At 63.3% G+C, this 115,343-nt stretch carries 80 protein-coding genes and 3 pseudogenes (1 of these 83 running past the window's edge); 53 read left to right on the top strand and 30 right to left on the bottom strand.

Annotated elements, in window-relative coordinates:
• The 5 genes in view from LB554_RS19055 to LB554_RS19035 are tightly spaced (at most 49 nt apart) and all read left to right on the top strand, a layout consistent with a single transcriptional unit that may run on beyond the window.
• On the top strand, window positions 1-781 hold the 3' portion of the coding sequence (locus LB554_RS19055; RefSeq protein ID WP_224586277.1) for a flavin-containing monooxygenase. 494 nt of this gene lie to the left of the window's left edge; only the last 781 of its 1,275 coding nucleotides appear in the window; its start codon lies off the left edge, out of view; the stop codon is at window positions 779-781.
• A gap of 44 nt (window positions 782-825) precedes the next feature.
• Window positions 826-1,242 (top strand): RidA family protein, encoded by a 417-nt coding sequence (locus tag LB554_RS19050; protein ID WP_224586210.1) that lies wholly within the window; start codon window positions 826-828, stop codon window positions 1,240-1,242.
• 5 nt (window positions 1,243-1,247) lie between these two features.
• A complete protein-coding gene (locus LB554_RS19045; RefSeq protein ID WP_140876706.1) occupies window positions 1,248-1,922 on the top strand; it encodes a DUF1028 domain-containing protein in 675 nt (224 codons plus the stop codon).
• A 20-nt stretch (window positions 1,923-1,942) separates the two neighbouring features.
• The gene (locus tag LB554_RS19040; RefSeq protein WP_015316458.1) at window positions 1,943-3,433 is read left to right on the top strand and encodes an aldehyde dehydrogenase; all 1,491 of its coding nucleotides are present in this window, start codon (window positions 1,943-1,945) and stop codon (window positions 3,431-3,433) included.
• A gap of 49 nt (window positions 3,434-3,482) precedes the next feature.
• A complete protein-coding gene (locus LB554_RS19035; RefSeq protein WP_015316459.1) occupies window positions 3,483-4,418 on the top strand; it encodes a LysR family transcriptional regulator in 936 nt (311 codons plus the stop codon).
• A gap of 15 nt (window positions 4,419-4,433) precedes the next feature.
• Here LB554_RS19035 and argE read toward each other — a convergent pair whose 3' ends face one another.
• Window positions 4,434-5,591: an acetylornithine deacetylase gene (argE, locus tag LB554_RS19030; RefSeq protein WP_224586275.1), complete on the bottom strand. Its 1,158-nt coding sequence runs from the start codon at window positions 5,589-5,591 to the stop codon at window positions 4,434-4,436.
• Window positions 5,592-5,814: 223 nt separating this feature from the next.
• Here argE and LB554_RS19025 point away from each other — a divergent pair, with 223 nt between their 5' ends.
• Window positions 5,815-7,884: an FAD-dependent oxidoreductase gene (locus LB554_RS19025; RefSeq protein WP_224586208.1), complete on the top strand. Its 2,070-nt coding sequence runs from the start codon at window positions 5,815-5,817 to the stop codon at window positions 7,882-7,884.
• A 135-nt stretch (window positions 7,885-8,019) separates the two neighbouring features.
• Here the strand turns inward: LB554_RS19025 and LB554_RS29635 are convergent.
• Window positions 8,020-8,067 (bottom strand): annotated as a pseudogene (locus LB554_RS29635) (hypothetical protein); the annotation flags it as partial.
• Between LB554_RS29635 and LB554_RS29555 the strand changes: the two are divergent.
• Window positions 8,061-8,150: pseudogene (locus tag LB554_RS29555) on the top strand (SDR family NAD(P)-dependent oxidoreductase); the annotation flags it as partial. The pseudogenes LB554_RS29635 and LB554_RS29555 overlap by 7 nt on opposite strands.
• A 56-nt stretch (window positions 8,151-8,206) precedes the next feature.
• On the opposite strand, the gene LB554_RS19015 reads toward LB554_RS29555, so the two are convergent.
• Window positions 8,207-9,529, bottom strand: a complete 1,323-nt coding sequence (locus tag LB554_RS19015) for an MFS transporter (protein WP_140715589.1) — start codon at window positions 9,527-9,529, stop codon at window positions 8,207-8,209.
• 206 nt (window positions 9,530-9,735) lie between these two features.
• On the opposite strand from LB554_RS19015, the pseudogene cyoA reads away from it, so the two are divergent.
• From cyoA to LB554_RS18970, 9 genes and pseudogenes are all read left to right on the top strand, one after another.
• Window positions 9,736-10,918: pseudogene (cyoA, locus tag LB554_RS19010) on the top strand (ubiquinol oxidase subunit II).
• Between the two features lie 10 nt (window positions 10,919-10,928).
• Window positions 10,929-12,926, top strand: a complete 1,998-nt coding sequence (gene cyoB, locus LB554_RS19005) for a cytochrome o ubiquinol oxidase subunit I (RefSeq protein ID WP_224586206.1) — start codon at window positions 10,929-10,931, stop codon at window positions 12,924-12,926.
• A gap of 2 nt (window positions 12,927-12,928) precedes the next feature.
• Entirely contained in the window at window positions 12,929-13,555 is a 627-nt protein-coding gene (gene cyoC, locus LB554_RS19000) for a cytochrome o ubiquinol oxidase subunit III (RefSeq protein ID WP_224586204.1), read from the top strand.
• Window positions 13,552-13,929: a cytochrome o ubiquinol oxidase subunit IV gene (cyoD, locus tag LB554_RS18995; RefSeq protein WP_224586202.1), complete on the top strand. Its 378-nt coding sequence runs from the start codon at window positions 13,552-13,554 to the stop codon at window positions 13,927-13,929. The genes cyoC and cyoD overlap by 4 nt, the downstream gene beginning before the upstream one ends.
• Window positions 13,926-14,732 carry an SURF1 family protein gene (locus LB554_RS18990; RefSeq protein WP_140614599.1) on the top strand — a complete coding sequence of 269 codons (807 nt, stop codon included), beginning with the start codon at window positions 13,926-13,928 and terminating at the stop codon, window positions 14,730-14,732. The genes cyoD and LB554_RS18990 overlap by 4 nt, the downstream gene beginning before the upstream one ends.
• On the top strand, window positions 14,729-16,081 hold the full coding sequence (locus LB554_RS18985) for an ATP-binding protein (protein WP_140821138.1): 1,353 nt from the start codon (window positions 14,729-14,731) through the stop codon (window positions 16,079-16,081). The genes LB554_RS18990 and LB554_RS18985 overlap by 4 nt, the downstream gene beginning before the upstream one ends.
• A complete protein-coding gene (locus LB554_RS18980) occupies window positions 16,071-16,607 on the top strand; it encodes a response regulator transcription factor (protein WP_181166251.1) in 537 nt (178 codons plus the stop codon). Before LB554_RS18985 ends, LB554_RS18980 begins: the two co-directional genes overlap by 11 nt.
• 229 nt (window positions 16,608-16,836) lie before the next feature.
• A complete protein-coding gene (locus LB554_RS18975; RefSeq protein ID WP_015316470.1) occupies window positions 16,837-17,445 on the top strand; it encodes a cysteine hydrolase family protein in 609 nt (202 codons plus the stop codon).
• A 78-nt stretch (window positions 17,446-17,523) separates the two neighbouring features.
• Window positions 17,524-18,786, top strand: coding sequence for a DUF763 domain-containing protein (locus tag LB554_RS18970; protein ID WP_224586200.1), 1,263 nt, complete (start codon window positions 17,524-17,526; stop codon window positions 18,784-18,786).
• A gap of 11 nt (window positions 18,787-18,797) precedes the next feature.
• Here LB554_RS18970 and LB554_RS18965 read toward each other — a convergent pair whose 3' ends face one another.
• Entirely contained in the window at window positions 18,798-18,998 is a 201-nt protein-coding gene (locus tag LB554_RS18965; RefSeq protein ID WP_015316472.1) for a KTSC domain-containing protein, read from the bottom strand.
• A 70-nt stretch (window positions 18,999-19,068) separates the two neighbouring features.
• A complete protein-coding gene (locus LB554_RS18960; RefSeq protein WP_224586198.1) occupies window positions 19,069-19,506 on the bottom strand; it encodes a GFA family protein in 438 nt (145 codons plus the stop codon).
• 167 nt (window positions 19,507-19,673) lie between these two features.
• Between LB554_RS18960 and LB554_RS18955 the strand changes: the two genes are divergently transcribed.
• Complete coding sequence (locus tag LB554_RS18955) at window positions 19,674-20,285, top strand: alpha-ketoglutarate-dependent dioxygenase AlkB (RefSeq protein ID WP_015316474.1); 612 nt, start codon at window positions 19,674-19,676, stop codon at window positions 20,283-20,285.
• Window positions 20,286-20,445: 160 nt separating this feature from the next.
• Here LB554_RS18955 and LB554_RS18950 read toward each other — a convergent pair whose 3' ends face one another.
• Window positions 20,446-21,303, bottom strand: a complete 858-nt coding sequence (locus tag LB554_RS18950; RefSeq protein ID WP_224586196.1) for a DUF1236 domain-containing protein — start codon at window positions 21,301-21,303, stop codon at window positions 20,446-20,448.
• A gap of 123 nt (window positions 21,304-21,426) precedes the next feature.
• Window positions 21,427-22,212: an SDR family NAD(P)-dependent oxidoreductase gene (locus LB554_RS18945; protein ID WP_224586193.1), complete on the bottom strand. Its 786-nt coding sequence runs from the start codon at window positions 22,210-22,212 to the stop codon at window positions 21,427-21,429.
• 98 nt (window positions 22,213-22,310) lie between these two features.
• Between LB554_RS18945 and uxuA the strand changes: the two genes are divergently transcribed.
• Window positions 22,311-23,495, top strand: a complete 1,185-nt coding sequence (gene uxuA / locus LB554_RS18940) for a mannonate dehydratase (protein ID WP_015316477.1) — start codon at window positions 22,311-22,313, stop codon at window positions 23,493-23,495.
• 319 nt (window positions 23,496-23,814) lie between these two features.
• Window positions 23,815-25,161, top strand: coding sequence for an NAD(P)/FAD-dependent oxidoreductase (locus LB554_RS18935; RefSeq protein WP_140821129.1), 1,347 nt, complete (start codon window positions 23,815-23,817; stop codon window positions 25,159-25,161).
• A gap of 160 nt (window positions 25,162-25,321) precedes the next feature.
• Here the strand turns inward: LB554_RS18935 and LB554_RS18930 are convergent, their stop codons facing one another.
• From LB554_RS18930 to LB554_RS18915, 4 genes are read right to left on the bottom strand one after another with little or no spacing between them, the layout of a single operon-like run.
• Window positions 25,322-26,119, bottom strand: a complete 798-nt coding sequence (locus tag LB554_RS18930) for an N-formylglutamate amidohydrolase (protein ID WP_224586191.1) — start codon at window positions 26,117-26,119, stop codon at window positions 25,322-25,324.
• Window positions 26,119-27,441, bottom strand: coding sequence for a glutamine synthetase family protein (locus LB554_RS18925; RefSeq protein WP_224586189.1), 1,323 nt, complete (start codon window positions 27,439-27,441; stop codon window positions 26,119-26,121). The genes LB554_RS18930 and LB554_RS18925 overlap by 1 nt, the downstream gene beginning before the upstream one ends.
• Window positions 27,438-28,085, bottom strand: coding sequence for a cysteine hydrolase family protein (locus tag LB554_RS18920; protein WP_015316481.1), 648 nt, complete (start codon window positions 28,083-28,085; stop codon window positions 27,438-27,440). The genes LB554_RS18925 and LB554_RS18920 overlap by 4 nt, the downstream gene beginning before the upstream one ends.
• On the bottom strand, window positions 28,082-29,020 hold the full coding sequence (locus LB554_RS18915; RefSeq protein ID WP_140715566.1) for a MurR/RpiR family transcriptional regulator: 939 nt from the start codon (window positions 29,018-29,020) through the stop codon (window positions 28,082-28,084). Before LB554_RS18915 ends, LB554_RS18920 begins: the two co-directional genes overlap by 4 nt.
• A 158-nt stretch (window positions 29,021-29,178) precedes the next feature.
• Here LB554_RS18915 and LB554_RS18910 point away from each other — a divergent pair, with 158 nt between their 5' ends.
• The 4 genes from LB554_RS18910 (at window position 29,179) to LB554_RS18895 (ending at window position 33,119) form a co-directional block, all read left to right on the top strand.
• The gene (locus LB554_RS18910) at window positions 29,179-30,219 is read left to right on the top strand and encodes an ornithine cyclodeaminase (RefSeq protein ID WP_140821123.1); all 1,041 of its coding nucleotides are present in this window, start codon (window positions 29,179-29,181) and stop codon (window positions 30,217-30,219) included.
• A 253-nt stretch (window positions 30,220-30,472) separates the two neighbouring features.
• Window positions 30,473-31,492 (top strand): isopenicillin N synthase family dioxygenase, encoded by a 1,020-nt coding sequence (locus tag LB554_RS18905; protein ID WP_224586188.1) that lies wholly within the window; start codon window positions 30,473-30,475, stop codon window positions 31,490-31,492.
• 284 nt (window positions 31,493-31,776) lie between these two features.
• On the top strand, window positions 31,777-32,466 hold the full coding sequence (locus tag LB554_RS18900; protein ID WP_224586186.1) for an SDR family NAD(P)-dependent oxidoreductase: 690 nt from the start codon (window positions 31,777-31,779) through the stop codon (window positions 32,464-32,466).
• Between the two features lie 401 nt (window positions 32,467-32,867).
• Window positions 32,868-33,119, top strand: a complete 252-nt coding sequence (locus LB554_RS18895; RefSeq protein ID WP_015316487.1) for a DUF768 domain-containing protein — start codon at window positions 32,868-32,870, stop codon at window positions 33,117-33,119.
• A gap of 64 nt (window positions 33,120-33,183) precedes the next feature.
• Here LB554_RS18895 and LB554_RS18890 read toward each other — a convergent pair whose 3' ends face one another.
• The 3 genes from LB554_RS18890 to LB554_RS18880 all read right to left on the bottom strand — a co-directional run bounded on the left by LB554_RS18890 (window position 33,184) and on the right by LB554_RS18880 (window position 36,967).
• Window positions 33,184-34,302 carry a P1 family peptidase gene (locus LB554_RS18890; RefSeq protein WP_224586184.1) on the bottom strand — a complete coding sequence of 373 codons (1,119 nt, stop codon included), beginning with the start codon at window positions 34,300-34,302 and terminating at the stop codon, window positions 33,184-33,186.
• A 4-nt stretch (window positions 34,303-34,306) separates the two neighbouring features.
• Window positions 34,307-35,938 (bottom strand): exodeoxyribonuclease VII large subunit, encoded by a 1,632-nt coding sequence (gene xseA / locus LB554_RS18885; protein ID WP_224586182.1) that lies wholly within the window; start codon window positions 35,936-35,938, stop codon window positions 34,307-34,309.
• Between the two features lie 72 nt (window positions 35,939-36,010).
• A complete protein-coding gene (locus tag LB554_RS18880; RefSeq protein ID WP_140614583.1) occupies window positions 36,011-36,967 on the bottom strand; it encodes a LysR substrate-binding domain-containing protein in 957 nt (318 codons plus the stop codon).
• Between the two features lie 234 nt (window positions 36,968-37,201).
• Between LB554_RS18880 and LB554_RS18875 the strand changes: the two genes are divergently transcribed.
• Window positions 37,202-37,492 (top strand): DUF1127 domain-containing protein, encoded by a 291-nt coding sequence (locus LB554_RS18875; protein WP_140614582.1) that lies wholly within the window; start codon window positions 37,202-37,204, stop codon window positions 37,490-37,492.
• Window positions 37,493-37,652: 160 nt separating this feature from the next.
• Here the strand turns inward: LB554_RS18875 and LB554_RS18870 are convergent, their stop codons facing one another.
• The 4 genes from LB554_RS18870 to LB554_RS18855 all read right to left on the bottom strand — a co-directional run bounded on the left by LB554_RS18870 (window position 37,653) and on the right by LB554_RS18855 (window position 41,685).
• Window positions 37,653-38,663, bottom strand: coding sequence for a DUF937 domain-containing protein (locus tag LB554_RS18870; RefSeq protein ID WP_224586180.1), 1,011 nt, complete (start codon window positions 38,661-38,663; stop codon window positions 37,653-37,655).
• Between the two features lie 90 nt (window positions 38,664-38,753).
• Window positions 38,754-40,127 carry a glutamate--cysteine ligase gene (locus LB554_RS18865; protein WP_224586178.1) on the bottom strand — a complete coding sequence of 458 codons (1,374 nt, stop codon included), beginning with the start codon at window positions 40,125-40,127 and terminating at the stop codon, window positions 38,754-38,756.
• A 144-nt stretch (window positions 40,128-40,271) separates the two neighbouring features.
• Complete coding sequence (locus LB554_RS18860; RefSeq protein ID WP_015316494.1) at window positions 40,272-41,006, bottom strand: 16S rRNA (uracil(1498)-N(3))-methyltransferase; 735 nt, start codon at window positions 41,004-41,006, stop codon at window positions 40,272-40,274.
• Between the two features lie 31 nt (window positions 41,007-41,037).
• Window positions 41,038-41,685, bottom strand: coding sequence for a hypothetical protein (locus LB554_RS18855; RefSeq protein ID WP_015316495.1), 648 nt, complete (start codon window positions 41,683-41,685; stop codon window positions 41,038-41,040).
• Between the two features lie 87 nt (window positions 41,686-41,772).
• On the opposite strand from LB554_RS18855, the gene LB554_RS18850 reads away from it, so the two are divergent.
• Entirely contained in the window at window positions 41,773-42,471 is a 699-nt protein-coding gene (locus LB554_RS18850) for a type 1 glutamine amidotransferase (protein ID WP_224586273.1), read from the top strand.
• Between the two features lie 289 nt (window positions 42,472-42,760).
• A complete protein-coding gene (locus LB554_RS29470) occupies window positions 42,761-42,892 on the top strand; it encodes a hypothetical protein (protein WP_013893872.1) in 132 nt (43 codons plus the stop codon).
• 66 nt (window positions 42,893-42,958) lie between these two features.
• On the opposite strand, the gene LB554_RS18845 is transcribed toward LB554_RS29470, so the two are convergent.
• Genes LB554_RS18845 through LB554_RS18835 form a run of 3 tightly spaced genes read right to left on the bottom strand, consistent with a single transcriptional unit; the run spans window position 42,959 to window position 45,732 of the window.
• The gene (locus tag LB554_RS18845) at window positions 42,959-43,732 is read right to left on the bottom strand and encodes a metallophosphoesterase (RefSeq protein WP_224586177.1); all 774 of its coding nucleotides are present in this window, start codon (window positions 43,730-43,732) and stop codon (window positions 42,959-42,961) included.
• A gap of 34 nt (window positions 43,733-43,766) precedes the next feature.
• The gene (locus LB554_RS18840; RefSeq protein WP_015316498.1) at window positions 43,767-44,903 is read right to left on the bottom strand and encodes an alpha-hydroxy acid oxidase; all 1,137 of its coding nucleotides are present in this window, start codon (window positions 44,901-44,903) and stop codon (window positions 43,767-43,769) included.
• 25 nt (window positions 44,904-44,928) lie between these two features.
• Window positions 44,929-45,732, bottom strand: coding sequence for an FCD domain-containing protein (locus LB554_RS18835; protein ID WP_015316499.1), 804 nt, complete (start codon window positions 45,730-45,732; stop codon window positions 44,929-44,931).
• Window positions 45,733-45,939: 207 nt separating this feature from the next.
• Here LB554_RS18835 and LB554_RS18830 point away from each other — a divergent pair, with 207 nt between their 5' ends.
• The 4 genes from LB554_RS18830 (at window position 45,940) to glcF (ending at window position 51,694) form a co-directional block, all read left to right on the top strand.
• Window positions 45,940-47,262, top strand: a complete 1,323-nt coding sequence (locus tag LB554_RS18830; protein WP_140614576.1) for a DUF3422 family protein — start codon at window positions 45,940-45,942, stop codon at window positions 47,260-47,262.
• Between the two features lie 155 nt (window positions 47,263-47,417).
• Window positions 47,418-48,914 carry an FAD-linked oxidase C-terminal domain-containing protein gene (locus tag LB554_RS18825; RefSeq protein ID WP_224586175.1) on the top strand — a complete coding sequence of 499 codons (1,497 nt, stop codon included), beginning with the start codon at window positions 47,418-47,420 and terminating at the stop codon, window positions 48,912-48,914.
• Between the two features lie 238 nt (window positions 48,915-49,152).
• Entirely contained in the window at window positions 49,153-50,358 is a 1,206-nt protein-coding gene (gene glcE / locus LB554_RS18820) for a glycolate oxidase subunit GlcE (protein ID WP_224586172.1), read from the top strand.
• A gap of 10 nt (window positions 50,359-50,368) precedes the next feature.
• Complete coding sequence (gene glcF, locus LB554_RS18815; RefSeq protein ID WP_224586169.1) at window positions 50,369-51,694, top strand: glycolate oxidase subunit GlcF; 1,326 nt, start codon at window positions 50,369-50,371, stop codon at window positions 51,692-51,694.
• A gap of 8 nt (window positions 51,695-51,702) precedes the next feature.
• On the opposite strand, the gene LB554_RS18810 is transcribed toward glcF, so the two are convergent.
• Together LB554_RS18810 and LB554_RS18805 are read right to left on the bottom strand one after the other, a co-directional pair.
• Window positions 51,703-52,623 (bottom strand): bifunctional 5,10-methylenetetrahydrofolate dehydrogenase/5,10-methenyltetrahydrofolate cyclohydrolase, encoded by a 921-nt coding sequence (locus LB554_RS18810; protein ID WP_140715542.1) that lies wholly within the window; start codon window positions 52,621-52,623, stop codon window positions 51,703-51,705.
• Window positions 52,624-52,912: 289 nt separating this feature from the next.
• Window positions 52,913-53,659: a L,D-transpeptidase gene (locus LB554_RS18805; protein WP_140715540.1), complete on the bottom strand. Its 747-nt coding sequence runs from the start codon at window positions 53,657-53,659 to the stop codon at window positions 52,913-52,915.
• Window positions 53,660-53,871: 212 nt separating this feature from the next.
• On the opposite strand from LB554_RS18805, the gene LB554_RS18800 reads away from it, so the two are divergent.
• Window positions 53,872-54,510: a DNA-3-methyladenine glycosylase I gene (locus LB554_RS18800; protein WP_224586167.1), complete on the top strand. Its 639-nt coding sequence runs from the start codon at window positions 53,872-53,874 to the stop codon at window positions 54,508-54,510.
• Between the two features lie 11 nt (window positions 54,511-54,521).
• Here the strand turns inward: LB554_RS18800 and LB554_RS18795 are convergent, their stop codons facing one another.
• Window positions 54,522-54,773, bottom strand: a complete 252-nt coding sequence (locus tag LB554_RS18795; RefSeq protein ID WP_015316507.1) for a hypothetical protein — start codon at window positions 54,771-54,773, stop codon at window positions 54,522-54,524.
• A 247-nt stretch (window positions 54,774-55,020) separates the two neighbouring features.
• On the opposite strand from LB554_RS18795, the gene hisS reads away from it, so the two are divergent.
• The 4 genes from hisS (at window position 55,021) to LB554_RS18775 (ending at window position 60,473) form a co-directional block, all read left to right on the top strand.
• Window positions 55,021-56,616, top strand: coding sequence for a histidine--tRNA ligase (gene hisS, locus LB554_RS18790; protein ID WP_224586165.1), 1,596 nt, complete (start codon window positions 55,021-55,023; stop codon window positions 56,614-56,616).
• Window positions 56,617-56,794: 178 nt separating this feature from the next.
• Window positions 56,795-57,913: an ATP phosphoribosyltransferase regulatory subunit gene (locus tag LB554_RS18785; protein WP_224586163.1), complete on the top strand. Its 1,119-nt coding sequence runs from the start codon at window positions 56,795-56,797 to the stop codon at window positions 57,911-57,913.
• Window positions 57,910-58,608 (top strand): ATP phosphoribosyltransferase, encoded by a 699-nt coding sequence (gene hisG / locus LB554_RS18780; RefSeq protein ID WP_015316510.1) that lies wholly within the window; start codon window positions 57,910-57,912, stop codon window positions 58,606-58,608. Before LB554_RS18785 ends, hisG begins: the two co-directional genes overlap by 4 nt.
• Window positions 58,609-58,700: 92 nt before the next feature.
• Complete coding sequence (locus tag LB554_RS18775; RefSeq protein WP_140876658.1) at window positions 58,701-60,473, top strand: AMP-binding protein; 1,773 nt, start codon at window positions 58,701-58,703, stop codon at window positions 60,471-60,473.
• Between the two features lie 7 nt (window positions 60,474-60,480).
• Here LB554_RS18775 and LB554_RS18770 read toward each other — a convergent pair whose 3' ends face one another.
• On the bottom strand, window positions 60,481-62,025 hold the full coding sequence (locus tag LB554_RS18770; protein ID WP_041163730.1) for an alpha/beta hydrolase: 1,545 nt from the start codon (window positions 62,023-62,025) through the stop codon (window positions 60,481-60,483).
• A gap of 174 nt (window positions 62,026-62,199) precedes the next feature.
• Here LB554_RS18770 and LB554_RS18765 point away from each other — a divergent pair, with 174 nt between their 5' ends.
• The gene (locus tag LB554_RS18765) at window positions 62,200-62,841 is read left to right on the top strand and encodes a class I SAM-dependent methyltransferase (protein WP_015316513.1); all 642 of its coding nucleotides are present in this window, start codon (window positions 62,200-62,202) and stop codon (window positions 62,839-62,841) included.
• A gap of 16 nt (window positions 62,842-62,857) precedes the next feature.
• On the opposite strand, the gene LB554_RS18760 is transcribed toward LB554_RS18765, so the two are convergent.
• Both LB554_RS18760 and LB554_RS18755 read right to left on the bottom strand, forming a co-directional pair.
• Entirely contained in the window at window positions 62,858-63,532 is a 675-nt protein-coding gene (locus tag LB554_RS18760; RefSeq protein ID WP_015316514.1) for a TetR/AcrR family transcriptional regulator, read from the bottom strand.
• Window positions 63,533-63,635: 103 nt separating this feature from the next.
• Window positions 63,636-64,580: a nucleoside hydrolase gene (locus tag LB554_RS18755; RefSeq protein ID WP_015316515.1), complete on the bottom strand. Its 945-nt coding sequence runs from the start codon at window positions 64,578-64,580 to the stop codon at window positions 63,636-63,638.
• A gap of 102 nt (window positions 64,581-64,682) precedes the next feature.
• Here LB554_RS18755 and LB554_RS18750 point away from each other — a divergent pair, with 102 nt between their 5' ends.
• The 4 genes from LB554_RS18750 (at window position 64,683) to LB554_RS18735 (ending at window position 68,435) form a co-directional block, all read left to right on the top strand.
• Window positions 64,683-65,696, top strand: coding sequence for an isopenicillin N synthase family dioxygenase (locus LB554_RS18750; protein WP_224586161.1), 1,014 nt, complete (start codon window positions 64,683-64,685; stop codon window positions 65,694-65,696).
• Between the two features lie 80 nt (window positions 65,697-65,776).
• Window positions 65,777-66,634, top strand: coding sequence for an ABC transporter substrate-binding protein (locus tag LB554_RS18745; protein WP_224586151.1), 858 nt, complete (start codon window positions 65,777-65,779; stop codon window positions 66,632-66,634).
• A 56-nt stretch (window positions 66,635-66,690) separates the two neighbouring features.
• Window positions 66,691-67,632 carry an amino acid ABC transporter permease gene (locus tag LB554_RS18740; RefSeq protein WP_140715522.1) on the top strand — a complete coding sequence of 314 codons (942 nt, stop codon included), beginning with the start codon at window positions 66,691-66,693 and terminating at the stop codon, window positions 67,630-67,632.
• A gap of 50 nt (window positions 67,633-67,682) precedes the next feature.
• A complete protein-coding gene (locus tag LB554_RS18735) occupies window positions 67,683-68,435 on the top strand; it encodes an amino acid ABC transporter ATP-binding protein (RefSeq protein WP_224586271.1) in 753 nt (250 codons plus the stop codon).
• Between the two features lie 19 nt (window positions 68,436-68,454).
• Here the strand turns inward: LB554_RS18735 and LB554_RS18730 are convergent, their stop codons facing one another.
• Entirely contained in the window at window positions 68,455-69,363 is a 909-nt protein-coding gene (locus LB554_RS18730) for a hydrogen peroxide-inducible genes activator (RefSeq protein ID WP_015316520.1), read from the bottom strand.
• 198 nt (window positions 69,364-69,561) lie between these two features.
• Here LB554_RS18730 and katG point away from each other — a divergent pair, with 198 nt between their 5' ends.
• Complete coding sequence (gene katG, locus LB554_RS18725) at window positions 69,562-71,772, top strand: catalase/peroxidase HPI (protein ID WP_224586149.1); 2,211 nt, start codon at window positions 69,562-69,564, stop codon at window positions 71,770-71,772.
• A 76-nt stretch (window positions 71,773-71,848) separates the two neighbouring features.
• Here the strand turns inward: katG and LB554_RS18720 are convergent, their stop codons facing one another.
• Window positions 71,849-72,526: an MIP family channel protein gene (locus tag LB554_RS18720; protein WP_015316522.1), complete on the bottom strand. Its 678-nt coding sequence runs from the start codon at window positions 72,524-72,526 to the stop codon at window positions 71,849-71,851.
• 316 nt (window positions 72,527-72,842) lie between these two features.
• On the opposite strand from LB554_RS18720, the gene LB554_RS18715 reads away from it, so the two are divergent.
• The 5 genes from LB554_RS18715 (at window position 72,843) to guaA (ending at window position 77,606) form a co-directional block, all read left to right on the top strand.
• On the top strand, window positions 72,843-74,132 hold the full coding sequence (locus tag LB554_RS18715; protein ID WP_224586147.1) for an RsmB/NOP family class I SAM-dependent RNA methyltransferase: 1,290 nt from the start codon (window positions 72,843-72,845) through the stop codon (window positions 74,130-74,132).
• A 72-nt stretch (window positions 74,133-74,204) separates the two neighbouring features.
• Window positions 74,205-74,657 (top strand): TspO/MBR family protein, encoded by a 453-nt coding sequence (locus LB554_RS18710; RefSeq protein ID WP_224586145.1) that lies wholly within the window; start codon window positions 74,205-74,207, stop codon window positions 74,655-74,657.
• 98 nt (window positions 74,658-74,755) lie between these two features.
• Window positions 74,756-75,214: a PaaI family thioesterase gene (locus tag LB554_RS18705; RefSeq protein WP_015316525.1), complete on the top strand. Its 459-nt coding sequence runs from the start codon at window positions 74,756-74,758 to the stop codon at window positions 75,212-75,214.
• A 105-nt stretch (window positions 75,215-75,319) separates the two neighbouring features.
• Complete coding sequence (locus LB554_RS18700; RefSeq protein WP_224586143.1) at window positions 75,320-75,988, top strand: 5'-methylthioadenosine/S-adenosylhomocysteine nucleosidase; 669 nt, start codon at window positions 75,320-75,322, stop codon at window positions 75,986-75,988.
• 55 nt (window positions 75,989-76,043) lie between these two features.
• Window positions 76,044-77,606 (top strand): glutamine-hydrolyzing GMP synthase, encoded by a 1,563-nt coding sequence (gene guaA / locus LB554_RS18695; protein WP_224586142.1) that lies wholly within the window; start codon window positions 76,044-76,046, stop codon window positions 77,604-77,606.
• A gap of 211 nt (window positions 77,607-77,817) precedes the next feature.
• On the opposite strand, the gene LB554_RS18690 is transcribed toward guaA, so the two are convergent.
• The gene (locus LB554_RS18690; protein ID WP_140617587.1) at window positions 77,818-78,090 is read right to left on the bottom strand and encodes a hypothetical protein; all 273 of its coding nucleotides are present in this window, start codon (window positions 78,088-78,090) and stop codon (window positions 77,818-77,820) included.
• Window positions 78,091-78,594: 504 nt separating this feature from the next.
• Here LB554_RS18690 and LB554_RS18685 point away from each other — a divergent pair.
• From LB554_RS18685 to LB554_RS18655, 7 genes are all read left to right on the top strand, one after another.
• Window positions 78,595-104,418 carry an LEPR-XLL domain-containing protein gene (locus tag LB554_RS18685; protein ID WP_224586140.1) on the top strand — a complete coding sequence of 8,608 codons (25,824 nt, stop codon included), beginning with the start codon at window positions 78,595-78,597 and terminating at the stop codon, window positions 104,416-104,418.
• 65 nt (window positions 104,419-104,483) lie between these two features.
• Entirely contained in the window at window positions 104,484-106,355 is a 1,872-nt protein-coding gene (locus LB554_RS18680; RefSeq protein WP_224586138.1) for an HlyD family efflux transporter periplasmic adaptor subunit, read from the top strand.
• Window positions 106,356-106,426: 71 nt separating this feature from the next.
• A complete protein-coding gene (locus tag LB554_RS18675) occupies window positions 106,427-108,505 on the top strand; it encodes a peptidase M50 (RefSeq protein ID WP_224586137.1) in 2,079 nt (692 codons plus the stop codon).
• A 134-nt stretch (window positions 108,506-108,639) separates the two neighbouring features.
• Window positions 108,640-109,554, top strand: a complete 915-nt coding sequence (locus tag LB554_RS18670; RefSeq protein ID WP_224586135.1) for a SapC family protein — start codon at window positions 108,640-108,642, stop codon at window positions 109,552-109,554.
• A gap of 45 nt (window positions 109,555-109,599) precedes the next feature.
• Window positions 109,600-111,588: a prepilin peptidase gene (locus LB554_RS18665; RefSeq protein ID WP_140617582.1), complete on the top strand. Its 1,989-nt coding sequence runs from the start codon at window positions 109,600-109,602 to the stop codon at window positions 111,586-111,588.
• A 49-nt stretch (window positions 111,589-111,637) separates the two neighbouring features.
• Window positions 111,638-112,441 (top strand): efflux RND transporter periplasmic adaptor subunit, encoded by an 804-nt coding sequence (locus LB554_RS18660; RefSeq protein WP_224586133.1) that lies wholly within the window; start codon window positions 111,638-111,640, stop codon window positions 112,439-112,441.
• Between the two features lie 1,154 nt (window positions 112,442-113,595).
• Window positions 113,596-115,343 (top strand): VCBS domain-containing protein (locus LB554_RS18655; RefSeq protein ID WP_224586132.1); only part of this gene is annotated, 1,748 nt, incomplete at its 3' end.

Here is a 115,343-nt window from a genome sequence, read left to right as displayed (position 1 = left end):
GAAAGGCGCGGTGCTGGTGGTCGGCGCGGGATCCTCGGGCGTCCAGATTGCGGACGAACTCCAGCGTGCTGGCAAACGCGTCTATCTCTCGGTAGGCGCGCACGACCGCCCGCCGCGCGCCTATCGCGGCCGCGACTTCTGCTGGTGGCTGGGCGTTCTCGGCAAATGGGACCTCGAAACTCCAGGACCCGGCACGGAGCATGTCACGATCGCGGTGAGCGGCGCGCGGGGCGGAGAAACGATCGATTTTCGCCGTCTGGCGGCGCAGGGGCTTACGCTCGTCGGCATGACGAGGGCGTACCAGGACGGCGCCATGACCTTCGCGCCCGATCTTGCCAAAAACATTGCCCGCGGTGATGCCAATCTGATGGCATTGCTGGACGAGGCCGACGCCTATGTCGCGCGCAACGGTCTCGACCTTCCCGAAGAACCCGCTGCCCGCCGGATCGGCCCTGACCCGGACTGCGTGACCAATCCGATCCTCGAGCTCGATCTGACCGAAGCCGGGATAAGTTCGATCATCTGGGCGACGGGCTTTGCCGTCGATTACAGCTGGCTGAAGGTCGATGCCTTTGACGAGCAGGGCCGGCCGAGGCACCAGCGCGGCGTCTCGACCGAGCCAGGGATCTATTTCCTGGGCCTCCCCTGGCAGTCGCGAAGGGGGTCCAGCTTCATCTGGGGCGTATGGCACGATGCCAAGCACGTGGCCGACCGTATTTCGACGCAGCGCAAATATCTCGCTTATCACGCCGCCGCGAAGCGTGAGGCCGTGGACGCCTGACCAAAGCTGGCGACGGCCGCGAGCCCGACCTGATGGAGATCAAGATGAAGCATACCCGAATTCGCACCTTCAATACGAAGGACACTTATCCCGAGCAGAAGCTCGACAACGATCTGTGCCAGGCGGTCGTCACACGGGGTGGCCTGACGATCTATCTGCGCGGGCAGTGCCCGCAGGATCTCGACACCGCCAAGAATATCGCCAGCCACGATCCGGTCGAGCAGACCCACAAGGTGATGCAGAACATCAAGCAGCTCATCGAGGAATGCGGCGGCACCATGGAGCATCTGGTGAAAGTGGTGGTCTACATCACCGATGTCCGCCATCGCGAAGCCGTCTACCGAACGATGGGCGAATACATCAAGGGCGTCTATCCGGTTTCGACCGGCCTTGTCGTGTCGGCCCTGGCAAGGCCGGAATGGCTCGTCGAGATCGACGGCACGGCCGTAATTCCGGACTGAGCGCCATGACCTTCTCCATCGTCGCACGGTGCCGGCGCACCGGCATGTTCGGAGTGGCGGTATCCTCGTCATCCCCCGCGGTCGCGGCCCGCTGCGCCTATGCACAGGCCGGCGTCGGCGCCGTTGCCAGCCAGAATGTCACGGACCCGACGCTCGGGCCACGGGCGCTGGAGCTGATGGCGCGAGGCGCCTCCGCCGCCGAAGCCGTCGCGATCCTGAAGCGCACGGCTGCTTTCAGCGAATACCGGCAGGTCCTGGCGGTCGACAAGGCCGGCGGCAGCGCGATCCATTCGGGACCGAAAGCGCTTGGCATCTGGAGCGAGGCACGCGGCGAGGACGTCGCCTGCGGCGGCAACCTGCTTGCCAGCGATAGGGTTCCGCAAGCCATGGTGGACGCCTTTCTCGCCTCCGAAGGCGATCTTGGCGACCGGCTGATCGCCACCATGCGAGCCGCGCTCGAGGCCGGCGGCGAGGCGGGGCCTGTCCGCTCCGCCGGCATGAAACTGGTACGCGATGTGTCATGGCCGGTCGCCGACCTGCGTTGCGACTGGACCGAAGGGTGTCCGGTCGAGCAGCTGGCAATGCTGTGGGACATCTATAAGCCCCAGCTCGATGCTTATGTCACGCGCGCCCTCAACCCGTCCGGTGCGCCAAGTTACGGCGTTCCCGGTGATGAGTAGTTCGACAATCTGGAGCCGGCATGAGCGAACTCAGTCATAAGGATTGGATCAGCAAAGCCTCGGCTATCCGTTTTCGCGACAGGGCGTTCATCGACGGCAAGGCAATGCCCGCGCGTTCCGGCAGAACATTCACCAGCATCAATCCGGCCACCGGAGCAACGCTCGCTGAGGTGGCTTCCTGCGGCGAAGAGGACATCGACCTTGCCGTCGCCGCAGCACGTCGCAGTTTTGAGGCCGGCGTCTGGTCGAGAGCGACCCCTCAGCATCGCAAACGGGTGCTGCTGCGGTTGGCGGAATTGCTGCGCGAGAACCTGCAGGAGCTCGCGCTGCTGGAATCTCTTGATATGGGCAAGCTGGTCAAGGACGCAGCGACCGTCGACGTGCCGGGGTCGGCGGCGATCTTCCAGTGGTATGGCGAAGCGATAGACAAGGTCTATGACGAGGTGGCGCCGACGGCCCGAGGCGACCTTGCTTTGGTACGGCGCGAGCCGCTTGGGGTCGTGGGCGCCGTGGTGCCGTGGAACTTTCCGCTCGACATGGCGACCTGGAAATGCGCGCCCGCGCTGGCTGCTGGCAATTCGGTGGTGCTCAAACCCGCCGAGCAGTCGCCTTTCTCGGCGCTCAGGCTGGCCGAGCTTGCCATGGAGGCAGGCCTGCCCGCCGGCGTGCTCAATGTGGTGCCCGGCCTCGGCGAGACGGCCGGCCAGGCGCTTGGCCGCCATATGGACGTGGATTGCCTTGCCTTCACCGGATCGACCGCTGTCGGCAAGATGTTCCTGCAATATTCCGGCCAGTCGAACATGAAGCAGGTCTGGCTGGAGACCGGTGGCAAGAGCCCCAATCTGGTGTTCGCCGATTGCGGTGATCTGGACGCGGCAGCCGACATGGCCGCCTTCAGCATCTTCTTCAACCAGGGGCAGGTATGCTCGGCCAACTCCCGGCTTCTGGTGGAGCGCGGCATCAAGGATACGCTCGTCGAGAAACTGGCGCAGCGCGCGACGGCGACCCAGCCCGGCGATCCGCTCGACCCTGCATCCAGGATGGGTGCGATGGTGGACGCGCGCCACGCGGCGACCGTCATGCGTTTCGTCGATGGCGGCAAGAAGTCGGCACGGCTGGTGACCGGCGGCGACCGGGTTACCGTCGACGGGCGCGGCAGTTTTGTGCAGCCCACGATCTTCGACGACGTCTCGCCCGACGACCCGCTTGCGCGCGACGAGATATTCGGTCCGGTCCTGTCGGTGATCGCCTTCGACACCGAAGACGAGGCGCTTCGCATCGCCAACGACAGCGTCTACGGCCTGGCCGCATCTCTGTGGACCGACAGCCTGTCGCGGGCGCATCGTCTCGCGGAAGGGCTGCGCGTCGGCACGGTTTCCGTGAACACCGTCGACGCGCTGAGCCCGATGACTCCCTTCGGCGGTTTCAAGCAGTCCGGCTTCGGGCGCGACCTGTCGCTGCACGCGCTCGACAAGTACACCGCGCTGAAGACTACCTGGATAAAATATTGAGAAGCGGCCGCGACTTGATCGCCGGCTGCAAACCGGCAACATAGCCACCATGCCGCTTCGCTTCACGCTGAGACAACTCGAATATTTCGTCGCCGTTGGCGAAGCGGGTTCGATCGCCAAGGCGGCCGAGCAGGTGAATGTCTCGCCGCCATCGATCTCGGCGTCGATCGCTCAGCTCGAAGCCGAGTTCGGCGTGCAGCTTTTCGTGCGCAAGCATTCGCACGCGCTGGCGCTGACGGCGGGCGGGCGCCTGTTCCTCAAGGAAGCAGCGCGTCTGCTTAACGATGCGGATGCGCTGCACGACATTGCCGGGGATATCGCCGAAAAGGTGCGCGGACCGCTGGCGATCGGCTGCCTGCTCACTTTCGCCCAGATCGTGCTGCCGGCACTGCGCAAAAAATTCGAGGACGCCTATCCCGATGTGCGCGTCAGGCAATTCGAGCGCAACCAGGGGCAATTGTTCGAGATGCTCCAACGTGGCGAAATAGACGCCGCGCTGACCTACGATCTGGAGCTGTCGCAAGACATGACTTTCGAGCCGCTGATGCAGTTGCCGGCCTATGTCATGCTGCCGGCCGCGCATCGCCTGGCGGCGAAGGCAGGTATCACGCCCGAGGAATTGGTCGATGAGCCGATGGTGCTGCTTGACCTGCCCTACAGCAGGGAATATTTCCTGTCGGCTTTCCAGCCCAGGGGCCTGCGGCCCAAGATCGTCGAGCGCACCGGCGACATCGCCGTGATGCGCTCGATGGTCGCCAACGGCTTCGGCTACGGCATCGCCAATATGCGGCCGCTCAATACCATGTCGCCGGACGGCAAATTGCTGGTCTTTGTGCCTTTGTTGGGCGACCTCCGGCCGCTGACCATAGGGATTGCCCTGCCGAACGCCGAGCATCGCACGCTGACGGTGCAGGCCTTCATCGACCACTGTCGCCGCTTCGTCGTCGAGCAGGGCGTCTTCGGTACCGAGCGCATCGTGAAGTGAGGCCTGCCATGCGGCTCACGGCCAGCCGTCCGTGAGCCGTTCCAGCAATCTGTCCAGCATCGCGTCGCAACGACGCAGCTGTTCGACGCTGACAAATTCGTCGGGCTTGTGGCCCTGCGCCATGGAGCCCGGCCCGCAGACGACGGCAGGCGTGCCGAGATCGCGGCTGAACAATCCGCCCTCCGTGCCGAAGGCGACTTTCATCGTGTCGTTGGCACCGGTCAGCGACTTGACGAAGGCCACCGCCTCCGATGCGGCCGGCGTGTCGAGACCCGGATAGGTGTTGGTGATCTCGATGTCGATCGCTGCCTCTGCCGCGATCGAAGCGGCGTCCCCGGCAATGCGCACCGCGGCGGCGCGCAGCCTGTCGAGAATGCTGGCGGCATCGTCGGCGGCAATGTTGCGGATCTCGAAATCGACGTGGCAGAGGTTGGGCACGATGTTGAGCGCGACGCCGGCATTGATCTTGCCGACATGAACCGTCGTGTAGGGAATGTCGTAGTCGCCGTCGCGGGCGCCGTCGCGGGCCAGCCGTTCTTGTTCGTCACGCAAGGCGCGCACGAAATCGCACCCGAGGTGGATCGCGTTGAGCGCCAGCGGGGCGAGCGCCGAATGGCCTTCGCGTCCCCTGCAGACGGCGCGAGCGGCAAGCTTGCCCTTGTGCCCGGTCGCCACCTGCATGTTGGTCGGCTCCCCGACGATGCACAGCAGCGGGCGCTGCGGCGCCGCACTCAGCATTTCGATCAGGTCGCGCACGCCAAGGCAGCCGACTTCCTCGTCACAGGAGAGCGCCAGATGCAACGGCGTCCGAAGCGCGATCCTGGAGGCCTTGATGCAGGTGGCGAGCGCAGAGGCCACAAAACCCTTCATGTCCGCCGCGCCGCGCCCATAGAGCTTGCCGTCGCGCTCGGTCATTTCGAATGGGGGCAGCGTCCAGTTCTGGCCGTCCACGGGAACGACGTCGGTGTGGCCGGACAGCATGACACCGGGTCTGCCTGCCGGGCCAATGGTGGCAAAGAGGTTGGCCTTGTGCCTGTCCGCGCCGTGGACGATCTGGCAGGCAACGCCGCTCGCTTCGAGCAAGTCGGCCGCATAGCCGATCAGGTCGAGGTTCGAGTCGCGGCTCACCGTGGGGAATGCGATCAGCCGTTCGAGAATCCTGATGCTGTCCATTTTCTGTCTCTCGGTCGGGTTCTGGCTGTCTAGCATCATGCCGCCGATGCTCTGAAGTCGCATTTCGCTCAGCCCCGGTTCAACGCAGACTAATTGCGCCGGCGCGCGCGATTAGGCGCGTCCTAATCGGCACAGAAGAAATCCGTAGTTTTCCCGCGCCGGCTCGAACTTATGAGTAGTCTCGGCAGCACCGTCGGTGCCGAGCCGGCAGGGAGGAAGCTACATGCGCGACCCACGCTACGACATCCTGTTCGAGCCGATGAAGATAGGTCCGGTGACGGCCAAGAACCGCTTCTATCAGGTTCCGCACTGCAATGGCGGTGGCTATCGCGATCCATCGGCGGCGGCAGAGATGCGCCGCATCAAGTCGGAAGGCCGCTGGGGCGTGATCTTCACCGAGCAGACGGAGATGCACCATACCTCCGAGATCACGCCCTTCATCGAACTGCGGCTATGGGACGATGCCGACATTCCGGCTTTGGCCAAGATGGCCGAGGCCATGCACGAGCACGGCGCGCTGGCTGGCATCCAGCTCGCCTATTCCGGGATCAACGGTCCCAACCTCTACACCAAGGAGGTGCCGCGCGGGCCGTCGGCCCTGCCGATCCGCACCTTCACCAATGATCCGGTGCAGGCGCGCGCCATGGACAGAGAGGACATACGCGACTTGCGCCGCTGGCACCGCAATGCCTTCAAACGCGCCAAGCAGGCGGGTTTCGACCTTGTCTGCCTCTATGGCGCGCATGGCTTCGGCATCATCCAGCATTTCCTGTCGACGGCCACCAACCAGCGCGGCGACGAATATGGCGGCTCGCTGGAAAACCGTTCGCGGCTGATGCGCGAGCTGATCGGGGAAGGGCGCGACGCGATCGGCGACACGTGCGGCCTGACGCTCAGGCTGTCGCTGGACGAGATGATCGGTGAACACGGCTTCGCCAATTCGGAGGTCCGCGACATGATCGAGATGCATGCCGAACTGCCCGATCTTTGGGATCTCGCGCACGGCGCCTGGGAGGATTGCTCGGGTCCGTCACGCTTCAAGGACGAGGCGGCGCAGGAAAGCCTGGTATCGGGCATCAAGAAGCTGACCTCGAAGCCGGTCGTCGGCGTCGGCCGCTTCACTTCGCCCGACGTGATGGTCAGGATGATCAGGTCGGGCACGCTCGATTTCATCGGCTGCGCGCGCCCGTCGATCGCCGATCCCTTCCTGCCGAGGAAGGTCGAGGAGGGGCGTATCGAGGACATCCGCGAATGCATTGGCTGCAACATCTGCATCACCGGCGACATGACCATGTCGATCTCGCGCTGCACGCAGAACCCGACCTTCATGGAGGAATGGCGCAAAGGCTGGCATCCTGAGCGCATGCAGGCGAAAGGCGACAGCGACAGCGTGCTGATCGTCGGCGCCGGGCCCGCCGGACTGGAGGCCGCGCGTGCGCTCGGCCTGCGCGGCTATAAAGTGGCCATCGCGGAAGCGGGCACCGAGCTTGGCGGACGCGTGGCGCGCGAAAGCAAACTTCCAGGCCTGTCGGCCTGGGGCAGGGTGCGCGACTATCGGCAGTATCAGCTCAGCCAGATGCCCAATGTCGACATCTATTTCGAAAGCCGGCTGTCGGCCGGTGACATCCTCTCGTTCGGCTTCCAGAACGTCGCCATTGCCACCGGATCGACCTGGCGCCGCGACGGCGTCGCGCGTGCCCATGTCGTGCCGATGCCGATCGACGCCGCGATGCCGGTCTACTCACCCGACGATCTGATGGCCGGCAAGGTTCCGGCCGGCAAGGTCGTGCTGTTCGACGACGACCACTATTACATGGGCGGCGTTCTCGCCGAGCTGATGGCGCTTCGGGGAACGAAGGTGACCCTGGTGACGCCATCGGCCTATGTCTCGGACTGGACCCGCAACACGCTGGAGCAAGGGGCCATTCACCGCCGCCTGGCTGAACTCGGCGTCGATATCGTTCTCAACAGGACCGTCACGGGTGTCGCTTCAGGTGGCGTCGTGACGGCCTGCGTCTACACCGGCGCGAAACAGGAGCTGACGGCCGATGCCGTCGTCCTGGTCACGTCACGCAATCAGGACGACGCCGTTTGGCGCGAGCTCAAGGCGCGGGAAAACGAGTGGGCCGACAACGGCATCCGTTCGGTCAAGGTCATTGGCGACGCCGAAGCACCGGGGCCGATCGCCTGGGCAACCTATGCCGGCCACCGCTTCGCCCGGGAGCTGGACGAACCTGACATCGGCGACGCATTGCCGTTTCGGCGGGAAGTCGCCGCACTGGCTGCGGAATAGAACGCCGGAGCGCGGCAGACCAGATCGCCCGCCCTTCCTGGTCGAAGAAGTGCAGATGCCCGGATTCGGCCCGCAGGCCGACCTCGGCGCCGGTTTCGGGCGGCAGGTCTGGCCACTGTCCAGCTCGACATGGAGGAGCGTGACGGCTCCGGTGTATTCGGCGAGCCTTACCTTGCCGCGCAGCGATCCTGTTCCTCTGCTCCGACGCCGCGAGCTTCGTCTACGGCGCCGCGCTCGACGTGGATGGCGGCTCGATGTTCCGCTGACCGGGAGGGCAGCGGCTCCGGCGACGCTCGCTGACCCTTCCCGCCATTTATAGAGTTCAGTCGGTCGGACGATCCGCGACCGAACGCCGCCCGTCGATCCACAAGGCAAGCAAGGTGCAGGCCGCGCCCGAGAGCAGGTAGGCGCCCGCCGCGATGAGGCCGAAATTGCCGGCCAAAAGCAGGGCTGCGAGCGGCGCGAAGCCGGCGCCGAACATCCATGCGAGATCCGAGGTTATCGCCGAGCCGGTATAGCGATAGTGTCGCGAAAAGCTCGATGCGACGACGCCCGACGATTGCCCGAAACTCAGCCCCAGCAGGATGAAGCCCAGCACCATGAACAGGGCCTCCCCAACGGTGCCGCCATCCAGAAGCTGCGGGGCAAAGCCGCTGAACGTCGCGATGGCGATCGCCGAACCGCCGAGCAGCGCACGGCGTCCGACACGATCGGCCAGTGGCCCCGATGCGACGATAGCCGCGATACCGAACAGAGCGCTCACCGCCTCGATCGTCAGGAAGCGCGCCGGCCCCTCATTGGTGAACAGGAACACCCAGGAGAGCGGAAACACCGTCACCATGTGGAACAGGGCGAAACTCGCCAGCGGCGCGAAGGCGCCGATGACGACGTTGCGGCCTTCGGCCCTGATCGTATCCCTGATGCGCGTCGGCTGCAGGTCGCCGCTCTCGTACAATCTTGAAAATTCGGGCGTCACCACAATGCGCAGCCTGGCAAACAGGGCCACGACATTGATGGCGAAGGCGACGAAGAAAGGATATCGCCAGCCCCAGGCAAGGAAGTCGTCGGCCGACAGGTTGGCGACGAAGAAAGCGAAGAGGGAACTCGCCACGATGAGGCCGATCGGCGCGCCGAGTTGCGGGATCATGGCGTAGAAGCCGCGCCGGTTCTGAGGCGCGTTCAGCGCCAGCAGCGAGGGAAGTCCGTCCCAGGTTCCGCCGAGCGCCACGCCTTGCCCGATGCGGGCCAGCGCCAGAAGCCAGATCGCAAGCGCGCCGATATCGCCATAGGCGGGAAGGAACGCGATGGCGACGGTCGAGGTGCCGAGCAGGAACAGCGCGATCGTCAATTTCGCCCCGCGGCCATAGGCGCGATCGACGGCCATGAACAGAACGGAGCCGAACGGACGGGCGATGAAGGCCAGTGCGAAAATGGCGAAGGAGTAGAGCGTTCCGACGAGCGGGTCGTGCGTCGGAAACACCAGCTTTGGGAACACGATGACGGACGCGATCGCATAGACGAAGAAGTCGAAGAATTCCGACGTCCTGCCCACGATCACGCCGACCGCGATATCGCCCGCGCTGACCTGGCCGTGGTCCGAGCCGATCAGCCCGCTGTTTGTTTCGGCAGTCGAAGTCTGAGCCATCTTGTCCGTCGCCACCGCGTGGAATGAAATATCTGGGACCCAATCATAGGGATTCCATTGTGCGCTGCACACTGTGCCAGACCCACCCCGGCTGGGCATTGGACAAATTGTCCAATGTCAGCGCGCCGCCGCCGGCAGTAGCCCTTTGTTGATACCGCACCGCAACATCCCTCCACGTTGCGGCGGTCCATCGAGGGCAGCATCTGATGAAACGATTTGGGGCCTTGCTTCTGTTTCCCCTGACCGGGCTGTTGAGCGGCTGCGATATGGTCGTGCTCGCGCCGGCAGGCGATGTCGCGGCCCAGCAGCGCGACCTGCTGGTGGTCTCGACCTTGCTGATGCTGATCATCATCGTGCCGGTCAGTGGCGCTGACTGTCTTTTTCGCCTGGCGCTACCGGCACTCCAATGCCTCGGCGACCTATGCACCGGATTGGGATCATTCGACGAAACTGGAACTGGTGATCTGGGCAGCACCGCTTCTCATCATCATATGCCTTGGCGCACTGACCTGGCTCGGCACGCATTTGCTCGACCCGTACCGCCGGATCGACAGGATCGAACCCGGCCAGCCCGTCACCCAGTTGAACAAGCCGCTCAGGGTCGAGGTCGTGGCGCTCGACTGGAAATGGCTGTTCATCTATCCCGATTACGGCATCGCTGCCGTCAACGAGCTGGCGGCGCCGGTCAACCAGCCGATCGACTTCCGCATCACCTCCTCGGCGGTGATGAATTCCTTCTACATTCCAGCCCTCGCCGGGCAGATCTATGCCATGCCGGGCATGGAGACGAAGCTGCACGCCGTCATCAACCGGCCGGGCACCTATAGCGGTTTCTCCGCCAATTATAGCGGCGCCGGCTTTTCGGGCATGCGCTTTGCCTTCCACGGCCTATCCGATGATGCCTTCAGCCAGTGGGTGGCACAGGCCAGGACCGCATCCGCGGCTCTCAACCGCGACAGTTATCTCGAACTCGAAAAGCCGAGCGAGAACGAACCCGTCCGCCACTACGCCTCCGTCGATCCCGACCTCTATGGTGCCATCCTCAATCTGTGCGTCGAGCGCGGCAAGATGTGCATGAACGAGATGATGTCCATCGACGCCAAGGGCGGTCTCGGCCTTGCGGGTGTGCGCAACACCTTGCCGCTGCAATATGACAAGCTCGCGTGGCGCGGCGCGGTGTTCGGAAACGAACCCTCCTATGTCGCCAGCATCTGCACGGCGGAGGAGGCCGCTGCCGTCTCGCGCGCGTCGCGCGATGCCCGGCCGACCTATTGGCCGGCGAAGAACCTGTCCCCGCTGCGCGGGGCGGGACTGCTCCGGCCCCGGACAGACAGCCGCAGCGCGGAGGCCGATACGCCGGCCCTCGGCCTGCTGCGGCGCGAATTGTGAGAGACTTGCGATGCCCGATACGCTGACCAAATTCATTTTCGGCCGCCTCAACTGGGACTCGCTGCCGCTGCATGAGCCGATCGTTGTCGCCACCTTCGCCGCGGTGGCGCTCGGCGGCATCGCGCTTCTCGGCGTCATCACCTATTTCAAGCTGTGGGGCTACCTGTGGCGTGAATGGTTCACCAGCGTCGACCACAAGAAGATCGGCATCATGTACATGGTGCTGGGGCTGGTCATGCTGCTGCGCGGCTTCTCGGACGCCATCATGATGCGCCTCCAGCAGGCCATCGCCTTCAATGGCTCCGAGGGCTACCTGAACTCACATCACTACGACCAGATCTTCACCGCCCATGGCGTCATCATGATCTTCTTCGTGGCGATGCCCTTCGTCACCGGGTTGATGAATTTCGTCGTGCCGCTGCAGATCGGCGCCCGCGACGTCTCCTTTCCGTTCCTCAACAATTTCTCCTTCTGGATGACGGTCGGCGGCGCCATCCTCGTCATGGCCTCGCTGTTCGTCGGCGAATTCGCCCGCACCGGCTGGCTCGCCTATCCGCCGCTTTCCGGCATAGGCTACAGTCCCGACGTCGGCGTCGACTATTATATCTGGGCGCTGCAGGTGGCGGGTGTCGGCACGACGCTGTCGGGCATCAACCTGATCTGCACCATCATCAAGATGCGGGCGCCCGGCATGACGATGATGCGCATGCCCGTCTTCACCTGGACGTCGCTCTGCACCAACGTGCTGATCGTCGCCTCCTTCCCGGTGCTGACGGCGGTGCTCTCGCTGCTGGCGCTCGACCGCTATGTCGGCACCAACTTCTTCACCAATGACTTCGGCGGCAATCCGATGATGTATGTCAACCTCATCTGGATATGGGGTCACCCGGAAGTCTACATCCTCATCCTGCCGCTGTTCGGCGTCTTTTCCGAAGTCACCTCGACCTTCTCCGGCAAGCGCCTGTTCGGCTACACGTCGATGGTCTACGCCACGGTGGTCATCACCATCCTGTCCTATCTCGTCTGGCTGCACCACTTCTTCACCATGGGCTCCGGCGCCAGCGTCAATTCCTTCTTCGGCATTACGACGATGATCATCTCGATCCCGACGGGAGCGAAGATCTTCAACTGGCTGTTCACAATGTACCGGGGCCGCATCCGCTTCGAATTGCCGATGATGTGGACGGTGGCTTTCATGCTCACCTTCACCTTCGGCGGCATGACCGGCGTGCTGCTTGCCGTGCCGCCGGCGGATTTCGTGCTGCACAACAGCCTGTTCCTGATCGCGCACTTCCATAACGTCATCATCGGCGGCGTGCTGTTCGGGCTGTTCGCCGGCATTGCCTACTGGTGGCCCAAGGCCTTCGGATTCAAGCTCGACCCGTTCTGGGGCAAGGTCTCGTTCTGGTGCTGGGTGGTCGGCTTCTGGTTCGCCTTCATGCCGCTCTACGTGCTCGGCCTGATGGGCGTGACACGCCGCATGCGCGTGTTCGATGATCCCTCCCTGCAGATATGGTTCGTCATCGCCGCCTTCGGCGCGGTGCTGATCGCCTGCGGCATCGCCGCCTTCCTGATCCAGATCTTCGTCTCCATCCGCAGGCGCGAGGCGCTTGCCGATCCGACCGGCGATCCATGGGACGGCCGCACGCTCGAATGGTCGACCTCCTCGCCGCCGCCTGCCTACAATTTCGCCTTCACACCTGTCATTCGCGACAACGATGCCTGGTTTGACATGAAGCAGGCCGGCTACACCAGGCCGCTCGCCGGCTTCAAGCCGATCCACATGCCCAGCAATACCGGCACCGGTGTCTTCCTGGCCGCCTTCAGCGTCGCGCTCGGCTTCGCCCTGATCTGGTACATCTGGTGGCTGGCGGCGCTGAGCTTCGTTTGCCTCATCGCCACCGCGATCGGCCACACCTTCAACTATCACCGCGACTTCCACATTCCGGCAGCCGAAATCATTCGGACGGAAGAGGCGAGGACGACGCTCCTCGGGGCTGGGGTTTGAGCATGGCACCGACAGCAATCACGGCCGGCACCGAACCGGTCTTTCACCTGGAAGAGGAGCATGCGCACGCCGAAGGCGGCTCCACCATGCTCGGCTTCTGGCTCTATCTCATGAGCGACTGCCTGATCTTCGCGATGCTGTTCGCCGCCTATGGCGTGCTTGGCGGCAACTACGCGGCCGGGCCGGCACCCAAGGACCTGTTCGACCTCGATCTGGTGGCGGTCAACACCGCCATGCTGCTCTTCTCCTCGATCACCTATGGCTTCGCCATGCTGACCATGGACAAGGGTCGCGTGGGGGCGACGCAAGCCTGGCTCGCCGTCACCGGCCTGTTCGGCCTGGCGTTCCTGTCGATCGAGCTCTACGAATTCTCGCACATGATCCATGAAGGCGCGACACCGCAGCGCAGCGCCTTCCTGTCGTCCTTCTTCACCCTGGTCGGTACGCACGGCCTGCATGTCACCTTCGGCATCGTCTGGCTGGTGACGCTGATGACTCAGGTCGCGAGATTTGGCCTCGTCGAGGCGAACCGCCGCCGGCTGATGTGCCTCTCGATGTTCTGGCATTTCCTTGACGTCGTCTGGATCGGCGTCTTCACCTTCGTCTATCTGATGGGAATGTTGCGATGAGCGCTCATGATCATGCCGAGGGTCACGGCCACGCCCATGCTGGAGCAGCACACGGATCGTTCCGGAGCTATCTGACCGGCTTCATCCTGTCGGTGATCCTGACCGCCATCCCGTTCTGGCTGGTCATGAGCGGCGCCATCGACGACAAGCAGGCGACGGCCATCGTCATCATGGCCTTCGCGGTCGCGCAGATCGTCGTCCACATGGTCTTCTTCCTGCATATGGACACCACCTCGGAAGGCGGATGGTCGATGCTGGCGCTGATCTTCACGCTGATCCTGGTCGTGATCGTACTGACCGGCTCGCTCTGGGTGATGTATCATCTCAACGCCAACATGATGCCGGGGCTGCACGACATGCGCGAGATGCCATGAGCCCGGTTGCGGGGTCTGGGAGAACCAACACCGAGGCGACGGGCATCGGTCCGCGGCCCGCGTCGCAAGAGGGCGCCGGCCGGTCGTCCGCATCGCGCCTTGTCCTTGTGCTGCTCGGGCTCCTCGGCGTGCTGGTGTTTGTCGGGCTCGGCATATGGCAGTTGGAGAGGCGGGCCTGGAAGCTCGACCTGATCGCCCGTGTCGACCAACGCATTCATGCCCCGGTTTTCGAAGCGCCTGGCCCGGAGAGCTGGAACGGCATCACCGCGGCCCGCTACGAATACAGCCATGTGCGATTGGCCGGACGCTTCCTGGGCGGCGCCAACACGCTGGTCCAGGCGGTGACGGAGCTTGGCGGCGGCTATTGGGTGCTGACGCCGATGCGGACCGACAGTGGCTTCGTCGTGCTGGTCAATCGCGGCTTCATTCCCCCGGAGCGCAAGGCCGAGTTCGGACAAGAGAGCGGCGGCTCAACCGCGCCGGTCATCATCGATGGACTGTTGCGCATGAGCGAGCCAGGCGGTGGCTTCCTGCGCAAGAATGACACCACGGGCAATCGCTGGTATTCGCGGGATGTCGCTGCCATCGCAACCGCGCGCGGCCTGACGGATGTCGCACCCTATTTTGTTGATGCTGAGGCATCCGGCATCGACGGCTGGCCACACGGCGGGCTGACCGTCGTGACTTTCCGCAACAGCCACCTCATCTATGCTTTGACCTGGTTCACGCTCGCTGCGATGCTTGCCCTCGCCCTGGCCAAGCCGATGACCGGCCGCCCCCAGCGGCAAGGACCAGCAAGATGAGCGTTCCCACGCAAGCGCTCCGCCGCGACAAATCGCTGGTGACGGCGTCCCTTGCCGCCAACAATGGCGCGGTACCAAATCCCGAAGCAACGAACAGGAAGAACTTGTTCCTGCTCATCCAACTGCGTTGGCTGGCGGTGGCGGGTCAGGTGCTCACCATTCTGGCGACGCAATACTGGTTCGAGATCCCGCTGCCGCTGGCGAAGATGGCCGGCGTTGTGCTTTTCCTGGTTGGCCTCAACATCTTCAGCTTGCTGGTCCTGCGCGGTATCAGGCCGATCACCAACACCCAGCTCTTCGTCGCGCTCATCTTCGACATGGCGGCACTGACGACGCAGCTTTACCTGAGCGGCGGCGCGTCCAATCCGTTCGTATCGCTCTACCTTCTGCAGATCACGCTCGGCGCGGCACTGCTGACCCCAAGGTTTACCTGGATCCTGGTTGCAGCCGCGTCGGCCTGCTTCGTCTTCCTCATCTTCCTTTTCCAGCCGATCGCCATCCCGCATCATGGCGGCAGCGATCTCCTGTCCCTGCATATCAGGGGCATGTTCATCTGCTTCGTGCTGGCCGCCGGCCTGATCGTGATCTTCATGACGCGCATCGACCGCAACCTGCGCGAACGTGATGCCTATCTCGCCGACCTGCGCCAGCGCTCGGCCGAGGAGGATCACATCGTGCGCATGGGCCTGCTGGCCTCCGGCGCCGCGCACGAACTGGGTACGCCGCTTGCCACGATATCCGTCATCCTGTCCGACTGGCGCCAGATGCGCACCCTTGCACGCAACCGCGAACTGGCGGCCGACATGGCCGAAATGCGGGCGCAGATCGAGCGCTGCAAGCGCATCGTGTCCGGCATTCTGATGTCTTCCGGCCAGGCCAGGGGCGAGGGAACGATACGCACCACCATTCGCGGTTTCCTCGACGATCTGGTCGAGGAATGGCGCATCAGTCGCCAGCCATTCAAGCTGGAATACACGAACGATTTCGACCCGGACGAGCAGATCGTGTCCGACACGGCGTTGAAGCAGGTCATCTTCAACGTGTTCGACAACGCCCAGGAAGCGTCGCAGGCTTGGGTCGGCGTCACCGCCGAGCGGCAGGGCGACAAACTGGTGATTGCCGTAAGCGATCGTGGGCCGGGTTTCGACGAGACTATTCTGGCGGCGCTTGGCCAGCCCTATATGTCGAGCAAGGGACGGCCAGGGGGCGGTCTTGGTCTTTTCCTTGTCGTGAACGTGGTCCGGAAACTGGGAGGTGATTTTTCCGCGCGCAACATGGAGCAGGGCGCCTGTGTTACGCTTTCGCTGCCGCTCGCGGCGCTGACCGATGGAGATGATCATGAGGCCTGATCGATCCCTCTTTATCGTCGAGGACGACGCGACCTTTGCCAAGACGCTGAAGCGCTCCTTCGAAAAGCGCGAGTACGACGTCATGGTCTGCCACGACAGGGAAGCCTTGCTCGACGCCCTCGAAAAAGCCGTTCCGGCTTATGCCGTGGTCGATCTCAAGCTTGGAGCCGGCGGTTCCGGGCTGGAGTGCGTCAAGCTGCTCAGCGCCCGCGATGCGTCGATCAGGATCGTCGTGCTGACAGGGTTTGCCAGCATCGCCACGGCGGTCGAGGCGATCAAGCTCGGCGCCAGCCATTACCTGGCCAAACCCGCCAATACCGATGACATCGAAGCCGCCTTCGGCCGTGCCGAGGGCGACGTTTCCGTACCGCTTTCCAGCCGGCCCACCTCGATCAAGAACCTGGAGTGGGAGCGCATCCACGAAACCCTGGTCGAAACCGGCTTCAACATCTCCGAGACGGCGCGCCGGCTTGGCCTGCACCGGCGCACTCTGGCCCGCAAGCTCGAGAAGCGTGTGGTGAGATAGCGGGAAGGTCCGGCGAGCGGCGGTGCCGCTCTCGGCACAGCCTTAAAAGAGGACCGCCCCACAGCTCCGACAGTTTTATGCGAGCGCCTCCGTTCACCGCGGCGGAGACGCTGGCCACCCGCGTCGGTTCCTGCCGGCGGCTCAGGAACGAGTTCCCGCATGCGGCGTTGCGTATCCGGATGGCAGTGCCGGAAGTCATGAGAACGCACCGCCGGTCGGAGATGCGTTGATGTCGATGCCAGGCTTGGCTTATGGCCCATTGGGCGACCGGTGCATGCATGTCTGTGTGGATATGCAGAAGCTATTTGCCGAACCGTCGCCTTGGGCGACGCCTTGGATAACCCGTGTCCTGCCTCAAATCGAGAGGCTGGTCGAAAGGCGTGCGGAACAGACGGTCTTCACGCGCTTCCTGCCTGCGCAAAGGCCGGGGCAAGGCGCTGGTACATGGAAACGCTATTATGAGCGCTGGGCCTCCATGGCGATCGACAATATCGGGCCGGAGATGATCGAATTGTTGCCGGCGCTCGCCGCTTACTGTCCGCCGGCGGCAGTCATCGACAAGCACATCTATTCCCCCTGGTTCGAAGGGCGCCTCAGGGCCTTTCTGATGGAACGCGAGATCGACACGCTGGTCGTCACGGGAGGCGAAACCGATGTGTGCGTCCTAGCCACCGTGCTCGGCGCCATCGATTTCGGCTATCGCGTGGTGCTCGTCACCGACGCATTGTGCAGCTCTTCCGACGCAACGCATGACGCGCTGCTTACCGTCTATCACCAGCGCTTCGCGCAGCAGGTCGAGACAGTCGAGATGGAAACGGTTCTCTCGAACTGGACTTGACGCCAGTGTAGCGTCAGCCTTCCCTGCGGGGTCTGTAGTGCTTATCTGTCTCAATCGCGGACATTGGAGCAGGCAAACGTGGCGCAACGATCGGGCAGTGCTGATCTTCCCCTTCACGGTGGACGCGTGCCGAAATGGCTGGGCGACCGCATGACGCGTCTCGGTGCCGTCATGTGCGAGGCGATCATCCATCACTATGGCCGCAACGAATTGCTGCGGCGTCTGGCGCATCCGTTCTGGTTCCAGTCCTTCGGCGCCGTCATGGGCATGGATTGGCATTCGTCCGGCATCACCACCAGCGTCGTCGGCGCCTTGAAACGCGGCCTCACGCCGCTGTCGGGCGAACTCGGCATCCACGTCTGCGGCGGCCGTGGCGCGCATTCGCGCAAAACCCCCCACGAGCTTGCCGCCATTGGTGAGCGCATCGGCTTCGACGGAGCCCGCCTTGCGACCGCCAGCCGGCTTGTCGCCAAGGTGGACAGCGCCGCCGTTCAGGACGGGTTCGACCTCTATCTGCATGGCTTCATCGTCACCGACGACGGCGACTGGGTGGTGGTGCAGCAAGGCATGAACGGCGACAGCAAGGTGGCGCGCCGCTACCATTGGCTGTCCGAAGGTTTGAAGAGCTTTGTCGACCAGCCGCATGCTGCCATCGAAGGCGCCAACCAGGGCGAGATCGTCAACCTGACCGACCGCCGCGCCGAAGCCTCGCGCCAGGGACAGCTTGATCTCCTCCAGGATCTTGGGCCGGACCGCATCCTTCGGGAGTTCGCCGCGCTGGAGCCCGGTACGGCACCGGCTCCGGTGCAGGCCCTGCTGCCGCATCTGATCATGCCGGCTCATCACGACGTCCGCGAAAGCGACGTCGTGATGCATCGCCTTCATGGCAACATGGCCACCGCCGCCGAGCGAGGTCCAGCCGATTTTGCCGAGCTTCTCCTGGTTCCGGGCGTAGGCGCCCGCACGGTGAGGGCACTCGCTCTCGTTGCCGAAGTGGTGCATGGCGCGCCTTGCCGATTTTCGGACCCGGGTCGTTTTTCGCTGGCGCATGGCGGCAAGGACAGGCATCCGTTCCCTGTACCGCTCAAGGTCTATGACGAGACGATCGGCGTGCTGAAGTCCGCCGTGCAAAAGGCCAGGCTCGGTCGCGAAGAGGAAATCGGCGCCCTGAGGCGGCTCGACCATCAGTCGCGGCAGGTCGAGCGATACGTCACGGGTCCCAGCCTCAAGGAAATTGTCGCCGGCGAATTCGACCAGTCGCATCTGCTTGGCGGCCGCAGTGTCTTTGGTTGGGAACCGGCGCCGGATGAGTTGAGCGCCGACGAGAACAGGAAGGCGTGACGGGCCGGGCATCACGCCACGCGACGGTACCTGTGGTGGTCCTTGATGAATTTATTGAAGAAGCGGCCTTTCGAAGGAGCGCGCATGAACGCCGCATAGGTAGCCGGGGCGACGTCCTCATAGTCATAGCGGTTGCCGTGCGGCACGAACCAGACCGAGAGGATCCTGGTCGCGGGATCGTATTGCGTGTTTCGAATGACGGTCGATGGCATCCTGGCACCTGACGGCTCAGCCAAATAACCCGCCAGGCGTGGTGCGGTTCCGTGCCGCCATCCGACATTGCTACCTGTCGCTTGGGTTGCCGAACTTCGCATCGCGTTTCCTCGAATATCGATCGATGCGCGGCAGCTTGTCGGCAAAGTCGACCCAAGGCAGCCTGAGGTCCCAATAGGCATGGGCCTGTGGCCGCAGCCCTTCGGGTTTGTCGAAGAATCCGATCGTCAGATAAAGCTCGTCCGGCAGCCCTTCGTCGCTATAGCCTATCGCACTCCCGCAGTCGGGACAGAAAGTGCGGATAACACCCGGCGTCTTGGAAAAGGCCTTTGGCGCCCCCCTCAAAAGATTGAATTGGCTCGGCCGATACCCGACCCAGACGGTGAGTGGACTGCCGATGGCCCGTCGGCAATCGTCATCGTGATCGTAGCATATCCAGAAAGGCTCACCGTCCATGGTGGCGGCGATCGCCCCGCAAAAGCAGGCCCCGGTTTCAACGCGCGGCATCCGGCACTCCAAGGCTAGAACGTGTCCGGCGGCCTCCGACGGAACCGCCGTTGCTAAACTTTCACGCTCCTCCCGCGGTTCCGTTGCGCCGGTTTTGGGACGTATCCAGGGCGGGCAAGCGCGGTTCCCATATTGCCTTGTGGTCCGGCCTTCACCATCTAGGCAAAATGTCGCCGCTCAAACCGAAAACAGCCGGCCGTGTGGCCCAGCACGATCTCTTCGGTGCCGCTCAGGATGATCTGCCGGAGGGTTTCGCCTACCAGACCGGACTGATCACTCCACAGGACGAAATCGAACTCGTCCATCATCTAGAGGCACTGCCCTTCAAGGCCTTCGACTTCCATGGCCATCTGGCAAACCGGCGTGTCGTCGGTTTTGGCCTTCGCTACGATTATGACCGGCGCGAGGTGGTCGAGGCACCGCCGATACCTGATTTTCTGCTGCCCTTGCGCGAAAAGGTCGCGGCTTTTGCGCGCCGGCCGGCCGAAACCTTCGCGCAGGTCTTGATCAACGAGTACCGGCCCGGCGCCGGTATCGGCTGGCACCGCGACAAGCCGCATTTCGAGGATGTCGCGGGCGTTTCGCTGCTGGCGCCCTGCGATTTTCGCCTTCGGCGCAAGAATGGGTCTAAATGGGAGCGTCGGACCATCACCGTCGAGCCGAGATCGGCCTATCTCATGACGGGGCCGTCGCGGTCGCAATGGGAGCACAGCATCCCGCCGCTTGCCGAGCACCGCTACTCGATTACCTTGAGGACATTGCGGCCTCGCAATCCCTGAGCATGCGCAGAGGTTTGCACGGGAAGTTCCGCATCATCTCGCCATAGTGCTCAACCCGACCCGCGTGCAGCGGGGCGGGTTGAACGATCCTGTGCTCTAACTCTTTGTTTTTACGCAATTCCGAACGGAAAACCGCTACGCACTTTTCCCTGGAATTGCCCTAGGTCAGCACCAGCACGATTTTGTATGTATCCGGATCGACGATGACGATCCGGCCGTCGGCGAGAACGAAATACTCGTACGCCTCGTAGGCCGGAACGATCTTGACGATGCGAGCCGGCAAGCGATGCAGCCTGACCTTGTGCCGCGGAACTTCGATGCCGACGGAGACGTCGAAGTCGACGTTCGTGACCGGCTCGACCTTGGTTTCCCTGATCACATGAGTGATCTGGGTCTTCTGTTCAACCGTCACATTGTTGATGGAAGCGGTCGAGGTCTTGTCCTGCGTGGAGGCCTTGCCTTGGGCCTGCTGATCGGTCTGGACCTTTGTCTTGTCCTGAGCCTGCTGATCGGTGGTAGTGCCGGCCTTGCCCTGTGCCTGCTGATCGGTCTGGACCTTTGTCTTGTCCTGAGCCTGCTGATCCGTTGCGGTGCCGGCCTTACCCTGTGCCTGCTGGTCGGTCTGGACCTTGGTTTTGTCCTGGGCCTGCTGGTCGGTCTTGGTGCCAGCCTTGCCCTGCGCCTGCTGGTCCGTCTGGATCTTCGTCTTGCCCTGGGCCTGCTGGTCCGTGGTGGTGCCGGCCTTGCCCTGGGCCTGCTCGTCCGTGTTGGCCTTGGCCTTGCCCTGGGCCTGCTCCTCTGTCTTGGCCTTGGTCTTGTCCTGAACCTGCTGATCAGTCTGGGACTTGGTGCCCTGTGCCTGCTCCTTCATCTTCGAGCCCTTCTGGCAGTTGGTCGTGCCCGAAGCGCAATTTGTGTCCGCTCCTGATTGGCTATCGGCGGGCTGCTGCGTCTGAGCCATCGCTGTCCCGCAGCCTAGCCCGATCGCCAGCATGCTGGTAATGAGAACATGTTTCATAGGAAATCTCCTTCGGAGAGTTCGTCCCTTCAAGAGGTAAAACTTCGGCCAAAAAAGATTGTTCCGAACTGGCTGCGTTAATGCACCGCTCCCGATGGGACCCCGAGATCGATCTTCACGGTCTTACTTCACGCCGATACCGGCGGTGAGGCCGCCATCTATCTTGTAGTCGGCGCCTGTGCAGAAGCCGGCCTTCGACGAGCACAGGAAAGCGATGAGTTCCGCCACTTCCTCCGGTTCGCCGATGCGGCCGAGCGGATGGGCCGCGCCGAAGCGCCTGTAGGCCTCTTCCACGTCGGCATCGCTGCCGCCGTCGCCACGCGCGGCCTTTTCGAGGATCGGTGTGCGGATCGAGCCCGGGCTGACCGAATTGACCCTTATGCCGGACGCGGCATAGTCGAGTGCCAGCGAACGCGTCAGCGTATGAATGGCGCCCTTGGTCGTGGCATAGGCGGCAACGTTCTGCTGACAGGCGAAGCCCTGCACCGAAGCGACGTTGACGATGGCGCCGCCGCCACGCTTGATCATTTCCGGGATGCCGAAATGGGCGGTCAGATAGATCGAGCCGACATTGACCGTCATAGCGCGGTTCCACGTTTCCCAGTCGGTTGTCGTCGCCGCTCCGTAGGGATGCACCGCCGCCGAATTGACGATGACGTCTATGCCGCCGAATTTCGCCACGCCGGCCACGACCGCGTCGCGAACCTGCTCGGAAACGGAGACGTCAACCGTTTGCACCAGCGCATCGGCTCCGGACTTGGCGAGGCTTTCCTGCATGGCGGCGTTGGCCGCGCTGTCGATCCCGCAGGCGACGATCGCGGCGCCCCCAGCCGCCAGGCGTTTGGCGGCTGCCAGGCCGATACCGGTCGTTCCTGTCACCAATGCCACCTTGCCGTCAAAATCCTTCATTGCGGAAGCTCCTTCATTGCTATCGAAACCGGCTCTTAGTTTGACACTCATCGTGGTCAAACAATAGGTTGCCGGTCTCTCGCAGAAAGGAAGTGGCAATGGAACAGTGTTGGCGTTGGTACGGTCCCGATGATCCGGTGACGCTTGAACATGTCAAACAGGCTGGCGCCACCGGCGTGGTTTCAGCGCTTCACCATATCTATGATGGCAGGGCCTGGCCTGAGGCCGATGTGCTCGAACGCAAGCGCATCATCGAGGCGGCTGGGTTGACCTGGTCGGTCGTCGAGAGCATTCCGGTTCACAATTCCTTCAAGATCGGCGCGCCGGAGCGCGAGCGCTATGCCGGCTATTATCGCGACAGCATCCGCGCGCTCGCGAAGGCCGGAATCCAGACGATCTGCTATAATTTCATGCCTGTGGTCGACTGGACTCGCACCGACCTGGCCTACCGGCTGCCGACGACCGGTTATGCCTTGCGCTTCGACGCCATCGACTTCGCTGCCTATGATCTCTTTGTCTTGCAGCGCAAGAACGGCGCGGCAAGCTATACGCCGTCACGTATTGCCCAGGCCGAGGAGCGCCTGAAGGCGCTGACACCGGAGCAGATCGGCCAGATCGAGCGCAATCTGATCGCCGGCCTGCCGGCTACGGAGCGTAGCTATAACAGGGACAGTTTCCGCGAGGCGCTGGCGGAATACGACGCGATTGGGCCTAAGGAACTGCGCGACAATCTTGCCTGGTTCCTGCGCGAGATCATCCCGGCGGCCGAAGAAGCGGGTGTGCGTATGTGCATCCACCCGGACGATCCGCCCTTCTCGCTTTATGGCCTGCCGCGCGTCGTTTCGACGGCCGAGGATGCGCGTTTCATCCTCGAGACGGTCGACAGCCCGGCCAATGGTTTGACGTTCTGCACCGGCTCCTACGGTACGCGCGCCGACAACGACATTGTCGCCATGGTCAAGGAATTCGCCGACCGCATCCATTTCGTCCATCTGCGCAACATCACCATCGAGGAGGACGGTTCGTTCTACGAGGCCGAGCATCTCGAGGGCGGCACGGACATGGCGCATGTCATCCTCGCTTTGATGCAGGAAGAGAAGCGCCGTCGCGGAGAAGGCCGAGCCGACTGGCAAATTCCGATGCGGCCCGATCATGGCCATCTGCTTGCCGACGACATCGGCAAGAAGAAGATCAACCCCGGCTATTCGCTCATCGGCCGGCTGAAAGGCCTCGCGGAACTGCGCGGCATCATGCGTGCGGTGGAGCGGTTCGGGCTGGCCTGAAGTCATCGGGCGGCAAGCTATCGTTTGCGATCTTTCGCCGGAATGTCGCGACAGGTCTGAGCGAGCGCTTCGCTTCGTCCGGCATTCGCGTGCCCTAGCCACCCGATTGTCGATGAAGCCAGGGCTGCCCTGCGACGAGAAGCGGCCTCGACGGGTGGTCAACAATTTCATCGAGCTGGCACGCAAATTTTCGAGGCCGGTCGTGTAGTGCTCGTCGGCGCACTTCACGCTTGGCCAGTGTCCGACGAAAGCGGGCGACTTTCGCGCCACTGGGACCAGCCATCGGCGCGGGGCACGCTTATGAGAAAAGGACAGTCCTTTGACGATCTTCCCTTTCACCGAAGCCAGTCCGATCCAGTTCCAGGCGCCGCTGCCGAAGACGTCGGATGTGGTCATTGTCGGCGGTGGCATCATCGGCGTGACCGCGGCCTTGTTCCTGGCCCGTCGCAACATACCGGTGACCTTGCTGGAGAAGGGACGCATCGCCGCGGAGCAGTCCTCGCGCAACTGGGGCTGGATTCGCCAGCAGGGCCGCGACGCGGACGAATTGCCCATCGTCATCGAAGCGCAGCGTCTCTGGCGCCAACTGGCCGAGGAGTGCGGCGAGGACATAGGCTTGACGCAGACGGGCGTGACCTATCTTGCGCGGACCGACAAGGAGATGGCCGGTTTCGCCAAGTTCCTGAAGATCGCCGAGGCCCATGGCGTCGACACGCGCCTCCTCGACCGGGGCGAGACCGCCAAGCTGATCCCGGCCATGTCACGCCCCTTCAAGGGCGCCATGACCACGCCGTCGGACATGCGTGCCGAGCCCTGGGTCGCCGTGCCGGCGCTTGCCCGCCTGGCCGCTCGCCAGGGTGTCACAATCATCGAGAACTGTGCGGCACGCATGCTCGACATCTCCGCAGGGCGTATCAGCGGTGTCTGGACTGAGCGAGGCCGCATCGCCACCTCGAACGTGCTTGTCGCCAGCGGTGCCTGGACGTCGCTGTTCCTACGCGCGCATGGCGTCTCGATCCCGCAGCTCAGTGTCCGCACGACCGTCGCTGCGACCGCGCCTATGCCGGAAATCCATGCCGGCGCTGCCGCGGACGAACGCATCGCCTTCCGGCGTAGAAAGGACGGCGGGTACACGCTCGCGGCGGGAGGCAGCCACCTGCTCTATGTCGGGCCGGATGCACTGCGTCACGCACCGAAATACCTGCCTGCCCTGAAGGCAAATCCTTTCGGCACGCGCTACCTGCCGGCGGCGCCGCGTGCATATCCGGACAGCTGGTCCACCCCGCGCAAATGGGATGCCGACAAGGAAAGCCCGTTCGAACGCATGCGCGTTCTCAATCCTGCCCCGGAACCCAGGGCCCTTCGCGCCATCGATCATGGGTTCAAGGCGCTTTTTCCGCAATTCGAGGCGGTGCCGCTCAGGGCAAGCTGGGCCGGCATGATCGATTCGATGCCGGATGTCGTGCCTGTGGTCGATCGCGCCGCAACGGTCGATGGCCTCGTCATCGCCACCGGGATGAGCGGCCATGGCTTCGGCATAGGGCCCGGCATGGGCCGCGTCCTGTCCGACTTGATCCAGGGCAACGAGACTGGGCACAACCTTCACAGGTTCCGTCAATCCCGGTTCAGCGACGGCAGCCCTATCCGGATGGGACCATCGCTTTAGGCGAAATTGCCCTGACGCCGGTTGGGGCGGCAGGTCAGGTCGGGCGACCTGATTGTGAGCTTTCGGGAAGTTGTACATTCGGATCGGACCATCCCCATCATGCGAGCGCCGCGCTGATGGCGAGAAGCGCGGCTTGCCGACCTGCGCGATGGTCGCGGCGTCACGTCCGCACCGGCTGAGATGCCTCCGTCTCGTGCACGGGCAGCGCCGCCGCCAGCCGGTCCGCCCATTCCTCGATGCCCGACCGTGTCGACAACAAGTCCTGCCTGATCTCGACAAGCACGGCGGGGATGCCGCGATCATCGCCATGGATGGGTACGGCGTAGTCGGCATCGCGGCTGATCACATAGGGTACGTTGGCCGCGACATCGAGTGCCGCGTCGGTGCGCAGGCCCGAAAGGATCGCCGCGGCGAGATCGGCTGCATGACCATGCAGCACACCCGCATGCCAAGGCCTGGCGACACCCAGGAACACCGGCGTGAAGGAATGGATCGTCACGATCCGCGTCGGCCGGCCCTCGGCCACACGGCGATCGAGGTGCGCGGCCACACGCTCATGGAACGGCGAAAACATGATTTCCGCGCGCCGGTCTCGTTCCGTTCTGTCGACGCCGGCATTGCCGGGAATGTCAGTGTCTTCCGACAGCACCGGAATGCTGCCCGTGCTGCCCAGTGGCCGGTTGAGATCGATCAGCAGTCGGGAATAGCCGCTGAGAAAGGCCGCAGCATCGAGCCGGGCCGATAACAGGCGCGTGACCTCCGCAGCGCCGATGTCCCAAGCGATGTGGCGCTGCAGATGGCTGGCATCGAGCCCGAGCCGGCGGTACTCCGCCGGCATATGGTTGGACGCATGCTCGCACAGCAGCACGATCTCGCAACGGCCATGCTCGTTGAGCACCTCGACGGCTTCGGGCCAATCTTCTTGGGGGCGCGAGCTTTTTTCGGCCTGCGCAGTCATCAATAAAGCGTCCGGTAGAGATCGCAGATGGCAGCTGGATCAAGGCCTGCCAGGCGCTCGGCTTCATGCTGCTTCAACCCGACGAAGGTCTCGATGAAGATCGGGGCGAACCATCCCGTAACGGTCTTGTCGGCCAGGAGCGCATCCAGTGCCGCCGGCAAGGTCTCGGGAAGCCGCACCAGACCGAGTTCCGCCCGTTCCGTCTCGCTCATCAGCGTCGGGTCGCCAGTGACCAGCGGCGGTGATGGCAAGTCCGCCTTCAGCCCCTCCAGCCCGGCGCGGATGATCGCCGCCAGCGACAGATAGGGATTGCCGGTTGCGTCGGCCGCCCGATACTCGACATTGTACTGCCGTGCCGGATCGCGTCCGCCGATCGTTACCGTCGGACAAATGCGGAGCGACGCCTCGCGGTCGCGGTCGGCGAGCCAGGTGTAGGACGAACTCCAACTGTGCGGCTTAAGGCGATAGAAGGACGACACGCTCGACGCCGTCACGGCGGTCATCGCGGGCAGATGGCGCAGCACGCCGGCGCAGAAGGCGCCAGCCTTGGCGGACAGGCCGCCGGGACGCGCCGGATCGTAAGTTGCCGGCTTGCCGGCTTCGTCGACGAAGCTGAAATGGATGTGCACGCCGTTGCCGACGGCATCCGGGGCGACCTTGGGCGCGAAGCTCGCGCGCCAGCCGGCATTGCGTGCCACTTCGCGCGTGATTTCGCGGATGGCGACGGCGCGATCTGCTGCCGTGAGCGCATCGGCCGGCTCGTGCGTCACTTCGAATTGCTCACTGCCGAATTCGGCGATGACCACTTCGGGGCCGACACCTGCCTCTTCGAGTGCCGCCATCAGATTGGGGGCGAACGGGTCGGTGCGGCGCAGGGCGGCAAAGGACATCGAATGTGCCGGCGCGAAGCTGCCGCCGGCAATGTTGAATTCGTGCTCGAAGGCGGCGATGACGGAAAGGCCGGTGGCCGCCTTCAATTCCGCCAGCGCATCCCGGAGCATGGTCCGCGTGCAGCCAAGCCACGGGCTGCCATCGAGCTCGACGATGTCGCCGGCCACCATGTCGAAGGGCGTCGCCGATCCCGTCCGCTCGGTGCGGAAGCGCGCCTTGAGATCCGGGATCAGCCGAAGGTCACCGGACGAACCCCAGGGATTGGGATCGACGATCGAATTGAACGGCGTCATCGACAGATTGGCCTGCAGCCAGCCGACCCCTGTCGCGGCGGTCTTTTGCAATCTACTTTCGACCACGAAGCGGCCCCGCGTAATGGCGGAGAGATCCGTGGTGACGACGGCGACGAGAGGCTCGACGGCAGATGTCATGCCTTTTTTCCCAGAGCGTTGAAGCGGTCGACGACGGTGTCGGTGTCCGTGACCCAGCAATAGCCGCCAAAGGCCTTCAGCGCGATGTCGTGGCGCTCCTGGGTAATGGTGGCGCAGGCATCCGATACGCAGGTGACGAGATAGCCGCGGTCGGCGCCGTCGCGCACTGTCATGTCGACGCACTGGTCGGTCAGCACGCCGACCACGACGAGATAGCGGATGCCAAGGTTTTTCAGCAGGTAGTCGACATTGGTCGAGTTGAAGATGCCCGACGAGGTTTTCGGCAGCATGATCTCGTCGCCGACCGGCCCCAGCGATGGCACTGGCAGGCCTTCGGGGAGGCTGGGCGCAACATGGATCGGTGTCAGCTTGTGGTCGAGCGAGCGGTCGCGGCCGTCTTCGGTCAGGCTCTGGATGATGGTGTGCAGCACTTCGACGCCATTGGCCCTCGCCGCCGCCAGCAGGCGCTCCTGGTTGGGGATCGTCTGCGAGCATGTCTGCCGGTAGAAATAATGATCGGGTCCGCGTTCTGGATGCGAAGGATCGGCACCCGGCTCCAACCAGATGCGTTGCATGTCGACCAGCAGCAGCGCTGTCTCGCCAGTACGAAAAGCTTCGTCTCGCTTGGGTAGGGCTTGGGTCATGCCTTCTCGTCCTGCTTTGCTGCTTTGGGTCCAGGTATCTTGCGCGGTCCTGATGTCTTGCGCATGCCGCTCCCTTCCGCATCGCTGTCGAGCGTCACCGCATTGGCGTGCCGCACTTTCTCGATCCTCTCGATGCGAGCCCGAGCGTCGTCGCCCAGCGTCGAAACGATCTGGGCCGTCAGCGCCTCCATCTGTGCGATCGCCGGCGCCAGCGTGTCATAGGGCGAGGCGACTTCGAGCGGGCTGACGATCGTGACTTCGGCAAGGTCCGATATCGGCGACAGCCATTGGTCGGTGAACAGAAGAATGCGTACATCGAGCGCGGCGGCTTGGCGCGCATAGGCCATCACGTCGAACTGGTAGCGGCGATAGTCGAAGACGACGAGCACGTCGCGACGACCGAGGTCGGCCAGCGTGTCGAACGACTGCGGAGAGAGCACGCCGAGATCGCGGACCCCGGTGCGGAACTGCACGAGATATCCAGCCAGCATCCCGGCGATGTGGCGGCTGAACCGGCCGCCGACCAGCAAGATTTCGCCCTTGGCCTCCATCAAAAGGCGGGCGGCACGCTCGTAGGTCTGGACCGGTGTCGCCGCGGTGGCTTTCTGCAGGGCCGTGGTAACGGAATCGAGATAGGCAAGCACCGCGCTGTCGCTGGAACCGCTTTGCCGCTTGGTCTCCATCATCAACAGCGGCGAATGCAGCCTGGCCTCGACCTCGGCGAGCAGCTTTGCCTGAAAGTCCGGGAACCCTTCATAGCCGAGCTTGACGACCAGCCGGACAACAGTGGGATCGCTGACGCCGGCGCGTCGCGCAAGCGACGATGCGGTACCGAGGCCCGACGTCGGATAGTCCGTCAGCAGCAGCCTGACGATCTTCTCTTCCGACGGCGTCAGCGCCAGATCCCCGCGCATCAGAACATCGCGTATCGCCATAGGCCTCCCCTGAAATATATGCTGTGTCGAGTCTATTTCAGATATTTTAATTATGGTCAATAATGAAGAGGTATTGACATATTTTCCGAGACTGCCGACGATGATGAAGGTTTACAACCCGCATCGCCAGGGCTGACTGGTGTACCGGCAAGGAACAAATGATACCCAATCTCAACATCGTGCCGTTCGTCAGCGTCGACAATATGATGAAGCTCGTGCTCAGGATCGGCGTCGAGCGGTTCCTGGTTGAGCTCGCCGGCTATATCGAGGACGACTTCCGCCGCTGGGAGCTGTTCGACAAGACCCCGCGCGTCGCTTCGCACAGCGCCGAGGGCGTTATCGAGTTGATGCCGACCAGCGACGGCGAGGTCTATGGTTTCAAATATGTCAATGGTCATCCCAAGAACATGCGCGAGGGCCGCCAGACCGTGACTGCCTTCGGCATGCTGGCCGACGTCCACAACGGCTATCCCGTGTTGCTGTCCGAGATGACCATTCTGACCGCACTGCGCACGGCGGCCATGTCGGCCCTTGCCGCGAAGCACTTGGCGCCGGCCGAGTCCCGCTGCATGGCGCTGATAGGCAACGGCGCCCAGGCTGAGTTCCAGGCGCTGGCCTTCAAGGCACTGCTCGGCGTCGACAGGCTGCGGCTTTACGACATCGACCGTTCGGCAACACAGAAATGCATTCGCAATCTCGCCGGCCTCGGCTTCGACATGACGGCCTGCACGAGCGCGCAGGAAGCGGTTGAGGGTGCGGACATCATCACCACCGTCACCGCCGACAAGCAGTACGCCACCATCCTGACCGACAACATGATCGGCTCGGGCGTACATATCAACGCCGTTGGCGGCGACTGCCCCGGCAAGACCGAACTGCACCGCGACATCCTGCTGCGCTCCGACATTTTCGTCGAATACCCGCCGCAGACCCGCATCGAAGGCGAGATCCAGCAGCTCGCGCCGGATCATCGGGTGACTGAGCTGTGGCAGGTGGTCACCGGCGCCGTTGAGGGCCGGCGCGACGCCGGCCAGATCACGCTGTTCGATTCGGTGGGTTTCGCTATCGAGGACTTTTCGGCGTTGCGCTATGTCAGGGATCAACTGAGGTCGACCGGCCTGTACCAGGAGCTCGATATGCTCGCCGACCCCGACGAGCCACGCGACCTGTTCGGCATGCTGCTCAGGGCAGCCCAATAGCGTGGAGGTCGCGCGCCTGCTGGCGGTCCGTATCTGCGCGAATGATCGCGGTCATTGTCAGCTTGCCGGCGCGCGCGCAAAAATTGTTCATCGCGGCGGTCTCGAAGGGCCGATCGTTTCTTTCTTGGCAATCTGGAGTCGATGACACTTGCAGGCATTGCCGGCGGGTGTGACCGCCGAAAAGTGCACGCCTGTCCAACAGTCCTGGTTTGCGGACGGTAACATCCGCACAAAGCCGGGAAAGGAGCCTGATATGCCCAGAATAGTACCCGTGCTCGACTTGAGCCGCTTTGAACAAGGCGCGTCGGAACGCCGGACATTTCTGGCGGATCTGCGTTCCGCGTCGCGCGACATCGGCTTTTTCTACCTGGCCGGACATGGCATTTCGTGGGCGGAAATCAGTGAAGTGCTCACCGCGTCGCGCCGCTTCTTTGCCTTGGCCGAGGCCGACAAGCTCGCGATCGAAATGGTGAAATCCCCGCAGTTCCGTGGCTATACCCGCGCCGGCGGCGAGCTGACCAAGGGCAAGGCCGATTGGCGCGAACAGCTCGACATCGGCGTCGAGCGTCAGCCCATAGCGCAAGGGCCAGGAATTCCCGCCTGGACGCGGCTGCAGGGGCCGAACCAGTGGCCCGCTGCGTTGCCGGAACTCAAACCCGCCCTGCTGGCATGGCAGGCCAAGGCAACAGCAGTGGCCATCAGGCTGTTGAAAGCCTTCGCGCTGTCGCTCGATCAACCCGAGGACGCTTTCGACCCGATCTACCGCGAGCAGCCAAACCACCGCATGAAAATCGTGCGCTATCCCGGCCGAGAGGCGACCGGCGATGACCAGGGTGTCGGCGCGCACAAGGATGGCGGTTTCCTGACGTTGTTGCTTCAGGATGACAATAAGGGGCTGCAGGTCGACTATGACGGAAGCTGGGTGGATGTGGACCCCATTCCCGGTACGCTCGTCGTCAACATCGGCGAATTGCTCGAACTGGCCTCAAACGGCTATTTGCGGGCGACCGTGCATCGTGTCGTGACGCCGGCGGCCGGCATTGAACGCATTTCGGTGCCGTTCTTCTTCAGCGCCAGGCTCGATGCGACGATACCGATGCTTAGCCTTTCCGAGGATCTGGCGGCGCAGGCGCGCGGGCCGGCCAGCGATCCGGACAATCCGCTGTTTCGCGATGTCGGAACCAATGTGCTGAAAAGCCGGCTGCGCTCGCATCCCGACGTCGCTCGGCGCCACTATGTGGATCTGCTCGAGCCGGAAAGCCGGGCCGGCTGAGTCTTGGACGAGAAAGAACGGGATTTTGCCGTTCGGACCGATTCTTAGAAAATCATTCGTCGTATCCCTCGGGGAATCGGCTCAAAAAGGAACAACCGTTCGGTGTTTTCCTCCCATTTCACTGAGCGGTGTTCCCCTCTGAAGGTTATGACCTTCTTTTTTTGGCCGGGCCGTTTCGCGCCCGGCCATTTTTCTTTTCGCCCTGCGTGTTGCCGGTGCGGCGCCGATCCGGCAGAGTTCAACACGCGCCGACCGTTGCAATCACTGGAAGAGGAGAGGGTCTCATGACATCCAACGTCGCCGTGATTGCCGGAGCGGGCTCCGGATTGAGCGCCTCGCTCGCGCGTCTTCTCGCCAGGGAAGGGTTCCATGTCGTCCTGGCCGCCCGAAACATCGAGAAGCTCGATGCCTTGCAAGCGCAAGCCGGCGCGCAAGCCGTGGCGACGGATGTCTCGGATCCGGCATCGGTCGAGCATCTGTTCGATATCGCGGACAAGGCTGGCCCGCTTTCCCTTGTGATTTTCAACGCCGGCGGCCGCGCTCGCGGTCCAATAGCCGAACTCGATCCCGAGGCTGTCCGACAGGCTTTGCTGGTCGGGGCCTATGGCGGGTTCCTGGTAGCTCAACAGGCGGCCCGCCGGCTGATCGCTCAAGGGGCGGGGTCGATCCTCTTCACCGGAGCGACAGCAAGTGTGAAGGGGTTCGCCGGCTCCGCCGGCTTTGCGATGCCCAAATTCGGATTGCGCGGGCTGGCGCAATCCATGGCCCGCGAACTGGCGCCCAAGAACATCCACGTTGCGCATTTCATCATCGACGGCGCCATTGCTTCGGCCGCTTCCGGACAGGAGCCTGGGCCGCAGGATCGCCGGCTGTCTCCGGATGCGATCGCAGAGGCCTATCTCGCCATCCACCGCCAGCACCGCAGCGCCTGGACCTGGGAAATGGAACTCAGGCCGTGGGTCGAAAATTTCTGACTGGATCAGCGATCCATGCGACTTTTGCATGGCTCGTCTGCACGGACCTTGAGGAGAGTCGACATCGGATGAGGATGTCACTATATAGCGGCGGCTTCGCGGGCTCACGCCTTGAAGCGCAACGTCATAAGGCGGCTGTAGCGACAGCCATTGAGATTAAGAAGCGGACTGGAAGCCGTAAAAGGTAGAAGCAATTACTCGGAGCGGGAAGACCCCGCCAACGGTACAGTCCTTCAGAATCAGAAAATGTTCTTCACCCCTCGATTTCCTTCGGCTCTGTGGACCCTGGACGGCTTCGGCTTGCCGGCTGGCCGCGACTCGGCTCGAATGGGAATATGCATCCTTCGCGGGATGCCGACGCTTATGATTACCAACCGGCTTTGCCGCCAGGGAACAGCAGTATGAGTGAACACGCGATCGAGTTCTTGCGGGGATGGATCGGCGAAAAGGTCCATTGCCAGTCCCACGCCAGGATCGAGAAGCAGGCCGAGACGTTGGCCCGCGAATGCGCCGCCAAGGCGGCCGAGGTCGGCATACCCTTGGAGGACATCCAGGAGGAAGTCGGCGACATCCAGGAATTGATCGCTTCCCGGCTCGAGGAAGCGGCCGAGGCCGACGAAAACCAGCAGGCCTCAAGCAAAGCCGCGGAATAACTGCGGGTCAAACCTGTTCGAAACGCGCGGGCTTCGGCCCGCGTTTTCGTCTCAGCCATTCCTCTCAGCCAAACTTTTCTTCCAGCCAGGCCTTTGGCAGCGCCGGCACGAAATTGCCGTCGCGCCCGGTCATGTCGTCATTGGCGATAAGAGCGTTGAGGATGGATTCCTCCACCGTCTGAATCACCGCATCGAAGAACGGGTCGATGTCTGTATCGGGGATGAAATCGGCGCTGGCGATGCGGCCGGACAGCCCCAGCGCCGCGGCGGGATTGGCCGTCGAGAAGGCGAGGAAGATATCGCCCGAACTGTGATAGCCGAAGCCGCCCGTCAAGGCGACGCCGAGCGGCACACGGCGCGCCAATCGCTTCATCTGATGCGGCAGGAAAGGCGCGTCGGTCGCGATGACGGCGATGATTGAGCCCTTTTCCGCGCGCGACGTGGCTTCGCGGATCGCCGGTTCGGTGAGTTCGGGCCCGGCGCGCAGGCCGCGAATGGTGAAATTATGCCGCTTGCCGAAATTCGACTGCACGAAGGCGCCGACCGTGTAGGTGCGCCCCTGCCATGCGACGATGCGCGAGGCCGTGCCGGACCCTGCCTTGAAGCCGAAGGTGATCATGCCGGTGCCGCCGCCGACGCTGCCTTCCTCGACCGGTCCGCCGGCGGCGCCGTCAAGGGCGTCGGCGACGTGCTCCGACGTTAGATGGTGGCCGTTGATGTCGTTGAGAAATCCGTCATAAGTCTCCGCCGCCACCGGCAGCCCCCAGGCGCTGTCGATCGCGGCCGGCAGCACCCGGTTCATCCAGCGCAGCGTGCCGTCACGCGAAACACCGCAGGAATGCGTGTTGGTGATGGTAATCGGGAAGTTGAAGGCGCCGGTTTCCTCGATGATGTGCGAGCCGGTCATCTCGCCATTGCCGTTCTGGCTGAAAATGCCGGCGAAGACCGGGGTGGCCAATTCGGCGCGCGGCCTCGGCAGGATTGCGGTCACGCCGGTGCGCACCGGCCCCTTGCCGACGATAAGCGGACCATCGCCCGATATCAGCGTCGCATAGCCTACAGCGATGCCGGGCACGTCGGTGATCGCGTTGAACGGCCCGGGCGTTCCGTCGAAGCCGATAGCGAAGCTTCGCGCGCGCGGCTTGCCGGACGGCGTTGCCAGATGGTGCGGATTGTCGATCATGCTCTTAGAACAAGGATCCCTGATTGCCGGGTTCCTTCGCCTTTGCCGCCGGTCTGGCTACGGGCTTTGGCCGCGCCGCGCCACTGGTTGCCACCGCATCCGCCGTGCCATCGGCGAACTCCAGCGACAGCGCCATCCCCGACACCACGTCGGCGGCCTGCTTGATGACCGCGCCGTCGGCGTCCTTCACCAGCGCGAAGCCGCGCGCCAGGACGGCCTTGTGCGAAAGCGTCGCCATCAGCCGGTCGGCCTGGACGATGCGGCCGCGCAACCGCTCCAGCCTGAGCAGCATCGCCTGGCCGCCGCGTCTCGTCAAAGCCGTCAGAAGATCCCTCTGCACACGTTGGCGCCGGGCTGTCGGCTCGATCGTGATGCGGCCCTGCAGCAAAGCCAATTGCTGTCTGTGCCGCTGCAGCGATGCCTTGGCGCATTTTGGCAACTGATCCGCGGCACGATTGAGCTCCGCGCGCCGGCTTCTGGCCAGAGCGCGCAGCGCCCCTTGCGCCCGCAAAAGGCTACGGTCGTTGGTGCGCCGCGCTTCGGCAATCCGCTGCGACAGCATTGCCGGCGTCAATTTTACAGCGAAGAATCGCGCCCGCTTGCGCTCGGTGGAAACCATCAGGCCACGACCGAGCCTCGATGTCGCCTCGTCCAGGCGCCGGCGCGGCAGCGCCAGCAATTGATCGGGCGAGGGCATCGCACGCGCCGCCGCACGGGCTGCCTGCCGCTTGCGCTCGAAATTGCGCAAGACGGCGGCCTTGAGCCGCGCGCCGAGGCTGGCCAGCGTCGCTTCGAGGTCAGCCTTCACCGGCACGGCGATTTCGGCCGCGCCCGTCGGTGTCGGCGCCCGCACATCCGCGACAAGGTCGATCAGCGTCCAGTCGGTTTCGTGGCCGACAGCCGAAATCACCGGAATGCCCGAGGCGGCGACCGCGCGGGCGAGTGCCTCGTCGTTGAAGCCCCACAGATCTTCCAGGCTGCCGCCGCCGCGCGCCACGATCAGCAGATCGGGGCGCTGAATGGGGCTGTCCCATGCCAGCGCGTTGAAACCGGTGACGGCACTGGTCACTTCCGCACTCGCCGTGTCACCTTGAACCCGCACGGGCCAGACCAGCACATGCAGTGGAAAGCGGTCCTTGATGCGATGGATGATGTCGCGGATGACCGAGCCGGTCGGCGAGGTGACCACGCCGATGACGCGTGGCATGAACGGCAGCCGGCGTTTGCGCACCGCATCGAAAAGCCCCTCCGCCTGCAGCCGGCGTTTGCGCTCCTCCAGCAGCGCCATCAGCGCCCCGGCGCCGGCCGGCTCGAGATTGTCGATGACGATCTGGTAATTGGACTTGCCGGGATAGGTGGTGAGCTTGCCGGTGGCGATCACCTCCATCCCTTCCTCGGGACGAAATTTCAGCCGGCTCATCGTGCCTTTCCAGACCACGGCGTCGAGCCGCGCACGGTCGTCCTTGAGCGCGAAATAAGCATGGCCGGAGGAATGCGGCCCACGATAACCTGAGATTTCGCCGCGCACGCGCACATTGCCGAAGACGTCCTCGACCGTGCGCTTCAGCGCGCCTGATATTTCGCTCACCGTGTATTCGGTGGCGTTGGTGCGTGATTCGGATGCTGCTTCGCTCATCGGTCGATTGGGGGCCGGTTGGACGCCGACGTCAAGGCGGCCGTGTCAGGCCCGATAGTCATGACCCGGTTTTTACCAGCCCGGCAGGATCTGGTTCGGCTTGCTTCGCTTCATCTTGGCGAAGGCGAGGGCCGCGAAATCGAACGTTCCCGTCTCCTCGCCGAGCGGCACGGAGATGTTGTCCAGGCTTTCCGAGATGTGGCGGGCAAGCGCATCGACGATCTCCGGCCGCGAGGTCTGGCCGCGCATGATGCCGATGCGGCAGTCGGGCAGGGCGCCGAAGCCGTCCGCCTCGCCCAGCACCCGCATGCCGGGCCTGAGCGCGCATTCCGGCAGCACCGAGATCGCCAGCCCCGACAGCACGGCGGCGGTGATCACGGTCGCCGAGAAACTGGTGAACAGGATCCGGTAGTCGCGGTTCTGCTGGTCCAACACGTCGACCGCGGCGCGCCTCCAGATGCAGTTCGGCCGGCCGAAGGCCATCGGCAGCGTCTCCTGTTCATGCGTCGCATGGTTGGCCGAGGAGACCCAGAGCAGCGGTTCACGCCGCACCACCTCCGACTGGCCGCGCACATCATTGTGCGTCACCAGCGCCAGGTCGAGATTGCCGCGCTTGATGTGCTCGACCAGCCCCGGGGTCGGTTCGCAGATGACGGTCAGTTCGACGCGCGGATTGGAGCGCGTGAACCGTGCCATGATCTCGGGCAGGAAACGGTCGGCATAGTCGTCAGGGGTGCCGATGCGGATGGTACCTTCGAGCCGCTGGTCGTCGAAGGCGGCGAGCGTTTCGCGGTTGAGATAGAGCAATCGCCTTGCGTAGGAGAGCAGTTTGTCGCCTTCCTCCGTCAGCCTGTTCGAGCGCCCCTCCTTCTCGAACAGCGGCTTGCCGATCCGCTCCTCCAGCCGGCGCATCTGCATCGACACCGCCGACTGGGTGCGGTGCACTTCTTCCGCAGCGCGGGTGAAGCTGCCGGTATCGGCAATCGAGATGAAGGTCTGCAATTGATCGAGATCGAGCGGCGCTTTCATCGGTCCAATCCATCACTGCTGTTGATATTAAAGATTAGAAACATTCGTTGGATTAATCAATCGGTCGATGGCAAATTGGCATTGTCCAAATGAAAGCCATGCATGTCGCCCAAAAGTGGACACCGGTTTTGAGACGACGACATGCATTTCTAAAATTGTATTTGAGACCGGAACGGCCGCTGTCGCCAGCGCCGATCGTCGGGTTTCGTCCGTTCGAGTCTGAAGGAGACCGACATGACCACGATCGATTTCGCCACCGAGACCTCGCGCATCACCTCGCGTCCGGCTGTTGCGACGCGCGTGGCCAACATTGTCTCCAACACCTACCGCGCCTGGAAAAACCGCCGCGCCTTCTACCGCCTTGGCGAGATGTCGGATGCAGAACTCGCCGATATCGGCCTGACGCGCGCCGACCTTTGTGTCGCCATCGACGTGCCGTTTGGCCGCGATCCCACGGTAATCCTGCGTGAAATTACCAGCGATCGCGTCGAAACGATCGAGGAAATCGCCCGCAAGGTGGCCTGATTGGTTCAGCTTCGGTTGCGTTGAACCCTTTCACGGTTCAGCGCGACCAAGGTTCTGCAGGCTCCCCACTCCCTGCCGGCTCCCCGCCGGCCTGCCTGCACGCTGCCCGGTCCTCCCAAGGACCGGGCTTTTCCTTTAAGGTTTACCGAAGGCCGGGCGACTACCGCCGGTCCATGTCTCGCTTGAACTGGTCGAAGATCGTTTCCACGCCCTTCTGGTATTCGTCGCGCTGCTGGGCTCCGGTCTGGAACATCTTGCCGAAAATGTCGTCGAACGGGTTCCGTGGCCGTCCGCTCGGATTGGCTTGGGGCTGTGGTGCCTGGCTCTGCTGCGGTTGCGGCGCCGGCTGCCCGCCGGGCATCCCGAGGCCGCCGCCTCCACCTTGCCGCAGCATCTCCTCGAAGATTTTCCCCAGCGGGTTGTCGCCGTAGGGGCTCTGTGTCTGCTGGGACTGGGGCCGGCTTTGTGGTTGCTGCGGCGCGCCGCCACCGAACATGTCCTGCAGCACCTTGCCGAGCGGATTGTCGCCATAGGGGTTGGGCGCCGGCTGCGGCTGGCTTTGCGGCTGCGGTGAGCCGCCACCGAACATGTCCTGCAAGACCTTGCCGAGCGGGTTATCCATGGGGTTCTGAGGCGGTGGCGCCTGGCGCTGTTGCGGCGCCGGCGTGCCGCCTTGTCGCATCATCTGCTCGATGATCTCGCCCAGTGGATTGTTGCCGCCGCCGCCAAGACCAGCCGCTGCCTGCATCTGGTTTGTCGTCTGCTTGAACAGTCCGCCCATTACCATCGAGGCGATAGCAGGCAGCATCTGCTGCAAGATCTGCTGGCTGACGCCGCTCGCCTGCGCGGCCTGGCTGGCCACGGCGCGCGACAGGTCTTTCGAACCAAACAGATGTCCCAGAATGCCGTTGCCCTCGTCGACGCCTTGCGGCGAGAAGGCGCGCGTGGCGTCCTCGAAATATTTGGCGTGCTGGCCGCTTGCCATCGCCGTCATGAAGGCGCCGAGCCCATAGGGATCGGCGGTGTTGCGTTGCAACCCTTGTGAAAAGGCTGGCAGCAGTGCGGCGACCGCCGCCTGCGTCTGCTGCAGCGAAAGCCCGTATTGCTGGGCAAGTGCCTGCATGCCGTTGCCGTTCTGGGCCTGCGCCAGCATGTCGAACAAGGTAGGCATCGGCTTCTCCTCCGGGAAATCCTCGAAAGAGAGCCTAATTCGTTTCAGCGCCCGATTGAAGTTACTTTTGCCACCCGCCATGGCTCGCGGTTAATAGGCATACTCCATGAACACCGGCTCGATCGAGCCGCCCCAGCGCGTGTGGTAGGCCGACAGCATCTCCTCCGCACTGGTGGTGCCGCGCGCCACGACCTCGTCGAGCGTGTTGAGGAACGAGGTTTCGTCGTAGCCGTCACGGTTCTTCTTGCCGCGGTTCTTCAACCCGGTGCGCGAAATGGCCATGACGTCGCGGGCGACCTCGCGCAACGTCGTGTTGCGGAAGGGCGCGGCGATGCCGAGTTCCGGCACGGCGTTGCGCATGGCCAGCACTTCCTTGTAGGTCCAGCTCGACGTCAATGCCTCGGCCGCGTCGAGTGCCGCCTCGTCGTAGAGCAGCCCGACCCAGAAGGCCGGCAGCGCGCAGATGCGCCGCCAGGGACCGCCATCGGCGCCGCGCATTTCAAGGAAACGCTTGAGCCGCACGTCCGGGAACAGCGTCGACAGATGGTTGGCCCAGTCGCCCATCGTCGGCAGCCCGTCCGGCACTTCATTGCGCGCGGCCCCGGCCATGAACTGGCGGAAGGTGATATGCGTCATGTCGTGATAACGGCCATCGCGAATGACGAAATACATCGGCACGTCGAGTGCCCATTCGACATAGTTGGCGAAACCGAAATCGGGCGAGAAGCAGAATTCGAGCAGGCCCGAGCGCTGGTTGTCGGTGTCGCGCCAGATGTCGCCGCGCCAGCTCTGCAGCCCGTTCGGCCGGCTGTCGGTGAAGGGCGAGTTGGCGAACAGTGCGGTCGACAGCGGCTGCAGCTTCAGCGACACCTGCATCTTGCGGCGCATGTCGGCCTCGCTCTCGAAGTCGAGGTTCACCTGGATCGTGCAGGTGCGGTACATCATGTCGAGGCCCTTGGTGCCGACCTTGGGCATGTAGCGCGTCATGATCTCATAGCGCGACTTCGGCATTTTCGGTGTCTCGGCCAACGACCATTTCGGGCTGCCGCCGAGGCCGAGGAAGCGGATGCCCATCGGCTCGGCGATCTCGCGCACCTGCGCCAGATGGGCGTTGCCCTCGCGGCAGGTCTGGTGGATCGTCTCCAGCGGCGCGCCGGAAAGCTCGAACTGGCCGCCGGGCTCGAGCGAAATTGCCCCCTGGCCCGTCGGTTCGACCAAGCCGATGATGCGGCCGTCATCCATGATCGGATCCCAGCCAAGCTTATTCTGCATGCCTTCAAGGATGGCGCGGATGCCGCGTTCACCACCATAGGGCACCGGTGCGTTGCCATCGACATAGAACGGGAATTTCTCGTGCTCGGTGCCGATGCGCCATTTTTCGCGCGGCTTGTTGCCTTCGGCCAGGTGCTCGACAAGCTCGTCTATGCCTTCGATGGGCCGGAAATCGGTTGTGTCGCGCGCCATTCTCAAGCCCTCAAAGGCGGTTGGACCACCGCCGGCGCTAAATGGACGAAATGTCAGTAGCCGATCAAGCGAAAAATCCTGAGCCACAGGTCAAGAGGAATTGAAGGCCACGCCCAGCAAGCACCTCTTGCAAGAGACAGAGCACTACCAGTCGCCGATTGTTGCCTGCATCACCGCAAGCGCTGCCACGGCCGCCGTGTCGGCACGCAGGATACGCGGCCCGAGCGGAATGGCGGTCACGAAGGGAAGCGCGCGCAGCATCTTGCGCTCCTCGTCGGAAAAGCCGCCCTCGGGCCCGACCAGCAGGGCGAGCTTCTTCTCCTTCACCGTCTGCAATGCTGGCAGTGGGTTGTTGGTCGAGGCGTCCTCGTCGCAGAAGATCAACCGGCGTTCCTTGTCCCAGCCGGTCAGCAGGCGCTCGAATTTTTCCGCGTCGCGAACCTCCGGCACCGCCAGGATGCCGCATTGTTCGGCGGCCTCGACGACATTGGCGCGCAGGCGATCGAGCGACGGCTTGGCCACCTGCGTGTGCTGGGTGATGACCGGCTGCAGGACGCCGGCGCCCATCTCGACCGCCTTCTGCACGAGATAATCCAGCCGGCCCTGCTTCAGCGGTGCGAAGCAATAGACCAGGTCAGGCAAAGGCGGCTGCGGCCTTTGCAGCGCCAGCACTTTCAGCCGCACCGAGCGCTTCGATTTCGCTGATATCGCGGCCGACCACTCGCCGTCGCGGCCATTGAAGACAAGGATCTCGGCGCCTTCGGCGAGCCGCAGCACATGCAGGAGATAATGGCTCTGCTGCTGGCCGGGTTCGACCTCGATGTCCAGTCCGAGGTCGTCGGGCACGAACAGACGTTGCATCTTGTAGTTGGCGCGCATGGCCGAGGAATGGGCGAGGCGGCCGCCGGCGTCAAGCCTTGGCGGAGGGATGCCACACAGGCTGAAAGCCGTGACGCAGGATGGCAACCGTCGTTTCCGGGGTCAGCAGCACCAGCGTCTCGTCCTCGAACCGACCCAGGCTGGTAGGCGGGCCGTATCCGGCAAAAGACCATGGCAACGCCTTGCCGTGGCACAAGGCGTAGGTGCTGCCGCCGGTTGCGATCATCGCGCCGTCGGGCAGGCGGGCAAGCGCGTCCATCGCGACCGCAGGCCGTTTGCCACCCGACGCCAACCGCTCCTTGTGCAGCCGTTTGTCCACCTGCGGCGCGCGCGGCTCGGCAATGACGAAGGCTTGGCCGAAGCGCCTGACAAAATCCCTGGCTCGTTCGCGCTGGCAAAAGAAGCAGGGACGATGCCCGGCGGCGAGCGCCGTCACCTCGTCGAGGAAGAACAGTTCGGTCCAGCCGGCCTTGCCATCGGCCCGGTTGCGGCCCATCGGCTCGCGCCGCACATTGCGGAATTGGCACACGCAGATGATCCAGGCCTGAAGCGCCCAGCGCTTTTTCAGGAGCGTCTTTGTCGCGGGGTCGTGGATGATGCCGCGATTGCCGGTGAACAGGCCGCGCTCCGGCACGGCATGAATGGCGCCGAACGGATCGACCCGGTTCTGCAGTGGCATGGTTTTCTCCTGGGATACGCATCTTGGCTGCGATACTGGCGGCATGATATCGCTGGTTTCCTCATTTTCATGTCAGCAGGGTTTGCCATGCGGGTGCTGGTGGTCCAGAACTTCGACAATACCGGCCTTGGCCAGGTTGGCGCGGCGCTCGCGGAAGCGGGTGCCGATCTCGATGTGCGCCTTCCCTACAAGGGTGATGCGCTGCCACGGGACGCAACCGGCCATGATGCCATGGTGGTGCTCGGCGGTGGCCAGAATGCACTGGACGACGAAGACTATCCCTATTTCCCGGCGCTGCTGGAACTGACCCGCGATTTTGCCGGCAAGGACCGCGCGGTGCTCGGCATCTGTCTCGGGGGTCAACTCGTCGCCCGCGCCTTTGGCGGCGAAAACCGCATTGGCGGCGCCAATGAATTCGGCTGGCGCGGCGTGTCGTTGACCCCGGATGCCAAGGCCGACCCAGTGCTGTCTGCACTGCCGGAAACATTCCCGATCTTCCAGTGGCACGACGATACATTCGAGCTGCCGAAAGACGCCGTGCGGCTCGCCGGCAACGATGTCGCCGAAAACCAGGCGTTTCGCGTCGGCCGCGCCGTCTACGGCTTCCAGTTCCATTTCGAGGCCGACCGGCCGCTGGTGAAGGACTGGAGTTCCTCCTTCGCCCCGACCATTGCCGCGCGCCATCCCGACTGGGCCGGCGAGCTCGAGGACGAAATGGCCCGCAATGGCCCTGACGCCGATGCTGCCGGCCTCGCCATCGCCCGTGCCTGGGTGGCGACGATCTGAGCATTCGCTTCCGCGTCCTACCGCGTGACATAATTGGCACGTGGGACGGAATCCGTCTGGGGAAAACCCTTTCATCCTTGGCTTGTGTCCACCCGCTATCCTAGAAGGCGCGCGCTATGTCGGCTGTGCAACCGGGATGAACCTTTTGTGTGACCCGTGCGACACACCATCGATACAGAACACGCCTAGAAGCGCGAAATCGTCGAAACTTTGAAGCGATTTTTCCGTTTCAACGCATTGGTAACCGCCTCGTGCACAGATGCAGAAAGCTCAACAAGAGATGACCTCCGTGAAAGCAGCTCTTCTGTCCTTTGCCATGCTGTCCGCCATCGTGCTTTGCGGCCTTGGCATCTATGCCGCCGATGCCGCCAACAACCACAATGCGGTCGACGGCTACGGTGTCACCGCCTCCCTGCGCTAAAGCCCAGGCATTCCTCGCGCCAGTATCCCTCGCGCCAGTATCCTCGCGCCCTTGGGCGCCGGAGCCTCAAGGTTCCTTTATCGACATTTCCAGGATGCGTTTGTCCGCGCCGTCCACGACGAGCGCGGTAAGCATGCCTGACTGCCAGGCAAGCGTGTCGACATTGACGCGGTTGGCCATCACTTCCGCCTCGGGGACCGGCGTGTGGCCATGCACCACGATCTTCGGGAGGAGACCGGTGTGATCGTGGAAGACGTCACGGATCCAGATCAGGTCCTGGATATTCTGTTTTTCCAGCGCAATGCCTGGCCTTATGCCGGCATGGCAGAAGAAGAAGTCGCCTGACGTCACCGAGAACGGCAGCGACCGCAGGAAGTCGATATGACTTTGCGGCACGGCTGCGAGCAGGGCTTGGTGGCCCTTGCGCATGGCTGACTCGGCCTTGCCGAACCAAATGCCGCTGCCGTTGTTGATCGTCACCCCATAGGATTGCGCGGTCTGGATGCCGCCAAAACGGATGAAGAGCCCTTCGGGGTCGGGTGTCTCGAGAAAGTCGAGAAAGCCGAGGTCGTGGTTGCCGGCCAGCATCATGTTTCGCTGATCGCGTTCGCGCGCCTCGATCAGGAAGTCGATGACGCCCTTGGAGTCGGGCCCTCGATCGACATAGTCGCCAAGATGGATGATGCGCCAGTCCGCGACCAGGTCCCTGGCGATCTCGGCCTCGATCTGTCCGTGCATGGCGGCCAGCAGGTCGAGCCGGCCATGCACGTCGCCGATCGCGTAGAGACGCACGCCGTCCGGCCCGCGTGCGTCGAGGAAATGGATGCCGGGTTCCGCCAAGGTTCTGATATCTCCGTGGTCAGATGTCACGGCCTTAGCGCCGGAGTTGGTCCTTGCCCATGTCGGTGACCAGACGTTTTCCGCACAGCGCCAGCGTGATGTCCATCTCCTTGCGGATGATTTCCAACGCCTTGGTAACCCCTTCCTTGCCGAGCGCGCCCAGGCCGTAAAGAAACGGCCGGCCGATATAAGTGCCTTTGGCGCCCAGGCAGAGTGCTTTCAACACATCCTGGCCGGAGCGGATGCCACCGTCCATATGCACTTCTATTCTGTCGCCGACCGCATCCGCGATCTCTTCCAGCGCCATGATGGAGGACGATGCGCCGTCGAGCTGGCGGCCGCCATGATTGGAAACGATGATGGCATCGGCGCCGGTGTTGGCCGCCATCAGCGCGTCCTCCTTGTCGAGGATGCCCTTGAGGATCAGTTTGCCGCCCCAGCGCTCCTTGATCCAGGCGACGTCCTTCCACGACAGGTGCGGATCGAACTGTTCGGTCGTCCATGACGACAACGAAGCCACATCGCCGACGCCCTTGGCATGGCCGACGATGTTACGGAAGGTACGGCGCTTCGTGCCAGCCATGCCCATCCACCAGCCAGGCCGCACAGCGATGTTGGCGATGTTGGCGAGCGTCATCTTGGGCGGCGCCGAAAGCCCATTGCGGACGTCCTTGTGGCGCTGGCCGAGGACCTGCAGGTCGAGCGTCAGCACCAGCGCCGAGCACTTCGCCGCCTTCGCCCGGTCGATCAAATTGAGGACGAAATCCTTGTCGCGCAGCACATAGAGCTGGAACCAGAACGGTTTCTTCGTCACCGACGCGACATCCTCGATCGAGCAGATGCTCATCGTCGAAAGCGTGAACGGCACGCCGAATTCCTCAGCCGCCTGCGCTGCCAGCATCTCGCCGTCGGCGTGCTGCATGCCGGTCAGGCCTGTCGGCGCAAGCGCCACCGGCATCGACACTTTCTGGCCGATCATGGTCGATTCCAGCGAGCGGTTGCTCATGTCGACCAGCACGCGCTGGCGGAACTTGATCTTCTGGAAGTCTTCCTCGTTTGCCCGGTAGGTGCTCTCGGTCCAGGCGCCGGAGTCGGCATAGTCGAAGAACATCTTGGGCACGCGCCGGCGCGCGAGATCCTTGAGGTCTGCGATGGTGAGAATGTCGCTCATGATGGTCCCCGCTTGATCGAATTAACTAGGAGCGGCTGCGCGCTGGTTCGCTGCCGCCGGTTTCCGAGCGCTGCCTTAGCCTCAGCCGCGACACGCGTTGCCAGTCGCCGCTGCGCTCGGCTTCCGCCATCGAGCGCTCGACATAGGTCATGTGGTCCATCGCCGCCTGGCGGGCGGCGGCCGGATCGCCAGCCCTGACCGCGGTGTGGATCGCCCGGTGCTGCGCCAGCAGCGCCTCTCGCGCGCCCGGCACGGTGAACACCAGCAGCCGGTTCTGGAACACGCCTTCCGATAAGAGGCGGTAGCAGGAGCGCAGCGTGTGCAAGAGCAGGATGTTGTGCGCGCATTCGCAGATCGCGTGGTGGAATTCAACGTCGATTTCCGCCTCGTCGTCGAAGTCGCCGGTGCGATGCGCCTCATCCATGCGCGCCATGATGCGGTCGAGCAGGGCGAGGTCTTCGGGTGTGGCACGCCGTGCCGCGTATTCGGCGGCTATGCCCTCGACCTCGCGGCGATACTCCAGATAGTCCGTCACCGCCTTGCGATGCGTCGAGATCAGGTCCGCCACCGGCTTGGTAAACAACTGGCCGATAATGTCGGCGACATGCGTGCCGCCGCCGGCCTTGGTCGTCAGCAACCCACGTCCTTCGAGCGCCTTCAGCGCATCGCGCAGGATGGGCCGCGACACATCGAACTGACGCGCCAGTTCGCGCTCGCCCGGCAGCCGGTCGCCAGTGCGCAGCACGCCTTCGAGGATGAGGCTTTCGATCTGCTGCACGACTTCGTCGGCGGTGCGCGAATGCTCGATCCTGGAGAAAATATCGCTCAAAGGAAGCGCCTGGGGACGGAATGAATGTCGCGCAGATTAAAGCGTCTGTCGCCAACTGGTCAAATTATTTATCCAATTCGCCTGGTTCGGTCGATTTTCGCATCGCGCCGGCACGTCGCCTCGCGCTAAACTTTGCTGTTTACGTCCCTTGTCGATTGCCGCAAGACGGCACCATTGCACGAAGGGTCGAAACCAGGGGGACCAGACGTGTCTGACGAGACGTCCAATCTTGAATTCCAGTCGCGCAGCCAAGGCAGCGTCATGGGCTTTCCGGCGCATGAAGGCCGGCCCGGCGCGCTCGGCGAGGTTCATGCCCGTCCGCATCCACTCGTCGAGAAGCCGCGCGTCCTCGTCCAGCTCTCCTTCATGACCGAAGGAGGCTCCGCGGTCGACCATGCCGTGCTTTCGGAACTGTCGCGCCGCCTCGGCATCGCCGCCCCCGAGCGTCATGCCCGCCACCACGCCATGAAATGGGGCAAGGGCACGCTGCGCTGGGAGCGGCATACGGAGTTCTCGACCTATCTCTGGGAAGGACCGCTGGCCGAGAATGACCGGGGGCAAGAGGATTCGCCGTTCGGCAATGGCTTTTCGCCGCCGGGAACCGTCATCTCGGGCATCCGGCTCGAGATCCGCAAGTGGACGCAGGCGAACGAGAGGCTGATCGCCGGCTTCGACCCGACCAGCCTCTGTCACTCGCTCGTCGAGCGCGGCAGCGCGGCTATTGTCACCGACTTCCGCCAGGACGGCGATGGCATGACCCGCATGCTGGTGCTTGATCGTGGTCTGACCCCGGCCAGCACCGGCGCGCTGTCGCAGCGGCTGATCGACATCGAGACCTACCGCACGCTTGCCATGCTCGGCTTGCCGCTGGCGCTCACCTTGTCCAGCCGCGCCCGCCGCATCGAGGATCGCTTGGCACAGACGACCCTGGAAATGAAAGTTGCCGAGACCCGCGACAGCCAGACGCTGCTCGCCGACCTGACGGAGCTTGCCGCCGAACTGGAGGCTGATGCCGCTTCCAGCCTTTACCGCTTCGGCGCCAGTCGCGCTTATGACGGCATCGTCACTGAAAGGCTCAAGGCACTGGATGAGGAGCCAGTGCTGGGCTACGACACCTGGGCGGGCTTTCTGCTGCGGCGCATGGCGCCAGCCATGCGCACCTGCCGCTCGGTCGAGGAGCGCCAGGCCAATCTGTCGCGAAAGCTGACCCGTGCCACCACGCTGTTGCGCACCTGGGTGGATGTCGAGGTCGAGAAGCAGAACCGCGATCTGCTCGCCTCGATGAACAACCGCGCCCGGCTGCAACTGCGCCTGCAGCAGACCGTCGAAGGGCTCTCGGTCGCCGCCGTCTCCTACTATGTGGTGGGCCTCATCGGCTATGTCGCCAAGGGCGCGTCGGTCTTTGGCCACGCCTTCGCGCCGGAGGTCGTTACCGCCGCATCGGTGCCTGTCGCCATCCTGCTGGTCTGGTGGGGCGTGCGCAGGGTGCGACAGATGCATTCCGAGCCGGCGAAGCATCCGGCCGAATAGACCGCGCCAAGCTTCGAAGCGCGATGGATGTGCAGCGGCAGATTGCCGCTGCGGAATCCTTGCCTGCATCCGCCCCGGATGCCATCAAAGCAAGGTTTGCAACAAATGTCCCTAGCTGGTAAATCATTTTTACCAGTTGAGTGGAGGAAGCGCCGATGTCCGGCCTTGCCATGCCCAAGCCAGACGCCGAGACGCTGCGCCGGCGCAGCGAAATCGTCGCCGACATGCGCATCATCGTGCCGGGCGAGGGCGTGGTCGACGCGGCCAATGAAATGCGGGCCTTCGAGAGTGATGGCCTGACTGCCTACCGGCAAGTGCCGCTGGTCGTGGTCCTGCCCGAGACGGTGGCGCAGGTTTCCCGTCTGCTGAAATACTGCAACGACCGCAACATCCGCGTCGTGCCGCGCGGCTCCGGCACCTCGCTGTCGGGCGGCGCGCTGCCGCTGGAAGACGCGGTGCTCCTGGTCATGAGCCGCTTCAACCGCATCATCGAGATCGATTTCCCCAATCGCATCGTCGTCGCCCAGCCGGGCGTCACCAATCTCGGCATCACCACCGCCGTCGAGCAGGAGGATTTCTACTACGCCCCCGACCCATCATCCCAGATCGCCTGCTCGATCGGCGGCAATGTCGCCGAAAATTCCGGCGGCGTGCACTGCCTCAAATACGGCCTGACCGCCAACAATGTGCTCGGCATCGAGATGGTGCTGATGAGCGGCGAGGTGGTGCGGCTCGGCGGCAGGCATCTGGACGCGGAAGGCTACGACCTGCTCGGCGTCATGACCGGCTCCGAAGGCCTGCTGGGCGTCGTCACCGAAGTCACAGTGCGCATTTTGAAGAAGCCGGAGACGGCACGCGCGCTGCTGATCGGCTTTCCGACCAGCGAGCAGGGCGGCCAATGCGTGGCCGACATCATCGGCGCCGGCATCATTCCGGGCGGCATGGAAATGATGGACCGGCCGGCGATCCATGCGGCGGAAGATTTCGTCCATGCCGGTTATCCCCTTGACGTCGAGGCGCTGCTGATCGTCGAACTCGACGGGCCGGGCGTCGAGGTCGATCATCTCATCACCGCGGTCGAGGCGATCGCCATTCGCAACGGCTCGACCACCTGCCGCATCTCGCAGTCCGAGCAGGAGCGGCTGAGTTTTTGGGCCGGGCGCAAGGCGGCCTTCCCCGCCGTTGGCCGCATCTCGCCCGATTACTACTGCATGGACGGCACGATCCCACGCAAGGAGCTGCCGCGCGTGCTGGCCGGCATGCGCGAGCTGTCGCAAAAATACGGTCTCGGAGTCGCCAATGTCTTTCACGCCGGCGACGGCAATCTGCATCCCCTGATCCTTTATGACGCCAACGTGCCTGGTGAAATCGACAAGGCCGAAAGCTTTGGCGCTGACATTCTGAGGCTTTGCGTCAAGGTCGGTGGCGTGCTCACCGGCGAACATGGCGTCGGGGTCGAGAAGCGCGACCTGATGCCGGAAATGTTCAGCCAGGTCGACCTCGACCAGCAAATGCGCGTCAAGTGCGCCTTCGATCCCAACCATCTGCTCAATCCCGGAAAGGTGTTCCCGCAACTGCGCCGCTGCGCCGAACTGGGGCGCATGCATGTGCATCGCGGGCAGGTGGCCTTTCCCGACATTCCGAGGTTTTGAGGGACATGTTGGCGCTTAAACACCCCCCTCTGTCCTGCCGGACATCTCCCCCGCAAGGGGGGAGATTAGCAGTTCCGGCGTCTCGCCGTTCAACAGACATTGGATGTTGGCGAAATCCGATGCGGCATCTGATCTCCCCCCTTGCGGGGGAGATGTCCGGCAGGACAGAGGGGGGTGTGAAGAAACGCGACCTATCACTTCTCGCCCGCTTTGCGGGGCAGAGGAAGGGCACGCGTGCATGACCATCTTCACCCCCACCACCTCAGCCGAAGTCCTCTCCACTGTTGCCTGGGCGACGGCAGAAGAAGCATCGCTCGAAATTCTCGGCCACGGCTCCAAGCGCGGCATCGGCCGTCCGTTGCAGACCGAGCATACGCTCGACCTGTCGAAACTCTCGGGCGTGATCCTCTATGAACCCGCCGAACTGGTGCTGTCGGCCAAGTCAGGCACGCCGCTGGCCGAGATCGAAAGGCTGCTGGCTGAAAACGGCCAGCAGCTTGCCTTCGAGCCGATGGACTACGGCCCGCTGCTCGGTGGCGAGCCGGGCAAAGGCACCATCGGCGGCGTGCTTGGCGCCAACCTGTCCGGTCCGCGTCGGCTGAAGGCGGGCGCCGCGCGCGATCATATCCTGGGCATCAATGTCGTCTCCGGTCGCGGCGAGGCCTTCAAGTCGGGTGGCCGCGTGGTCAAGAACGTCACCGGCTACGATATGTCGAAGCTGATGGCCAACAGCTGGGGCACCCTGTCCGTCTTTACCGACGTTACTTTCAAGGTGCTGCCTGTGGCCGAGACCGAAGTCACGCTCGCTGTCCGTGGCCTGCTCGATGATGCAGCCTGCGCCGCCATGGCCTTGGCCCTTGGTTCCAGCGCGGAAGTGTCGAGCGCTGCCCATCTGCCGGAGCGCGTCGCCGCCCGCGTGGCCGGCGGGACGCTCGGCAGTGAAGCCGCCACGCTGCTGCGCGTCGAGGGCTTTGGCCCGTCGGTTGCCTATCGCATCACCGCGCTGAAGACCCTGCTCGGCAAAGCCGGGCCGCTGGAAGAGATTTCCGGTGAGACCTCCAAGGCAATCTGGCGCGACGTGCGCGATATCAGGCCCTTCGTTGACGGCAGCGAGAAGCCGGTCTGGCGGGTCTCGATGACGCCCGCACAGGGGCACCTGATGGTTCTGACCCTACGCATGCAGGCCGCCGTCAGTGCCTTCTACGACTGGCAGGGCGGGCTGGTGTGGCTGCGCATGGAGGAGGGCGATCCCGAAGCCACCCTGCTTCGTGGGCTGTTGCGGAAACATGGCGGCGGCCACGCGACGTTGGTGCGCGCCGCTCCCGCCCATCGTGTCGCGCTGCCAGTGTTCGAGCCGCAGGCGCCGACATTGGCGGCGCTCAGCCAGCGCCTGAAACAGGAATTCGACCCGAAGAACATCCTCAATCCCGGCCGCATGGCCTAGGACATCAGAGATGCAGACCAATTTTTCGCCCGCCCAGCTTGCCGACCCTGATGTCGCCGAGTCCGAAAAGATCCTGCGCAAATGCGTGCATTGCGGTTTCTGCACCGCCACCTGCCCGACTTATGTAACGCTTGGCAACGAGCTCGATTCGCCGCGCGGGCGCATCTACCTGATCAAGGACATGCTGGAAAACGGCCGCCCCGCCGACAAGGAAATCGTCACCCATATCGACCGCTGCCTCTCCTGCCTGGCCTGCATGACCACCTGTCCATCAGGCGTTAATTACATGCATCTGGTCGACCATGCTCGTGCCCATATCCAGGAAACCTACAAGCGGCCGCTGCTCGACCGGCTGACCCGTGCCATGCTGGCTTTCGTGCTGCCCTATCCCCAACGCTTCCGCGCCGCGCTCAAGCTTGCGAGGCTGGGCAAGCCTTTCATTGGCCTGTTCGAGAAGATTCCTGCACTGAAGCCGCTCGCCGCGATGCTCAAGCTCGCGCCTGCATCGATCCCGGCGGCCTCGCCGATGGCTTTACCGGGTATCCATGCCGGGCAAGGGGCAAAAAAGGGCCGTGTCGCCATCCTGACCGGCTGCGCGCAATCGGTGCTTGACCCCGCCATCAACGACACCACCATCTCGCTGCTGACGCGGCTCGGTGTCGAGGTCGTGGTGCCACCGGGCGAGGGCTGCTGCGGCGCCCTGGTTCATCACATGGGGCGGGAAGAAGCCGCCCTTGCCTCGGCCAGGCAAAATATCGATGCTTGGACACGCTCCATCGAGCAGGGCGGGCTCGACGCCATTGTCATCACCGCATCGGGTTGCGGCACGACGATCAAGGACTACGGCTTCATGCTGCGGCTCGATCCGGCCTATGCCGACAAGGCCGCGCGCGTGTCGGCGCTGGCCAAGGACATCACCGAATACCTGGCAAGTCTCAAGCTCCCTGAACCGGTGCGCAAGCCCGGCACTGTCGTTGCGTATCACTCGGCCTGCTCGATGCAGCACGGCCAGAAGATCACCCGGCAGCCGAAGGAGCTGCTCGCCAAGGCCGGTTTCATTGTGCGCGAGCCGCGCGAGGGCCATCTCTGCTGCGGCTCGGCCGGCACCTACAACATCCTGCAGCCCGAGATTTCGGCCAGGCTGCGCGATCGTAAGGTGAAAAACATCGAGGCGACGGGCGCCTCGATCGTCGCCACCGGCAATATCGGTTGCATCACGCAGATCGCATCCGCCGCCAGCATGCCGGTGGTGCACACGATCAAACTGCTCGACTGGGCCTATGGCGGGCCGAGGCCGGATGGCATTTTGGATGGGAGCCCGGTCGCGGCGGAGTAGGCCGGGCGCTATTCCGCCGCAAGCCTGTCGGCCGTGCCGTAGGTCGCCTCGTAGAGCGCGCGCTGGCGGCTGAGCGCGACCATGGTATTGCGCAGCAGGATCGCCACCGTCAGCGGACCGACGCCTCCCGGCACCGGCGTGATCCACGAGGCCACTTCCTTGACGCTGTCGGTGTCGACGTCGCCGACGATGCGGCTCGTGCCGTCCGGTCCGACCTCCGAATTGATGCCGATGTCGATGACGGCGGCACCCGGCTTGACCATGTCGGCCTTGATCAGCCGTGGCTTGCCAACGGCGACGAACAGCGCATCGGCGCGCCGCGCATGGGCGGCGACCGACCGTGTCATATGATGGCAGACCGTCACCGTCGCGCCTTCGCTCATCAGCAGGAAGGCGATTGGCTTGCCGACGATTTCCGAATGGCCGACGATCACCACTTCCAGCCCCTTGAGGTCGAGGCCGGTTTCCTTAAGCAGTTCGACCGAGGCGGCCGCCGTGCAAGGCGCGAGATCGAGCTGGTTGTAGACGATGTTGCCGATCGAGGCCGGATGCATGCCCTCGACGTCCTTTAGCGGATGCACAGCCGCCTGCAGCATTTTGATCGGGATATGCGCCGGCACCGGCCGCTGGATGATGATGCCGGTGACACGCGGATCGGCATTCAGCCCATGGATGGCTGCTTCGAGTTCACCTGAGGTGATCGTCGCGGGAAAGCGCCGTTCCTCGAAATCGATGCCGGCGAGTTGAGCCTTGGCACGCTGGTTGCGCACATAGACGTCGACGGCGTCGGTATCGCCGACGGTGATCGAGATCAGCTTGGGCGGAAAGCCCTCGGCCTTGGCAATGGTCGCGTCCTCGCGCACGGCGGCGATGATGCGCTGGGCAACCGGGCCGCCCCTGAGATAGCGGCTGTCGTCGGACAGGGACATGGTTCGAACCTTTGGTGGGGAAATTGCGCACTGCAATAGCAGAGCACGGCCCGGAAATCAGCCCTGAAAACGAAACACCGTGCCTCCGGGGCGACCTGTCGCACCGTGAAACGAAAAGGGCAGCCCGGTTACCCGTGCTGCCCTCTCGTGACTGGCCGTATCCCCACACGGCCCGTCCCCCGTTAACTCGTTGCCAGTCTAAGCACGTCTTCCAAAAGTGCGCTATGACTTAAGGGCAACAGCGCGCCAAAACCTGCTCAGCACTGCTTAACCGGCTGATTCGCTGCCACTATATCACCTCGACGGTGGTTCCGACATTGACCCGCTCATAAAGGTCGACCACGTCCTCGTTGCGCATCCGGATGCAGCCCGATGATACCGCGCCGCCGATCGTCCAGGGCTGATTGGTGCCATGGATGCGGTACTCGGTCGTGCCGAGATAGAGAGCGCGCGCGCCGAGCGGGTTTTCCATGCCGCCAGCCAGATAGGTCGGCAGGTAGCGGCCCTTGGCCGCTTCGCGCTTGATCATCTCGGCCGGTGGACGCCAGTCCGGCCAGACGCGCTTGTTGGTGATCTTGTGGGTGCCCGACCATTCGAAACCGGGCTTGCCGGTGCCGACGCCGTAGCGCCGCGCTTTGCCGTTCTTCTCGACCAGATAGAGGAAATTCTGCGTGGTATCGATGACGATGGTGCCCGGCTTCTGGGCGCCGTCATAGGCGACTTCCTGCGGCAGGTAGACGGGGTTGATCTGCCGGCGCATGACCATGCGTTTGGCCGGCGCCTGCACGGCGGCCGTTTGCACTCGGTCGGGCTGTGCCGGCTGCGCGGTGCGCTGGCGCGGCTGCTGCTGCACGGCCTGTCGGTTCTGCCGCACGATTCCGGGCGCATGGCCGAGCTGCAGCACCCAGGGCGCGGAAAGGTCGGGGCTCACCATCACCGGCGGCCTGTCGGCATAACGGTCGTTGGCGGTTGAGGGTGTGACGCCGGCGGCAAACACAGCCACGGCGCCGAGCAAGGGAAACAGAACTCTCTTCATCGGGAACGCACCTTGATCGTCTAATACGCCGGGCAAGAACGCTCCCGGCTTGCGCGATCATTGGCGGCGAGCAGCAACCGAAACATGAATCGGAATGCGTAAAATGCGGTTCTGTCAGTAAACTCTTTGGTGTGGTTACCGCCCGGTTCAGGAATCTGGTAAAGCCACGGTAAAGACAGCGCGCAAGCGCGTTAACGGATGGATTTCTTGGGATGAGCAATGAAAACACCGGCCTGCTTGCCGGTCCTGACGGTGTCGTGCGCTGCTTCTGGCACGGCAATCTGCCCGATTATCTGCATTACCATGACCATGAATGGGGCCGGCCGGTGGCCGACGACCGCAGGCTGTTCGAGAAGATCTGCTTGGAAGGGTTTCAGTCGGGCCTGTCCTGGCTGACCATTTTGCGCAAGCGGGAGAATTTTCGCGAAGCCTTCGCTGGCTTCGACTTCGACAAGGTCGCCGCCTTCAACGAAAGGGATGTCGAGCGCCTGCTCGGCAACGCCGGCATAATCCGCCATCGCGGCAAGATCGTCTCGACCATCAACAACGCCAAACGCGCCCGCGAGATGGTGGATGAGTTCGGCTCGCTGGCCGCCTGGTTCTGGAAGTTCGAACCCGGCAAGGAGGAGCGGCCGAAGATCGTCGACCTCGCCCATCTGCGCGCCAACCCGACCACCGCGGTTTCCGTTCGGATTTCGAAGGACCTGAAAAAGCGCGGCTGGACTTTCGTCGGCCCGACCACCGTGTACGCCTTCATGCAAGCCATGGGCCTGGTCAACGACCATCTCGAAGGCTGCGTGTGCCGTAAGGAGGTCGAGAAGCAGCGGAAGGCTTTCCAGCGGCCGAAATAGCCGGGGGCAGCTCAGGTGCCGTTGGCGCTGGCCAGGAACAGCCCGGCGACGATTGCGGCCACCGTGGCGACCGTCGGATAGATCACCAGCAGACCGGTCACCAACGCGTCGCGCAAGGAAGGATCCTTGCTGGTGCCTGCCGGCACATCGAACGGCCCGGCAGCCTGGCCAACCATTTGCGGTGCATGGGTGCCCGCCGGGCGCAGGCGCGTCGGCACTTCGCCGGCCTCGCTGTTGGCCTCAAATTCCGTTGCGCTGGTCATGTCCCGAACCTCTTCGTTTCGGTGCGCTATATCGGCCGCGATTGTGTCGGCACGATGCCGCGCCCGTGGCGGCATTGTTTCATTTCCGGCGTGTTTTGTTTCAGGGGGGTTCGATTCTTCCTGATCTCGTCGGGTGCGCTGCCGGGCGCCAACCCTTGCTGCTCCCGGCTTCATCGGTTAGGAACGCGCGCTGTGAACGCGCTAGATTTGCCGCGTCACGAAGTCATGAACATCGGGTGCCCAGATTATGGCCGACAAATCGGAAAAGACGAAAGCGCGGCTGCCGCGCGGGTTTGCCGACCGCGGCGCCGAGGATATCCGCGCCGTCGAGAAGATGATGGCGACGATCCGCTCGGTTTATGAGCTCTATGGCTTCGAACCGGCCGACCAGCCGCTGATCGAATATACCGATGCGTTGGGCAAATTCCTGCCCGACCAGGACCGGCCGAACGAAGGCGTGTTCTCTTTCCAGGACGACGACGACCAGTGGCTGTCGCTGCGCTACGACCTGACCGCGCCGACCGCGCGCTTCGTCGCCGAGAATTTCGAACGCCTGCCAAAACCCTACCGCAGCTACCGTTCCGGCTGGGTGTTCCGCAACGAAAAGCCCGGGCCCGGCCGCTTCCGCCAGTTCATGCAGTTCGACGCCGACACGATCGGCACGCCGGGCGTCGCGGCGGACGCCGAGATGGCGATGATGATGGCCGACGTCATGGAAGCGCTCGGTATCAAGCGCGGCGACTACGTCATCCGCGTCAACAACCGCAAGGTGCTCGATGGTGTGCTGGAGGCGATTGGGCTCGGTGGCGATGAGAACGCAGGGCGCCGGCTGACCGTGCTGAGGGCAATCGACAAGCTTGATAAGGTTGGGACAGACGGCGTCCGCGCGCTTCTTGGAAAGGGACGATTGGACGAGAGTGGCGACTTCACCAAAGGAGCTGGACTAAGCGAACAATCGATTGGCCGAATGATGGAAGTCTTCGGGGCTCCCGGTGGGTTTTGGGACTACAATATGAGCACCGAAGGTGTCATTTCCGACGACCGGCGGACGACTGAAGACAATGGACAGACTTCTGTCTTGAGCAACCGGTTTGCAATAAACGAATTGCGCCTGGCTTTCTCAGAACAGCCGCTGGCTTTGGACGGCATCAACGAACTAACCGCCATCAATGAAATGGTTCGCGCTGCCGGGTACGGAAGCAATCGCATCCGCATCGATCCTTCCGTCGTGCGTGGCCTCGAATACTACACCGGCCCCGTCTTCGAGGCCGAACTCCTGGCCGAAATCCCCAACGAGGACGGCCAAATCGTGCGCTTCGGCTCGGTCGGCGGCGGTGGCCGCTATGATGGGCTGGTCTCGCGCTTTCGCGGCGAGCCGGTGCCGGCGACCGGTTTTTCCATCGGCGTCTCGCGACTGATGACGGCGCTGAAGAACCTCGGCAAGCTAGACGTATCGGAAGTGATCGCGCCGGTCGTCGTGCTGGTCATGGACAAGGACACTGAAAGCCTCGGCCGCTATCAGAAGATGGTCTCGGAATTGCGCGCCGCCGGCATTCGCTCCGAAATGTATCTCGGCGGCGCCGGCATGAAGGCGCAGCTCAAATATGCCGACCGGCGCGGTTGTCCCATCGCCGTCATCCAGGGCGGCGACGAGCGGGCCAAGGGCGAATTGCAGATCAAGGACCTGATCGAAGGCGCGCGCATGTCGGCGGAGATCACCGACAATGCGGAATGGCGCGCCGCGCGTCCGGCCCAGGTGACAGTAGCGGAAAGCGAACTGGTCGCCGAAGTGAAGAAGATTTTGGCGGCGCAGGCCGCTGATCGCGCCAAGGGTGGCGCTTGAGCACCCCCCTCTGGCCTGCCGGCCATCTCCCCCGAAAGGGGGGAGATGGGATGTCGCGTAGGTTTTCGCCAATCTCCGATGTTGGGAAAAACGTGCCGAGCCCGAAGCTGCTGATCTCCCCCCTTGCGGGGGAGATGGCCGGCAGGCCAGAGGGGGGTGCCTCGCGCCCAACCTGTCTATGACCTCCCGCCCCGCCATCGCCACCGACATCATCACCCTCTTCGCCAACCGCAACACACATGCCGTCGAAGTCGCGGTGCTGCAGCCGGCCGATCCCTTCCTCGACATGGCCGGCGAGGATCTGCGCCGCCGCATTTTCCTGACCGAAAGCGAAACCGGGCAGACGCTCTGCCTGCGGCCCGAATTCACCATTCCTGTCTGCCTCGACCACATAGCCAGCCAGGCCGGCACGCCACGCCGCTATTCCTATCTGGGCGAAGTGTTTCGCCAGCGCCGCGAGGGCGGCAATGAGTTCTTCCAGGCCGGCATCGAGGATCTCGGCGACCGCGACGCGGCCGAAGCCGATGCCCGCTCGGTCGCCGACGCGCATGCGCTGCTGTCGCTGGTGCTGCCCGGCCAGCCGCTGGCGGTCACGCTTGGCGACCAGGCGATTTTCGAGGCGGTGCTGGCGGCGCTCGGCTTGCCGCGCGGCTGGCGCATGCGGCTGGCCCGCGCCTTCGGCTCGGCGCCTATGCTGGAGACAGCACTCGCCGATCTCGCCAACCCGCCGCGCAACAGCCAGCTCTCCGGGCCGGTCGCGGCGCTTGTCCTCGATGGCGATCTGGACCGTCTTTCCCAGCATATTGCCGGCGGCATGGAGGAAGCCGGCTTGTCGGCATCGGCCGGGCGCGCGCCGTCGGATATCGCGCGACGGCTGATCGAGAAAGCCGAGTTGCGCAGCGTGCGGCTGTCGAACGAGGCTTTCGCGGCGCTGAAAGATTTTCTGGCGATCGACGTGCCGCTCGATGGCGCGGCCCAGGCATTGGAAACCTTCGCGGCCGGCGCCGGACTTTCGCTGGGTGCGGCGCTGGAAAAATTCTCGGCCCGCGCCAAGGCGATCGAGGCGCATGGCTTGCCCTCCGAAAAAATCCGCTACGACGCCGCTTTCGGCCGTCCGCTCGACTACTACACCGGTGTCGTCTTCGAAATCGCGGCCGCCAGCGGCGAGCGCCCCTTGGCCGGTGGCGGGCGCTACGACCGGTTGCTGACGCTGCTCGGCGCCAAGACCGCGATCCCCGGCGTCGGCTTTTCGGTGTGGCTCGACCGCATCGAGGCTTTGCGGGGGGCGGCATCATGATCACGCTCGCCGTTCCCTCGAAGGGTAGGCTCAAGGAGCAGGCGCTGGAGGTGTTGGCCAAGGCCGGCCTCGCCGTCAGCCTGCCCGGCGACGAGCGTAAGTATCATGCCCGCGTCGAGGGCCTGGACAATGTCGAAGTGCTCTTCCTGTCGGCTTCCGAAATATCGGGCGAAATAGGCCAAGGCGCGGTCGATCTCGGCATCACCGGCGAGGACCTGGTGCGGGAAAATCTCGCTGACTGGGAAGCGCGGGCCGAGATCGTCGCCCGCCTCGGCTTCGGCCATGCCGATGTGGTGGTCGCGGTGCCCGAGATCTGGCTCGATGTCGACACCATGGCCGATCTCGACGATGTCGCCGCCGATTTCCGCCAGCGCCATGGCCGCAGGCTGCGGATTGCCACCAAATATTGGCGGCTGACGCAGCAGTTCTTCTCCCAAAAGCACGGCATTCAGGTCTATCGCATCGTCGAGAGCCTCGGCGCCACCGAGGGCGCGCCGGCGGCCGGCCTCGCCGACGTCATCGTCGACATCACCAGCACGGGCTCGACGCTGCGCGCCAACCATCTCAAGGTGCTGGCCGACGGCGTCGTGCTGAAGTCGCAGGCCTGTCTGGTCGCGTCGAGGAAGACACGTGCAGCGGCCGACGACGCCGTTTTGCGCGACATCGTCGCGAAAATGGCGGCAGCGGTCGCATAGCGACCTCCAGGGAAGGGGCTCCAGTACCATCGACGGGATTTCCAGCGTCCCGGCAGGCTGATAGGTTCGGCCAGTCTTGGGAGGAGACAGCGATGCCGGTCAATCTCGACGAGCTGAAGAATGCCACCAATCTGCGCGGACGCGGCGCGCGCGCCGGCAGCGTCTTTATTGCACCGGTCGATGGCAGGGCGCATGTCTCGGGCGACCGCAAAGTGCCGCTGCTCGACAAGACCATTCCCGCGCTGTTCTCCGACACCGTCGGCAAATACGGCACGCTCGATGCCGCCGTGTTCGTCGGCCAGGACAAGCGCTTCACGTGGAGCGAACTGTCGGACACGGTGGATGCACTGGCCGCCGGCTTTCTGGCGCTCGGCCTCCGGAAGGGCGACCGGGTCGGCATCTGGTCGCCCAACCGCTGGGAATGGCTGGTGACGCAATTCGCCACCGCCCGCATCGGCCTGATCCTGGTCAACATCAATCCGGCCTACCGGCTGACCGAGCTGGAATATGCCCTGAACAAGGTTGGCTGCAAGGCACTGGTGACGGCGGCGAGCTTCAAGACATCGGACTATCTCGGCATGATCGAGACTCTGGCGCCGGAGATCGCGACGGCGACACCCGGCAAGCTGAAGGCTGCGAAATTGCCGGCGCTCAGGATCGTCATCCGTATGGGCGAGGAGAACTCGCCAGGCATGTTCAATTTCGGCGACGTGCTGGCCATGGCCGGTCGCGACGAGCATGATAGCCTCGACCGCATCTCGGAAGGGCTGAAGCCTGGCGATGCGATCAACATCCAGTTCACCTCAGGCACGACGGGCGCACCCAAGGGCGCGACGCTCACCCATCTCAACATCGTCAACAACGGCAATTTCGTCACCTCGGCTATCAAGCTCACCGTCGACGATCGGCTCTGCATCCCGGTGCCGCTCTATCACTGCTTCGGCATGTCGATGGGCACCATGGGTTGTGTGTCGAAGGGCGCGACCATGGTTTTCCCGTGCGAGGGGTTCGATCCGGGCCTGACGCTGAAGGCGATCGCGCGGGAGCGCTGCACCGGCCTCTACGGCGTGCCGACCATGTTCGTCGGCATGCTCGATCATCCGGATTTCCCGACCTTCGATCTCTCCAGCCTGCGCACCGGCATCATGGCCGGTTCGCCCTGCCCGATCGAGGTGATGAAGAAGGTGGTCTCGCTCATGCACATGGCTGAAGTGACCATCGCCTACGGCATGACCGAGACCAGTCCGGTCTCGTTCCAGAGCAGCACCGACGATCCGTTGGAAAAGCGTGTCTCGACTGTCGGGCGCATCCACCCGCATGTCGAGGTCAAGGCGATCGCCGTCGACGGCGCCACCGTTGCGGTCGGCGCGCCGGGCGAGCTTTGTACGCGCGGCTATTCGGTGATGAAGGGCTATTGGGACGACGACGAAAAGACTCGCGAGGCGATCGATAGCGATGGCTGGATGCACACCGGCGACCTCGCCACCATCGACGCCGAGGGCTATTGCAACATTGTCGGCCGCGTCAAGGACATGGTCATTCGCGGCGGTGAGAACGTCTATCCCAGAGAGGTCGAGGAATTCCTCTACCGCCATCCCAAGGTGCGGGAAGTGCAGGTCTTCGGCATCCCGGACGCCAAATATGGCGAGGAGCTGTGCGCCTGGATCGTGCTCAAACCCGGCCAGGTCGCCACCGAGCAGGAGATCAAGGCGTTCTGCGCGGGCCAGATCGCCCACTACAAGGTGCCGCGCCATATTCGCTTCCGCACGGAATTGCCGATGACGGTGACCGGCAAACCGCAGAAATTCCTGATGCGTCAGGCGATGGCCGAGGAACTCGGGCTGGTGGCGCAGAAGACGGCGTGAGGCCGGATCAGCCGTGTCGCACAAGCGCGCCGATACCGTCGAGCAGCGCCTGCTGGTCGCCGACCCAGAACCAGTGGTCGTCGCCATCGACCTCCATAAACCGCGCGCCTGGAATCTTGGTCGCTAGGAACCGCCCCGCCTCGATGCGCACGGCGCGGTCGCCGGAACGGTGTAGGATCATCGTCGGGGCGGAGACGTTTGCCAGGAGGTGACGGACATCGGTGTCCCGCAACGCGTCGAGCAGCCCGGCGACCGCACCCGGGCTGGAGGCTGCCCTGAGCAATCCGGCCCACCAGGTCCTCGCCTGGCGGTCGCCAGCGAGGCTCGGTGCGAAGGTGTCGATTTCCGCCGCGCCACCCCAGCCCGCCAGCAGCCGTTGCTTCCACAGATCATACTGCGCGATGGTCAAGGCGTGGGGATAGTCAGGTGCACGGCTGCCTTTGGCGAGCGAGCCCCACAAGACAAGGCCCGTCAGCCGATCTGGATGCTGGACCGCAAAACGGATACAGCCCGGCCCACCCTCCGACGCGCCGACCAGCAAGGCCCTGCGGCTGCCGGCCGCGTTCATGACCGCCAGAATATCCTGCGCCGTCGCCTCGACCGTGGGGCGGGCACCGACGCGGTCGGAAAGCCCCATGCCGCGCCGGTCGAAGAGGATCAGGCGACCCAGGCGCGAAACCGCGGTCAGCCAGGCGCGGCAACCCGGGTCTTCCCAGATACGCTCGACATGTGAAATGAAGCCGGGAACAAGCACGATGTCCGTCGGGCCGCTGCCAAAGATCTGGTACGCGATGTGGATGCCGCCCACCGCGACATAGCGCGTCCTGGGCACATCCAGGGCGGCGTCCTGAGTTGGCTGGCTCAGCAAGGCAAGCGTGGCGGGGTCCGGCACTACGCCGAGTTCGTCCCGCAAGAGCCGGATGCACGTGTCGATCTGCCGCTCGGCCGCCGCCCTGTCCCCGGCCGCCAGATGGGCACGGATCAGATGTCGGTGCGCGCTTTCGCTCAAGGGGTCGAGTGCCGCCAGCCGTGTCGCGTGAACGACCGCGCCACGAGGCTGGCTGTCGGCGATCTTGGCGTCGATGAGCCGCTCCAGCGCCTGCACCAGCCGGCCACGCAACGTCTCTCGCCGAAAGAAGACCCATTCCTCGAATTGCGGACAGTCCGGCAGCAAGAAGCCGGCGAGATAATCGTCTTTGTAGATCTCGGCTGCCTTGTCGAGAGCGCCGGAATTGCAGGCCTGCTCGAAAATCCTGGTGTCGATCTCGGCGGACAACGCCGGGTGCAGGCTTAGCGAGACGCCTGTGGCGGCGATGATCTCGTTGCCGAACGCGATGCGGATTTTGTACAGCGTGCGCCGAAGGCGGGCGCGTGCGGCCTGCTCGTCGGCTTCCGGCCACAATAGCGTGGCGGCGACCTCGCGCGCCACCGGCCCGCTGGCCTCGGCGAGATAGATGAGAAGGGCTGCCGCCTTGCGCAGGGCGAGTTCCACCCGCCGGCCGTTCAACCGGAACTCCGGAAAGCCCAGAAATCGGAATTCCAATCGCTCCATCGATCCGACCACGGCCATGCAGGGACGTTGAGGGGACGCCGGCCTTCTATCCATTCCCACGACGTCGGGCCGATCGGGCCCGATCACGGGACTCCCTTGGAGCGAGAAATGTCACTGGTCAATACTCTCACCCGCCCTGTCGGTGCCGCCAACACACGGCAAGGAGGCTGAGACATGTGCCAATCCTGTCTCTCCTGGTACGCGCGCTGCATTGCTCCCTACCTCGTCCACGCCGGCTGTTCGGCCAACGCTTTCACGGACATGCGAAGGCGTCTGATCCCGCGGGCAGGGGGCGTCGTCGTCGAAGTCGGCTTCGGCTCCGGCCTGAACCTTCCCCATTACGACGCCGCCAGGGTGAAGCGGCTGGTCGGCGTCGATCCCGACGGCACGATGCTGGGCCTTGCCGAACCGAAGAGCCGTTCCCTGCCATTCGATGTCGACTGCATCAGGGCCAGCGGTGAAAGGCTGCCCTTGGCCGACAGCTTCGCCGACACGGTGGTCGTCACCTATGCCTTCTGCACCATTCCGGACCCCGAGGCGGCGCTGACCGAGATCCGGCGCATCCTCAAGCCCACGGGCCGGCTGATCTTCATCGAGCACGGCCAGGCCGAAGGGCCGCGTTGCCGCCGGTGGCAAGAGCGTCTGAACCTGATATGGGGCCGGCTCGCCGGCGGCTGCCACCTCAATCGCGATCCATTGCACCTGATCCGGACGGCGGGCTTTCATATCGTCGAAGCGCAGCGCGAGCGGTTCCAGCTACCCTTCTGGCAGTTGGGAAGTCACCATGCCGGCATCGCGATACCCCTAACGGGTTGACGGGATGCCTCGTCCGCTAACGCCGCCCGCGCCGTATTTCCGCCGGCCGTGGCGCCGAACCCGGCTCCTGCACCAGCGGCCCCAGCAGCACCTCGCCGAACAGTGGCTGGTAGCTGCGGCGCACCGCCGGGTCCTCCTTGAAGGACAGCGCATATTGCCCGATCTGGTGGAAATAGGTGATGCGGGCCCTGACCAGGCTTTCGTCCTCGGGATAACCCATGGCGCGGAAGGAGCGGGTCAGGAGTTCGATGCGCAGGTCATCGATATCCTTGACCTCCTGCGCCAGCTTTTTCGACGTTCGTGACCAGTCGCGCACGGCGAGGTCGAGCAGGGGACTAAACGGCGCCTCGTCGACCCAAACATGCACGATGTCGGTGAAGAACTGCAGGCCGTCTATATTCTGCATCTCGCGCATAGCCCAGAAGGGCTCGCAATTGATATCTCGCCATTCTTGCAGCAGGCCGTCGCGAAGATCGGCCAGGCTGGTGAAATGGAAATAGAAGCTGCCGCGCGTCACCTTGAATTGCTTGGCGAGGCGGTCGATCTTGACCTCGCCAATGCCGTGCTTCTCCAGCACCTTGCGCGCCGCTGCGATCCAGGCCTCGCGACTCAGCGTCTGCCGCGCCGTCTTCCCAGGTCCCGCGGCTTTGGCTGGTCTCTTGCCTTTGGCCGGGGCGCTGTCCGATTTCATCCGATCAAGACCTTCATCGCACACGCAACGCCCACAAAACCGTTCGCCGGCTCCGATGCGCTTCGCGACTCATCAAGTGTCCATCTATCGCGGAAGGCGCAACTCAGGGCAATGCGCTGATCCGCTCCAGCATGAGTTCGAAGAACGGCGCGGGATCGATGCGCCGCAGGACGTTGCAGTTCTTGCGCCGGCCGGTGACGTGCCACCAGTCGACGACGGTCATGCCGATTGTCTCAGGCGAGACAATGTCGACCGTCACCGCGCACTGGCGCTGTTCATAGATTTGCGGTGCCAGGAGATAACCGGTGACGCAGGCATCGTGGATGGGGCGTGCCGGCGTCTCGAATTTGTGGGTGCCATACTGGCGGTAGAAGTCGGCCAGGTTCGCGGCCTCGATCGCCGCGCGGCTGCCGCTTGCGCGCAGGCGGTCGAGCCACTCAGGCGTCATCAGCGCCGTGTAGGTGCAATCGATGCCCGCCATGGTCACCGGCGCGCCGCTGTCGAACACCTTGTGCGCGGCATGCGGGTCGACGAAGATGTTGAACTCAGCGGCCGGCGTCGCGTTGCCACCCTGGAAGAAGCCGCCGCCCATCAGCACCACTTCGCGCAGACGGGGCACGATCCTCGGCTCCATGGTCATGGCCATGGCCAGATTCGTCATTGGCCCGAGCGTGCAAACGGTCAATTCGCCTTCCGGCGCGTCCATGATGGTGCGCACCATGTAGTTCACCGCGTGTTCGCCCCGCAGCGGCGTCACCGGTTCGGCAAGGTCGGCGCCGTCGAGGCCGGTTTCCCCATGGACATATTCGGCGGTGATCAGCTTGCGCACCATCGGCGCCGGGCAGCCGGCATAAACGGGCACATCGGGCCGCCCGGCGAGTTCGACGACTTTCAGCGCATTCTTCGAGGTCAGGGCAAGCGGCACGTTGCCGCCGACCGTGGTGATGCCGACCACGTCGAGTTCATCAGGCGACCCCAGTGCGAAGAGGATGGCGAAGGCGTCGTCCTGGCCCGGATCGGTATCGATGATGATCTTGCGTGGTGCCATGATGCCGCGTCCTTCCTTTTGCGATCGAAAGCCTATTGATGAGGCCGTTCGGATGTGTAGAAATACAGTACTGTATCTTATGTTCAAGACAGGGTGTTCGAAATGGATGCACAAGAGCGCGGCGATTTTTCCGAAATTCCGATCCTCGACGTTTCGCCGCTCTATGGCGACGACGAAGGCGCGATCAGGGAAACGGCAGCGACACTGCGCCGCTATCTCGAGACGATCGGCTTCCTCTATGTCACCGGCCACCCCATTCCGCGCACCGATGTCGAAGCGGTCCGCGAGGCCTCCAAGCGTTTCTTCGCCTTGCCCGAGGAGGAGAAGGCGAAGCTGAAGATCGACAAGAATTTCCGCGGCTACTTGCCCTTTGCCGGCTCGACCATCGTGACCTCGTCCGTGGCGGCCGTCAGCAAGCCGAACCAGAGCGAATCGATCTTCTTCATGCACGAGGTCGGCGCCGACGACCCCCGGGCCTTGGCCGGCAAGCCGCTGCAAGGCCCCAACCAGTGGCCTGACGAGGCCGCCCTTGCCGGCTTCAGGGAGACCATCGAGCGCTATGTCCAGGAGATGAGCACGCTCGCCCGCAAGATGGTGCGCGCTATCGCGCTTTCGCTCGGGCTGCCCTCCGACAGTCTCGACCGCTATTTCGAGCAGCCGACGACTTTCCTGCGGCTGCTGCACTATCCGACGCAGCCCCAAGAAGAGGGGCTTTTCGGTTCGGCGCCGCACACCGACTACGGCTTCATCACGCTGCTAGCCCAGGACAATGTCGGCGGCCTCGAGGTCAAGAACAAGGCGGGCGACTGGGTTCCCGCGCCGCCGGTTCCGGATTCCTTCGTCATGAATGTCGGCGACATCCTGGCGCGTTGGTCGAATGACCAGTTCGTCTCGACGCCGCACCGCGTCATCAACCGCTCCGGACGCGAGCGCTATTCGCAGCCCTTCTTCTTCGATCCCTCAATGGACGAGACGATCGCCGCACTTTCGGTCTGTGTGCCGGCCGGCACACAGCCGAAATACGAGCCAGTGCTCTATGGCGATTACCTGATGGAGCGCATCGACAAGAATTATCATTATCGAAAGAAGAAGGCGGCCGAAGCAGCCGCTTCCTAAGGGACACCGAGCCCCTGCCGGCCACTGGCCCGGGCTCTGCCGGAAAGACTGCAAACAAGGACAAGAAAAGGGGAACAGCAATGAACAGATATCTGCGAATGACCAGCCTTGCACTGGCGCTCTCCACCACCGTCGGGGGCGGGGTTTCCAAAGCCGCCGACGTGCCGAAATCGGCTGAGGTGAAAGAGAGCGGAACGCTCGCCGTCGCCAACACTCTGGACTTCGCGCCGTTCGAATATCTCGACGCCGACGGCAAGCAGACCGGCATCATCGTCGAACTCGCCGGCGAGGTGGCCAAGCTCGTCGACGCCAAGCTCGATATCCAGCGCACGCCGTTCCCGTCGATGATCCCGGGTCTTGCGGCGGGCCGCTTCAAGATCGCCTGGGAGACCTTCTCGGCGACGCCGGAGCGGCTGAAACAGGTCGATTTCGTCATGTTCCTGAAGGCCGGCCTCGCCGTCTCGACATCGCCTGACAAGAAGGCGAGCTTCAGTGGCGACATGCCGCTCTGTGGCAAGCGCATCGGCGTCTCGGCTGGCAGCGCCTCAGATTTCCTGGTCGACAAGCTCGGTAAGGATTGCACCGACAAGGGCCAGAAAGCCATCGAGAAATCGGTGTTCAACTCCTCCACCGATATCGTCCAGGCCGTGCTTTCGGACCGCGTCGACGCGCGTATGGACGATGCCACCGCATCGAGCTATTTCGAGGTCACGAGCAAGGGCCAGTTGGTGGTCCTGCCGACGCTTTACGAGGTCGCGCCGCTTGGCATGGCGATCGCCAAGGACGACAAGCAGACCGCCGACATGATGGTGGCGGCACTTGCCGAACTGTTCAAGAACGGCACGTACAAGGCTATCCTGGAGAAGTACGGCATGGGCGCCTATGCGATCAAGGAACCCTACTTCGTCGGCACCATGGACGCGCTTCGCGTCGAATAGAGACCATCCGGCGCCTGATGAACATCAGGCGCCGGCCCGCAAGCTGGAGACATCCGATGGGCGTTGCCCTCCCGACCGACATCGGCGTCGAGCCAAGCGTTTCCGCCGCCGTGTCACGACTGACCGTCGTGCCGCAGCGCCGCTATGGCATCTGGGTCGGTACGGCGTTCGCCCTGCTGCTGGCCTTCCTCATCATTCGTGCTTTCGCCAGCAACCCGGCCTTTGCCTGGGGCACGGCAGCCGGATACCTGTTCCATCCCTCGATCATGCGAGGCCTTGGCAACACGCTGATGCTCACCGTCATCATCATGGTGCTGGCGATCATCGTCGGCACCGTCATCGCCATCATGCGGGTGTCGCCGAGCCCGGTGCTGCGCGCCTTTTCCGGCGTCTATGTCTGGTTCTTCCGGGGTGTCCCAGCCCTGATCCAGCTGATCTTCTGGTTCAACCTGTCGCTGCTGGTGCGCGAAATCTCGCTGACTTTGCCGTTCATAGGCACGCTGTTTTCCGTGCGCACCAATGATTTCATGACGCCGTTCTTCTCCGCCGTGGTGGCGCTTTCGCTGTGCGAGGCCGGCTACATGGCCGAGATCATCCGGGCCGGCATCAAGTCGGTGCCGTCTGGCCAGTCGGAGGCGGCGAGCGCGCTCGGCATGCCCTACCGCATGATCCTGAAGCGCATCACCTTGCCGCAGGCCATGCGCTTCGTCCTGCCGCCGACCGGCAATGAGGCCATCAACCTCCTGAAGATGACGTCGCTGGTGACGTTCATCGCCGTTGATGATCTATTCTACACCGCGCAGAGCATCTATGCGCGCACCTTCGAGACCATTCCGCTGCTGATCGTGGTCGCCTTCTGGTATCTCGCGGTGGTCAGCATCATGTCGGTGGGGCAGCATTTCCTGGAGCGCCATTTCGGCCGCAGCGATGTCAGACGCGACCCCCTGACGATGCGCACCTTGCGCAACTTGATCAGCCTGCGCGGCGTTGCCCGATGAGTGATGTGAAGTCCGAAAATCGTGCCCGCTTCGGCGTGCCCGCCAACTCCATGGTGTTCGCGCGCGCCGTGCGCAAAACCTATGGCCAGCTTGAAGTTCTCAAAGGTGTCGACCTCGATGTACCGGAGGGATCGGTCGCCTGCATCATCGGCCCGTCGGGATCGGGCAAGAGCACGTTCCTGCGTTGCATCAACCATTTGGAAAAACTCAGCGGCGGCATCCTGCTCGTCGACAGCCAGTTCGTCGGCTACGACCTCCAGGGCGAAAAGCTCTATGAGGTGAAGGACGATCTTCTGTGCCGGCGCCGCGCCGAGATCGGCATGCTGTTCCAGTCGTTCAACCTGTTCTCGCACATGACGGTGATGGAGAACCTGATCGAGGCGCCGACGCAGGTGCGGCGCATTCCAGTCGACCAGGCAAAGACCGAGGCGGAGGTGCTGCTGCGGCGTGTCGGCCTGGCCGACAAGGTCGACCGCTATCCCCGCGAACTGTCCGGGGGCCAGCAGCAGCGTGTCGCGATCGCGCGCGCCCTGGCGATGAAGCCCAAGGTGCTGCTCTTCGACGAGCCGACCTCGGCGCTCGATCCGGAACTGGTCGGCGAAGTCCTGCAGGTTATGCGCGACCTTGCCGAGAGCGGCATGACGATGGTCGTCGTCACCCACGAGGTCGGCTTTGCCCGCGAGATCGGCGACCAGCTCGTGTTCATGGACGGCGGCGTGATCGTCGAACGCGGCGCGCCGCGCGAGATGATCGCCAACCCGGTGTCGCCGCGCACCCGCGAGTTCCTGTCGCGGGTGCTGTAACGAGCGTTAGGGCCACCTCTCAGGCCGCCAACAGCGCCGGGCCTAGCCCCCGTATAATCTTGGCTAGCTCGACGCATTCCCCGTGCCGCGCATTGTTGCGTCGCCAGGCCAGGCAGATCATGCGCTGCGGCATCGGTTCCTGGAACGGCACGATCTTGAGGTCGGGGATGGTGCCGGCGGGGCCGGTCGCCATTTCGGGGATGAGCGTGACGCCGAGCCCGTGCGCCACCATCTGCAGGAGCGTGGTCAGGCTGGTCGCGCCATAGCTTGCCATCGCCACCGGCCGCACATTGCCGCAGACGGCCAGCGCCTGTTCGCGCAGGCAATGGCCTTCTTCCAGCAGCATCAGTCTTTCCAGCGCCGGGCTCTCGGGTGGAACCGGCGGCGAGGCAAAGGCCGGATCGTCCGACGGCACGGCCAGGAAGAACCGGTCGGGAAAGAGCGCCTCGGTGATCAGTCCTGGATGGTCGAGCGGAAGTGCCGCGATGAAGGCGTCGAGTTTTCGCGATGCGGTGTCTTCGACCAGGGAGGTGGTGACCGCCTCGCGCAATTCGAGCAGCAAGGCCGGGAAATGCTTCTTCAGTTCGGGCAAGGCGCGTGGCAGAAGATAGGGCGCGACAGTCGGGATGATGCCCAGCCGGAAGCGTCCCTCCATAGCCGTGCGGCCGCGCCGGGCCGTCGTTTCCACGTCACGTATGTCAGCCAGGATGCGCTCGATACGCGGCAACAGGGCGATCGCCTCGTCCGTCATGCGCACCGACTTGCCGCCGCGTTCGAACAGCCGGCAGTTCAGCCGTTGCTCCATTTCGGCGATCTGCGAGGACAGCGCCGGCTGGCTGACACCGGCAAGTTTCGCCGCACGCCCGAAATGCAGCGTCTGCGCCAGCGCGTCGAAATAATGCATCTGGCGAACTGTCAGTCCGATCATGCGGTCAAGCAGTCCGATCATGCGGTCAAGGCCATCATAAGAAAATCCTATCGAAATAAACAGGAAAGACAATTTGTTTTTATCGACGGTCTGGCCTAGGCTGGAATGGTTCCAGATTGGCGCGGGCCGCTGGCCGCCCCCAAAATCTCGGCAAAAATCAACCTCGGCAAATCAAACCTCGGCAAATTGGAGTGAGAGATGGACGCGAAAACCGACGACAGCAGCGCGGGCAAATGCCCTGTCGCGCATGGATCCGCCGGCCGGACCAACCGTGACTGGTGGCCGAACCAGCTTGACCTTGGGGTTCTCCATCAGCAGTCGAACCTGTCGGACCCGATGGGCGAGGACTTCGACTATGCCAAGGAATTCGCCAGCCTCGATCTCGATGCGGTCATCAAGGACCTGCACCAAGTGATGACGGATTCGCAGGATTGGTGGCCCGCCGACTTCGGCCATTACGGGCCGCTGTTCATCCGCATGGCCTGGCACAGCGCCGGCACCTACCGCATCGGTGATGGCCGCGGCGGTGCCGGAGCCGGCCAGCAGCGTTTCGCGCCGCTCAACAGCTGGCCTGACAACGCCAATCTCGACAAGGCGCGCCGCCTGCTCTGGCCGGTCAAGCAGAAATATGGCCGCAAGATTTCCTGGGCCGACCTGTTGATCCTCACCGGCAACGTCGCGCTGGAATCGATGGGCTTCAAGACCTTCGGCTTTGCCGGCGGCCGCGCCGACGTCTGGGAGCCCGAGCAGGACGTGGACTGGGGTTCGGAAACCAAGTGGCTGGGCGACGAGCGCTACTCGGGCGATCGTGAGCTTCGCGGCCATCTCGGCGCCGTGCAGATGGGCCTGATCTACGTCAATCCGGAAGGGCCGAACGGCAAGCCCGATCCGCTGGCCTCGGCCCGTGATATCCGGGAAACCTTCGCGCGCATGGCGATGAACGACGAAGAAACCGTGGCGCTGATTGCCGGCGGCCACACTTTCGGCAAGACCCACGGCGCCGGCGATGCCTCGCTGGTGGGCGCGGAGCCGGAAGGTGCCGGCATCGAGGCGCAGGGCCTCGGCTGGTCGAGCAAACATGCGTCAGGCATTGCCGGCGACGCCATCACCTCGGGTCTCGAAGTCACCTGGACCACGACGCCGACCAAGTGGAGCAACAACTTCTTCGACAATCTGTTCAATTTCGAATGGGAGCTGACGAAGAGCCCGGCGGGCGCCCATCAGTGGACGCCGAAGGGTGGCGCCGGTGCCGGCACGGTGCCGGATGCGCACAACCCATCGAAGCATCACGCGCCGGCCATGCTGACCACCGACCTCGCGCTGCGGGCCGACCCGGCCTATGAGAAGGTCTCGCGGCGTTTCCATGAACATCCGGATCAGTTCGCCGATGCCTTCGCCCGCGCCTGGTTCAAGCTGACCCATCGCGACATGGGTCCGGCGGTGCGCTATCTCGGCCCGTTGGTGCCCAAGGAAGAGCTGATCTGGCAGGACCCGATCCCGGCGCTCGACCATGAACTGGTCAACGAGCAGGACATCGCATCGCTGAAGGCCAAGATCCTGGCCTCCGGCCTGTCGGTTTCCGAACTGGTCTCGACGGCCTGGGCCTCGGCTTCGACCTTCCGCAACTCCGACAAGCGCGGCGGCGCCAATGGCGCACGCATCCGGCTGGCGCCGCAGAAGGACTGGGAAGTCAATCAGCCGGCCGAACTGTCGAAGGTGCTTGCCAGGCTCGAAGGCATCCAGACGGAGTTCAACACCGCGCAGACCGGCGACAAGAAGGTCTCGCTGGCCGACCTGATCGTGCTCGGCGGTGTCGCCGCGGTCGAGAAGGCCGCCAAGGATGGCGGCAACGACGTGAAGGTGCCGTTCACGCCCGGCCGCATGGATGCATCGCAGGAGCAGACGGACGTCCACTCCTTTGCCGCGCTCGAGCCGAAAGTCGACGGCTTCCGCAACTATGTCAGGGGCAAGCAGCCCATGTCGGTTGAAGCCATGCTGGTCGACCGCGCGCAGTTGCTGGGCCTGACGGCGCCGGAACTGACGGTGCTTGTTGGGGGCTTGCGGGTGCTCGGCGCCAACACCGGGCACTCAAAGCACGGCGTGTTCACCGACAGGCCGGGTAGGCTGACCAACGACTTTTTCGTCAACCTGCTCAGCATGAGCACGGTCTGGGATCCGGCTGCCGGTTCTGTTCCGGGTTCGGAAGAAGTGTACGAAGCGCGCGACCGCAAAACCAAGGCAGTCAGGTGGACCGGCACCCGTGCCGACCTGATCTTCGGTTCGCATGCGCAGCTGCGGGCATTGGCCGAGGTCTACGGATCGGCGGACGCCGGGCAGAAATTCGCCCGGGATTTCGTTGCGGCATGGACCAAGGTGATGAACGCTGACCGCTTTGACATCGCGGCCTGACCCGAGCTTGAGGACCTACGAAAGAGGCGCGGGGCCCCGGCCCCCCCCCCCCGCCTCTTGCATTCAGGCTCTGGAATCAATCCTTCTCGAAGACACGCGCCTTGGCGACGACGCCGGCAATGGCGCCGCCGATCAGCGGTGCGACGATGAACAACCAGAGCTGGCTGAGTGCGGCACCGCCGGTAAACAGCGCCGGGCCGATCGAGCGCGCCGGATTGACCGAGGTACCGGTGACCGGGATCATGGCGAAGTGAATGCCCGCTAGCGTCAGGCCGATGACCAGGCCGGCAAACGCCGTCGAGTGTTTTTCAGCGGTAACGCCAAGGATCACCGTGACGAAGGTGAAGGTGCCGATCAGCTCCCACAGGAACGCCGAGCTCATGCCCCATTTCGTCTCGTCCCAGCCATTGGCGCCGAAGCCGCCGGTATGGCCGCCGGTCTGGCCGGAAACGATGATCCACAACGCCAGCGAGGCGATGATGGCACCGATGATCTGCGCGATCCAATAGGGGATGACGTCCTTGGCCGGCAGCCGGCCAGCCAGGAACACGCCGAGCGTCACCGCCGGATTGAGATGCGCGCCCGAAATCGGGCCGATCGCATAGGCCGCCGCGATGAGGCCGATGCCGAATGCCAGACCGATGCCTTCCTGGCCAAGTGGCAGCGCGCCGCCGAAGCCCCCCGTCACCACGGACGCCGTACCGATGAACACCAACAGAAATGTGCCTAGAACTTCCGCCAGATAAATCTTCATTGCCCTCTCCTCGTGACGATCCGCCGGTCCACGTTTTCCGCGCCGCGAATCATGACGGCAAGAGTATTCCCAACCGAAAAACTTGGAAAGCAGAGCTGTAGCGCCACACGCCGTCCTTCCGGCCGCCAGTTAAGAACATTAGAGATCTTGTATCTACTAGTCCGCCTGCTTCTAACCGCCGCGAAGATTTACCGGTCGGACAGGTTTAGCCGACCATCGCCAGCTTGCGCTCGCGGCGAGGCCGGGCGGGGTTCAATCCGGACGTGAAAGGCTCTAAGAGCAGACCGGATAATGTGCTCGATTGATGGAATGACGAATGCGACTGGGCGGACGGCTGGCTGCGGCCATTGAAGTGCTGGAGGACATTGGTCGGCGTCACCGGCCGGTGGCCGACGCGCTGAAGGATTGGGGCCTGTCCCATCGCTTCGCCGGCGGTGGGGATCGCGCCGCGATCGGCAACATCGTCTACGACGCGCTGCGCCGCAAGCGCTCCGCCGGCTGGTTGCTGGGCGAAGACACGCCGCGTGCCATCGGCTTCGGGGCGCTGCTGCTCGAATGGAGCCAGACGGCGCAGTCGCTCAACGCAGCGCTCGAAGGTGACAAATTCGCGCCGCCGCTGCTGAGCGCCACGGAACTCCAGGCAATGGCGGAACGCCGGCTTGCCGACGCGCCGCCCGCTGTTCGCGCCGACATTCCCGATTGGTGCGAACCGCTTTTCGAGCGGGCCTTCGGCGAGACATGGGTCGAGGAGGGCGCGGCGCTCGCCACACGTCCGCCGCTCGACATCCGGGTCAACACGCTGCAGGCCAATCGCGCCAAGGTGTTGGCCGAACTCGCGCAGACCGGTGCCAGTGCCGCACGGATCGCACCCTACGGCATCCGCATCCCGCCGATCGACGGTGACGGCCGGCATCCGAACGTGCAAGCCGAGCCGGCCTTTCAGAAAGGCTGGTTCGAGGTCCAGGACGAGGGGTCGCAAATTGCGGCGGCGCTTGCCGGCGCGACGGCTGGCATGCAGGTGCTCGATTTCTGCGCCGGCGCAGGCGGCAAGACGCTGGCGTTGTCGGCGGCGATGGACAACCACGGTCAAATCTTCGCTCACGATGCCGAAAAGGCGCGGCTGGCGCCAATCTTCGACCGCATTCGCCGCTCGGAAAACCGCAATGTGCAGGTCACCACCAAGCCGGCCGAGCTTGCCCCATTGACCGGCCACATGGACATCGTGCTGGTCGACGCGCCCTGCACCGGCAGCGGCACCTGGCGGCGGCGTCCCGACGCCAAATGGCGGCTGACGCAGAGACAGCTTGATGCCCGCAAGGGCGAGCAGGCGACGATCCTCGATGCCGCCAGAACCTACGTCAAACCCGGTGGCCTGCTGGTCTACGTAACCTGCTCCGTGTTCGACGAGGAGAACGGTGAACAAATCGCCGCGTTTCGCGAGCGGCACGGCGGCTTTGCCCCGGTCGATCATCGCCAGCTCTGGGACAGCCGTTTTCCCGGCCATCCCGCCGCGATGCGGATCGGTGCCCTGGGTGGCATTTCGCTCTCGCCGGCGCTGAGCGGCACAGACGGATTTTATTTTTGCGCCATGCGCCGGGCGTACTGACGCTGTCGTTGACAGCTTCCCGCAGCGCCCCAATTGCAGATGCGCGGCGTTGCGCCGCCACGGGGTGAGTGCTTGCAAAGATATCTGTCGCTTCTGCTGTTCCTTGTCCTGGTGCTGGGCGGAGGCCTGCTGATCGGTTTCGCCACCTTGCCAGGTGCCTGGTATGCATCGCTGGCCAAGCCTTCCTTCAATCCGCCCAACTGGATTTTCGCGCCTGCCTGGACACTGCTCTATGTGCTGATCGCCGTGGCCGGCTGGCGGACATGGTTGCGGGACCCGGCCGGCACCGCGATGAAGATCTGGGGCGCTCAGCTCGTCCTGAATTTCCTGTGGTCGCCAATCTTCTTCGGCGCAAAAATGATGGGGCCTGCTCTGGTCATCATCGTGCTTCTTCTGGCCGTCATCGCCCTGTTTATCGCAAGCGTCTGGACCCGCGATCGGCTCGCCGCCTGGCTTTTCGTGCCCTACGCGGCGTGGGTGGCGTTCGCCACCTTGCTCAACGCCTCGCTTCTTTGGCTGAACTAGGTGGCGTTCGATGCGGTTTGCTGCAGTGCAGCAAAAGCATTTGCCTGCCGCTCATGCCTCTGCGATAAGCTTTCCCGGCAAACGTGAAGGCAACGGCGATGGCAGCAAAGATCGTACCGGCTCCGGACTATGAGGATCGCGTCAGGGCGTCCTTCGCCCGCCAGCAGGCGATGGCGACGATCGGCGCCGAACTGACATTGGTGACCCCCGGCATCATCGAGATCGAGATGCCTTATTCGGCGGCGCTGACCCAGCAGCATGGGTTCCTGCATGCCGGCGTCATTTCGACGGCGCTGGACTCGGCTTGCGGCTATGCGGCGTTCTCGCTCATGCCGGAGAATTCCGGCGTGCTGACCATCGAATTCAAGGTCAACCTTCTGGCGCCGGGCCGGGGCGAGCGTTTTCTGTTCCGCGGTTCGGTGACCAAACCCGGCCGTACCATCATCGTTGCCGACGGCCAGGCCTATGCCTTCGCCGCCGATGGCGAGGCCAAGCTGATCGCCACCATGACCGGGACGATGATGACGGTGCTAGGCCGCGATGGTATCGCTGGGTGAGTGGCCGGTTCGCCGCGGGCGAATTTAATCGTGCCGGTGGCACGGAGCTGCCGCCGGCAGCGGCCATGCCGTTGGTCATAATGTAGCGCAAGCAGGAGGATCGCCATGGCTGGCAACGTCGTGCGCATTGGCGGCAAGGATGTCCTCTTCGTCATGGCGGCGCGGGCCGAATATGGCCCGCATCTGCAGCGGCTGTTCACGCCGCTGATGACGGGTGTGGGCCCGGTCGAGGCCGGCGTGCGGCTGGGCGCTGAGCTCTCCTGGTTGAAATCGGACAAGGCATTGCCCGATCTGGTGGTATCGCTCGGCTCTGCTGGTAGCCGGACCCTGGAGCAGACCGAAATCTACCAGGCCGTCTCCGTCAGCTATCGCGACATCGATGCCTCGCCGCTGGGCTTCGAAAAAGGCGCGACGCCGTTTCTCGACCTGCCGGTGATCGCACCGTTGCCGTTGCGTATTCCCGAAATCAAGGAGGCGACACTGTCGACCGGCGGCGCCGTCATTACCGGCGCGGCGTACGAAGTGATCGCCGCCGACATGGTCGATATGGAGACCTTCGCCTGCCTGCGCGCCTGTCAGCTTTTCGACATCCCGCTCATCGGGCTGCGCGGCATTTCCGACGGCGCGGCTGATCTCAGGCACGTCGGCGACTGGACCGAATATCTGCACGTCATCGATGAAAAGCTGGCCGACGCCGTCATGCGGCTCGAACAGGCGATTGGTTCGGGCTTGCTCCGGCCGGATTCACCTCGTGACGAGGCGATACCGCTCTGAAAGTCAGGCGACGCAACCCATTGCGCAGACTCGTTTCTTTCTCTAAAGGCTCGCCATGACGACAGCCAATCACACCGACACCGTCCTGATTGTCGATTTCGGCAGCCAGTTTACGCAGCTCATCGCCCGCCGCATCCGCGAGGCCGGCGTGTTTTCCGAGATCGTGCCGTTCCAGTCGGCCGAGGCGGCATTCAAGCGCATCAACCCAAAAGCGGTCATCCTGTCCGGCGGCCCGGCTTCGACGTCCGATATCGGCAGCCCGCGCGCGCCGCAGATCGTCTTCGATGCCGGCGTGCCTGTGCTTGGCATCTGCTATGGCCAGATGGCCATGTGCGTGCAGATGGGTGGCGTCGCCGAAAGCTCCAACCATCGCGAATTCGGCCGCGCCTTTGTCGAGATCGAGAAGGACAGCCCGCTATTCGAGGGCCTGTGGGCCACAGGCCAGCGCCATCAGGTGTGGATGAGTCATGGCGATCGCGTCATCGCCCTGCCGCCTGGCTTCGAGGTGTTCGGCAAATCGGAAAGCTCGCCCTTCGCCATCTTCGGCAATGTCGAACGCAGGATGTACGGCATCATGTTCCACCCCGAGGTGGTGCATACGCCGGATGGTGCGAGGCTGCTCAGGAACTTCGTCCACAACATCGCCGGCATCGAAGGCGACTGGACGATGCGCGCCTATCGCGAGCACGCGGTCGAGGCGATCCGCAAGCAGGTCGGCAAGGGCAAGGTCATCTGCGCGCTGTCGGGCGGCGTGGATTCCTCGGTGGCGGCGCTGCTCATCCACGAGGCGGTCGGCGACCAGCTGACCTGCATCCTCGTCGACCATGGCCTGATGCGCAAGGACGAGGCCGCTGGTGTGGTGGCGATGTTCCGCCAGCACTACAATCTGCCTTTGATCCTGGTCGACGCCTCGGAAAAATTCATCTCTGCGCTGGAAGGCGAGTCCGACCCGGAAAAGAAGCGCAAGACCATTGGCCGGTTGTTCATCGAAGTGTTCGAGGACCAGGCCAAGAAGCTCGGCGGCGCCGATTTCCTGGCGCAAGGCACGCTCTATCCCGACGTGATCGAGAGCGTCTCCTTCACCGGCGGCCCCTCGGTCACCATCAAGTCCCACCACAATGTCGGCGGCCTGCCCGAGCGCATGAACATGCAACTGGTCGAGCCGTTGCGCGAACTGTTCAAGGACGAGGTGAGGGCGCTGGGCAAGGAACTCGGCCTGCCCGAAAGCTTCATCGGACGCCATCCGTTCCCTGGCCCCGGCCTCGCCATCCGCTGCCCGGGCGGCATCACGCGGGAAAAGCTGGAGATCCTGCGCGAGGCCGATGCAATCTATCTCGACGAAATCCGCAAGGCCGGCCTCTATGACGCGATCTGGCAGGCCTTCGCCGTGCTGCTGCCGGTGCAGACTGTCGGCGTCATGGGCGACGGCCGCACCTACGAATTCGTCTGTGCGCTACGCGCCGTGACCTCCGTCGACGGCATGACGGCTGATTTCTATCACTACGACATGGCCTTCCTGGGCGCCGCCGCTACGCGCATCATCAATGAAGTCCGCGGCATCAACCGCGTGGTGTATGACGTCACGTCGAAGCCGCCTGGCACAATCGAGTGGGAATGAGGGAGCGGCAATCGCGTAGTTTCGGCACGTAGGGTCGCCTTTCCAAAACAGTCTGACGGCACTGAAATGTGGCTGTGCGCGGATGCAAAGCGTCCTCTGATCTGTGTAGAGCCTTGGCGTACAAAGGCGTGCAGATAGGCGGGTTTGGACAGATTGCCAGCTCTGAACTCGACCTGGGCCTGTCCAAACGTTGCGTCGGTGTAAGCAGGCGCTATGGACAGCGCTTGCGAAAAGGCGCTCCGCGCGGCCGGCGGTCATTGAGACCCAGTTCGGTGAAACCCAGCTGAACCAGCGCGTCGGTATTTGCAGGCTGAAGAGCAAGGACACGCTTCAGCAACCCGGCGGCTTCTTCGAAATACTGTTCCTGCCGGGCCTTGACGCCTTGCGCATAAAGACTATCGGCCGTTTGTCCATGTGCCGCAGTCGCGCAACCGAGATACAGAACCGCGTATCCGGCAAGTGCGACAAGCCGCTTCTGGTGCATCAGACCTTCCCGCCGCGGCTATGATGGCTTGGTGCGACATTCGTGCCCCGCCCCTTCTCCAGGTTTCTTGCCTTCCGTTGCGGAAACCATGTGCTGAAATTTCAAGGCTATGGCCTAGAATGCTTCAAGTGGGAGAATTTTGTCTTCTACAATATCACCTTAAAATATGTTCAAAAAAATATTATCAGATATGCATATTAGATGACTGAGAGTTATGCTAATGGCGACGGAAATATATACATAGATAATCATGTGTCTTGTCGAGATATATGCGTATGGTTCATATTGTCGCAAATTTTACATAAACATAGACTCGTCGCGGTTTCGTGATAGCCTTGCACTCAAGAATTTTCGGATGTACGTTTGATTTCGGTAAATTAGCCTAAACTGATATATCAGGGGGACAAAATGAACATTTTGTCGAGGTCGGCTTTTTTTGAGGCATTTCAGAAGAGATTAGCCAGCAAAGCAGAGACGCCAATCCCTGGCGTATTTGGTCGGTGGTTGGCGAGTTCGCTGCTGCGGCGCTCGCCGGGGCGAGCCCGACGGCCCAGCAAGACATCAGATCTGCCGAACCTGGCGCTTGAAGCGCTTGAGCCGCGTTATCTGCTGTCGGCCGACATCTTGCCTTTCGCGGTCGACATGAACGACTTGGCCGGCGCCGACTATTCGCTGCGCTATGACAATCTGATCCAGGCGATCCAGATCTATGACAACAAGACGGGTACGCTGGTCGACCAGCGCAACGCGCAAGAGATCGACTATATCGTGGTGCACGGCACCGCTGCCGACGACAAGCTCACCATAGACTTCGGCGAAGACTTCCTGGCGGCGCTCGACGTGCGTTTCGACGGTGGTGCCGGCAACGACACGCTTGCCATGACCGGCGGCAGCTTCGACGCCGTGCGGCTGGCGACCGACACCGGCCTGTCAGGCAGCATTGCCGCGCAAGCCGGGGCGTTGACCCATAGCATTGGCCTGGCAAACGTCGGCGCGGTCGAGGACAATACGACGGCCAGCCAGCGCATTTATGCCGACACTTCCGGGCAAGCGCGGGTGATCTGCATCGGCAGTTCAGATGATTCCAGTGACGGTCTGTCGGTGCTTGACGCTGGAGCATTTAACAATCTGATCACCTACAAATTCACAACTCCGACGGTCTCGTTGACCGTTGACGCGGGCGCGGGCGACGACAGCTTTGTGCTGCGCGAGATCGACCCCGCTCTGGCTGGCAGGGTTGTGTTGAGTGGCGGCGCCGGCAGCGACGCTGTGGTCGGGCCTCCGCAGGACACCGACTGGCATCTCACCGGCGACGGTTCGGGTGATGTTGCTGGGGTGTCCTTCGTTACGGTCGAGAACCTGATCGGTTCCGCTGGCAACGAGGACACCTTTTTTGTTGGTGCTGCTGGAAAATTGAGTGGCGTCATGGCCGGCGGCGATGCCGGCTTCGACAGCATGGTTCTCGACGGCGGCACCTTCGCCTCGGTGAAGTATGTAGCCACTGGGCCGACGTCGGGCACGATCACGCGTGACGGTGTCGTGCTCCGCTATGACGGGCTCGAACCGATCACCGACAACAGTGTCGTTGCGGACCGTGTCATCACGACCAGCAATGCCGACGATGGAGCGACTCTGATCGACAATGGCGCGACACTGACGCTGTCGTCAGGCCTCCTAGGTTCATTCGAGTCGATCACTTTCAACAAGCCCAGCTCCAGCCTGACCATCAATCTCGGCGATGATTCTGGCTTTCCTATTTTTTCAAAGGATACCCTGACCATCAACAATGCGGTGAACCTCGGTTCAACCGCACTCATCATTAACGGCCAGGACGGCAAGGACGAGGTGACGATCTCCGGGACGCTGACTGCCGGCGCAGTTACCGTCAATGCCGAGAAGATCAGCGTTTCCAGCACCATAAATGCCAGTTCGGTGACCCTGACAGCAGCGGCGGCGGACGATGGAAAAATCACGGGTGGCGCGTATCTCGCGACCCCGGAGGCAATCATCGACCTGAGCGGCGCCACGATCATCGTGACGGGCGCGGCTCAATTCACCGCAACCGCGACCGCCAATGTCGAGGCTGAGACTTTCGAAGGTGGGCCGCTCGCGGGTGTCATCGCAACGATCATGCCCGAAGCGCGGGTCAAGTTCAGCAGCACCAATGTGACCGCAGCCAGCCTGTCGGCGTCGAGCACCGTAACCGTCACGCTGACCGCGAAGGACGAATCCGATGCCGGTTCCGACAACGATGAAAAGAAGGATGCGGCGGTTTCCGTCACCGTTCTGATCAGCGACGCGATCACCGAAGTGCTCGCGGGCAGCGTGCTCAGCGTCTCGGGCGCGGTGTCGCTGACTGCGACCAGCAATTTGACGATGACCACCGAGGCCGATGGCGGTAGCGGCGGCAAGGGCGCAAGCGTTGCGGTTTCAGAAGTCAATGCGACGACCCGCGCCAATGTCTCGGGCGGTTCGACGATTGGCGCGAATGCCGGCGATACGCCCAATTCGATCGCGCTCGGCGCAACGCTGACCAGCAATATCACGACGATCGCCAAGTCGACGGCAGGCGGATCGGACCAAAGTGCAAGCGGTGACAACGAATCCGAGCAGCGCCTGAAGGACCCCAATAAGGACGGCATCACGTCTGACAAAGCGACGACCAGCAGCGGCGATATCACCTTTGCTGGCGCGGTGACGGTGTCGGATTATCGGCCGACCACCGAAGCCTTCGTTCAGGCCTCCACCCTCACATCCGGTGGCACGATCACGCTGACCGCGCAATCGACGGACAAGGTGACGGCGACGGCGGACGGCACCAACACGAATTCGTCCTCCAATGGCGCAACCGGCATCGGCGTTGCAGTGGCGCTGAGCATTGCCGACGTCACGACGCGCAGCTATCTCGGCGGCGCCTCGTCGCTGTCGGCGAGTGCGGTGTCATTGAGCGCCACGATTGCGGCCGGCGACAGCTTCATCGCCCAGGCGACCTCCGGCGCCGGCGAAGGCTCCAAGACGCAGGTCGCGGGTTCGCTGGCCATCAATATCGTCATCACCGAGGCTTCCGCCGACGTCGCGGCAAACGCCTCGATCAATCTGAATGGCGCGGATCTGTCGCTCACCGCCCATTCCACCACCAACGTCGTGACCGATGCGGTTCCCGACGACGCGAGCGGCGCCGCAGGCGAACTCGGCATCGGTGGTTCGGTCGCCCTGACCATCGTCGACAATTCCACCTCGGCATCGATCCGCGACAACGCGACCATCGTTGCCGCCGACGCTGTCACCATGACTGCGACCGGCGACCATACAGCTTCGACCACGGCGGAAGCGGGCGCGGAAGGCGGCGATGTTGGCATCGGCGGTGCGGTGGCGATCGACGTCATCGACAACAATACGGAATCGTCCATCGGTTCCGGCAGCGAACTCGACATCACCGGCAATTTGTCGGCCAGCGCCAGCAATCATGGCGTGAGCACGACGCTGGCCGATGGCGATGCCATCGGCTCGACGGCGATCGGCGCGGCGATCGCGCTTGCCTTCGTGGACAACCGTGCGTTCTCGACATCGAACCGCAATCTTCGTTCGAACGGATCGATCAGTCTGTCGGCCGCCAATGACGGTTCCAGCAAGGCGGAGTCGATTGCGAGTGCCGCTGGCGCCGAGAAAGACGAGGACGGCAACACCAAGGCCGACGAGCAACGGGACAAGGAAGTCGGTCTGGCCAACAGCAAGTCGAATGATGGCGACAGCGTCAGCAAGTCGGCCAACAGTTCAGGTGGGAGCGGCGGCGGCGATGTCAGCGTCGCGGCAGCGCTTGCTCTCAATGTCTCGTCGTCACTGGCGGTGGCGTCGATCAATGACGGGCGCACGGTTGTTGCCGGTGAGGGCGCTGGCGTCGGCGAACTCAATTTGCAGTCGTCCAACAATATGGATGCGACGGCGAAAGCCGATGGCACCGCAAAGACGAGCGACAGCGGCACCGCTGTCGGTGTCGCAGTGGCGATCAATATCGCGACGATGCGCAACGAGGCGTCGATTGGGGCTGGCAGCATCATTACGGCCGACGGGGTGAAAGCCGAAGCCAAGATGAAGAACGTCGGCGGTGACGTGACGCATCGTTTCGGCGCCGAGTCGACCTCCGGTGCCAGCGGCGGCGATATTGGCGTGGCCGGTTCGTTCGCGCTGAGCTTCGCCGATATCGACACGCTTGGCGTGATTGGTCTCGACCATGCCGATCAGCCAGCAAGCGGCGCCGCGACGGTTACATTGACCGGCGGCAATGTTCTGCTTACGGCGATCAACACGACCGTAACCACAACGACGGCGACCTCCTCCGGGGCCGGAAGCGGCTCGGGCAGCGTCGGCGTCGGCGCGTCGATTGCGCTCGGCATCGGCTTGAACACCACGTTTGCCGGCATCGAGAACGGCGAGATGGTTGGCGGGACGACAGGCAATTTCACCGTCACCGCGACATCCAATGATACGCTGACGACGACGGCCAAGGCTGGCGCCGAAGGCGCTACCGGCATCGGCGGCGCGATCGCTGTCGCCTATTTCGATAACGATACGGATGCGCACATCGGCACCGGCGGCGGCGCAACGATCACGCTGACGGGCAATTTGGCCGCGCAAGCCTCGCACACCGGCACGGTTCACACGCTTGCCGATGGCGAAGCCGCCGGCAGCAGCGTTGGCGTTGGCGCGTCGATTGCATTGAATATCGGCGAAGTCACCAACGACGCTTTCCTCGGCCGCAATTTCCAGAACGTTGGCACGGTGACGATCACCGCGACCTCGACACTCGACACCAAGGCAGAGTCCAAGGCGAGCTCGAAGGGCCAATCCACCAAGAAGTCCGATGGCACAACGGACAGTGCCAGCTCCGATCAGGAGACGACCAACCAGACCGAGATGGCCAAGAACCAGAGCGGCGGCACCAAGACGCCCTCGCAGAGCGGCGGCAGCAGCCTTGGCCAGGCCGATGGCAACAGCAGTGGGCAGACCGGCAAGGGTACGCAGGGCGGCAACGGCTCCGGTGGCACCAATGTGGCCGCGACGATCGCCGTCAACTTCCTCGACGCGGACAACCAGGCGCAGATCGCCAGCAATGTGACGATCGCCGGTACAGGCGCGATGAAGGTCGAGGCGATCAGCACGACCGACGCGCGGGCATTGGCCACCGCGACGTCCACGAACACCAGTTCCAACACCGGCGTTGCCGCCGCGATCGGCCTCAACATCGTGCTGCTGGACAACAACGCGATGATCGGTTCAAACGCCGATCTGACCGCCGGATTGATCGAGGTCCGCGCCGCGACCGGCAATGGAGAGAAAAACACGTTCCAGGCGCGCGCCCTCTCCGGCGCGGTGTCGAAGAACACTGCGATCGGCGGCTCGGTTGGCGTCAACTATCTCGATGTCAACACGCTGGCATCGGTCGGCGACAATGTCGATCTCGACGCCAACACCGGCAATATCGAGATCGGCGCCGTCAGTCTCAATGAAATGCAGAACCTGGCCGGCGGTGCGGCTTTGAGCACCGGCAGCGGCGGCGGCGGCGTGGGCATCGCGGTCACCGTCAACATCGTCAACGATCTCAACACCAAGGCTCAGACCGGCATCAATCTCGACGCCGAAGCGCAGGGCGCGATCAACGTCACCTCGCATGCCGAACTGCTGCCGATCTCGGAAGACCTGCCGGTCATCGGCTCGTTGGCCGTCACCAGCTTCGCCGCCGGCATCGCCGGTGCGTCCGGCGGCTTTGCCGTCGGCGGTTCGTCCAGCGTCAACGTGATCTTCATGGAGACGCACGCCTCGGTGAACGACAACTCCGACCTCGAGGCCGGAACCGGCATCAAGATCGAGGCAACGGACCTGCTGACCGTGGTCAGCGGGGCGGGTGGCATCGGCCTCACGCTGAACGGCAATGCCGGCGTCGGCATCGGCCTGGACGTGCAGGTGATCACGCGCAACACGAGCGCCTGGATGGGTGGTGGGGCGGATCTGGATACGACTGCCGGCAACATCGTCATCAATGCCGACTCCTTCGACGACATCACTTCGATCGCGGCGACGTTCGGCGGCAGCGCCGGCGGCTCAGCCGGCGTCGCTGCGTCTGTCGGCGTGCTTTACCTCGACACATCGACCCAAGCCTTCGTCGAGGCCGGCAGCACGCTGAACAAATCGCATCTGGGCGCCGGCGGAGATGTCTCCGTGACGGCGACCGGCGACGCGGACGTGTTCCTGCTTGCTGGCGCGGCGGCGTTCGGCCAAAGCGCCGGCATCGGCATTTCCGGAACGGTGTTTGTCCATCTCGACGATGTGAAGGCGGAGCTCTATGGCGACGCCGACGTGGTCACCGGTGGCGCAAACGGCCTCTCCGTATCGGCGAATTCGACCGATGGGGTGCTGATCATCGCCGCCGCCGGCGCGGCTTCCGCGCAGGCGGCGGTCGCCGGTTCGGTCGCCGTGACAGTGCTGACCGAGACAACGACGGCTCGCATCGGCGCAAACAGCAAGGTTTCCGGCCAGACGCTCGCCAACGATCCCGGCGTCTCGGTCTTTGCAAATGACGAAACCGATATCCTGACAATCGCGGGTTCGCTCGCGGTTTCCGCCGGCAGTGCTGGCGTTGGCGCCGGCGTCAATGTGTCGACGCTTACAAAGACGACGACTGCATCGATCGAAGCGGGCGCCGACATCGACGTCGACGGCAATGTGACGGTCGAGGCAACCGGCAACGAGGACATAGGTTCGTTCTCCGTGGCCGCGGGCGCGTCCAGCGGCGCGGGCGTCACACTGACGGCCGATGTCTTCGTGCTGAACCTGAAGACCCGCGCCTTCATCGGATCGGATCCGCTGGCGCCGATCGTCGGCCTGACGGATGTGCGGGCACGCGGCAGCGTACTCGTCCAGGCAATCGACGAGACCGAGATGGACCTGATCGTTGGCGGCGTGGCGATCGGCGGCAGCGCCGGTGTCGGCGTCGCGGCCGGCGTTGCTGTTGTCGACAAGGTGACTGATGCCTTCATCGGCGCAGGCGCACGCGTCACCGGCGAGGGCCACGGCACTGTCGCGGCGAGAACCGGCCGCTACACCGTCGACTATGCGGGCAGCCAGGCTATGTCGAGCTTCGACCCGCAGGGCGGCAACAAGCCGACCGCCAGCAGCCTGGAGGCTGGTACGCCGTCGGGCCTCACCCAGTTCAAGAACCTCGACCAGGAGGGTGGCGACGACGTCCAGCAGGATCCGGGCTTGACCCAGAACCGGGTTGCGACCGCGTCGGTCGACACCGGTTTCCGTGGCGTGGCTGTCTCGGCCTCGGCGAAGGATGATGTCGAGACTTTTGCAATTTCCGTCGGCGGCGGCGGTTCGGTCGGCGTGGCTGTCGGTGCGGCGGTCAACGTCGTCGATACCAAGACGAAGGCGTTTATCGGGGCCGATGCCCAGATCAACCAGGACATGGCCGGCCCCGGAAATGCAGGACAATCCGTCCTGGTTGCGGCGGCGAGCGACTTCAGCCATGTCGGTGTCGGGGCCGGTGCGGCCTTCGGCGGCGCGGGCGCGGGCGCGCCCGGCGTCGACGTGTCGGTGATCAAGGTTGACACGTTCGCGACGATCAATGACGGCGCGGATGTGAAGGCGAACAATGATGTTGCGGTGATCGCCACGTCCAAGGAAAAAGTCATCGTCGTCTCCGCCGGCCTTGCCTTCAGCGGCACGGTCAGCCTGGCGGGCGGTGTCTCGGTGCTGTCGTTCGACACCGAGACCTATGCCCGCGTCGGCGCCAACGCGACGATTGTCGCCGGCGGCGACGTCGCCGTCATGGCCAAGGACGATTCCGAGGTGGTGGTGGTCGCCGGTGCGGTCGCTATCGGCCTGTCGGGCGGCGGTGCCGCCGGATCGGTCGCGGTCGTCAATGTCGACAAGCTCACCGAAGCGACGATCGGCGACAATGCCAGTATCGACGCGTCCGGCAACGGCACCGGCATCGGCGGCGTGCTGACCGGCACGATCGTCGGCGGCAGCAATCCGAGCGGCTTCGGCACGGCCGAGGCGCATGGCGTCATCGTTCAGGCGGAATCCTCGGAAGAGGTCACCAACGTTACAGTCGCCGGTGCCGCCGGCCTTTACGTCGGTCTGGCCGGCTCCGTCACCGTGACGCTGCTCAATTCCGACACCAAGGCGCTGATCGGCGTCGGCGCCGACATCAATCAGGGCGCTGCAGATTACCTCGCCCACCCAGGCACGGTGTCGGGTGCACAAGGCGTCTATGTCAACGCGGCCAACGAGGTCCGGGTCACGTCCTTCGCGGGCGCTCTCGGCGCCGGTTTCGTCGGTCTGGCCGGCGGCATCGACTTCGGCAGCATCAAGAACGATACGGTTGCCGCGATCAACGCCAACGCCATGGTGCGGGCGCGCGGTGACGTCTCGGTCAATGCGGTCGCAATCAAGGTTCTGCGTGGGTTCGCCTTCAGCGGCGGCGTCGGCGTCGCCGGGCTCGGCGCGTCCATATCGGTCTGGTCGATCGGCGAGGCGTTCACCGACTCCTACGAGGACAACCAGGGTGGCAGCGGCAACGCGACGAAGGACGACGGAAGCTCCAAGACCGCCAATGACGAGGCCGGCGAACAGGCCGACGGTGGCGTCGCAGGCATCACTGGGGAATTGGGCCGCTTCGGCAGCGGCGCCAACAGCAACACGGCCGACTCACGGGTCAAGGCCGGTGTTGAAGGCGCCCGCGACAAGGTCGGCGCCAACGCACTGACCTCAGGCGCCCTGACCAACAAGCTGACCGCCGCCGTCACCGACGAGCGCGGCACCACCGCCTCCGTCGAAGGCGGTGCGACGGTCGAGGCTGGTCACGACATCGTCGTGAACGCGCGTGAACAGATGAAAGCCAACATCCTGGTCGGCAGCCTGGGCGCCGGTCTTGTCGGCCTGGGCGCATCGATTTCCGTCGTCAATGTCTCGGGCCAGGTGAGAGCGAAGGCCGGCGGAAACCTCAAGGCTGGCAATGCCATCCGCGTTGAAAGCCATTTCGGCCAGAATATCGATGTCACGACCGTCGCCTTGCAGGCCGGTTTCGTCGGCCTCGGTGCATCGGTCGCGGTGGTCAACGATACCAGCCGCGTTCAGGCCGGCTTGCTCGACAACGCAGTGGTCAACGGCGCGGCCAGCCTTACGGTCTCGGCGAGCAGCAACCAGACGTTTGACGTGCTGACGACCGGCATACAAGCCGGCGCGGTGGCCGTCGGTGCGTCCTACAGCGACGTCACCATCGGCGATGACGACGACAACACCAAGGAAGTCCTGGCTACGATCGGCGCGGGCAGTCAGATTGGGCAGATCGACGCTGTCGGGGCCATCACGGTCCATGCGGACTCGACGATCAACGTGGATTCCGACACCTTCGCGCTGGCTGCCGGGCTCGGCGCGCTGACCTTCAATTTCGCTTTCGTCGATGTTCAGCCGAATGTAGAGGCATCGGTTGGCAGCAGCGCCAACATCAACGCGACGGGCCTCCTCACGGTCGAGGCGTGGACGCTGCACGATGCGACCGGCGACATATTCGCACTTTCGGTCGGCGCACTGGCGGCCGGCACCAGCCTGGCGACAGTCAATGTCGTCCCGACGGTGGCCGCATTGATCGGGGGCAATTCGACGATTCACGCTGGCGGCATCGTCATGCTGTCGTCGCACAATTACGATGGCGAGACGGCGACCGACCGCGGGGCGAAGGCCTTTGCGGAGGCCTCCGGCGGTGGCTTGTTCAGCGGCCAGGGCTCGGTGCCGACCGCGAGGTCCAATGCGGTTGCCAACACTACGATCGGCGCCGGCGGCGCATTCACCATCACCGGTGACATCAACATCAAGTCGCGCATTCGCAACTATGCCGTCGCCAATGCCGAGGCCAATTCGTTCGGGGCGGCTGCGGTCGGTGCTTCGTTGGCTGAAGCCGAGGCCAATGGCCAGAGCAACGCCGCGATGAACGCCAACATCGTCTCGGTTACCGACATCATGATCGAAGCGCTTGCCGTAAATGGTGCGCTTGCCGTAGCCGAAACAGCCGGCGGAGGCCTTCTGGCAGGGATCACCGTCAATCGCGCGACCGCGACCGCGAGCCCGTCTTCGGTAAGCGCCTCGATCGGCAACAACACGTCGATCCAATCGGCACGCAATGTGCGGCTCAAGGCCCAGGCCCAGACGGAAGGCGACTCGAAAGTAGTCGGGTCCACAATAGGCGGCATAGCCGCGGTTGGGGACGCCGATTCGGAAACCCATGTTAACCCGACGGTCGCGAGTTCAATCGGCGCCGGCGTGGTGATCAACGCGACCGGCGATATCCTGGTCGAAGCCTCCGCCTCGCCGATCCCCGGCGAGCAACCGACCTACGAAATCGTCGATGTCGACGGCACCGCCAACACGATCACCGTGAACGGGCATGGACTGGTGACCGGCGATACGGTCGAATATGATGCCGGAAGCGGCGGTGCCGTTATTCCCGGCCTCAAGTGGCCGGATCCGGCCGATCCGGCGGTGAACCGTCAGTACAGCGTGATCAATGTCGTCAATGCAGGCGTGACAGATCCCAACACGCTCTATTTCGGCTCCGTCTTCAACGCCGCCGACATCGATCCAAACACCGAGATCATCGAGTTCGCGGGTGGCCATAATTTCCTGAGCGGCGATGCCGTCCGCTACTATCCGGGACCGGACGAGACAGTCGACAGCTTTGGGCTGACCGAGGGCAACCTCTATTATGTGCTGGTTATCGACGGGTCACACATCAAGCTGGTGAACAGCTTCGACAAGGCGGTCAACCCGCAGAATTACCTCAAGAATTTCCAGCCGGACGATGTCTCGGGCAACAGCATAACCATCGCCGGGCATGGCTTCGTCAACGGCACGGCGGTGACCTACGAGGCACCGGACGCGCGCACCTTCGTCAGTCGTCAGGTCGACGTCAATTCGAGCAGCCTCAATCCCGACGGATCGCCGATCGCCGATGCCAACGCCGACAACATCCGTTTCTTCGACGATAACGGAAATGCGCTGGCGCACGGTTTCGCCGAGGGCGAGCACGTTGTCTACGACGTCAAGAATGCGAGCGGAGGAACCGGTCTGGCGATCGGCGGCCTGGTCGACGGCCAGACCTATCGCGTGCATGTCGTCAACTCCTCGACGATCCAGCTCAAGCGTAACGACGCTATCACCGAACAGGTGCAATTCATTCGCAATGCCGCTGGCGACCAGATCAAGCGAACTGACGGCCTCAACTGGGCCGACAACGGCTTTGGAAACGGCACGTTGTTCATCAGCGGCGGCCTCGTCAATTCCGGCACGTACACGATCGTCGGCGTGTCCGGTGATACGCTGACCCTTCTTGAGAAGAACATCGTCACAGCAGGTACGCTGACGAGGGACTTCGATCAGCCGATCATCGCGCTGAACCCGAACAAGGGTCTCAGCGCCAATCCGGCGCTCAATGTCGGCTCCAGCGATACGCATTCGCTGGTCAATGCCAAGAATCTGCCGATCGGCGGGCTCGAAGACGGCAAGACCTACTATGTGCGCGGCGTCAGCGGCGTCGGCGACAACACGTTCGAACTGTGGAATGCGCCGAGCGGCGGCAGTCAGATCGTTCTGACGCCGACGGCAATTGCTGGCCCCTACGGCAATCACAGCCTTACTGCGCTTGCGGTCGACATCTCGGCAGCCGGCGACAGCGAGCAGCAACTGCGCATCGACATCAATGACAGCGCCACATCGGCGGCGCCGGGCCAGTTCCTGTTCGGTCCGGGCGAAGTTCCGCTCAGCGAAATCGCACCGCAATCGGGCGACGGCGTATCGTCAGCTTACTCGAAGGGGTCCGGCGGCGGGTTCGTTGGAGTCAACGGCAATGATGCCGACGTTTTCAGCAGTCCGAATGTCTCGGCGACGATCTCCGCGACGCAGATCACGACGGTGGGCGACGTGACTGTCAGCGCGTCGGCGACGACCAATACGTCCAGCTACGCGGTCAACGGCACGGGCGGCTTCGTCGCTGTCGGTGATGCCGACGCGAGTAGCTTCCAGGACATCACGAGCACGGCGACGATCAGTGATGGCACGCGCATCGTGGCGGGCAAGAACTTCACGCTTGCCTCGGCAAGCAATGCCATTGCCAGCGCCTCCTCGCAGGCGAGCGCTGGCGGTGCGGTCGGCCTGGCCGACCCGAGCACCGATGTCCGCATCGAATACAATACGGTTTCGACAATCGGCTCCAACGCCATCGTTCTGGCCGGTCAGCTGGCCAAGGCCACGGCGAATGCATCCGTCGATGTGACGGCCAAGTCGACCGGCTCCGGCATCGGCTTCGGCGGTGACGGCGACGCCGTCACGCATGTCAATATTGGCTCCCCGGACGCCGATCCGGACGCCGACCAGGCCGACGCGATCGTCTCGCTGGCGGCCAATGCCGTGCTCAGCGCGCGGCGCACCTCCCTTGCGGCACGGGTCGACAACTTCCATGTCTTCTCCGGCAGCGACGGGCGCGGCGCCGGATTCTATGGCGAAGGCGAGGCCGAAAGCACGATCACGGCACGGCCGGATGCGCAGGTGCGGATCAATGTGGGCGCCGACCTGACGGGTTGGGAAGGCGTCGACCTGATCACCCGCTACGACAATGTCAACACGCATGCGAAATCCTATGCCCGGTCGACCGGCCTGTTCGGCTTCGTCGATTCCGACGCGCATAACGACACCGACGTCTCGTCCGAGATTTTCGGTGCGGCAGGCGCATTGGTGACAGCCGGTCCGCGCGACAACGGCGATGCCGTGCTTGGACATCCGGATTATCCGCAGGAACCTGGAAGCTCGGCCGAGCACCTGGCCTTGTTTGCCTCGACCGTGAACGGCTCGATCTCGCAGACAGATGACGCCGATGACAGCAAGCGCTCGCTCGCCGCCGGCGGATCGAGCGGCAGCAGCCCAGATGACAGACCGCAATCGATCAATTTCAGCTCCGACGTGCTGATCCTTTCCGGCCGTTCACCCGAACTGGTCGTCAAGCAACTGAACATCGGCCTCGACGGCCAGATCGATGTCGCGGTCGAAGTGTCGGTCAACGACACCGCAGGCGGCGGCAGTGCGACCGAAGGCCAAGGCAACACGATCCAGAGCGACGACATTGTCGTCAACAACATCGTTAATCCGGGTCCCGGCGACGTCGTGTTCGACTCGAACTCGATGATCGGCGCCGGCGGTACCTGGACGTTCCGTGATACGTTGCAGCGCGTGTCGATCCGCAACGAGTCCGACAAGGACATCATTATCAACAATATCGATGTCGTCACCGACGAGCAGCCACTGGCATGGCTCAATCCGTCGCAGAGTGTGACACTGACCTTCAACGTGGTGCGCGAAGTCGCGCCGACGCTGATTGAAATCACCGACACCGGTGGCCATTCAGACATTTACATCAACGGCACGATCGACAACCCGATCGGCACGACGTCGATCGTCAATACTGACGGATCGGTGTTCGCCACCAACGATCGCGGCGTCCCGGGCAGTGATGGCCGCCAGTCGCTGATCCGTACCCACATCCTGAACATTCGCGCCGACGAAAACATCGGCGCGACCGGTGCACGGGTGAATATCGACATCGTCGACAGCTCCGGCCTGCCGCTCGGCATAGGCTTCGACACCGGCCGTGTCGCTGGCTTGACTAACCAGATATTCCTTGGAGTCGAGAACCGTTTCTACACCGGCCAGCTGGTGCGCTACGATGCCGTGACCACGACCATCGGCGGGCTCATCGACGGCGGCTACTACTACGTCATCGCTTCGCCCGATGGGCAGAGCGTCAAGTTGGCGACCACGCTGGCAAACGCGATGGCCGGTACGGCCATCGATCTGGCGCCGGCAGGCGCGCTGACCGATCTGCACAGCCTGATTTCGGCTGAAACCTTCACCGCCGACGCGCTCGGCGACATCAGCCTCGACCTCAAGGCGCTGTTGCGCGAGGCGCCGGCCGGCGGCTTCTACATCGTCGAGATCGACCGGATCAACGCCGGCAATACGGCGGATGTGCTGCTGCAAGCCAGCCTTGAACAGTTCGGCGACGGTCTGTCAGGCGGCCTGCTGGTCAAGGCGCCGGCGTTGCCCGCCGGCGGACAGACCTACTACAATTTCTTCCGGCCGGATGCAGGCGCAATTCCGTCGCTGAGCCGCGGCGTCTTCGCCACCGGCAACACGGAGATTGCGTCGACCTATGATTTCCGAGGCCTCGACCCGGTAACCGGCCTGCGCACGCTGGCCGGGGTGCAGGCAGGCTCGGTCGTTGCGGGCGGTGACATCATCGTCGCGGCAGCCAATCCGGCGCCCACGGCGACCACCGTCAACGTACTTGGCATCACCGAGATCGCCGGCAATGGCGACATCGACGTGCTGACCAATGGCTATATCGCGCTGACGGAAAAGACCGGTGACATGCGCATCGAGCGCATTCGCTCCAATGCCTCGGATGTGCTTTTGTATTCGCCGCGGCGCATCCTCGATGCGCGCGATGACAACGGCAACCCGGCCTTGGTCGAGGCCGATGTCTCCGGTCGCAACATCACCATGGCCTCTGGAGTGGGGCTGTTTAATCCGACCCATTTCCAAGTGGCCGCCCAGGTGCTCAGCCCCACACTGCTTGACATCAATTCCCCCTTGGGCGGCATTGGTGAACCGAGCAACTTCCTCGAGATCAACGTTGACAACCGCAATGGCGTCGGCGGACTTGGTGTGCTGCGCGCCTTCGATACCAGCGCGGATTCGACGTTAGGCATCTTCCTCGACGAAGTCGTCGGTGACATGCATGTTCACACCGTGCACACGATCCGCGATGTGTCGCTAAGGACCGTCGCAGGCTCGATCCTGGATTCACGCAACAACGGCGCGGGCGACGACTTTGCCAACGTGATGGGTCAGACCATCGACCTGGACGCCAATGGCAATGGCTCCATCGGCGCTTTTGCCAACGACCTCGAGATCGATTCATCACGCGGTTCCAGCGATGACGACGTCGCACTTGAAGCCGGCACCCACATTTACCTAACCGAAGCGCCGGAGGCTCCCGGCGGCACCGCCGGCAATCTGCGGCTGGTGTTGGCTCACGCCTACGATGGCGATATCCGCATCACTGTGCGCGAGACCTCGGTTCAGGGCGAGAACCTCGACCTGCTGCACAGTGGCAGCGCCCGCTTTGCCGAAGACGGCGCGACCTTCCCGACCTTCCAGCCCGATGCGCCACGTGCGATCGCACACGGCCAGATCTTCGCCGAAAAGGGTTCCGTGCTGCTGCGCGTCGGCGATAACGTGACGCTCGATTCCAACAGCGAGACGCTGGCGGCCAAGAGCATCGACATCTATGGCGACGTGTCGGCGACCAACGACGTCATCCATGCGCTCGTCAATCTGGATGTCGCCTTCGGCACCGTGATGGTGCTGCGTGGCCGCATCATCGCCAACGCAACCGTGGTGCCTGGCAACAAGACGATCGGCGCGCCGGTTGGCTCGGCAACGCCGACATTGACGGCGAACTCGGTCACCGGACCGACCGTGCTGACCCGAATCTTCGGCAACACGGATGTCGACACGATCAACTTCGGCGACGCCTCGGGTGCCGGCGGCACCAACACGCAGGGCAGCGCCGGCTATGTCTTCCTCGGCTCGAAGACGCGCGCCTATGGCAGTCAGAACCTCAATGTGAACAACGTCGATGGCGAAGACCGTTTCCGCGTCTACTACCTCCAGGATACCGCGACGCAAACCTCTCCGAACATGCAGACGGCGGCCGAGCATACGCTCACGCTTGACGGCGTGTCGGGCTCCGATCTCTATGAGATCTACACGCTTGGCTCCAACAATCCGGGGCAGGGCACCGCAGGCACCGACTTCCAGCGCAATTACGTCATCAACATCCTGGACAGCGGGCGCTCCATCGACGGTGTCGATGAACTGACCATCTTCGGCTACGATTCGTCGCAGAACGGTCTGGTCGGCGGCAACAAGCCGATCGACGACATCTTCCTGCTGCGCGGCGCCAACTATCTGCCGCACGAAGCCGCCGACCGTCCGGCCTACGTCGCCATGGTCTACGGACAGCCAAAGACCTATGCCGACACGATCGAGGACAACGAGCCCTCGAACGAGGTCGCGCGCATCAATTACGACACCGCGCTGAATGGCCGGATCACCATCGAGGGGCAGGGCGGCAACGACAATTTCTACTCCGACGACACCACGGCGATTGTTTCGCTGCAGGGCGGCGCCGGCGACGATTCCTTCAACATCGGCCAGATATTCGGCACCAAGCGCACCGGCGATGCGGAAAACGGCGTCACGCCGTTCTTCGGCGGCGGCTTGCTCGACCAGGACGTGTTCCCCGACATGGTGGCCACCACACGCGGCTGGCTGAGCCCCGGCATCAGTGCGCCGATGGTGGCGCAGGGCGGCACCGGCAACGACGAATTCCGGGTCTATGCCAACCAGGCCGAACTGCGGCTCGAAGGCGACGACAACAACGACCTGTTCATCGTCCGCGCGTTCGCCATCGCGGCGGTCGCCAATCAGGACTGGAACGGTGACGGCACGATCGACCAGGACGACCTGCCGGCGGTTACGCTCGACACCAACGGCGATGGCGTGATCAACTTCGCCGACGCTGACTCGACGCCTCACGACTATACCGACGACGTCATCGTGCTCGACGATTTTGGCGTTGCCAAGCCGATCATCGGGCTAGGCTTCTCTGTCGCGCGCGCCCCGGACATCCGCGCCGGCGGCGGCGAGGACGAAGTGCAATACAACGTCAACGCGCCGGTCTCGGTCGACGGCGGCACCGGCTTCGACAAGCTGGTTATCCTCGGCACGGAATTCGCCGACGATTTCGCCATCACCGAAAAGGGCATCTTCGGCGCCGGCGTCAATGTTCGCTACACCACGATCGAAGTGGTCGAGGTCGACGGACTTGAAGGCGATGACGAATTCTTCGTTCAATCGACGGCTTTCGGCGTAGCCTATCGCGTTATCGGCGGTCTGGGTTCCGATACGATCAATGTCACGGGCGATGTCACGGAAGACATCATCACGCGCGAACTCGAAGGCGCCTCCGGCGCTGTTGACCACCTCGTCACCTCGGGCGATCCACTATACGATGGCGTGCTTGTCGACGGCTTCGACTATCACGTGGCGGGTCCGCAGGAGGGCATCGTCCGCATCGACGAAACGGATGGCTTCACCGCTGTTCGGGAAGGCGGACCGCGCAATGTCGACAGCTACACCGTCAGGCTGGCGGTGGCGCCGCTGGCCGGCCAGATCGTCTATATGACGATCTCGGCGGCACGTTCGCCGCAACAGGAAGAAGACGGCACGCTGATCAATCCGGCACCGTTGCCGAATGGCATCGGCGACACGATCTGGCTTTCGAAGCTGGATCCCGGCCTCGTCGGAACCGACGGCGAATTCCAGCATGTCATCACCATCAACGGCGTTGCGACGATCATCAACGATCGCTCGATCGTGCTGGCCTTCGACAGCACCAACTGGAACACGGCCCAGAACGTGTACCTTTATGCGCCCGACGATTTGCGCGCCGAGGGCGACCGGGTGGTCGTCGTACAGCACAGCGTCATCTCCGACACCAGCGGTGTCGCGCCGGCACTGCTGGCCGCGGCCTATCCGAACGGCGATCCCTTCGACGCGGCGGACGTACGCAACGTCGAGGTCGACCTGCGTGACAACGACACGCCCGGAATCTATGTCACCGAAGTGACGCCCGGCACGAACACCGAGGATGGCCGCTCGCTGGTCATCGAAGGCAATGCCACGACCAAACTGAATGACGAACTCCTGGTGCAACTCGCCAAGGCGCCCGACGCGGGCGACACGATCGTCGTCAAGCTGTACGTCAATGAGTTCAGCGACGAAAACATCATGATCTACGATGTCGACGATCCGAACGGTCTCGACAATCGCATGTTCAAGGGTGCCGACGGCTACTGGCGCATCACTTTCGACAGCGGCAACTGGGACGATGCGGTGCGCGTCGGCATCGAAGCGCGCGACGACATCCCGCGTGAGGACCCGCACACAGCGGCGATCTTCTTCCAGCTCGACCAGGCGCTGACAGTCGACGCCAACCACAACTACGTGTTCCCGAACCTGCGCTCAGGCCCGGGCTATGTCGACATCGACGTGATCGACAATGACAGCGCCGGCGCGGTTGTGCTGGAGAGTGAAGGCAATACGCTGCTCAACGGCGATGGATCGGACACCGACGACTATACGATCCGGCTGACCAAGGCGCCGTCGACCAACGTCAACGTCGCGGTCCTGACGGACGGTCTGGCGGATGTCGTTAGTGTCAATGGCGTCGCGGTCACGCCCGGCTCCGGATACGGCATCATTGGCGGCCTCAGGCCTACGCAGATATTCGACGGCAATCTTGTCTTCTCCAACGAAGGTGGCTTGGGCAAGATCACGCGTGGCACCGGTGCCGATCTCGGCAGCTTCGTCGATGAAGGCTTCTTCGTCGGCCAGCAGATACGCATCGGCAATGCCGGCGCCGGCAGCGGCGACTATTTCATCACCTCGATCGATGCGGATGGAAAGTTCTTCAAGGTCGACAGGCTGTTGGCAGCGACAGGCGCGAAGGACGACGTTATCCTGTCCGATCTGGCGCGGGACGGTGAGTACACCGGCAACATCCGCTTTGAGATGGTCATGGAGGAAGGTCTCCCGACCTACCGGATCACCATCGCCGGACTAGGCGAAAAGGATGATGGCTGGCTGTCATTCGGTTTCCTCGAAGGGCAGTGGATCCGCCTGTTCGATACGGCCGACAATTTGATCGGCGACTTCAAGATCGCGATCATCCGCGGTGACAACGACACCAAGGACACCACGATCCAGATCACCGGCACCAATGTCGCGCAGATCCTGCCGCATCTCGGCAACACGCTGAACGATGTGCGCGTGGTTCGCACTGCGGCCGTGGCCGTGTTCACGCCGGCCAACTATTACCAGCAGCAGACGGTCGAGCTGCGCGCCGACACCGAATATGAAGTGCCGATCACCCGCGAAGGCGTCAAGGTCTTCCCGGTTTCCGGCCATTACCTGTCCAAGCTGCGCGGACCCTTGGCTGTCGAGGGCGGCGTCACCGGCGCCGACCGTTCACTCGAGAACGGCCTCAAGCTGCCTGGCGAAGCCGACGACTTCCTGATCGCGATCGGCCAGCAGCCGCCGGAATCGCAACAGATCGACGTGCTGAACATCTTCAACGACACCAGCAAGGAAGATGTCGGCGGCGTGATGACGGCGACGACGCTCACCGGCTTCAACATGGCCGACAATCTAAGCCTGGGGCTCGGTGTGACCGGCGATCCGACTTTCGGTGAATCCGGTTTCTTCCCGGGTGGCATCAGCTTCGGACGCATCAGCGTCGACCAGAACGGCGATTTCGGCACCGACAGCACCAAGAGCACCATTGAGGTGGTCAACCTGATGCTCGGGGAAGGCAACGACAAGCTCGTCATCTCGGGCACGCTCAATCCCGCACCGCCGGTGCAGGTGACGAGCACGTTCGACATAACGCCATCTGGCGTCAATGGCGGCACCATCGTGCGCACCGGGTTCGATTGGAAAGCGATGGGCTTCCTCGTCGGCCAGACGGTGAAGATCGATAACCTGCCGGGCATCTGGACGATCGTCGCTATCAATGACGCGCTGATCAATCCGGCCAATCCGGCCGAAGGCGCGGATCCCAACGACAACTCGATCCTGGTTCTGAGCGGACCGAGCCTCGCCAGCGTGGCGGATGGGGCGCACACCGTCACGGCCTTCGACAAGGATGTGATCACGCTTAACAAGCCGGTGGATGTGGCCACGACGACAGCGGGCGGGATCATCACGCGGACCGACGGCGGCAACTGGGCCGGCTTTGCGGTCGGAGACTTCATCTCGATCAACCAGGACTTCGCGAAGGGCGAGTATCAGATCGTGGCGATCGCGGGCGCTGTCATGCGCGTCATAGGCGGACAACTCGCGCCGGTCTCGGAAGCACCGCGCACCATCAATCGCATCAACCCGGTGACCAATGCGGTGCTGCAGACCGTGGTGGCCGAAGTCGATGTCGAGCCGACCTATACCGGCGGCATCGTCACGCGCCACGACAACGTCAAATGGGCCGCTGAAGGCTACCTCGCCGGACATCTGGTGACGATGGTCGATGCCAACGGCAAGCGTGACTTCCGCATCATCGAGATATCGGAAGACGGCTTCTCGCTTACGCTCGAAGGCGCGCCGCTCGCGACGCAAAACGGCGCGGTGAAGAGCTTCTACGTGCAAGGCCAGCATGGCGGGCTGACGCTCGTTCATGGCGGCGGCAACATGTATCTGGAAAGCACCGGCCCGATAAACATCGCCGCCGGAACCGGTGGACAGATCATCGTCACCCGTCAGGACGGCCGCGACTGGTCGGAGGACCGCTATCAGGTTGGCCAGGTGATCCAGCTTGCGGGCGAAACCTATACGCGCACCATTCTGGCGATCTCCGATGCAACGCTACCGGCGCCGAGCAACTCCGCGCTGACATGGGGTGACGGCAGCAGGCTGGTGCTCAGCGCACCGAACACACGCACCGGCCAGCCAGCCGGCACGGTGCTCGCGCCCAACGCGTTCAACAGCTATGCCGAGCGTTCACTGCACGTCGCGGAGCCGCGCGCCATCACCGGCACGGCGACCGTCAACATCGCCACCAACAGCCTGACACGCAGTGCCGGCAGCTGGCTGGCGGATGGCTTCTATGTGGGCCAGAAAGTGCGACTGAGCGGATTTGCCGGCACGTTCACCATCCAGGCGCTCACTGCGAGCGTGATAACGCTGCAGAGTGTTGCGCTGACGCCGAAAGCCGGTGTTGCGATGACCGTCTCCGGTGTCGACATAACGCTGGACGGTGGCACGCGTGTCGGTGGCGACCATATTATCGTCACCGGCGGCGCCGGGCCGAACTCGCCACTGGTCATCTATGGCGACACCAGCCAGGACGGAATCTGGTATTCCGGCCAGGCGCACAATGTCTTGGGTATGGAATTCGGCGAGAAGCCGTTCGATCCGTTCCCGCAACTGCAGGACGGCGAGAACGAGGATGACGAGTGGGTGTTCCCGCTCGCCAATCCCTACAAGCTCGCCGGCAACGACATCATCGACGCCAGCGCCTTGTTCGCCGGCACGCCGTCGGCAAACCTGCCGAGCGTCGGCCTGACGATCTATGGCGGTGCGGGCAACGATACGATCTACGGCAGCCAGGCTGGCGATCACCTCGCCGGCGGTTCCGGCGATGACCTGATCATCGGCAATCGCGGCGTGGATCACATCTATGGCGATAGCGGCGTCAACGTGAACATCTTCACGCGCCAGCTGTTCATCGACACGGTCGACAACAGTCCGTTGCCTTCGGCCAATCCGAATGCCGACACCAACGGCACGACGATCAAGCCGGTCAAGTCGTCGGTTCGTGACCTGATGAATGCAGGCGACGACGTGATCTTCGGCGATGGCGCCTCACATCTCGGCTATGGGCCGAGTTCGGTCGCGGCTGCCGGCGTGCTCGGCGACTTCGACGACATCATCTTCGCCGATCATGGTGTGATAGAAATGTTCGTCGACGATCCGAACCTGCCGTCGACCTTGAAGCAGCGCATCCAGACGACCGAGCTGGTGTTGGTCACCGGCATCAAATCGGCCGAACTGCAGAATGGCGGCGACGACGTTGTGTTCGGCGGCCTCGACCGCGACGTCATCGTCGGCGGCGCCGGGCATGATCTGCTCGATGGCGACCAGCAGGACGACCGCGTCTTTGGCGACAACGTCTACCTGTCGCGCCAGGGCGGCGCTGACGGCAATCTGCTTGATGACACGTTCAGCCTGCGCTTCCAGACGCTGGCCGGAACGTTGATGTACAGCCGTACAGACCGGCCGATGCCGGCCGGCCTCGGCACGGTCAATGCCGACAACAGCGGCCTGCTGCTGGTCGACGGCATCGCGCGGCGGTATCGCGATCCGGACGGTGCTCCGTGGTGGAGCGAGTACTCGGTCGATTACGCGGCGCTGCACACTTTCGCCTTCGACGAGGGTACGGCCGGCGTCGGCAGCTTCGGCAACGACTACATCGCCGGCAGCGAAGGCCATGACGAACTGTTCGGTCAGCTCGGCCATGACGTCGTGCAGGGCGATGGCGGCATCGAGCTTGCCTTTGCCGGCACCTCGCATGTCGGCGCATCGCGCACATCCGCCGGCGTCACCGATCCGATCGGTCCGCTCACGGTGATCGCCTCCTTCGCGGCGGCGACAGACGGCCAAGATTATATCGAAGGCGGTGGCGGCGACGACCAGATATTCGGCGGCCTCGGCCAGGATGATCTGATCGGCGGTTCCTCGTCCTTCTTCAGCCTCACGGATCCGAATACGCGGCCTGACGGAGACGATTACATTTTTGGCGGCGCCGGCATCGAGATCGACCGCAATGACGACAATTTGCCAAATGACGGCACGCTCGCCAATTCGCGCTTTGCTCGCGATGCCGACTCCATGATCGGTGACAACGGCAACATCGTGCGGATCGTCGGCGTCAATCACACCGACATCAATCCGAACGGCACGGTTGGGCAGCAGCTTTATGTCCAATACAATTACGACGTGAACGACCCGGCGCGTGCCGGTGGCGAACGCCTCGTCGTGCGTGGCATCCATCTGCTCGACTACACGCCGGGCGGCCCGGACTTCCGTCCAGACCTGTTCTCCAAAACCAACCCGAACAATCCTGCCTATCGCAACGAGTTCGGCCTATGGGCCAAGCAGGACATCGGTGGCCATGACGAGTTCCATGGCGAGACCGGGGACGACACCGCCTATGGCGGCGGCGGCCATGACCGGATCTTCGGCGATGCCGAGAACGACGATCTGATCGGCGGCTGGGGCAATGACTGGATCTCAGGTGGTACCGGTGAGGACGGCATCCTGGGTGACGACGGCCGCATCTTCACCAGCCGCAACAGCGCGACCTACGGCGAAAGCCTGTTCGGCGTGCTGCCATTGCTGGCGACCGATCCGGATACGCGCACCAGCCAGGGCGATGTGCTCAACGAGTTCATCTACACGCCCGGACAGGTGCAGACGGAGACGATCAATGTCGGCGGCAAGATGAAGAAGGCGGTCGACCTGACCCCTTACAATCTGACGCCGAACGCGCAGGGCGGCGACAATCCGCTGTTCGACGCCAATGTCGTCGACGACATCATTTTCGGCGGCCAGGGTGACGACTTCATCCATGGCGGTTCCGGCGACGATGCGGTCGGCGGCGGCGAAGCTCTGCCAGATTCCTACACGCAGCTCTTCGATGCGGCGGGCAATGTCGTCGGCATCGTGCGCACCGACTTCTCGCGGCCATGGAACCCTGGCGACGTGCTGCGGTTCGGTCCCGACAGCGATCCGTGGAACGCACCGAAGCCTGTGCAGAGCCGGCTCGGCGAGTTCTTCCTCTATGACGAGTACGATCCGCGCCGGACAATCATGTTCAACGACGATGGTTCGGTATGGAAGGCCGGCCCGGCACCTACCACGCGCCAGTATTTCCTCAACCTCGTCGACAATGAAGGGCCGCTGGTCAACGGTGCGATCGCTTTTGCGCCGAACGGCACACCGACGGCGTTTGCGCAACGCAATACCGATGGCAACGATGCGGTCTTCGGTGACCTGGGCAATGACTGGATCGTTGGTGGCACCGGCCGCGACCATATCTATGGCGGCTGGGGCAACGACCTCATGAACGCCGACGATGTACTCTCGACCAACAACTGGCTGAACGACCAGCCGGAGACGCACCCAATGTATGAGGACCGCGTTTTCGGTGGGGCCGGGCTCGACATCCTGATCGGCAACACCGGTGGCGATCGCCTGATCGATTGGGTCGGGGAGTACAACAGCTACCTGGTGCCGTTCGCACCGTTCGGCATCGCGACGGTAAGCCGCCAGGTGCCGCCGCAACTGTTCGACTTCCTCTATGCGCAGGCATTCAGCGACGGCGTCGACATCACCCGCACCGCTGACACTGGCAGCATCAACGGAGACGACAAGTACAGCCACGTCCATATGTTCATGGGCGGCGTGGAAGGTGAAATCGGCCTGATCACCCAGAAGGATCATGGCTTCTGGCAGGATCAGACCGGCGGTCCGACGGATCCCCAGGCCGGCAACATCCCGGGCGGCAAGCGAGACGTGCTGCGCACGGCTGACTTCAATGATGGCAATGCTAAGGTCGTGGCAGTCGACGAGGGCAATTTCGCCATCACCAGCGGCAAGCTCACCGTTCAGTCGGCAAGCACCTGGGATCAGGCAGCCGCGGTTCTCTATCTCGACGCCTATACGCCGATCTACTACGAGATCGCGGCGACCTTGACGGCCGACAAGCCGACCGGCGGCTGGAAGGCCAACTCCTACATCATCTTCGACTATTATTCGCCGACGGATTTCAAATATGCCGGCATCAACATCTCGAACGATCAGATCGAGATGGGTTACCGCGACGCCAGCGGCTGGCATCAGTTGGTCAAGTCCAACAAGCCGGTGCAACTCAAAGCGAACCAGGCTTACGATGTCCTGCTCGCAGTCAACGGCACGAACGTGAGTTTGACCGTGGCCGGCGTGAATTGGTTCAGCTACACCTTCGCGCCGCGCATCGTCGATGGCCAGCCGGTGGCGCTGAACAAGGGCCTCGTCGGTGTCGGCAACAGCGGCTCGAAGGGTACGGTGGACAACTTCCGTGTCCAGGTCTTGCCGCCGCAGATCACGCTCGATTACGCAGCCGAGTTCAACGGGCCGCCGACCTATCCGATGTCGAAGACCGCGGCTCAAGGCTGGACGCTCTCGGGCGGCAGGCTCAATGCGGCAGCCGGCGCCGGCACCAATCTGCTGGATGTCGGCCCGGCGATCGGGGCGGACGCCTATCTGGAACTGACGGCGAGGTTGAAGACCGCCGGAACCGGTGGCATCGTCTTCGACTACTACGGCGCCAACAACTACAAGTTCGTCACCCTGGATGTGGTCGGCCAGAAGGTTTTGGTCGGACACGTGACGTCGAAGGGCGGCACGGTGATCGATCAGAGCTTCGCGCGCACGCTGAGTTCAACGACGGACTATGACGTCCAGTTGACCATACGGGGTGCTGCCCTTTCGATCGCCGTCAACGGCGCATTCGTCGGCAGTTATGGCTTCAATGCAGCCGTTGCCGATGGCGAGTTCGGTCTGGTGACAGGCAATGCAGGGGCGTCTTTCGACCGGCTGCAGATTCGCACCAACGCGTCGGCGTTCAGCACCAGCTCCAATCAGCTGGCGCTCGCTTCGCTCGGCCAGGCCGCGGACACGGTAACGGCGGTCGGCATCGATCAGGCCAAGACGATGCTGGCGCAGGCGGTGGCGATCTGGTCGGGCAGCGGCCAACTCGACGCGGCACAACTTGCCAAGCTGTCGAACCTGGATGTCCAGATCACCGATCTGCCTGGCTCGGCGCTGGCACAATCGGTGTTCGGCGCGGTGCTGATCGACCGCAACGCGGCCGGACAGGGCTGGTTCGTCGACCTGTCGCCTCTCGACAGCAGCGAATTCCAGCTCGATGCCTCCGGGCACCTGACGGCGTTGCCGGGCGGCGCCGCCGATGGACGGATGGACCTTCTGTCGGTGCTGATCCACGAAATCGGTCATCAGGCGGGCTTGGATCACGATGAGGGCGAGGCGGGCGTGATGTCGGCTGAGTTGGCCGCCGGCGAGCGCCGACTGCCGGAGGCCGGATCTGCCGGTCAGCTGACTGACACGCAGCTCTTCCATGATGGCCTGGGCGTCTTTGTCGGCGCGCAGGAGCATGGATTACTCCAGAGCGCTGGTATCGCGCCGGCCGAAGCGGTTGGTGAGGTCTCGACGATACCGAGCGCAAGACCTTCCCGCAGTGCGGCGGCGGCGCATTCCAGGTCTGACGCCGATGCAAGTGCCAAGACCGACGATATCGTGCTGACCGGGGCTCCTTCTGGCCTGCAGCCAAGCGGTCCGCTCAACTGGGTGTTTGACGAGGCCAGCGGAACCTTTGTTGCCGCACAAGGTCGGCAGCAGGACCGTCCGCACGATGCAGCGCCCGACGCGGATCAGGACGATGGCGACGCAACTTCGGACGACCTCAATGGTCTCGCCGAATGGAGCAACCGCAAGGGTTTGCTGTCGCGCCTGTCCAGTCTGTTTGGAGTGCGATGAGACAATGATGGCGGCGCAGTTCACACATTTCGCGAACTGCGCGCGCCGCTTCGAAACGGGTGTCCATGGCCGATAGCATCCTTGAAGGTGATACCCACAGGATGCTGGATGATGCCGGCATCGTCAGCTACAGTGTTCTGGACCAGGCGCTGTGGACACGCTTCCGTGCGGCCGGAACGTCGGATGAGTTCATCGGTGCATGGCTGGGCCTTCTGTGCCGCCAGATTGCCGATGCCTCGGCAGCAGCCCTGGTGCTCGGGGAAGCCGATACCGGGCCTTATGTGCTGGCCGCTGCATGGCCGAACTCACAGTCGCCGGTCAGTGGACTTCTCGCCGCCGCCGAGATGGCCACGGGAAAGCGTCAGGGCGTCAGTGTATCGGGTCCGGCGGACAACACACAGATCATCGCGTCACCCATCCTCATCGACGGGCATCTGTTCGGAGCCTGTGCCGTTGCCGTGAAGCGAAACGACGCTGCCTTCACCGACATCATGCGCAAGATCCAGTGGGCTTGCGGCTGGGTGGAGGTGCATCTGCGCCGTGGCATGAGCGATCAGAGCGAACAGGCCGCGCAGCGCAGCCGCTTTGCGTTCGATATGTTGGCGGCGGTGATCGAGAAGAAGCGGTACAAGGGCGCTTGCACCGCCCTCGTCACCGAACTTGCCATGCGGCTGAACTGCGACCCGGTCGCCGTCGGCGTGATGCGCCGCCGCTGGACGCGCGTTGCGGCGGTGTCGCATTCGGCGGCATTCGACGGCAAGGTCAGCTTCATGCGCGACATCGCGGCGGCGATGGACGAGGCAATCGACCAGCGCGCCGTGGTCGTCGCGCCACCGCGCCAGGGTCAGGAATATCGGGTCAGCATCGCGCACGAAGCCTTGACACGCCAGTACAAGAACGGCGCTGCCCTGACCGTGCCGCTGCAGAGCAACGGCACGATAACGGGCGCGCTCACCTTCCTGCGGCCCGCCGACGCGAGCTTTGACCAGGAGACGATCTATCTTTGCGATGCAGTCGCGGCCGTGGTCGGACCGGTGCTCGAGGAAAAACGCCGTAACGACCGGACGATCTTCACCAAGGCGATCGAAGCGGGCTGGATCCAGATCAAGAGGCTGCTTGGCCCGCGCTTTATCGGGCGCAAGATTGCGACGCTGGCCGCGGTGGCGATAGCGGCCTATCTGAGCGTCGCCACTTCGCCCTATGCGGTAACTGCGCCTGCTGTCATTCGAGGTTCGGTGCAGCGAACCATCGTTGCCCCATTCAGCGGCTATGTCCTGTCGGAATTCGCCAAGGCAGGCGAAACGGTGCGCAAGGATCAGGTGCTGGCGCAGCTTGACGATCAGGATCTGAATTTCGAGCGGCTGCGGCTGGTCACCACCAAGGCTCAGAAGGAAACGGAATTTGACCGCGCGCTGGCGCGTGGCGAGCGTGCCGAAAGCCAGATCATCGAGGCTCAGATCAAGCAGGCGGACGCGCAGCTGTCGCTGATTGACGAACAGCTGCGGCGCACCCGGCTGGTGGCGCCGTTTGATGGATTCATTGTCTCCGGCGATCTGTCGCAGTCGGTCGGCGCGGCGGTCGAGCGTGGCCAGGAATTGTTTCACATCGCGCCGCTCGATTCTTACCGCGTTGTCCTGGAAGTCGACGAAAGCGACATCGACGACATCAAGATCGGCCAAACCGGCCAGTTGCGGGTCAGCGCGTTGCCGAGGGAACCGCTGCCATACAAGATTGAACAGATCACGTCTGTCTCGCGACAGGGCAACGGCCGCAACTCGTTCATGGTCGAAGCTTCGCTCGCCGGATCCCTCGAGCGGCTGCGCCCCGGCATGGAGGGCGTCAGCAAGACCCATGTGGATGAACGGCTGCTGTTCTTCGTCTACACCCAGAAGATGATCGACTGGCTGCGCCTGACCCTCTGGCGCTGGGCGGGCTGACCATGGACGGGAGCTATTTCAGTTCGTCTTGGTATCGCGTCGCGCAATTGAAGCCCCGGCTGCGGAGCCAAGTGAGCATCCACCGCACGATCTTCCGTAACCAGGTCTGGTATGTAATGCAGGATCGGACCTCAGGCCGCTTCCATCGCTTCACGCCGGAGGCCTATTTTATCATCAGCCTGATGACCGGCCGGCGGACCATGCAAGAAGTGTGGGACAGCGCCTGCGAACGCCTCCACGAAAAGATCATAACACAAGACGCGGTGATCCGCCTTTTGGGGCAGCTTCACGCCTCGGATGTGCTGTTTGGCGACATTCCACCCGACATTGAGGAAATCGCCGACCGCGCCAGCAAACAGCACAACCGTAAACTTCTGTCGAAATTCGCAAATCCGCTGGCTATTCGCGTCGGGCTGTTCGATCCGAACGAGTTCCTGAACGCGACCTATCCGCTGGTGCGGCCGTTCCTATCCTGGTTGGGCGGCATCGCTTTCCTCGCGCTGGTTGGCTATTCGATTTTCCTTGCTGCGATGAATTGGCAGGCGCTGACCGGCGACGTGACTGACAGGGTTCTCTCGGCCGAGAATATTGTCCTGATCCTGATCGCCTACCCCTTTATCAAGACCTTGCATGAACTGGGGCATGCCTACGCCGTCAAACGTTGGGGCGGCGAAGTGCACGAGATCGGCGTGATGCTGCTCGTATTCATGCCGGTGCCCTACGTCGACGCGTCGGAGAGCCTGGCATTCCGGGACAAGTGGCAGCGCGCCCTGGTGGGTGCGGCAGGCATTGTCGTCGAGGGGTTGTTGGCCTGTCTGGCGCTGATCGTCTGGCTGAACGCCGAGGCCGGATTGGTGCGCGCCTTCGCATTCAACGTGATGCTCATCGGCGGCGTCTCGACCTTGCTGTTCAATGGCAATCCACTGCTGCGCTTCGACGGCTATTACGTCCTGAGCGACATTCTCGAGATACCGAACCTTGGTCAGCGCGCGACCAAATATCTCGGCTATCTGGTTCAGCACTATCTGTTCGGTATCGAAAGCGCCGAAACGCCGGCAACCGCACAGGGCGAAGAGTTCTGGCTGTTCAGCTACGGCGTCACGTCATTCTTCTACCGGATCGGCGTCATGGTGGCGATCGTCACGTTGGTCAGCCAGCGTTACTTTGTCGTCGGCATGATGATGGCTGGGTGGGCGCTGGTGCTGATGGTTGGCGTGCCGCTGGCGCGCCAATTGTGGTTCCTGTTCACGAGCCCATCCCTGAGAAAAACGAGGGGGAGGGCCTTCGCCGTCGTTGCAGCCAGCCTCGCACTGGTAGCCTTGCCGTTCTTTGTCATCCCGCTACCCTACGCGACCGCCGCGCAGGGAGTCGTCTGGCTGCCGGGCGACGGCGTCGTCAATGCCGGTGTCGATGGCGTTGTGGCGGAAATTGTCGCGACGCCCGGCGCCCGGATTGAGCGAGGCGCCCCGATCTTGCGGCTGGAAGACCCTATGCTGGAGGCGCGGACCGTCCTGCTGGATTTGAGGGTCGGGGAGCTTGAGCGCCGCCTCGAAAAGCTCGACGTCTCGGACAAGGTCAACGCCAAAGTGGTGGCCGAAGAACTCAGGCTGGCGCGCGCCGACCTGGTCCTGGCCCGCGACCGTGCCGAGGCGCTGACAGTCCGGGCTCAGGCAAGTGGAACGCTGATCGTTCCCTCTTCAAATGATCTCGAAGGCAAGTTTGTGCGCCGTGGCGAGACGCTGGCCTATGTGACGCGGTTCGACCAGCCGACATTGCGCGCCGTGATCCCGGAGGGCGACGCCGACCTGGTTCGCAACCATACGGAGTTCGTCGACGTGCGCTTCGTCGAAGACCTGTCGGTTTCCCATTCCGCCAAGATCATACGCGAAGTGCCGTCGTTGACCGCGACTTTGCCGAACGCCGCATTGAGCACGGTGGGCGGTGGCCAGTTCTCACTCGATCCGACCGATCATGCGCAGAAGCGGGTGCTTGCCAATTTGATGCATCTGGAACTGGCGCTGGCCAATCCAAGCAAGATCGACCGCATTGGCGGGCGAATCTACGTCCGTTTTTTTCACGGCAATGTCCCGCTTTACGAACGGACCTATCGCTGGATCAGACAGGTTTTCCTGCGGGTCTACAAGGTATGACCTGCGCTACCGGAGGAGTTAATATTTGGATTAAGTTAACTAGATCGCCTGATGAGTGCACCAAAAAATTCGATAAATTGTTTACTTATACAAATAAACGAGAGACAATACTTCGGATTCAGTGCCGATATATAATGTATAAACGACGATTGGCCGTTTTAACCTCGAGGAGAGTTCTCATGACTGTTCAACTTCTTTTCTACCAAGACACAAAGCCGGTGACCTCAGACCGCCACAGAGATGTTTCAATCAAGGCGGGTCACTCCTACAGCTTCGCCCGAAACGTGAATTCGGTACCGGTGACGGCTGTCGAATTCGCGCAGGCAGCGGCGGAGTACCCGATCGTTTTCGCGGGCACCGAACACTCGATCATGCCGGCGGTCATTCTCGGCGTGAAGCAGACCGAAAACCTTTATGTCGACGATGCCGGCAACTGGAGCGGCAAGTATGTTCCGGCGTTCGTTCGGCGCTATCCGTTTGTTTTCTCTTCCGATGCCGGCGGCCGAACGTTCATCCTCAACATCGACGAGAGCTTTGAAGGCATCAACCGGGAGGGCCGCGGCGAGCGCCTGTTCGACAGCGACGGACAGCAGACGCGCTACCTGAAAGAGGTGCTTGGCTTCCTTCAGGATTATCAATCGCGCTTTCAGCGCACCAAGCAATATTGCGATCGTCTTAAGTCGCTCGGGTTGCTGCAGCCGATGCAGGCGCAGTTCAATTTGAACAGCGGCGAGCGTCATTCTCTGGCCGGCTTCATGACGGTCGACCGGGAGAAGCTGAAGGCAATCGATGTCGCCGACCTGCAAGCCTTGTTCGGAAATGACGAATTGGAGTGCACCTATCTTCACCTCCACTCCTTGCGGCACTTCGCCAACATGCTGGAGCGGATGCCTGCCCCGGCCCTGGACGTGGAGGACAAACCGGAACCGGCACCAGAGGCCGCCAAAGCGAAACGGGAAAACGGCAAATCGCCGGCGCACAAAGGCGGTGGACGAAGCGCGGATGCCGGGCTGCAGGCCGAGGCCGAGGATAGTGGGCAGCAGGCTTGACCAGGTGACGACCGGGATATCACTCGAGCGTAGTGGAGTAGGAGCTTGACTGCGGCCGGGCAACCGGCCGGCGTCTTGCTTCCCGCCCTCGATCTCGGCGCCGAGCGGGAAGACCCGGCGCCGAAATTCCTCGACTGGCTGGATCAGTGGCTGGTCGGCGTGACCTCGCCGCTACGGGAGCGAGCGAGGCTCAGGCGGATGTATCGCGCACTGCCTCGCATCGAGGTCCTGGGGCGTGACTATGCGGCCATAACCGAAGTTGAGCTTCTCGAGCGGGTCGCGGCGTTCCGCGGGGTGATGCGTCGCGGCGGCCTCACCCAGGCGAACATCGAACGATGCTTCGCGATCGTGCGCGAGATATCCTGGCGCAAGCTCGGACTGCGCCACCACAACGTTCAAATTCTGGGCGGCCTCGCAATGCTTGACGGGCGGGTGGCGGAAATGGCGACCGGCGAAGGAAAGACGATCACCGCCGGTCTCGCCGCATCGGCAGCGGCGCTGGCTGGCACGCCGGTTCACGTCATAACCGTGAACGACTATCTGGCGGAACGCGACCTTGCGACGCTCAAGCCCGTCTATGACTTTCTCGGCCTGACCACGGGCCTGATCCAGAGTGGCGACAGGGCAGGGCGGCCACGAATCTATGCGTCGGACATTGTTTATGCGAGCAACAAAGAGGTTACGTTCGACTACCTGCGCGATCGCATGGCGCTTGGCCAAAGAACCGGGCTGCTGCACCGCAAGCTCAGCGGCTTCGGCCAGGTCGGCAATGAGAATTCGCAAACGGTCATGCGCGGTCTGCACCTGGCAATCGTCGACGAAGCCGACAGCGCGCTGGTCGATGAGGCGCGTACGCCACTGATCATCTCCCAAGAAAGCAACTCCGTCGACGAACGCGACTGGGCGGAAAAGACGTTTCGTCTGGTCGAGGACCTTCAGCAGGATGTCGACTATTTGCTGTTGCCGGACCGGCGCCGTATCGAATTGACGGAAGCAGGCAAGGACAGGCTCTGGACGCGCGCTGAGGCGGCCGACGGATTCTGGCGCAACCGCATCCGACGCGAGGAATCGGCCAGGCAAGCACTCTCCGCCTTGCTGCTTTTCCGACGCGGCGAACACTATCTGGTCGCCGACGAGACAGTCCAGATCGTCGACGAATTCACCGGACGCATCATGGCCGACCGCACCTGGAGCGATGGCCTTCATCAGTTGATCGAATTCAAGGAGGGCTGCAAGGTGACGCCGCGCAAACGCACCGCCGCGCGGATCACCTATCAGCGCTTCTTTCGTCGCTATCTGCGCCTCGCCGGCATGTCCGGCACAGCCTACGAGGTCAAAGGCGAACTGGGCGCCGTCTACGGGCTGTCGGTTCTCGCCGTGCCGACCCATGTGCCGCCCCGGCGCGCGAAGCTCGCGCCAATTGTATGTGCGACGCGCGAGGAGAAATGGAACCGCATCGTGCAGGAGGTTGAGACGATGCGGACCCTCGGACGGCCGGTACTGATCGGCACGCGTTCGGTCTCGGCGTCGCAGGAACTCAGCGCGTGTCTCGACCGCGCCCGCATCGAGCATGCCGTGCTGAATGCCGAACAGAGCGCGGACGAGGCGAATGTCATTGCGGGCGCGGGTCGTGTCGGAACGGTGACGGTCGCGACCAACATGGCCGGGCGCGGCGTGGACATCAAGGTCGATCCAGAGGCGCTGGCAATGGGAGGGCTTCATGTCGTGCTGAGCGAGCGCCATGATGCCCGTCGGATCGACCGGCAGATGGAGGGGCGGACGGCGCGCAAGGGAGACCGGGGGTCAACGCGGGCCATTCTTTCGCTGGAGGATCCGATCCTCGATCTCGCGCCGCCACGCCTTGTCGAGTGGGCCAGCCGGCGTCAAGGCTGGTTCAGGCGCCGCGCCGCGCTTGCGCTGTTTCGGGTGGCGCAGATGCGCGCCGAACGCGCGCACGCATCGGAGCGCAAGGACCTTCTCGATCAGGACCGGCGGCTGGGTGTGCTGCTCGCCTTCTCCGGCAAATCCGAATAGACTTGGGCTGGCGGCTGGAGAGGCCGCGGCGGGCAGGGAGCCACGTTAAATGCTGCGAGCTATCTTCTCCATAGGCACCGTGTTTCTGGCTGGCGCAACTCATGCAGCGGCGTTCGATTGCGTCGTCAACCCTTCGATCGTGGTGGGTGTAGGCAGCCCTGTACCTGGCCTTCTGGAGGAGGTACTGATCGATCGTGGCGACATCGTCAAGAAGGGTCAAATCCTGGCCCGGATGAATGCAAGCACCGAGCTGTCAACGGTTGACTTGATGTCCGAACAGGCGGCCAACACGTCAGAAATCGAGGCTCAGCAGGCACGCTATCAACTGGCCTTAAGCCGCATGGACCGCTCCAAGCGGTTGGCCAGTCTGAACGTCGCCTCGAAGGATGCCGTCGAGGAAGCGGTCGCGCAAATGGAGGTTTCCAAGCGCGAAGTGGCCCTCGCCGAAACGCGCAAGCGCATTCTCGAACTCGAACTCGCTCGAGCAAAAACGGTGCTGGGCCAGAAGATTATCTTCAGCCCGATCGACGGTATTGTGATGGAGCGCAAGCTATATGCCGGGGAATACCTCGACCAGAACGGGAAACTGGCCACGATCGCACAGCTCGACCCGTTGAGCGTAGAAGCCTTCGTCGCCGACAGCGAATACAGCAAGTTCAGCGTCGGCCTCGCCGTCAAGGTGACCGTCAGCGAGCCGCGCGATGAAGTCCAGGTCGGCACGGTTCAGGTGATCGACAGGGTGCTGGACGCTGCCAGCAGGACGTTCGGCGTGCGCATCATGCTGCCCAATGCCGGCAACCGTTTGCCCGCCGGCCAGCGATGCAAGGTCGAATTCGACACCAAATCGAACTGAAGCGCCCCTACCGCAGCCGAAGCCTACCGCTGTCGCGCATCCGGCCAGCGGGAAAGTTTCTGATTATTGTCCATAAAAAACAATAAAATCAATAGAGTAGCCGCGTCTATAAGCCTGCCCGTGATCATTGATTTCCAACGAAAATACCTTTGTTGGAGTGGTGACGGTACTTTCGAAGCTCTATGGTGCCGCCCTCGGACTCCGCCAGGAGCAAAAAATCGCCCGATTGGTCCCGATAGTTGGTGCAACCTCAAATATTTTTGCGGCGATTTTCGCTTTAAAATCAAAAGCGTAACATTTTGGCGGCCTATAGGTCGGCGTTGCGCGTCACAAATAAGAAAAACCGAGATAGATCAATGACCTACTTGGGTTAGAAACAATCGAGTGGGAGTGAAGGAGCGGCAATCGCGTAGATTCGGCGGCGATTTTCGCCATCGAGAATTGTTCTCGTGTCGTGTCTCACTTTCGCTGAACTGGTATTCTTCATCTCCAATCTGGCAAGTCCGATCTGCCCAAGTCCCTTACGAGGTAGAGACCTTTAAGAAGGGGGGGCTACGGCGTAAAACGGCGTGCACAAAGGCAAGATCTGCTTCGCGCCTTGTCATCCTTGGAGTGATCTGCGTTGGAGCGTGAAAATTCCGGATGTCCGGCTCGCCCGTGGCAGCGATCAAGGTCCAGCGTTAGTGCGCTGGCGGGCTCTCGTTACGCTGCCCCGCATCTTCTGCCGCGCTGGCTCATATCAGGCGTGCGCTAGTTCGATCTCACAAGCCGATCCGGGTGGCTGCAGCTCCTTCATGTTGAATATTAACCGTTCGCCCAAGTTGGACGTTGACGCTTCCTCCCCAGTAGAGTTAATAATCTCCTAATATAAGCATTGTCTAAAATCTCTTGATCGGAAACCGGCGATTTAGGCGATGCAATTGGGTTGGGAGACGCAGCGCTGCGACAACGCCGTCGCAGCCGCCATCATGCGATCATCATCCGCTAGCTCCAGCCGGCACCTGCTTGTCCGGCAGGCTCGCTGATGATGCGCCGCACTCGCTTTCAACCCAGCTGCGTGGCGACTTTGGGATCGGTGCTCGGACAGAGCGTGGTCGTACAGGACTATCAACAAACAGGCGTTGGGGCGTCTGCTACAGAAACAGGGGTTGAAAATGGCTACTCAGGTCACCGGTGCCGGCGGCACCACGGCGTCATTCTCCAATACACCGCAGGCAAAGGACGACACCTTCCTCTATTCGGAAGATGCAACCGGGGTCCTTGTCCTGAACGTTTTGGCGAATGATCTGGGTGGCGCAGCCAAACAGCTCTACTCCATCGACAACTCAATCCCAGAGAGCGGGTTGACGGCAACGAAAACGCCATCGCCAATAGACCTGCTCACGCGCGACACCACATACTCCAACGACAGTGCCGGCCTTGCCGGAACCACCGACACGAGTTTGCTTGGAGCGCGTATTTGGATGGCCAGCGATGGCACAATCCACTACGACACGGCGAGTATCGCTGGGCAGCTACAGGCACTTTCTGCGGGTGAGGTTCTCGTCGATAAGGTGACCTACGCTATTCAACTCGGCAACGGCACGCTGAGCTGGGCCACTGCCACCGTTCAGTTCACCGGCACGAATGACAAGCCCGATATCCATCTGGTGACGACCGACAGCGCGGCCGCGTCGCTGATCGAGACGAACTCGGCTCTGACGAAGAGCGGCACGCTGACTGTGAACGACGCTGACGTCTCCGACACAGTAACCGCAAGTGTCGCCTCAGTGTCGCTCGCCGGTACCCTTGGCGGCCTGAACAGCGCCGCCGTCATCGGCATGATGACGGTTTCACCGACCTCGCTGACGGCTAACCCTGGCGAAACCAACAATCTGGGCTGGACCTTCAATTCGGCGCCACAAGCCTTCGACTTCCTGGCTGTCGGCGAGACGCTGACGCTCACCTACACGATCAAGGCCGACGACGGCCATACAGGCACCGACATGCAGACGGTGACGATCACCATCAACGGCACCAATGACGCGCCGGACATCACCGTTGGCGCCGGCGACAGCGCTACAGCCTCGCTGACCGAGACCAATGCAGCCCTGATGAAGAGCGGCACCCTGACGGTGAACGATGCCGACCTCTCCGATACGGTGACTCCTAGCGTGACCTCAGTCTCGCTAGCCGGCACAACGGGCGGTCTGAACAGCGCCGCGGTGCTCGGCATGCTGACGGCGTCGCCGGCCTCGCTTGCCGCCAATCCGACCGACACGCACAATCTGAATTGGTCGTTCAACTCGACACCGCAAGCCTTCGACTTCCTTGCCCAAGGCGAGACTCTGACGCTCACCTACACGATCAAGGCCGACGACGGCCATACCGGCACCGACACGCAGACGGTGACGGTGACCATCACCGGCACCAACGATGCCGCGACGGTGAGCTCGGACGCGAAGTCGGTGAGCGAAGGCGACACGGCTGCGGCGCTGAACACCAGCGGCCAGCTGACGATCACCGACCCCGACACGGGTGAGGCCCATGTCGTGGCGCAGACCAATGCGCCCGGCATCTATGGCGACTTCTCGATCGACGCCAACGGCGCCTGGACCTACGCCGGCAACGGCGCGCACAACGAACTGATCGCGGGCCAGATCGTGACCGACACCTTCACGGTGACGAGCCAGGACGGCACGGCGACGGGCACGGTGACGGTGACCATCACCGGCACCAACGATGCCGCGACGGTGAGCTCGGACGCGAAGTCGGTGAGCGAAGGCGACACGGCTGCGGCGCTGAACACCAGCGGCCAGCTGACGATCACCGACCCCGACACGGGTGAGGCCCATGTCGTGGCGCAGACCAATGCGCCCGGCATCTATGGCGACTTCTCGATCGACGCCAACGGCGCCTGGAC

The organism is Mesorhizobium sp. CO1-1-11 (genome assembly GCF_020164995.1).
GTDB lineage: Bacteria > Pseudomonadota > Alphaproteobacteria > Rhizobiales > Rhizobiaceae > Mesorhizobium > Mesorhizobium australicum.
The sequence above is the reverse complement of the archived record's forward strand: the minus strand, read 5'-3'. Positions and strand labels throughout refer to the sequence as shown.

Coding starts and splice junctions, on each gene's coding strand:
- LB554_RS19050 (WP_224586210.1), top strand. CDS start 826: ATGAAGCATACCCGAATTCGCACCTTCAATACGAAGGACACTTATCCC.
- LB554_RS19045 (WP_140876706.1), top strand. CDS start 1,248: ATGACCTTCTCCATCGTCGCACGGTGCCGGCGCACCGGCATGTTCGGA.
- LB554_RS19040 (WP_015316458.1), top strand. CDS start 1,943: ATGAGCGAACTCAGTCATAAGGATTGGATCAGCAAAGCCTCGGCTATC.
- LB554_RS19035 (WP_015316459.1), top strand. CDS start 3,483: ATGCCGCTTCGCTTCACGCTGAGACAACTCGAATATTTCGTCGCCGTT.
- argE (WP_224586275.1), bottom strand. CDS start 5,591: ATGGACAGCATCAGGATTCTCGAACGGCTGATCGCATTCCCCACGGTG.
- LB554_RS19025 (WP_224586208.1), top strand. CDS start 5,815: ATGCGCGACCCACGCTACGACATCCTGTTCGAGCCGATGAAGATAGGT.
- LB554_RS19015 (WP_140715589.1), bottom strand. CDS start 9,529: ATGGCTCAGACTTCGACTGCCGAAACAAACAGCGGGCTGATCGGCTCG.
- cyoB (WP_224586206.1), top strand. CDS start 10,929: ATGCCCGATACGCTGACCAAATTCATTTTCGGCCGCCTCAACTGGGAC.
- cyoC (WP_224586204.1), top strand. CDS start 12,929: ATGGCACCGACAGCAATCACGGCCGGCACCGAACCGGTCTTTCACCTG.
- cyoD (WP_224586202.1), top strand. CDS start 13,552: ATGAGCGCTCATGATCATGCCGAGGGTCACGGCCACGCCCATGCTGGA.
- LB554_RS18990 (WP_140614599.1), top strand. CDS start 13,926: ATGAGCCCGGTTGCGGGGTCTGGGAGAACCAACACCGAGGCGACGGGC.
- LB554_RS18985 (WP_140821138.1), top strand. CDS start 14,729: ATGAGCGTTCCCACGCAAGCGCTCCGCCGCGACAAATCGCTGGTGACG.
- LB554_RS18980 (WP_181166251.1), top strand. CDS start 16,071: ATGAGGCCTGATCGATCCCTCTTTATCGTCGAGGACGACGCGACCTTT.
- LB554_RS18975 (WP_015316470.1), top strand. CDS start 16,837: ATGTCGATGCCAGGCTTGGCTTATGGCCCATTGGGCGACCGGTGCATG.
- LB554_RS18965 (WP_015316472.1), bottom strand. CDS start 18,998: ATGCCATCGACCGTCATTCGAAACACGCAATACGATCCCGCGACCAGG.
- LB554_RS18960 (WP_224586198.1), bottom strand. CDS start 19,506: ATGCCGCGCGTTGAAACCGGGGCCTGCTTTTGCGGGGCGATCGCCGCC.
- LB554_RS18955 (WP_015316474.1), top strand. CDS start 19,674: ATGTCGCCGCTCAAACCGAAAACAGCCGGCCGTGTGGCCCAGCACGAT.
- LB554_RS18950 (WP_224586196.1), bottom strand. CDS start 21,303: ATGAAACATGTTCTCATTACCAGCATGCTGGCGATCGGGCTAGGCTGC.
- LB554_RS18945 (WP_224586193.1), bottom strand. CDS start 22,212: ATGAAGGATTTTGACGGCAAGGTGGCATTGGTGACAGGAACGACCGGT.
- uxuA (WP_015316477.1), top strand. CDS start 22,311: ATGGAACAGTGTTGGCGTTGGTACGGTCCCGATGATCCGGTGACGCTT.
- LB554_RS18930 (WP_224586191.1), bottom strand. CDS start 26,119: ATGACTGCGCAGGCCGAAAAAAGCTCGCGCCCCCAAGAAGATTGGCCC.
- LB554_RS18925 (WP_224586189.1), bottom strand. CDS start 27,441: ATGACATCTGCCGTCGAGCCTCTCGTCGCCGTCGTCACCACGGATCTC.
- LB554_RS18920 (WP_015316481.1), bottom strand. CDS start 28,085: ATGACCCAAGCCCTACCCAAGCGAGACGAAGCTTTTCGTACTGGCGAG.
- LB554_RS18915 (WP_140715566.1), bottom strand. CDS start 29,020: ATGGCGATACGCGATGTTCTGATGCGCGGGGATCTGGCGCTGACGCCG.
- LB554_RS18910 (WP_140821123.1), top strand. CDS start 29,179: ATGATACCCAATCTCAACATCGTGCCGTTCGTCAGCGTCGACAATATG.
- LB554_RS18905 (WP_224586188.1), top strand. CDS start 30,473: ATGCCCAGAATAGTACCCGTGCTCGACTTGAGCCGCTTTGAACAAGGC.
- LB554_RS18900 (WP_224586186.1), top strand. CDS start 31,777: ATGACATCCAACGTCGCCGTGATTGCCGGAGCGGGCTCCGGATTGAGC.
- LB554_RS18895 (WP_015316487.1), top strand. CDS start 32,868: ATGAGTGAACACGCGATCGAGTTCTTGCGGGGATGGATCGGCGAAAAG.
- LB554_RS18890 (WP_224586184.1), bottom strand. CDS start 34,302: ATGATCGACAATCCGCACCATCTGGCAACGCCGTCCGGCAAGCCGCGC.
- xseA (WP_224586182.1), bottom strand. CDS start 35,938: ATGAGCGAAGCAGCATCCGAATCACGCACCAACGCCACCGAATACACG.
- LB554_RS18880 (WP_140614583.1), bottom strand. CDS start 36,967: ATGAAAGCGCCGCTCGATCTCGATCAATTGCAGACCTTCATCTCGATT.
- LB554_RS18875 (WP_140614582.1), top strand. CDS start 37,202: ATGACCACGATCGATTTCGCCACCGAGACCTCGCGCATCACCTCGCGT.
- LB554_RS18870 (WP_224586180.1), bottom strand. CDS start 38,663: ATGCCTACCTTGTTCGACATGCTGGCGCAGGCCCAGAACGGCAACGGC.
- LB554_RS18865 (WP_224586178.1), bottom strand. CDS start 40,127: ATGGCGCGCGACACAACCGATTTCCGGCCCATCGAAGGCATAGACGAG.
- LB554_RS18860 (WP_015316494.1), bottom strand. CDS start 41,006: ATGCGCGCCAACTACAAGATGCAACGTCTGTTCGTGCCCGACGACCTC.
- LB554_RS18855 (WP_015316495.1), bottom strand. CDS start 41,685: ATGCCACTGCAGAACCGGGTCGATCCGTTCGGCGCCATTCATGCCGTG.
- LB554_RS18850 (WP_224586273.1), top strand. CDS start 41,773: ATGCGGGTGCTGGTGGTCCAGAACTTCGACAATACCGGCCTTGGCCAG.
- LB554_RS18840 (WP_015316498.1), bottom strand. CDS start 44,903: ATGAGCGACATTCTCACCATCGCAGACCTCAAGGATCTCGCGCGCCGG.
- LB554_RS18825 (WP_224586175.1), top strand. CDS start 47,418: ATGTCCGGCCTTGCCATGCCCAAGCCAGACGCCGAGACGCTGCGCCGG.
- glcE (WP_224586172.1), top strand. CDS start 49,153: ATGACCATCTTCACCCCCACCACCTCAGCCGAAGTCCTCTCCACTGTT.
- glcF (WP_224586169.1), top strand. CDS start 50,369: ATGCAGACCAATTTTTCGCCCGCCCAGCTTGCCGACCCTGATGTCGCC.
- LB554_RS18810 (WP_140715542.1), bottom strand. CDS start 52,623: ATGTCCCTGTCCGACGACAGCCGCTATCTCAGGGGCGGCCCGGTTGCC.
- LB554_RS18805 (WP_140715540.1), bottom strand. CDS start 53,659: ATGAAGAGAGTTCTGTTTCCCTTGCTCGGCGCCGTGGCTGTGTTTGCC.
- LB554_RS18800 (WP_224586167.1), top strand. CDS start 53,872: ATGAGCAATGAAAACACCGGCCTGCTTGCCGGTCCTGACGGTGTCGTG.
- LB554_RS18795 (WP_015316507.1), bottom strand. CDS start 54,773: ATGACCAGCGCAACGGAATTTGAGGCCAACAGCGAGGCCGGCGAAGTG.
- hisS (WP_224586165.1), top strand. CDS start 55,021: ATGGCCGACAAATCGGAAAAGACGAAAGCGCGGCTGCCGCGCGGGTTT.
- LB554_RS18785 (WP_224586163.1), top strand. CDS start 56,795: ATGACCTCCCGCCCCGCCATCGCCACCGACATCATCACCCTCTTCGCC.
- hisG (WP_015316510.1), top strand. CDS start 57,910: ATGATCACGCTCGCCGTTCCCTCGAAGGGTAGGCTCAAGGAGCAGGCG.
- LB554_RS18775 (WP_140876658.1), top strand. CDS start 58,701: ATGCCGGTCAATCTCGACGAGCTGAAGAATGCCACCAATCTGCGCGGA.
- LB554_RS18770 (WP_041163730.1), bottom strand. CDS start 62,025: ATGGAGCGATTGGAATTCCGATTTCTGGGCTTTCCGGAGTTCCGGTTG.
- LB554_RS18765 (WP_015316513.1), top strand. CDS start 62,200: ATGTGCCAATCCTGTCTCTCCTGGTACGCGCGCTGCATTGCTCCCTAC.
- LB554_RS18760 (WP_015316514.1), bottom strand. CDS start 63,532: ATGAAATCGGACAGCGCCCCGGCCAAAGGCAAGAGACCAGCCAAAGCC.
- LB554_RS18755 (WP_015316515.1), bottom strand. CDS start 64,580: ATGGCACCACGCAAGATCATCATCGATACCGATCCGGGCCAGGACGAC.
- LB554_RS18750 (WP_224586161.1), top strand. CDS start 64,683: ATGGATGCACAAGAGCGCGGCGATTTTTCCGAAATTCCGATCCTCGAC.
- LB554_RS18745 (WP_224586151.1), top strand. CDS start 65,777: ATGAACAGATATCTGCGAATGACCAGCCTTGCACTGGCGCTCTCCACC.
- LB554_RS18740 (WP_140715522.1), top strand. CDS start 66,691: ATGGGCGTTGCCCTCCCGACCGACATCGGCGTCGAGCCAAGCGTTTCC.
- LB554_RS18735 (WP_224586271.1), top strand. CDS start 67,683: ATGGTGTTCGCGCGCGCCGTGCGCAAAACCTATGGCCAGCTTGAAGTT.
- LB554_RS18730 (WP_015316520.1), bottom strand. CDS start 69,363: ATGATCGGACTGACAGTTCGCCAGATGCATTATTTCGACGCGCTGGCG.
- katG (WP_224586149.1), top strand. CDS start 69,562: ATGGACGCGAAAACCGACGACAGCAGCGCGGGCAAATGCCCTGTCGCG.
- LB554_RS18720 (WP_015316522.1), bottom strand. CDS start 72,526: ATGAAGATTTATCTGGCGGAAGTTCTAGGCACATTTCTGTTGGTGTTC.
- LB554_RS18715 (WP_224586147.1), top strand. CDS start 72,843: ATGCGACTGGGCGGACGGCTGGCTGCGGCCATTGAAGTGCTGGAGGAC.
- LB554_RS18705 (WP_015316525.1), top strand. CDS start 74,756: ATGGCAGCAAAGATCGTACCGGCTCCGGACTATGAGGATCGCGTCAGG.
- LB554_RS18700 (WP_224586143.1), top strand. CDS start 75,320: ATGGCTGGCAACGTCGTGCGCATTGGCGGCAAGGATGTCCTCTTCGTC.
- guaA (WP_224586142.1), top strand. CDS start 76,044: ATGACGACAGCCAATCACACCGACACCGTCCTGATTGTCGATTTCGGC.
- LB554_RS18690 (WP_140617587.1), bottom strand. CDS start 78,090: ATGCACCAGAAGCGGCTTGTCGCACTTGCCGGATACGCGGTTCTGTAT.
- LB554_RS18680 (WP_224586138.1), top strand. CDS start 104,484: ATGGCCGATAGCATCCTTGAAGGTGATACCCACAGGATGCTGGATGAT.
- LB554_RS18670 (WP_224586135.1), top strand. CDS start 108,640: ATGTATAAACGACGATTGGCCGTTTTAACCTCGAGGAGAGTTCTCATG.
- LB554_RS18660 (WP_224586133.1), top strand. CDS start 111,638: ATGCTGCGAGCTATCTTCTCCATAGGCACCGTGTTTCTGGCTGGCGCA.